At 72.6% G+C, this 115343-nt stretch carries 96 protein-coding genes (2 of these 96 running past the window's edge); 46 read left to right on the forward strand and 50 right to left on the reverse strand.

The genetic code is table 11. The annotated features are described in order from the left end of the window. Positions 1–474, reverse strand: partial view of a TetR/AcrR family transcriptional regulator gene (locus tag MUY14_RS18425; protein WP_247024238.1) — the 5' portion only. It extends 135 nt beyond the left edge of the window; only the first 474 of its 609 coding nucleotides appear in the window; the start codon lies at positions 472–474; the stop codon falls past the left edge of the window. A gap of 60 nt (positions 475–534) precedes the next feature. Here MUY14_RS18425 and MUY14_RS18430 point away from each other — a divergent pair, with 60 nt between their 5' ends. From MUY14_RS18430 to MUY14_RS18475, 10 genes are read left to right on the forward strand one after another with little or no spacing between them, the layout of a single operon-like run. Further along, the gene (locus tag MUY14_RS18430) at positions 535–1179 is read left to right on the forward strand and encodes a class II aldolase/adducin family protein (protein WP_247025166.1); all 645 of its coding nucleotides are present in this window, start codon (positions 535–537) and stop codon (positions 1177–1179) included. Beyond that, the gene (locus tag MUY14_RS18435) at positions 1176–2108 is read left to right on the forward strand and encodes a carbohydrate kinase family protein (protein WP_247024239.1); all 933 of its coding nucleotides are present in this window, start codon (positions 1176–1178) and stop codon (positions 2106–2108) included. The genes MUY14_RS18430 and MUY14_RS18435 overlap by 4 nt, the downstream gene beginning before the upstream one ends. Before the next feature lie 49 nt (positions 2109–2157). Continuing rightward, a complete protein-coding gene (locus tag MUY14_RS18440) occupies positions 2158–3174 on the forward strand; it encodes an Lrp/AsnC family transcriptional regulator (RefSeq protein ID WP_247024240.1) in 1017 nt (338 codons plus the stop codon). Further along, on the forward strand, positions 3171–4058 hold the full coding sequence (locus tag MUY14_RS18445; RefSeq protein WP_247024241.1) for a polysaccharide deacetylase: 888 nt from the start codon (positions 3171–3173) through the stop codon (positions 4056–4058). Before MUY14_RS18440 ends, MUY14_RS18445 begins: the two co-directional genes overlap by 4 nt. After that, positions 4055–5338 carry an MFS transporter gene (locus MUY14_RS18450; protein WP_247024242.1) on the forward strand — a complete coding sequence of 428 codons (1284 nt, stop codon included), beginning with the start codon at positions 4055–4057 and terminating at the stop codon, positions 5336–5338. The genes MUY14_RS18445 and MUY14_RS18450 overlap by 4 nt, the downstream gene beginning before the upstream one ends. Beyond that, positions 5338–6117, forward strand: coding sequence for an SDR family NAD(P)-dependent oxidoreductase (locus MUY14_RS18455; protein WP_247024243.1), 780 nt, complete (start codon positions 5338–5340; stop codon positions 6115–6117). Before MUY14_RS18450 ends, MUY14_RS18455 begins: the two co-directional genes overlap by 1 nt. After that, the gene (locus MUY14_RS18460) at positions 6110–7096 is read left to right on the forward strand and encodes a ketopantoate reductase family protein (RefSeq protein WP_247024244.1); all 987 of its coding nucleotides are present in this window, start codon (positions 6110–6112) and stop codon (positions 7094–7096) included. The genes MUY14_RS18455 and MUY14_RS18460 overlap by 8 nt, the downstream gene beginning before the upstream one ends. Further along, positions 7093–8232 carry a M20 family metallopeptidase gene (locus MUY14_RS18465; RefSeq protein WP_247024245.1) on the forward strand — a complete coding sequence of 380 codons (1140 nt, stop codon included), beginning with the start codon at positions 7093–7095 and terminating at the stop codon, positions 8230–8232. The genes MUY14_RS18460 and MUY14_RS18465 overlap by 4 nt, the downstream gene beginning before the upstream one ends. Positions 8233–8292: 60 nt before the next feature. Continuing rightward, on the forward strand, positions 8293–8796 hold the full coding sequence (locus MUY14_RS18470; RefSeq protein WP_247024246.1) for a helix-turn-helix domain-containing protein: 504 nt from the start codon (positions 8293–8295) through the stop codon (positions 8794–8796). Positions 8797–8798: 2 nt separating this feature from the next. Then, complete coding sequence (locus MUY14_RS18475) at positions 8799–9335, forward strand: pyridoxamine 5'-phosphate oxidase family protein (RefSeq protein WP_247024247.1); 537 nt, start codon at positions 8799–8801, stop codon at positions 9333–9335. On the opposite strand, the gene MUY14_RS18480 is transcribed toward MUY14_RS18475, so the two are convergent. Next, positions 9318–10787, reverse strand: coding sequence for an FAD-dependent oxidoreductase (locus MUY14_RS18480; protein ID WP_247024248.1), 1470 nt, complete (start codon positions 10785–10787; stop codon positions 9318–9320). The two genes, MUY14_RS18475 and MUY14_RS18480, sit on opposite strands and share 18 nt — an antisense overlap. A gap of 1 nt (position 10788) precedes the next feature. Continuing rightward, positions 10789–11691, reverse strand: a complete 903-nt coding sequence (locus MUY14_RS18485; protein ID WP_247024249.1) for a diiron oxygenase — start codon at positions 11689–11691, stop codon at positions 10789–10791. 106 nt (positions 11692–11797) lie between these two features. On the opposite strand from MUY14_RS18485, the gene MUY14_RS18490 reads away from it, so the two are divergent. Further along, the gene (locus MUY14_RS18490; RefSeq protein ID WP_247024250.1) at positions 11798–13327 is read left to right on the forward strand and encodes an adenylate/guanylate cyclase domain-containing protein; all 1530 of its coding nucleotides are present in this window, start codon (positions 11798–11800) and stop codon (positions 13325–13327) included. On the opposite strand, the gene MUY14_RS18495 is transcribed toward MUY14_RS18490, so the two are convergent. Further along, positions 13324–14337, reverse strand: coding sequence for a zinc-binding dehydrogenase (locus MUY14_RS18495; RefSeq protein ID WP_247024251.1), 1014 nt, complete (start codon positions 14335–14337; stop codon positions 13324–13326). The genes MUY14_RS18490 and MUY14_RS18495 overlap by 4 nt on opposite strands. A 298-nt stretch (positions 14338–14635) precedes the next feature. On the opposite strand from MUY14_RS18495, the gene MUY14_RS18500 reads away from it, so the two are divergent. After that, positions 14636–16498, forward strand: a complete 1863-nt coding sequence (locus MUY14_RS18500) for a DNA/RNA non-specific endonuclease (protein ID WP_247024252.1) — start codon at positions 14636–14638, stop codon at positions 16496–16498. Here MUY14_RS18500 and MUY14_RS18505 read toward each other — a convergent pair. After that, complete coding sequence (locus tag MUY14_RS18505) at positions 16493–17311, reverse strand: DUF427 domain-containing protein (RefSeq protein ID WP_247024253.1); 819 nt, start codon at positions 17309–17311, stop codon at positions 16493–16495. The genes MUY14_RS18500 and MUY14_RS18505 overlap by 6 nt on opposite strands. A gap of 32 nt (positions 17312–17343) precedes the next feature. Further along, positions 17344–17988: a GntR family transcriptional regulator gene (locus MUY14_RS18510; protein ID WP_247024254.1), complete on the reverse strand. Its 645-nt coding sequence runs from the start codon at positions 17986–17988 to the stop codon at positions 17344–17346. Positions 17989–18010: 22 nt separating this feature from the next. Between MUY14_RS18510 and MUY14_RS18515 the strand changes: the two genes are divergently transcribed. Then, positions 18011–18427, forward strand: a complete 417-nt coding sequence (locus MUY14_RS18515; protein ID WP_247024255.1) for a VOC family protein — start codon at positions 18011–18013, stop codon at positions 18425–18427. Here MUY14_RS18515 and MUY14_RS18520 read toward each other — a convergent pair. Beyond that, positions 18407–19405, reverse strand: a complete 999-nt coding sequence (locus tag MUY14_RS18520; protein WP_247024256.1) for a TerC/Alx family metal homeostasis membrane protein — start codon at positions 19403–19405, stop codon at positions 18407–18409. The two genes, MUY14_RS18515 and MUY14_RS18520, sit on opposite strands and share 21 nt — an antisense overlap. Before the next feature lie 79 nt (positions 19406–19484). Continuing rightward, positions 19485–20171: a TetR/AcrR family transcriptional regulator gene (locus MUY14_RS18525; protein WP_247024257.1), complete on the reverse strand. Its 687-nt coding sequence runs from the start codon at positions 20169–20171 to the stop codon at positions 19485–19487. A gap of 84 nt (positions 20172–20255) precedes the next feature. Between MUY14_RS18525 and MUY14_RS18530 the strand changes: the two genes are divergently transcribed. The 3 genes from MUY14_RS18530 (at position 20256) to MUY14_RS18540 (ending at position 24261) form a co-directional block, all read left to right on the forward strand. After that, positions 20256–21002: a sigma-70 family RNA polymerase sigma factor gene (locus tag MUY14_RS18530; protein WP_247024258.1), complete on the forward strand. Its 747-nt coding sequence runs from the start codon at positions 20256–20258 to the stop codon at positions 21000–21002. Positions 21003–21183: 181 nt separating this feature from the next. Continuing rightward, positions 21184–22356 carry a GAF domain-containing protein gene (locus MUY14_RS18535; protein WP_247024259.1) on the forward strand — a complete coding sequence of 391 codons (1173 nt, stop codon included), beginning with the start codon at positions 21184–21186 and terminating at the stop codon, positions 22354–22356. A 90-nt stretch (positions 22357–22446) separates the two neighbouring features. Then, positions 22447–24261, forward strand: a complete 1815-nt coding sequence (locus MUY14_RS18540) for an NAD(P)/FAD-dependent oxidoreductase (protein ID WP_247024260.1) — start codon at positions 22447–22449, stop codon at positions 24259–24261. On the opposite strand, the gene MUY14_RS18545 is transcribed toward MUY14_RS18540, so the two are convergent. Genes MUY14_RS18545 through MUY14_RS18565 form a run of 5 tightly spaced genes read right to left on the reverse strand, consistent with a single transcriptional unit; the run spans position 24258 to position 29698 of the window. Further along, positions 24258–25292, reverse strand: coding sequence for an acyl-CoA dehydrogenase family protein (locus MUY14_RS18545; protein WP_247024261.1), 1035 nt, complete (start codon positions 25290–25292; stop codon positions 24258–24260). The genes MUY14_RS18540 and MUY14_RS18545 overlap by 4 nt on opposite strands. Continuing rightward, a complete protein-coding gene (locus MUY14_RS18550; RefSeq protein ID WP_247024262.1) occupies positions 25289–26200 on the reverse strand; it encodes an acyl-CoA dehydrogenase family protein in 912 nt (303 codons plus the stop codon). Before MUY14_RS18550 ends, MUY14_RS18545 begins: the two co-directional genes overlap by 4 nt. Further along, positions 26197–27327, reverse strand: coding sequence for an acyl-CoA dehydrogenase family protein (locus tag MUY14_RS18555; protein WP_247024263.1), 1131 nt, complete (start codon positions 27325–27327; stop codon positions 26197–26199). Before MUY14_RS18555 ends, MUY14_RS18550 begins: the two co-directional genes overlap by 4 nt. Then, a complete protein-coding gene (locus MUY14_RS18560; RefSeq protein ID WP_247024264.1) occupies positions 27327–28172 on the reverse strand; it encodes an enoyl-CoA hydratase in 846 nt (281 codons plus the stop codon). Before MUY14_RS18560 ends, MUY14_RS18555 begins: the two co-directional genes overlap by 1 nt. After that, positions 28169–29698 carry a FadD3 family acyl-CoA ligase gene (locus MUY14_RS18565; RefSeq protein ID WP_247024265.1) on the reverse strand — a complete coding sequence of 510 codons (1530 nt, stop codon included), beginning with the start codon at positions 29696–29698 and terminating at the stop codon, positions 28169–28171. Before MUY14_RS18565 ends, MUY14_RS18560 begins: the two co-directional genes overlap by 4 nt. A gap of 82 nt (positions 29699–29780) precedes the next feature. Here MUY14_RS18565 and MUY14_RS18570 point away from each other — a divergent pair, with 82 nt between their 5' ends. Genes MUY14_RS18570 through MUY14_RS18580 form a run of 3 tightly spaced genes read left to right on the forward strand, consistent with a single transcriptional unit; the run spans position 29781 to position 32847 of the window. After that, complete coding sequence (locus tag MUY14_RS18570; RefSeq protein WP_247024266.1) at positions 29781–30926, forward strand: acyl-CoA dehydrogenase family protein; 1146 nt, start codon at positions 29781–29783, stop codon at positions 30924–30926. Next, complete coding sequence (locus MUY14_RS18575; RefSeq protein WP_247024267.1) at positions 30923–31684, forward strand: SDR family oxidoreductase; 762 nt, start codon at positions 30923–30925, stop codon at positions 31682–31684. The genes MUY14_RS18570 and MUY14_RS18575 overlap by 4 nt, the downstream gene beginning before the upstream one ends. Before the next feature lie 8 nt (positions 31685–31692). After that, entirely contained in the window at positions 31693–32847 is a 1155-nt protein-coding gene (locus MUY14_RS18580; RefSeq protein WP_247024268.1) for an acetyl-CoA C-acetyltransferase, read from the forward strand. A 40-nt stretch (positions 32848–32887) separates the two neighbouring features. Here MUY14_RS18580 and fgd read toward each other — a convergent pair whose 3' ends face one another. The 8 genes from fgd to MUY14_RS18620 form a co-directional block, all read right to left on the reverse strand. Then, positions 32888–33892, reverse strand: coding sequence for a glucose-6-phosphate dehydrogenase (coenzyme-F420) (fgd, locus tag MUY14_RS18585; RefSeq protein ID WP_247025167.1), 1005 nt, complete (start codon positions 33890–33892; stop codon positions 32888–32890). A 2-nt stretch (positions 33893–33894) separates the two neighbouring features. Then, positions 33895–34950, reverse strand: coding sequence for a nitronate monooxygenase family protein (locus MUY14_RS18590; protein ID WP_247024269.1), 1056 nt, complete (start codon positions 34948–34950; stop codon positions 33895–33897). Then, positions 34947–35678: a CoA-transferase subunit beta gene (locus MUY14_RS18595; RefSeq protein ID WP_247024270.1), complete on the reverse strand. Its 732-nt coding sequence runs from the start codon at positions 35676–35678 to the stop codon at positions 34947–34949. Before MUY14_RS18595 ends, MUY14_RS18590 begins: the two co-directional genes overlap by 4 nt. After that, positions 35675–36538, reverse strand: a complete 864-nt coding sequence (locus tag MUY14_RS18600; RefSeq protein ID WP_247024271.1) for a CoA transferase subunit A — start codon at positions 36536–36538, stop codon at positions 35675–35677. Before MUY14_RS18600 ends, MUY14_RS18595 begins: the two co-directional genes overlap by 4 nt. Beyond that, the gene (locus MUY14_RS18605; RefSeq protein WP_247024272.1) at positions 36528–37268 is read right to left on the reverse strand and encodes an enoyl-CoA hydratase family protein; all 741 of its coding nucleotides are present in this window, start codon (positions 37266–37268) and stop codon (positions 36528–36530) included. The genes MUY14_RS18600 and MUY14_RS18605 overlap by 11 nt, the downstream gene beginning before the upstream one ends. Beyond that, positions 37268–38146 (reverse strand): SDR family oxidoreductase, encoded by an 879-nt coding sequence (locus MUY14_RS18610; RefSeq protein WP_247024273.1) that lies wholly within the window; start codon positions 38144–38146, stop codon positions 37268–37270. Before MUY14_RS18610 ends, MUY14_RS18605 begins: the two co-directional genes overlap by 1 nt. Beyond that, positions 38143–38910, reverse strand: coding sequence for an SDR family oxidoreductase (locus tag MUY14_RS18615; RefSeq protein WP_247024274.1), 768 nt, complete (start codon positions 38908–38910; stop codon positions 38143–38145). Before MUY14_RS18615 ends, MUY14_RS18610 begins: the two co-directional genes overlap by 4 nt. Positions 38911–39076: 166 nt before the next feature. After that, positions 39077–40270, reverse strand: coding sequence for a CdaR family transcriptional regulator (locus MUY14_RS18620; RefSeq protein ID WP_247024275.1), 1194 nt, complete (start codon positions 40268–40270; stop codon positions 39077–39079). An 80-nt stretch (positions 40271–40350) separates the two neighbouring features. On the opposite strand from MUY14_RS18620, the gene MUY14_RS18625 reads away from it, so the two are divergent. Beyond that, positions 40351–41019 (forward strand): TetR/AcrR family transcriptional regulator, encoded by a 669-nt coding sequence (locus MUY14_RS18625; protein WP_247024276.1) that lies wholly within the window; start codon positions 40351–40353, stop codon positions 41017–41019. A 335-nt stretch (positions 41020–41354) separates the two neighbouring features. After that, positions 41355–41849, forward strand: coding sequence for a cutinase family protein (locus MUY14_RS18630; protein WP_247025168.1), 495 nt, complete (start codon positions 41355–41357; stop codon positions 41847–41849). 3 nt (positions 41850–41852) lie between these two features. Here the strand turns inward: MUY14_RS18630 and MUY14_RS18635 are convergent, their stop codons facing one another. The 7 genes from MUY14_RS18635 to MUY14_RS18665 form a co-directional block, all read right to left on the reverse strand. After that, positions 41853–43043 (reverse strand): lipase family protein, encoded by a 1191-nt coding sequence (locus MUY14_RS18635; RefSeq protein ID WP_396126857.1) that lies wholly within the window; start codon positions 43041–43043, stop codon positions 41853–41855. A gap of 52 nt (positions 43044–43095) precedes the next feature. Further along, on the reverse strand, positions 43096–44070 hold the full coding sequence (locus tag MUY14_RS18640) for an alpha/beta hydrolase family protein (RefSeq protein WP_247024278.1): 975 nt from the start codon (positions 44068–44070) through the stop codon (positions 43096–43098). Between the two features lie 9 nt (positions 44071–44079). Next, entirely contained in the window at positions 44080–45657 is a 1578-nt protein-coding gene (locus tag MUY14_RS18645; RefSeq protein ID WP_247024279.1) for an acyl-CoA carboxylase subunit beta, read from the reverse strand. Next, entirely contained in the window at positions 45657–52661 is a 7005-nt protein-coding gene (locus MUY14_RS18650) for a type I polyketide synthase (protein ID WP_247024280.1), read from the reverse strand. The genes MUY14_RS18645 and MUY14_RS18650 overlap by 1 nt, the downstream gene beginning before the upstream one ends. Continuing rightward, positions 52658–54382: a fatty acyl-AMP ligase gene (locus MUY14_RS18655; protein ID WP_247024281.1), complete on the reverse strand. Its 1725-nt coding sequence runs from the start codon at positions 54380–54382 to the stop codon at positions 52658–52660. The genes MUY14_RS18650 and MUY14_RS18655 overlap by 4 nt, the downstream gene beginning before the upstream one ends. A 92-nt stretch (positions 54383–54474) precedes the next feature. Continuing rightward, positions 54475–55851, reverse strand: a complete 1377-nt coding sequence (locus MUY14_RS18660; RefSeq protein ID WP_247024282.1) for an MFS transporter — start codon at positions 55849–55851, stop codon at positions 54475–54477. Beyond that, positions 55848–57839 carry an MMPL family transporter gene (locus MUY14_RS18665; protein ID WP_247024283.1) on the reverse strand — a complete coding sequence of 664 codons (1992 nt, stop codon included), beginning with the start codon at positions 57837–57839 and terminating at the stop codon, positions 55848–55850. The genes MUY14_RS18660 and MUY14_RS18665 overlap by 4 nt, the downstream gene beginning before the upstream one ends. Positions 57840–58089: 250 nt before the next feature. Between MUY14_RS18665 and MUY14_RS18670 the strand changes: the two genes are divergently transcribed. The 3 genes from MUY14_RS18670 to MUY14_RS18680 all read left to right on the forward strand — a co-directional run bounded on the left by MUY14_RS18670 (position 58090) and on the right by MUY14_RS18680 (position 62032). Next, positions 58090–59322 carry a helix-turn-helix domain-containing protein gene (locus tag MUY14_RS18670; RefSeq protein WP_247024284.1) on the forward strand — a complete coding sequence of 411 codons (1233 nt, stop codon included), beginning with the start codon at positions 58090–58092 and terminating at the stop codon, positions 59320–59322. Positions 59323–59374: 52 nt separating this feature from the next. Continuing rightward, the gene (locus MUY14_RS18675; protein WP_247024285.1) at positions 59375–60427 is read left to right on the forward strand and encodes an aldose epimerase family protein; all 1053 of its coding nucleotides are present in this window, start codon (positions 59375–59377) and stop codon (positions 60425–60427) included. Between the two features lie 900 nt (positions 60428–61327). Next, on the forward strand, positions 61328–62032 hold the full coding sequence (locus tag MUY14_RS18680) for a transporter substrate-binding domain-containing protein (RefSeq protein ID WP_247024286.1): 705 nt from the start codon (positions 61328–61330) through the stop codon (positions 62030–62032). 3 nt (positions 62033–62035) lie between these two features. On the opposite strand, the gene MUY14_RS18685 is transcribed toward MUY14_RS18680, so the two are convergent. Then, positions 62036–62989, reverse strand: coding sequence for a TIGR03557 family F420-dependent LLM class oxidoreductase (locus tag MUY14_RS18685; RefSeq protein WP_247024287.1), 954 nt, complete (start codon positions 62987–62989; stop codon positions 62036–62038). Positions 62990–63270: 281 nt separating this feature from the next. Here MUY14_RS18685 and MUY14_RS46935 point away from each other — a divergent pair, with 281 nt between their 5' ends. From MUY14_RS46935 to MUY14_RS18700, 4 genes are all read left to right on the forward strand, one after another. Further along, positions 63271–63402 (forward strand): hypothetical protein, encoded by a 132-nt coding sequence (locus tag MUY14_RS46935; RefSeq protein ID WP_281506315.1) that lies wholly within the window; start codon positions 63271–63273, stop codon positions 63400–63402. Positions 63403–63526: 124 nt separating this feature from the next. Next, entirely contained in the window at positions 63527–65119 is a 1593-nt protein-coding gene (locus tag MUY14_RS18690; RefSeq protein WP_247024288.1) for an AMP-binding protein, read from the forward strand. 425 nt (positions 65120–65544) lie between these two features. Further along, a complete protein-coding gene (locus MUY14_RS18695) occupies positions 65545–66639 on the forward strand; it encodes a DnaJ domain-containing protein (protein ID WP_247024289.1) in 1095 nt (364 codons plus the stop codon). Between the two features lie 186 nt (positions 66640–66825). Beyond that, complete coding sequence (locus tag MUY14_RS18700) at positions 66826–67431, forward strand: LysE family translocator (RefSeq protein ID WP_247024290.1); 606 nt, start codon at positions 66826–66828, stop codon at positions 67429–67431. Between the two features lie 46 nt (positions 67432–67477). Here MUY14_RS18700 and MUY14_RS18705 read toward each other — a convergent pair whose 3' ends face one another. Further along, complete coding sequence (locus MUY14_RS18705; protein WP_247024291.1) at positions 67478–69949, reverse strand: M14 family zinc carboxypeptidase; 2472 nt, start codon at positions 69947–69949, stop codon at positions 67478–67480. 198 nt (positions 69950–70147) lie between these two features. On the opposite strand from MUY14_RS18705, the gene MUY14_RS18710 reads away from it, so the two are divergent. Next, positions 70148–70801, forward strand: coding sequence for a DUF998 domain-containing protein (locus tag MUY14_RS18710; protein ID WP_247024292.1), 654 nt, complete (start codon positions 70148–70150; stop codon positions 70799–70801). A 6-nt stretch (positions 70802–70807) separates the two neighbouring features. Here the strand turns inward: MUY14_RS18710 and MUY14_RS18715 are convergent, their stop codons facing one another. After that, positions 70808–71359, reverse strand: a complete 552-nt coding sequence (locus tag MUY14_RS18715) for an ester cyclase (RefSeq protein WP_247024293.1) — start codon at positions 71357–71359, stop codon at positions 70808–70810. Between the two features lie 75 nt (positions 71360–71434). Here MUY14_RS18715 and MUY14_RS18720 point away from each other — a divergent pair, with 75 nt between their 5' ends. Both MUY14_RS18720 and MUY14_RS18725 read left to right on the forward strand, forming a co-directional pair. Then, positions 71435–72739, forward strand: a complete 1305-nt coding sequence (locus tag MUY14_RS18720) for a cytochrome P450 (RefSeq protein ID WP_247024294.1) — start codon at positions 71435–71437, stop codon at positions 72737–72739. Next, on the forward strand, positions 72736–73386 hold the full coding sequence (locus tag MUY14_RS18725; protein WP_247024295.1) for a TetR/AcrR family transcriptional regulator C-terminal domain-containing protein: 651 nt from the start codon (positions 72736–72738) through the stop codon (positions 73384–73386). Before MUY14_RS18720 ends, MUY14_RS18725 begins: the two co-directional genes overlap by 4 nt. Here MUY14_RS18725 and MUY14_RS18730 read toward each other — a convergent pair. From MUY14_RS18730 to MUY14_RS18775, 10 genes are all read right to left on the reverse strand, one after another. Next, entirely contained in the window at positions 73383–74036 is a 654-nt protein-coding gene (locus tag MUY14_RS18730) for a GTP pyrophosphokinase family protein (protein ID WP_247024296.1), read from the reverse strand. The two genes, MUY14_RS18725 and MUY14_RS18730, sit on opposite strands and share 4 nt — an antisense overlap. Positions 74037–74202: 166 nt before the next feature. Beyond that, positions 74203–75597 carry a hypothetical protein gene (locus MUY14_RS18735; RefSeq protein WP_247024297.1) on the reverse strand — a complete coding sequence of 465 codons (1395 nt, stop codon included), beginning with the start codon at positions 75595–75597 and terminating at the stop codon, positions 74203–74205. A gap of 110 nt (positions 75598–75707) precedes the next feature. Beyond that, entirely contained in the window at positions 75708–78575 is a 2868-nt protein-coding gene (locus tag MUY14_RS18740; RefSeq protein WP_247024298.1) for an NACHT domain-containing NTPase, read from the reverse strand. Between the two features lie 71 nt (positions 78576–78646). After that, the gene (locus MUY14_RS18745; RefSeq protein WP_247024299.1) at positions 78647–79522 is read right to left on the reverse strand and encodes an LLM class F420-dependent oxidoreductase; all 876 of its coding nucleotides are present in this window, start codon (positions 79520–79522) and stop codon (positions 78647–78649) included. Positions 79523–79589: 67 nt separating this feature from the next. Continuing rightward, positions 79590–80723 (reverse strand): adenosylhomocysteinase, encoded by a 1134-nt coding sequence (locus tag MUY14_RS18750; protein ID WP_281506316.1) that lies wholly within the window; start codon positions 80721–80723, stop codon positions 79590–79592. A gap of 136 nt (positions 80724–80859) precedes the next feature. Then, positions 80860–82101: an alpha/beta hydrolase gene (locus MUY14_RS18755; RefSeq protein WP_247024300.1), complete on the reverse strand. Its 1242-nt coding sequence runs from the start codon at positions 82099–82101 to the stop codon at positions 80860–80862. 32 nt (positions 82102–82133) lie between these two features. Then, a complete protein-coding gene (locus tag MUY14_RS18760; RefSeq protein ID WP_247024301.1) occupies positions 82134–85349 on the reverse strand; it encodes a protein kinase domain-containing protein in 3216 nt (1071 codons plus the stop codon). After that, on the reverse strand, positions 85350–86012 hold the full coding sequence (locus MUY14_RS18765; protein WP_247024302.1) for a DUF7019 family protein: 663 nt from the start codon (positions 86010–86012) through the stop codon (positions 85350–85352). Positions 86013–86045: 33 nt separating this feature from the next. After that, positions 86046–87056: a YdcF family protein gene (locus MUY14_RS18770; protein ID WP_247024303.1), complete on the reverse strand. Its 1011-nt coding sequence runs from the start codon at positions 87054–87056 to the stop codon at positions 86046–86048. Further along, positions 87053–87904 carry a phosphatase PAP2 family protein gene (locus MUY14_RS18775; protein WP_247024304.1) on the reverse strand — a complete coding sequence of 284 codons (852 nt, stop codon included), beginning with the start codon at positions 87902–87904 and terminating at the stop codon, positions 87053–87055. The genes MUY14_RS18770 and MUY14_RS18775 overlap by 4 nt, the downstream gene beginning before the upstream one ends. Before the next feature lie 300 nt (positions 87905–88204). On the opposite strand from MUY14_RS18775, the gene MUY14_RS18780 reads away from it, so the two are divergent. Then, positions 88205–91018: an AbfB domain-containing protein gene (locus MUY14_RS18780; RefSeq protein WP_247024305.1), complete on the forward strand. Its 2814-nt coding sequence runs from the start codon at positions 88205–88207 to the stop codon at positions 91016–91018. Between the two features lie 43 nt (positions 91019–91061). Here the strand turns inward: MUY14_RS18780 and MUY14_RS18785 are convergent, their stop codons facing one another. Further along, entirely contained in the window at positions 91062–92060 is a 999-nt protein-coding gene (locus MUY14_RS18785) for a hypothetical protein (protein ID WP_247024306.1), read from the reverse strand. Between the two features lie 68 nt (positions 92061–92128). Between MUY14_RS18785 and MUY14_RS18790 the strand changes: the two genes are divergently transcribed. Both MUY14_RS18790 and MUY14_RS18795 read left to right on the forward strand, forming a co-directional pair. Next, positions 92129–92713, forward strand: a complete 585-nt coding sequence (locus tag MUY14_RS18790) for a TetR/AcrR family transcriptional regulator (protein WP_247024307.1) — start codon at positions 92129–92131, stop codon at positions 92711–92713. After that, positions 92710–93717, forward strand: coding sequence for a hypothetical protein (locus MUY14_RS18795; protein WP_247024308.1), 1008 nt, complete (start codon positions 92710–92712; stop codon positions 93715–93717). The genes MUY14_RS18790 and MUY14_RS18795 overlap by 4 nt, the downstream gene beginning before the upstream one ends. Here the strand turns inward: MUY14_RS18795 and MUY14_RS18800 are convergent. Beyond that, positions 93669–94835: a lipase family protein gene (locus MUY14_RS18800; RefSeq protein ID WP_247024309.1), complete on the reverse strand. Its 1167-nt coding sequence runs from the start codon at positions 94833–94835 to the stop codon at positions 93669–93671. The two genes, MUY14_RS18795 and MUY14_RS18800, sit on opposite strands and share 49 nt — an antisense overlap. A gap of 37 nt (positions 94836–94872) precedes the next feature. Continuing rightward, positions 94873–96426 carry a GMC oxidoreductase gene (locus MUY14_RS18805; RefSeq protein ID WP_247024310.1) on the reverse strand — a complete coding sequence of 518 codons (1554 nt, stop codon included), beginning with the start codon at positions 96424–96426 and terminating at the stop codon, positions 94873–94875. 104 nt (positions 96427–96530) lie between these two features. Here MUY14_RS18805 and MUY14_RS18810 point away from each other — a divergent pair, with 104 nt between their 5' ends. From MUY14_RS18810 to MUY14_RS18845, 8 genes are all read left to right on the forward strand, one after another. Further along, a complete protein-coding gene (locus MUY14_RS18810) occupies positions 96531–97091 on the forward strand; it encodes a TetR/AcrR family transcriptional regulator (RefSeq protein ID WP_247024311.1) in 561 nt (186 codons plus the stop codon). 160 nt (positions 97092–97251) lie between these two features. After that, entirely contained in the window at positions 97252–100377 is a 3126-nt protein-coding gene (locus MUY14_RS18815) for a family 43 glycosylhydrolase (RefSeq protein WP_247024312.1), read from the forward strand. Positions 100378–100494: 117 nt separating this feature from the next. Further along, the gene (locus MUY14_RS18820; RefSeq protein ID WP_247024313.1) at positions 100495–100839 is read left to right on the forward strand and encodes a hypothetical protein; all 345 of its coding nucleotides are present in this window, start codon (positions 100495–100497) and stop codon (positions 100837–100839) included. A gap of 151 nt (positions 100840–100990) precedes the next feature. After that, complete coding sequence (locus tag MUY14_RS18825) at positions 100991–101461, forward strand: MarR family winged helix-turn-helix transcriptional regulator (RefSeq protein WP_247024314.1); 471 nt, start codon at positions 100991–100993, stop codon at positions 101459–101461. Between the two features lie 102 nt (positions 101462–101563). Further along, complete coding sequence (locus MUY14_RS18830; protein WP_247024315.1) at positions 101564–102151, forward strand: RNA polymerase sigma factor; 588 nt, start codon at positions 101564–101566, stop codon at positions 102149–102151. Continuing rightward, complete coding sequence (locus MUY14_RS18835) at positions 102144–103028, forward strand: CU044_5270 family protein (protein ID WP_247024316.1); 885 nt, start codon at positions 102144–102146, stop codon at positions 103026–103028. The genes MUY14_RS18830 and MUY14_RS18835 overlap by 8 nt, the downstream gene beginning before the upstream one ends. 15 nt (positions 103029–103043) lie before the next feature. Continuing rightward, complete coding sequence (locus MUY14_RS18840; protein ID WP_247024317.1) at positions 103044–103670, forward strand: TetR/AcrR family transcriptional regulator; 627 nt, start codon at positions 103044–103046, stop codon at positions 103668–103670. Positions 103671–103737: 67 nt separating this feature from the next. Further along, positions 103738–104607 (forward strand): trypsin-like serine protease, encoded by an 870-nt coding sequence (locus MUY14_RS18845; RefSeq protein WP_247024318.1) that lies wholly within the window; start codon positions 103738–103740, stop codon positions 104605–104607. Between the two features lie 358 nt (positions 104608–104965). Here the strand turns inward: MUY14_RS18845 and MUY14_RS18850 are convergent, their stop codons facing one another. Both MUY14_RS18850 and MUY14_RS18855 read right to left on the reverse strand, forming a co-directional pair. After that, entirely contained in the window at positions 104966–108604 is a 3639-nt protein-coding gene (locus MUY14_RS18850; RefSeq protein WP_396126858.1) for a CARDB domain-containing protein, read from the reverse strand. A gap of 174 nt (positions 108605–108778) precedes the next feature. Further along, positions 108779–109408: a TetR/AcrR family transcriptional regulator gene (locus MUY14_RS18855; protein WP_247024320.1), complete on the reverse strand. Its 630-nt coding sequence runs from the start codon at positions 109406–109408 to the stop codon at positions 108779–108781. Positions 109409–109501: 93 nt separating this feature from the next. On the opposite strand from MUY14_RS18855, the gene MUY14_RS18860 reads away from it, so the two are divergent. The 3 genes from MUY14_RS18860 (at position 109502) to MUY14_RS46940 (ending at position 111104) form a co-directional block, all read left to right on the forward strand. Continuing rightward, positions 109502–110116 carry an SRPBCC family protein gene (locus MUY14_RS18860; protein ID WP_247024321.1) on the forward strand — a complete coding sequence of 205 codons (615 nt, stop codon included), beginning with the start codon at positions 109502–109504 and terminating at the stop codon, positions 110114–110116. Between the two features lie 344 nt (positions 110117–110460). Then, a complete protein-coding gene (locus MUY14_RS18865; protein WP_247024322.1) occupies positions 110461–110811 on the forward strand; it encodes a hypothetical protein in 351 nt (116 codons plus the stop codon). 167 nt (positions 110812–110978) lie between these two features. Continuing rightward, positions 110979–111104 (forward strand): hypothetical protein, encoded by a 126-nt coding sequence (locus MUY14_RS46940; protein ID WP_264086312.1) that lies wholly within the window; start codon positions 110979–110981, stop codon positions 111102–111104. Between the two features lie 43 nt (positions 111105–111147). On the opposite strand, the gene MUY14_RS18870 is transcribed toward MUY14_RS46940, so the two are convergent. After that, entirely contained in the window at positions 111148–111288 is a 141-nt protein-coding gene (locus MUY14_RS18870; RefSeq protein ID WP_247024323.1) for a hypothetical protein, read from the reverse strand. Between the two features lie 41 nt (positions 111289–111329). Beyond that, positions 111330–112178 (reverse strand): phytanoyl-CoA dioxygenase family protein, encoded by an 849-nt coding sequence (locus MUY14_RS18875; RefSeq protein ID WP_247024324.1) that lies wholly within the window; start codon positions 112176–112178, stop codon positions 111330–111332. Between the two features lie 79 nt (positions 112179–112257). On the opposite strand from MUY14_RS18875, the gene MUY14_RS18880 reads away from it, so the two are divergent. Next, positions 112258–113250: a LacI family DNA-binding transcriptional regulator gene (locus tag MUY14_RS18880; RefSeq protein ID WP_247024325.1), complete on the forward strand. Its 993-nt coding sequence runs from the start codon at positions 112258–112260 to the stop codon at positions 113248–113250. Between the two features lie 251 nt (positions 113251–113501). Here the strand turns inward: MUY14_RS18880 and MUY14_RS18885 are convergent, their stop codons facing one another. Both MUY14_RS18885 and MUY14_RS18890 read right to left on the reverse strand, forming a co-directional pair. After that, positions 113502–114779: a diguanylate cyclase gene (locus MUY14_RS18885; RefSeq protein ID WP_247024326.1), complete on the reverse strand. Its 1278-nt coding sequence runs from the start codon at positions 114777–114779 to the stop codon at positions 113502–113504. 466 nt (positions 114780–115245) lie between these two features. Next, a protein-coding gene (locus MUY14_RS18890; protein WP_247024327.1) for an MFS transporter crosses the window boundary here: on the reverse strand, positions 115246–115343 show its end. It continues 1120 nt past the right edge of the window; 98 of the gene's 1218 nt are visible here — the last part of the coding sequence; the start codon falls outside the window, past its right edge — the gene reads right to left on this strand; its stop codon occupies positions 115246–115248.

Here is a 115343-nt window from a genome sequence, read left to right on the forward strand (position 1 = left end):
CGCGGCCGCGTAGTCGTCACGCAGCAGGCGCTGGGCGACCAGGATGCGGTGCACGCCGGTGGCCATCACGCGCTTGTGCGCGCGGTCGGCTTCCCGGGCTCCGTCGGTGAGGCCGCGCCCGAACCACAGGGCGCGGAACCCGGGCTCGGCGCGGTAGAGCCCGGCGAACGCGTCGACGAGGAGGCCGACCGGGTCGTCCCACGCCTCCGCCGCCGCTCGCTCGGCGACGGCGTCCATGAGGTCTTCCAGCCGGGCGAGGTAGCCCACGGCCAGCGCCTCGGTGATCGCCTCTCGATCCGGCAGGTACTGGTAGAGCGCCCCGACCGAGACGCCGGCCTCGGCGGCGACGCGGGTCGTCGTCAGCGCTTCGACGCCTTCGCGGGCGAGCAGGCGGTCCGCGGCCGCCAGCACCCTGGCCAGCTTTTCCCGCGAGCGCGCCTGGCGCGGCACCCGGCGCGGCCGGCCTTCGCTCATCCGCTCCCCAAACCTGAACGTGACTTTGTTTCGTATTTATCCTAGCCTCGGCGCATGGCAATGGCGAGTTCGATGCTCGACGAAGCACGGCGGTCGGTGGCGAGGGCCTGTCACGGGCTCGCGGGCGAAGGCCTGCTCATCGGCAGCGCGGGCAACGTGAGCGTCCGGGTGGGCGAGCACGTGGCGGTGACCGCGACCGGCGTCGTGCTGGGCCGGGCCACGGCCTACGACGTCACCGTCGTCGACCTCGACGGCGAGGTGGTCGCCGGCGAGCGGACCCCGACCTCGGAACTGGAGCTGCACCTGGGGATCTACCGGCGCTACGGCGCGGGCGCGGTGGTGCACACCCACTCCCCGCAGGCCACCGCGGTGTCCCTGGTGCTCGACGAGCTGCCGTGCGTCCACTACCAGCAGCTGGCCCTCGGCGGCGCGATCCGGGTCGCCCCGTTCGCCGTCTTCGGGTCGGCGGAGCTGGCCGCGGAAACCCTCACCGCGCTCGACGGCAAGTCCGCGGCGCTGCTGGCCAACCACGGCGCGGTCGCCCACGGTCCCTCCCTCGAAGCCGCGGTCGACAACGCGCTGCTGCTCGAGTGGGCGTGCGGCCTGTACGTGCGGGCCGCGACGCTCGGCGCCCCGCGGGTCCTCGATCCCGCGCAGCAGGAAGCCGTCGTGGCCGCGGCCGTGCGCCGGGGGTACGGGCAGTGACGCAGACGGTCGTGACGCTCGGGGCGCACGTATTCGACGTGCAGGTCCGCCCGGTCGAAGCCATCCCCGACGGGCAGGGCGCGACCCTGGTGGAGCAGATCCGGTTCGGCCCGGCGGGCACGGCCGCGGGCACCGCGGTCACGCTGGCCAAGCTGGGCGCGACGGTCCGCACGGCGGGCGCGATCGGCACCGACCCGGTCGGTGACCTGCTGCTGGCGATGCTCACGCGCCACGGCGTCGACACGTCCCTGGTGCTGCGCCGCGAGAGCGTGCAGACGTCGGCGTCGGTGCTGCCCATCCGCGCCGACGGCAGCCGCCCCGCCTTCCACGTCCCCGGCGCGAACCTGACCTACGAGCCCTCGGACGCCCCGGCGTCGGAGATCGCCCGCGCGACGCACCTGCACCTGGGCGGCCCGGAGCTGATGGGCGGCGAAAAAGCGGCACAGATCCTCGGCCCGGCCCGCGCGGCCGGCGTGGTGACCTCGGCCGACCTGCTCGCTCCCGGCGACCCCGGCGTGCTGGCCTGGCTCGCGCCCGCGTTGTCCGCTTTGGACTACCTGCTGCCGAACGAGGAGCAGCTACTGGGCTTGACGAACGCGGCCACCCCCGAAGGCGGCGCCCACGCGCTGCTCGACGCCGGCGTCGGCTGCGTCGCGGTGACGCGGGGCGCGCTCGGCGCCCTGGTGGTGACGGCGCGGGAGACGCTCGAAGTGCCGGCGTTCGCGGTCCCGGTGGTGGACACGACCGGCTGCGGCGACGCCTTCTCGGCGGGCTTCCTCCGCGGCCTGGGCCTCGGCCGCTCGCTGCGGGACGCGGCCGTGCTGGGCAGCGCGGCCGCCGCGCTGGTGGCCCAGGGCCTCGGCAGCGACCACGGCGACTTCGACCTCGCGGCGGCGGACGCTCTCGCCGCGGTCACGCCCACTCTCTGACGCATTCTTGCATCGCCACCCCTTGACTTGACGTTTTCCTGCATTCACGATGCCTCTCGTGCAGAACGAAGGCAAGGCACCTGAACTGGACCGCCGGATCGTCGCGGCCCTGCAGCTCAACGGCCGGGCGTCCTGGGGCGCCGTCGCCCGGCACGTCGGGGCCAGCGAGTCCACCGTCCTCCGCCGGGCCGCGCAGCTCACCGACAGCGGCCGCCTCCGGGTGATCGGGGTCGTGGACGTGCTGCGATGCGGTCTCGGCGTGCCCGTGATCGCGCGGCTGCGGTGCCGGCCGGGTACGGCCGCCGGCGTGGCCGAGGCGCTCGCCGCGCGGCCCGAGGTGCGGTACGCGACCGTGCTCGCCGGCAGTGCCGACTGCTCCGCCGAGTTCGTCCTGCCCTCCTACCGCGAGATCGCGCGGCTGCAGGAGAACGGCTTCCCCGGCGACGGGGACGTCCGCGACGCCGAGACCTTCGCCGTCATGCGGACGTTCACCTCCAACCACGACTGGGACTCCGGCGAGCTGAGCCGCGAGGCCGTCGCCGACCTGCGCGGCGGCGAGGTCCGGCCGTTCGAAGAGCAGCACTGGGAGCGCCCGCCCGAGCAGCTCGACGAGCTGGACCTCGCGATCTGCGCGGCGCTCGGCGAAGACGCGCGGGTGCCGTTCAAGGAGGTGTCCAGGCACGTCGGGACCAGCGAGTCCACTGTGGCCAGACGCGTCGACTCGCTGGTGCGGCGCGGGTGCCTGCGGTTCCGGACGCTCGCCGAGCCGTCGATGTTCGGCTACGCCCTCGAATTCATGCTCTGGCTTTCGGTGGTCCCCGGCGAGCTCGACCGCGCCGGCCAGCAGCTCGCCGCCCACCCCGGCACGAAGTACCTCTCCGCCACCACCGGCCGGTTCAACCTCGTCGGCCAGATCGTGCTGCGGCACTACGGCGAGCTGTACCGGCACACCACCGACGTCGTCGGCGCGCTGCCCGGGCTCCGGGAAGCCGACGTGACCCTGCAGGTTTCGACGCTCAAGCGCGCGTGGGCCCCGACGCCCGCCGCCAAGCTGGAGGACGCATGACCGAACAACCGTGGCAGTGGGACGAAGCGACCTGGCGCGGCCACGTCGAGCACGTCCGCGCGGGGCGCCCGCTGCGCCCGGCGGCGTGGCCCGGCGGCGCGAAGGTGGCCGTGGCGCTGTCCTTCGACTCCGACCACGAGACGCCCTCGCTGCGGGACGGCGACGTCCTGCCCGGCAAGCTGGCGCAAGGCGAGTACGGCGCCCGCGTCGGCGTCCCCCGCATCCTGAAGCTCCTGCAGCGGCACGACGCACCCGCGTCCTTCTTCGTGCCCGCCGTGTCCGCGCTGCTCCACGACGGCGAAGTGAAGTCCTATGTGGACGCCGGGCACGAAGTGGCGCTGCACGGCTGGATCCACGAACGCAACACCGCCCTCACCGAAACCGAGGAGCGCGACCTCGCCTTCCGCGCCGCCGACGTGCTCGAGCGCCTCGCCGGCACCCGGCCGGTGGGCATCCGGACGCCGTCGTGGGACTTCTCCGCGCACACCCTCGCCATCACCCGCGAGCTGGGCCTGGCCTACGACTCGTCGCTGATGGCCGACGACGACTGCTACGAGCTCCTCGAACACGGCGAGCCCACCGGGATCGTCGAGCTGCCGGTCGAGTGGATCCGCGACGACGCGCCGTACTTCATGATGGACCGGTTCGCCTCGCTGCGGCCCTACACCCCGCCCCGCGGCGTGCTTTCGATCTGGCGTGACGAGTTCGACGCCGCGTACGCCGAGGGCGGGATCTTCCAGCTCACCATGCACCCGCACATCATCGGGCACCGATCCCGGATCGCCGTCCTCGCCGAACTGCTCGACCACATCGGCGGCCACGACGGGGTCTGGTACGCCACGCACGCCCAGATCGCCGACCACGTCCTCCGGGAGCAGGCATGACCACTGTGGACACCGTCGTCAGCCACCGCTTGACGGCCCAGCAGCGCAAGGCGATCGTCGCCGGCGCCGTCGGCAACACCGTCGAGTGGGTCGACTGGGCCGTCTACGCGACCTTCGCGCCGGTCTTCGCCGGCCAGTTCTTCGCCGGCGGCAACGAAACCACGGCCCTGCTGTCCACGTTGGCCGTGTTCGCCGTCGGCTTCGTCATGCGGCCGATCGGCGGCGCGGTGCTCGGCGCGTACGCCGACCGGAAGGGCCGCAAGAAGGGCTTGACGCTCACCATCTCGCTGATGGCCGCGGCGTCGATCGTCATCGCGTTGTGCCCGACGTACGCGCAGATCGGCGTGCTGGCCCCGATCGTGCTGCTGCTCGCCCGGCTCGTGCAGGGCTTCTCGGCGGGCGGCGAATTCGGGTCGTCGTCGGCGTTCCTCATCGAGTCCGCCGCACCCGGCCGCCGTGCGTTCGCCGGTTCGTGGCAGCAGGTTTCGGTCGGCCTCGGCTCGCTGATCGCCGCGCTGATGGGCACGATCCTCAACGCGACGCTGTCCGACGGCGACCTGCACGGCTGGGGCTGGCGGCTGGCGTTCGGCATCGCCGGCCTGCTCGGCCTCGTCGGCCTGTGGCTGCGCGTGTCGGTGCACGAAACCGAGGCGTTCACCAAGATCTCCGCCCAGCCGCGGCGGAACCCGGTCGTCGCGATGCTGCGCGACCACCCGGGCGCGGCGCTGCGCGTGGCCGGGGTGACCATCGCCGGGACGCTGATCTACTACGTGTGGGTCTCCTACATGCCGGCCTACGCCCACCTGAGCACCGGCATCCCGCTCAAGACCGCGCTGCTCGCCAACACCCTCGCGATGGTCGTCTTCATCGCGCTGCTGCCGTTCGGCGGCCTGCTGTCCGACCGGATCGGGCGCAAGACGACGATGACCGCGTTCGCCGCCGGGTTCGTGGTGTTCGCCTGGCCCGCGTTCCACTTCCTGGGCAACAGCTTCTGGAGCGTCTTCGTCATCGAGCTGATCGGGCTGGTGCTGATCGTCGGCTACTCGGCGAACTGCGCGGTGATCATGGCCGAGCAGTTCCCGGCCGAGGTGCGCACCACCGGCATCGGCCTGCCGTACGCGCTCGCCGTGGCGATCTTCGGCGGGACCGCGCCGTACGTGACGACGTGGCTGAACGCGAACCACCTCGGCCACCTGGTGTGGGTCTACGTCGCCGCGGCCGCGCTCATCGGCGTCGCGGTCTACCTGACCATGCCCGAGACCAAGGGAAAGGAGCTGTAGTGCGGACCGTGCTCGTCACCGGCGCCGGCGGCGGGATCGGCGCGGCCATCGCCGCCCGGTTCGCCGCCGCGGGCGACCGCCTCGTCCTGGCCGACCTGCGCCCGGCCGAACTGTCCGCGGTGGCGGCCCGGCTGGGCACCGACGTCGTCGAGCTGCCCGGCGACCTCGCGGACGCCGGATTCGCCGGGGGACTCGCCGGGCAGGCCGGACCGGTCGACGTCCTCGTCAACGCGGCGGGGATCTACCCGGCCACTCCCCTGCTGGAGATGACCGCGGCGACCTGGGACCGCGTGCAGGACGTCAACGTCCGGGCCGCTTTGCTCACCACCGTCGCGTTCGGACGGTCCCACGTGGCCGCCGGGACCACCGGCGCGGTCGTCAACATCTCTTCCGGCGCGGCGATCCGGGCGCGGCCCGGCGCCGCCCACTACGCGACGTCGAAGGCCGCGCTGGAGATGCTCACCAAGGCGTGCGCGGTGGAACTCGGCCCGCACGGCATCCGCGTGAACGCCGTCAGCCCCGGCTTCGTCACCGTGGACAGCTCCGCCAACCCCGTCACCGAGGCGTACGCGGAAGCGGTGTCGGTCAACCCGCTCGGCCGTCGCGGCGAACCGCGGGAGGTCGCCGACGCGGTGTTCTGGCTCGCTGGCCCGGAAGCGGCCTGGATCACCGGCGCGGTCCTGCGCGTCGACGGCGGGTCCACCGCGGGCGCGGCCGGCCTGCCGCTGCACTGGACCGGGGAAACCCCCGTGCAACGAGGAAAGGAAGCGCATGTCTGACCGGCGCTCGTACACGGTGGTCGGTGGCGGCGCGATCGGGGGGACGCTCGCGTTCCACCTCGCGCGCGCCGGCCACCCGGTGTCCATCGTGGACGCCGACGCGGCGCACGTGGCCGCGATCGAAGCCCGCGGCCTCACCTTGCGCCGCCCGGAGGGCGGCGAAACCGTCGAACTGCCCGCGTTCACACCCGCGGACGCCCCGCCGGTCCTCGGCCGTGTCCTGCTGGCCGTCAAGGCCCAGGCCACCGAAACGGTCCTGGAGTGGCTGACGCCGAGGCTGGCGGACGACGGCTTCGTCGTGTCCCTGCAGAACGGGCTCAACGAGCGGCTGATCGCGTCCCGCGTCGGTCCGGAACGGACGGTCGGCGCGTTCGTGAACCTGTTCGCCGACGTCGTCGAACCCGGTGTCGTGCGGGACGGCGGCCTCGGCGCCCTGGTCGTCGGCGAACCCGACGGCCGGATCACGCCGCGGGTCGAGGAGGTCGTCGCGGACCTGCAGGTGTGGGGTCCGGCGAAGGCGACCGCGAACGTCGAGGGCTACCTGTGGGCGAAGCTGGGGTTCGGCGCGATGCTCACCACGACCGCGCTCGCCGACGCGCCGATGGCCGACCTGATCGACCGGCACCGGCCGCTCATGCACGCGCTGACCGCGGAGGTCTTCGCCGCCGCGGGCGAGCGCACCCTGGAGGCGTTCGACCAGTTCGACCCGGCCGCCTACCTCCCGGGCGCGACCGGCCGCGAGGAGGCGACCGACCGCCTGGTCGCGTGGCTGCGGAGCCAGCCGAAGGACCGCAGCGGCATCTGGCGCGACATCGCCGTGCGGCACCGGCCGGTCGAGGTCCACCACCACTACGCGCCGGTGCTCGCGGCGGCTCCCGTGCCGCTGCTGCGCGCGGTGCTGGCCCGGCTGCGCGAAGTCGAGAGCGGCGCCGTCGCGATGTCCGAAGACCACCTGACCGAACTGGAGCGAGTTCTGTGATCCGGGACCTGCACGAGTGGCTGCGCGCACACCGCGGCGACCTCCTCGCCGACCTCGCCGCGTACGTCGGCATCGAGACGCCGAGTGACGACAAGCCCGCTTTGGACCGCGGACTGTCCTGGGTGGACGGCCGGCTGCGCGAGCGGCTGGGCACCCCGGAGAACGTCCGGGACGTCGACGGCGGGCGCTACGGCGACGTCAAGGTCTACGACTTCGCCGGCAGCGGAGAACCGGTGCTGCTGCTCTGCCACTACGACACGGTGTGGCCGCTGGGCACCCTGGCGGAGTGGCCGTTCACCGTGGACGGCGACCGCGCGACCGGGCCGGGGATCTTCGACATGAAGTCGGGCCTGGTGCACGCGGTGTGGGCGCTGCGCGCGCTCGACGCCGCCGGGCTGCCGCGCCCGGCCGTCCGCCTGGTCCTCAACGGCGACGAGGAGATCGGCAGCCCGGCGTCGCGGCCGGTGATCGAGGAAGCCGCCGCGGGCACCCGCGCCACGCTGGTGTTCGAGGCGAGCGCCGGCGGCGCGGTGAAGACCGCGCGCAAGGGCGTCGGCCTGTTCCGGGTGCGCACGACGGGCGTCGAGGCCCACGCGGGCCTGGACCCGGCGAAGGGCGCGAGCGCGATCGACGAACTGGCGCGCGCGATCCTGGCCCTGCACGGACTGTCCGATCCGGACGCCGGCACGACGGTCAACGTCGGCGTGATCGACGGCGGCACGCGCTCCAACGTGATCGCGGGCGCGGCTTCGGGGCAGATCGACGTCCGCGTGTCGAGCGCGTCGGAGGCGGCCCGCATCGACGCGGGCCTGGCCGCGCTCAAGCCCCACGACCCCCGAGCGACCCTCACCATCGAGGGCGGCTGGAACCGCCCGGTGATGGAACGCTCCGCCGCTATCGCGAAGGTGTACGAACTGGCGCGCGAGGAAGCGGCGGAGCTGGGCGTGACGCTGCGGGAGTGTTCGGTGGGCGGCGCGAGCGACGGCAACTTCGTGGCGGCACTGGGCCACCCGGTCCTGGACGGCTTCGGCGCGGTCGGCGACGGCGCCCACGCGCGGCACGAGCACATCAGCGTCGAGGGAATGCTGGAGCGCACGGCGCTGGCCGCCGCCGTCCTGCACCGCCTCGCGGGTTGACCACCGGCCGCGTGCCGCGCATACTGCTCTCGTAATGCAACCAGTTTCGAGGTGAGAGCGGTGCGCGACACGCGGTCCGGGTGCCCGATCTCCCTGTCGCTGGAGATCTTCGGCGACCGGTGGACGCTGCTCGTGCTGCGTGACGTCGTCTTCGGCGGCGCCCGGCACTTCCGCGAGCTGCTCGGCGGCGCCGAGCGGATCTCGTCGAACGTGCTGGCGGACCGGCTCGGCGTGCTCGTCGAACACGGGCTGCTCACCCGGGCCGGCGACCCTTCGCACAAGCAGAAGGTCACCTACAGCCTGACCGAGCGGGCCATCGAGCTCGTCCCGGTGCTCGTGCAGCTCAGCGCGTGGGGCGTCCGGCACCTGCCGGTCGCCGACGAGTACGCCGCGCGCGCCGCGGTGCTCACGGACGGCGGTCCGCCACTGTGGGAAGCCTTCATGGAAGAGCTGCGCGAGACCCACCTCGGAACCCGTCGCGGAGAACCGCCGGACGGCCCGCCCGTCGCGGCGCGCCTGGCAGCGGCCTACACGGCGGCGCTGCCGGGCCGACGATCGGAGTGACGATGGAAACCCGGCTCGACGAACGGTTCAGCGACCCCGGCACCCGGGCCACGGACTGGGCCGAAACCACGCGAACGCTGGAAGCGGCGCAGATCAGCTGGCTCACCACGGTGCGGTCCGACGGCCGCCCGCACGTCACGCCGCTGGTCGCGGTGTGGCTGGACGGCACACTGCACTTCGCGACCGGCGAGACCGAGCAGAAGTACCTCAACCTGACCGCGAACCCGAACGTCGTGCTGACCACCGGCCGCGACTCCTGGGACGACGCGCTGGACGTCGTGGTCGAAGGCGTCGCCCGCCGCGTCTCGGGCCGCGCCGAGCTGACCCGGCTCGCCGAGGCCTGGCTGGCCAAGTGGGACGGCAGCTGGGTCTACGAGGCCACCGACGACGGCTTCCGGCAGGGCGGCCACGACGCCGCGGTGTTCGCGGTCGAGCCGGCGAAGGTCCTGGCCTTCGGCCGCAAGCGCACCACGACGGACGCCTCGATGCTGTCCACTGTGGAATTCACCCACACCAGCCATTCACCCGCGGGCGGCTGACCGGCCGAACACCCGGGCCAGTCCGCGCCGGGGTGCGCGGGTGCGCAGGCGGCCGGCGACGGCGTCCGCCAGCAGGGCGCCGACCGTCTCCCGGGCGCACGCCTTGTTCGCGCCGATCCCGCCCGACGGGCCGCGCTTGATCCAGCCCGCGACGTACGTCCCGGGCGTGACCCGGCCCGAAACGTTCGGCACGGTCCCGGTTTCGGCGTCGAACGGCAGCCCGGCCACCGGCGCGCCGCGGAAGCCCGCGGCCCGGACCACCCGGCCCGTCGGGATCTCGGCGCCACCGGAGGTGAGCACGCTGCGCACCTCGGTGTCACCGGTGAACGCGACCGGCGAAGAGTGGAACCGCAGCACGATCCGCCGTCCGTCCGGCGGTGGCGACGACCAGTCCACGGCCTCGCGCGGCAAACCCCGGAGCAACGCGGCTTTCCCGTCCCCGCTGTCGATCGCCGCGGCGATGCGCGGGTCGTGGCCGTCCACGACGAGGTCGCCCCGGGCCGCCAGCGCCAGCAGTTCCGACCGCGTGTACGCGGCGTCCTCCGGGCCCCGGCGGGCCAGCACCACGACCTCGCGGACCTTGCTCGACCGCAGCTGAGCCAGGGCCGCCGGGGCGAGGGACGTACCGGCCAGCGAAGACGGGTCCGCCGTCAGGATCCGGGCGACGTCGAGGGCCACGTTGCCGGTGCCCACCACGACCACCCGCTCGGCCGAGAGGTCGACGGCGTCCGGCGCGATGTCCGGGTGGCCGTTGTACCAGCCGACCACCGCGGCGGCCGGGAGGCTGCCGGGCAGGTCTTCGCCCGGGATGCCGAGGGGCCGGGCCTCCGTCGCGCCGACCGCGTAGATCACCGCGTCGTGCCGCCCGGCCAGCTCCGGACCGGCCTCGACGCCGAGCCGCAGGCGCAGCCGCGGGTGGTCGTGGAAGCGGGCGAACGTCTCGCCGATCTTCTTCGTCGACGGGTGGTCGGGCGCGACGCCGTAGCGGATCAGCCCGCCCGCCGCCGGCAGCCGGTCGATGAGCGTGACCCGGGAATCGGTGTGCAGCAACAGGTCCTCGACCGCGTACAGGCCCGCCGGCCCGGTGCCGACGACCGCGACGTCGAGCGGCGCGAAGTCGCTCGGGAGGATCCGGGCGAACGACGGCGGCGACCACCGGTGGAAGTTCGGCGCGACCGCGGCCTCGGCCAGCACGTCCCGCTCCGCGTAGTACTCCGCGTTGATGTCGGTGTAGGCCGCGAGCGGCCCGGTCAGGGCGCCGGCCGGGAAGATCGCGTCGACCGGGCACGCGTCGGCGCAGGCACCGCAGTCGATGCACGTGTCCGGGTCGACGTAGAGCATGTCGGTCGTGCCGAAGTCCGGCTCGTCCGGCGTCGGGTGGATGCAGTTGACCGGGCAGACCGACACGCAGGACGCGTCGGCGCAGCAGGTCTGCGTGATCGCGAACGCCATGTCAGATCAGGTTCGCGCGCTGGTAGAACCACAGCGACGGCTTGGTGAGCAGCCCGGCCGAGTGCAGGAACTCCATCAGCCCGGAGCAGCTCGAGCGCAGCATCGACTTGTGGTGCTCGTTCGCCTTCGCCTCGCGCCGCGCCCGCTTGCCGTCCAGCCCGGCGTTCTCGTACACCTTGGCGTTCACCATGCTGGTGACGATGAAGTACGACGCCACCGCGACGACGAAGCCGTTGATCTGGCGGCGCAGCCACCCGGCGCCCTCGAGCCGCTCGCGGGTCTCCTCGCGGGCGAACTTCATGTGCCGCGACTCCTCGACCACGTGGATGTTGTTGATGGTCCGCACGAACGGGACCACGCGCTCGTCGCGCATCCAGTCGCGCTGCATGACGTCGAGGACCTCTTCGGCGACGAGGATCGCCGCGTACGCCGCTTCCCCGGTCGCCGTGGCCTTGAAGACCCGGCCCAGTTCGACGACGAACCGGCGCGGCCGGTACGCGGGCGCGCGCAGCTTCGCGGCACCGCGGGCGAACATGATCGAGTGGCGGCACTCGTCGGCGATCTCGGTCAGCGCCCACTGGAACGCCGGGTCCGTCGGGTCCTTGCCGTAGAAGTCGCGCAGCACCATCTGCTGGAGGATCATCTCGAACCAGATCCCGGTGCTCGCCACCGACGCCGCCTCCTGGCGGGTCAGCTCGCGCTGCTGCCCGGGCGTCATTTCCGCCCAGTAGGAGGTCCCGTAGAGCGTGCTCCACTCCGGGCTCGCACCGTGGTAGTCGGTGTCCAGCGGCGTCTCCCAGTCGACCTCCTTGACGGGGTCGTAGGACAGCTGCTCCGACGAGTCGAGCAGCCGCCGCGCCACGGTCTCCCGGTCCGACACGCCCGCTTCGCCGATGCTCGTCATGGCCGACCTCCTCGACAGGTGTTACCCAAGTTCACTGTTACCAACCGTAACACATACTTTCCCGCCCACCAGCGGGCATCTGAGTGAACGGTTGTACACTCAGCGGGTGAAACCCCTGCCGTACGGCTCCGGGCTGCTCGGCCCGCTGGACCAGAACGTCACGGCGTTGCGGCGGCGGGTCCAGCGGCTGCTCACGGCCGCCCTGATCGCCACCAACGTCATCGGCGCACTGGTCGTGGTCGGGCTCGCGGCCCTGCTCATGCCGGCGCCGGGGATGTCCGCCGACCTCGTCCGCGTCACCGCGATCGCGGTACCCGTGTACGTCGTTTCGGCGGTCGTCGTCGGCACGCTGTGGGGCACCGGCGGCGCGTTGCGGACGCTGCACTGGGCGGCCGAGGGGCGCCGGCCCACCGACGCCGAACGCACCGCGAGCCTGCGCGTCCCGCTGCGGCTCACCGTGCTGCAGGCCGTGCTGTGGGGCGTCGCGACACTGGTGTTCGGCGGTCTCGCCGTCCTCGTCCAGCCGTCGGTGGCGCTGACCGAGCTCCTCGTCGTCGCCTTCGCCGCCGTCGTCGTCTGCGCGATCGCCTACCTGTTCGGCGAGTTCGCGCTGCGGCCGTACGCGGCACTGGCGCTGGCGGGCACGACGCCGCCGCGCCCGGTCACCGGCGGCGTCAACCTGCGGATGCTGCTGTTCTGGTGCCTGGGCACCGGGGTGCCGGTGGCCGGGCTGGTGGTGACCGCGGTGCTGGCCTGGGTCCGCGGCGACGTCTCGACGACGAAGCTGGCCGTGTCGGTGATCGTGCTCGGGCTGGTCGTGCTGTGCTTCGGCCTGCTGGTCACGGTGTTCACCGCCCGCGCGGTGGTCAACCCGATCACGTCGGTCCAGGACGCGCTGGGCCGCGTCCGGGCGGGCGATTTCGCCGTGGAGATCCCGGTCTACGACGGCAGCGAGCTCGGCCTGCTGCAGGCGGGGTTCAACGGGATGGCGGCCGGGCTGGCCGAGCGCGAGCGCATGCGCGACCTGTTCGGCAGGCACGTCGGCCACGAGGTCGCGGTCGAGGCCATGCGCACGGCCACCGAGCTGGGCGGCACGGTGCGGACGGTGTCGGTGCTGTTCGTCGACCTCGTCGGCTCGACGGCGCTGGCCGCGAGCCGCCCGCCCGAGGAGGTCGTCGCTCTGCTGAACCGGTTCTTCGCCGTGGTGGTCGACGAGGTCGACCGGCACCACGGGCTGGTCAACAAGTTCGTCGGCGACGCAGCACTGGCGATCTTCGGGGCGCCGGCCCCGCTCGCCGACCACGCGACGTGCGCACTGGCCGCCGCCCGCGCGATCGCCCGGCGCCTGGCCGAGGAGGTCCCGGACGGCCCGGCCGGCCTCGGCGTGGCCACCGGCGACGCGGTCGCGGGCAACGTCGGCGACCCGCGCCGCTTCGAGTACACGGTGATCGGCGACCCGGTCAACGAAGCCGCCCGGCTGACGGAGCTGGCCAAGAACGCCCCCGCCCGCCTGCTGGCCTCCTGGACGGCGGTCGAGTCCGCCGCGGGGACCGAGGCGGCCCAGTGGGTGGCGAAGGAAGAAGTGGTGCTGCGCGGACGATCCCGGCCCACCACGCTCGCCTCGCCGAGGACTTAGCGCCGCGGGTCGATGTGGACCTTCGGCCCCGCACCCCCGGGCCGCTCCCCCGCCAGCACCGCGCCGACGCCGTCGAGGCCGACGGTCGCCCCCACCAGCGGGCGCGGGTCGACCGCTCCGCTCGCGTACGCGTCGATCGCCTCCGCCAGGCCCGGCGACGCCGACAGGACCCCGACGGCCGTGACGTCCTTGAAGACCAGCGCACGCGTGTCCACCCGGCTGGGGTCGCCCGACAGTCCGATGTAGACGACCCGCCCAGCCGGCTCCACGAGGTCCACCGCGAGCGCGGGCGCCGCGGCCGCGCCGGTGGCGTCGACGACCGCGTCGAACGGCAGTTCCGGCAGCGTCTCGCGGGTCCAGACGCCGGTGAAGCCCAGGCCGCGGGCGAAGTCCAGCTCGGCCACGCCCATCAGGTGCACCTCGGCACCCGCGGCCCGCAGGAACATCGCCGTCAGCAGCCCGATCGTGCCCGGCCCGAGCACGAGCACCCGGTCGCCGGGGCCGGCCTGGGCGGCCCGTGCCGCGCGCAGGGCGTTGCCGCCGGGTTCGACCAGGGCGCCGAGCACGGCGTCGACCGGGTCCGGCAGCGCGTGCAGCGACCACGCCGGCACGGCGAGCCGCTCGGCCAGCGCGCCCGGCCGGCCACCGCGGATGCCGACCTCCTCGCGCTGCTCGCAGGTGTGCTGGTGCCCCTTCCGGCACCGGCGGCACGTCCGGTCGCCGAGCATCGTGTCGCCCATGACCCGGCGGCCGAGCCAGGCGGGGTCGACGCCGTCGCCGATAGCCGAGACCGTGCCCGCCCATTCGTGCCCCAGCCGCATCGGGTAGGCGGCGTGGCCGTCGTGCAGGTAGGGCATCTCGCCGGTGAAGAACTCGACGTCGGTGCCGCACACGCCGGCGCGCTCGACGTCGACGACGACCTCACCCGGTGCCGCGGCCGGCGCGGGAACCTCCTGCACGGCGTACTCCCGGGGGCCGGTGAGCACGAACGCCCGCATGATCGAAGACATGGCAGGATGCTCGCACGCTCGCCGGCCGGTGGCTGTCTCGCCCGTCCACGCACGTTCGCCCTGACCCCGGTCCGGGACGTCATGAACGACCCGTTCACCGCGTCCGGCGCGGTGAACGACCCGTTCATGACGTTGCGAACCGCCGGACCGGCCGCGCGCCGGGCGGTTATTTTTCTCCCTTTCTCCGAATGAAGCGAAAATGAACCATCACATTCCGGCCGAAACAGCGGAATCCGTGTAACGGACCCCGGACGAATGCGACTAACGCGGTGATTTCCGCTTCGTCCGGGGAGGCACCGTGGACGTCAAGACCGAACGGCCGTCCGCTCAGCAAGCGGCCGCCGCCGCGCGAGCCGGACGGCGGATCGTCGAACGGCGGGCCAAGATCGCCCTGCTGCGCACGCCCGGCGGGATCGCCAGGGCCGACGAGCCGCGCCGCGTGGCCACCCGGATCGACCGGCTCGCCCGCTACCACCCCGACGTGCGCCCGGTCAGCCCGGCGGCGATCGTGGCCGGCGAGCCCGCGGCGATGGCGGCCGCGGGCGCGATCCTCGAACGGATCATCCTCACCGACGACCTCCTCGGCGTCGGTTACCTCGAAGGCGGTGTCCGGGCGGCGTCGGCCGTGGGCCGGGTGAACATCCGCGACGACCGCGGCCGGCTCACCGGCTACGGCACCGGGTCGCTGGTGTCGCCGGAACTGCTGCTCACCAACCACCACGTGCTGCCCGACGCGGCGACCGCCGGGTTCAGCGTGATCGAGTTCGACTACCAGGACGGCGTCGACGGCCTGCCCCGGCCGGTGCGCGCGTTCCGGCTCGACCCCGGCCGCTTCTTCGTCGCGGACGAGGATCTCGACTTCGCGCTCGTCGCCGTGCAAGCGTCCGCGGACGACCTCGCCGCCTTCGGGTACAACCGGCTGATCGGCACCGAGGGCAAGGCGATCGTCGGCGACTTCGTCACCATCGTCCAGCACCCCCAGGGCGACAAGAAGAAGGTCGCGCTGCGGGAGAACCGCGTCGTCGACGTGCTGGAGCAGTTCCTGCACTACGAGACCGACACCGAACCCGGGTCGTCGGGTTCGCCGGTGTTCAACGACCAGTGGGAGGTCGTGGCGCTGCACCACGCGAGCGTCCCCACCGGCGACCACGCCGAGCTCGGCCGCTTCATCAACGAAGGCATCCGGGTCAGCAAGCTGCTGGCTTTCCTGCGCACGCACCGGTTCCCGGCCGAGCAGCAGGCCCTCGCCGACCGGCTGGCCGGCCGCGCCCTGCCCGTGGCGGCCGCCCGGCCGGAGACCGGCCGGATCGACCCGGACTACTCGAACCGCGAGGGCTACGACCCGGCCTTCCTGCCCGGGCACGCCGTGCCGCTGCCCGCCCTGCCCGAGGCCCTCGTGCCGCTGGCCGCGCTCAACCGGCAGGCCACCGCCGAACCGCGGTACGTGCTGCCGTACCACCACTTCAGCGTCGTGCTGCACAAGGAGCGGCGGCTCGCGCTGTTCACCGCGGTCAACATCGACGGGCGCACCAGCCGGTCACTGCACCGCGAAGCCGATCACTGGTCGCTGGACCCGCGCGTCGAGGAGGCCGAGCAGGCCGGTGAGAAGATCTACCGGGCCAACCCGCTCGACCGCGGCCACCTGGTCCGCCGCCTCGACCCGGCGTGGGGTGCGACCGAGGCGATCGCCCAGCTGGGCAACGACGACACGTTCCACTTCACGAACTGTTCGCCGCAGCACAAGGACTTCAACCAGAACAAGACCACGTGGGCCGGGCTCGAGGACTACGTGCTGAACAACGCGGACAACCACGACCTCAAGGTCACCGTGCTGACCGGCCCGGTGCTGGCCGAGGACGACGACCGCTACCGCGGGGTGCGGTTGCCGCGCCAGTTCTGGAAGGTCGTCGCGATGGTGAAGACCGACGGCACGCTCTCGGCGACGGCCTATCTGCTGAGCCAGGAGGAACTGATCAAGGGACTGGAGCTGGCGGGCGAGTTCAGCTACGGCGCCTACCGCACCTACCAGGTCCCGGTCCGGCGCGTCGCCGAGCTGACGGGGCTGTCGTTCGGCGAGCTGCCGGACGCGGACCCGTTGGCGCAGCAGGAATCCACGAGCGAGGTGCGGGAGATCGGCGGTCCGGCGGACCTGGTGCTATGACCAGGGCGTGACCGGCCGCGGCTGCCGCTCCCCGTCCAGGAAGACGTCGACGCGTTCGGTCAGGAAGGCGATGTACCCGGCGACGTCCCGCGCGTCGGACAGCGGTTCGTCGTACGTCCAGGCGAGATCGGGGTGCGCGCCGACCGACCAGTAGCTCGCGTGTCCTTTGTAGGCGCACGTGGTGCGGGTGCCCGACGGGGTCAGCAGCTCCATCCGGACGTCTTCGCGCGGCAGGTAGTAGCGGGTGGTGATGCCGGTTTCGAACAGCATCCGGGGCGCGGCCGAGTCGGCCACGACGACGCCGTCGACCTCGATCCGGACCCGGCTGTCGCCGCGCCGGACGTCGATGCGCGAGAACGGGTCCCGCGGGTGGCCGACGATCGGTTCGGCTTCCTCGAGCCACTCGTCGAAGGCGGCGAAGTCGAGGACGACGTGCTCGCCCAGGTCGGGGTCGGCGGGCCGGAAACCCGCGCCCGGCAGCGTCACGCCGTCGGCGGCCAGGGTCAGCGGCTCGCCCGCGCAGGTGTGCACGGCGAACGCGGTCCGCGGGTCGAGGACCGGCGGGCCGCCCTCGGCCGGCCGGACCGGGTGCTCCGGCGCCGCCGCGGTGTCCGCGGGGGCCGGGGTCGCGCGCAGGTCCGCGAGCGGGAACGCGTACGAGGGCACGACCCGCTTCGGTTCCCAGACCAGCACGGCCCGGCGCGAGTCGGCGAACGTCCGTCCACTCGCGACCGCCCGCACCCGCTTCGCCACCGGTTCGTAGCGCAGTTCGGCCAGGTCGCCGGTGAACCGCGCACCCATGCGTGCCGCCATCGGTCCACGATCCGCGCCGGACGACGCCGGCGTCAACTCCCGCGCAGGATCTCGTACGCGTGACGGCGGTGCACGGCGAAGAGCTCGAGCGCCGCGTCGAGGTCACGCGCCCGCAGCGCCTCGGCGAGCTCGCGGTGCTCGGCCGGGATGCCGTCGAGGTAGCCCTCGGCTTCGACGCCGATCCGGGTCAGCAGGAACAGGTGCACCTGTGAGCGGATCGCTTCCCACGCTTCGCGCAGGCGCCGGTGGCCGGCGGCGGCGTAGACCGCGTCGTGGAACGCGAGGTCGCAGCGGACCATTTCGTGCACGTCGGCGGCCCGTTCCATCCGGCCGACGACGGCGTCGACCTCGGCCAGGCCGGGCGCGCGCTCGACCACCAGGGCGACGGCGAGCTGTTCGAGCGCCGCCCGCAGGCTGTCCAGCTCGGCGACGTCCGCGTCGGACAGCGCGGTGACCGTGGTGCCCCGGTGCCACTCGCTGCGGACGAGCCCCTCACGCTCCAGCTTGAGCAGCGCTTCCCGCACCGGCCCGCGGCTGACGCCCAGCGCTTCCGCGAGCTCCACCTCCCGCAGCGCGCTGCCCGGCGCGTAGACGCCGCCGAAGATCGCGTCGCGGACGCGGTCGGCCACCTCGTCGGCCAGCCCGCGCCGGCGCGCGGGGGCCACTTGAGCACTCATGTCGTAATGTTAACATCCAGACATGACTCTCCCCCGCTTCCACCTCGCGATGCCCGTCGACGACCTCGCCGCCGCCCGCCGCTTCTACGGCGAAGTCCTCGGCCTCGAACCGGGCCGCAGCGCCGACACCTGGGTCGACTGGAACCTGCACGGGCACCAGTTCGTGACGCACCTGGCGCCGTCCCGGCCGGAGCGGGTGCACAACCCGGTCGACGGCCACGACGTGCCGGTGCCGCACTTCGGCCTGCTCCTGACCGTCGAGGAGTTCCACGCCCTGGCCGAGCGGCTGCGCGCGGCCGGGACGGCGTTCGTGATCGAGCCCTACCTCAGGTTCGCAGGGCAGCCCGGTGAGCAGTGGACGATGTTCCTGCTCGACCCGGCCGGGAACGCCCTGGAGTTCAAGGCGTTCGCCGACGACTCACAGGTCTTCGCGGTCTGAGGCGGACCCGCGCAGCGAGCCCGGGTGCGCCTTCGCCCCGGGGTCGCGGCGGGTCTTGAGCAGGCTGGCGACGGTCACCGCGGCCAGCACGCCGATGATCACCGCGAGGCTGACCGGGGTGGCGATCTCCGGGACGCGCTCGTCGAGGTCGACGTGCGCCCAGTGCAGGATCAGCTTCACCCCGATGAACGCGAGGATCACCGCGAGCCCGGCCGAGAGGTAGACGAGCCGGTCGAGCAGGCCCTTCACGAGGAAGTACAGCGCGCGCAGGCCCAGCAGCGCGAAGGCGTTCGCGGCGAAGACGATGAACGGCTCGTCGGTCACGCCGAACACCGCCGGGATCGAGTCCAGCGCGAACAGCAGGTCGACGCCGCCGATCGCGACCAGGACGACCACCAGCGGGGTGACGAGCCGCCGCCCGCCGGCCGTGGTGGTCAGCCGGCCGCCGTCGTAGGTCTCCGACACCGGGAGCAGCCGCCGCGCGGTGCGCACGACGAGGTTGTGCTCGATGTCGGGTTCGGCGTCGCGGTGCCGGAACAGCTGGACGCCGGTGAAGATCAGCAGCAGGCCGAACAGCAGGAACATGAAGGAGAACAACGCGAGCAGGGCCGCGCCGAGCGCGATGAAGAGCCCGCGCATCACCAGGGCGAGGATGATCCCGAACGTGAGCACCTTGTGCTGGTGCTCCTCCGGGACCGCGAACGTCGTCATGATGATCACGAACACGAAGAGGTTGTCGACCGACAGGCTCTTCTCGACGATGTAGCCGGCGAAGTACTCGGCGCCGGACTCGCCGCCGTGGGCCAGCGCCAGCCAGACGCCGAACGCCACCGCGACGAGGATGTAGCCCACCGACCAGGCGACGGCCTCGCCGAACCCGACCCGGTGCGGCCGGACCGCGGCGAGCACGAGGTCGACGGCCAGCAAGGCCAGGACGACGCCGATGGTGACGAGCCACGTGCCGGCCCCGATGCCCATCCGTTCCCCCGCTCCCGCGTGCTTGCGGCGATCGTAAGGGCGGGCCAGCCACCGCGCACCCGGACTCCACTGTGGACGGTCAGGGCGCGGTCAGGTCGGCCGCGGCGAGCGGCACGTCCGGGTCGAGGGTGACGCCGCCCGCGCGCAGGGTGTCGTCGACGATCCCCCAGACCCAGCGCGCCAGCAGGGCGGCCAGCTCGGCGCGGGTGACGCCGCGGGGGTTCTCGAGCCAGCGGGAGGTGCTCGTTTCCACCAGGCCGACGAGCCCGAAGGAGACGGCCTCGCAGACGCGGGTGTCCATCCCGAAGAGCCCGAGGTAGTGCTCGAAGACGACGGTGAGCTGCCGGGCGATGGCGGTCTTGCCGTCGGCGAAGACGTCGGGGGCGCCGTCCATGCCGTGCCGGGTCAGGTAGCGGTAGAGCGAGCCGTGCTCGGCCAGCCAGCGGGTGTGCGCGCCGATCGCCGTCCGGATCAGGTCCATCGGCGTGCCGGCGGGGCTCCACAGCGGCGCGAACTCGGTGGTGATCAGCTCCGCGACCCGGCCCGCGATGGCGTGCTGGAGGTCGGCGGCGCCGTCGAAGTGCCGGTACAGCCGCGTGCGGGCGACGCCGGCTTCGTCGGCGATCTGCTCGGTGGACACCTCGGGCCCGTACCGCGCGATGGCGCGCAGGCCCGCCTCGACGAACTCGCCGCGACGGCGTTCCCGCTGCCCGGCCCACCGCGCGGCCCGCCCATCCGGCGGCCGCGGTCTGTCCGTCGATGTCATCGGCACGGAGTGTACCGGCGCGACGCTATCGCGTACACTGCCGTACCTCTTACTTTGGGTGCAGCGTGGTCACGGAGAGTACCGATGAGGACAGCAAACGAGGACCCGCCGGACGCGGAACTGCTCGCCGCCCTCCGCGCCGGCGACCTCGCCGCGGGTGGCCTCCTGTTCCGCCGCCACGAGGGCCCGTTGCGCCGCATCGCCGGCAGCTGGGCGAACCAGCCCGCCGAGCGCGACGACCTGGTGGCCGAGGCCTTCACCCGGGTCCTGGCCGTGGTCCGCGCCGGCGGCGGCCCGGAAGGCGACCTGCGCCCGTACCTGGTCGTGACGATGCGGAACCTGGTGTCGCGCTGGGGAAAGCAGGGCAGCCGGGTCGAGCTGTGCGAGACGGTCCCCGAGGCTCGCGCGACCTGCGGAGCCGATGAGCGGGCGCTGCACCGGTCGAACGAGAAGCTGGTGTGGACGGCGTACTGCACGCTGCCGGGCCGGTGGCGGACGGTGCTGTGGCGCACCGAAGCCGAGGGCGACACCCCGACGGAGGTCGCTCCCCTGCTCGGACTTTCACCCAACAGTGTGGCTGCGCTGGCGATGCGGGCGCGGGAAGGGCTGCGGCAGGCGTACCTGCAGGTCCAGGTTCCGGAAGCGGAGGAGCCGATCTGCCGCGAGCCCCGGCGGCGGATGGGAGCTTGGGTCCGCGGGGCGTTGTCGCCCCGGCGAGCGACGGCGATCGCGGAGCACATCGCCCGCTGCGCCCTCTGCCGCACGGTGGCCAGCGGCCTGGACGAGGCCAACCGCGAACTCCCGGCGACGGCGGCCCGCTTCACCGGCTGACCCCGGACCGGTCTCGAACCAGCTGCCGCGGAGGTCGGGCGCCGGACGCGGGGCGAGCCCCCGGGGTCGCGGGGTGGCCGGGGTTGCGGGGTGGCCGGGTTGCGGGGTTGCGGGGTTGCGGGAAGGTTGCCCCACCCCCCACCAGGCGGGTTACCGTGAGGCCACGGCCCAGGAGGTGGCGGTGGACGAAAGCGTCTGCGCGGTCCGGCCCGGCACCGACGTCGCCGGGCACGCCCGGCTGCTCGCGGGCATCCACGACGCCGTCCTGGCCGGCAAAGCCCCCCGGACCGCGCCACGCCTGCTCGTCGAACGGTCTTGGCGCCGCGTGGCCGCGCAAGGCGTCGATCCCGACCGGCCGCCCGCGCCCGATCCCCTCGGCGCCGCCGAAGTCGAACGGCGCCGGACCGGCTGCCGGCTGAACGAAGTGCTGCCCGAGCTGCGGGGCGCGCTGACGTCGGTCGCCGAAGACGCGCACCACCTCATGGTCGTCACCGATGCCGACGGCGTCGTCCTGTGGCGGGAAGGGGCGCGCCGGGTGCGGCACCGCGCCGACTCGCTCGGGTTCACCGAAGGGGCCACCTGGTCCGAGCCCGCCATCGGGAGCAACGCGATCGGGACCGCGCTGGCCGAGGCCGCGCCCGTGCAGATGTTCGCCGCCGAGCACTTCGTGCGGTCGCACCACGCCTGGGCCTGCACCGCCTACCCCCTGCACGACCCGCGGACCGGGGAGCTGCTCGGCATCGTCGACGTCAGCGGGCCGGCCGAGACCGTGCACCCGATGACGGTCGCGCTGGTCGGGACGTCCGTGCGGCTCGCCGAAGCCCTCCTGTGGCAGCGGCACGAAGCCCGGCTCCACGGGCTCCGGCAGCTGTCCGGGCACGTCCTCACCGGCGGTCCCGGGCTGGTCGTCGACGACCACGGCTGGGTCGCCGCGCACCGCGGGGTGCCGGGGCTCGACCGGGTCGCCGCGCCGAGCCCGGGAGTCCCGGTCGCGGTGCGCGGGCTCGGGACGTGCGAACCCGAGCCGGTGCCCGGGGGCTGGCTGCTGCGGCCGAGCCGGCGCGGACCGCTGCGGCTCACGCTCGAACTCGGGCCGCCGCGGGCGATCGTCGAAGGCTCGGCGCGGTGGACGCACCCGCTCGGGCGGCGCCAGGCCGAGCTGCTGCGGCTGATCGCGACCGCGGGTCCGGCCGGGGTGTCGGCCGCGCAGCTGTCGGAAACCGTTTACGGCGACCGCACGCACGTGGTGACCGTGCGCGCCGAGCTGTCGCGGCTGCGCAAGCTCGTCGGCGGCCTGCTGCTCGCCCGCCCGTACCGGCTCGCGCCCGGCGTCGAAGTCGTCGTGCAACCTTAGGGCAACCCTTACGCGGACCCCGGCCGCCGGGGTTGGCTGCCCTCAACGCGCCGCCGACGACGACGGTGCCCGAGACGGGGAGGTCCGCTCATGACCCAGACCCTCGAACCCGCCGCGGCGCTCGGTGCCCGGCAGCGCGTCGACGGCTGGCTCGCCGACTTCGAGGCCGCGCTCGCGGCCCGGGACGCCGACCGGGCCGCCGCCCTCTTCGCCACGACGTCGTTCTGGCGCGACCTGGTCGCCTTCACGTGGAACCTCAAGACCGTCGAAAACCGTGACGGCGTAAAAGATCTGCTGCTCGCCACGATGGAAACCACCGACGCGAGCGGCTTCCACGCCACCGAAGAACCGACCGAAAGCGACGGCGTCGTCGAAGCGTGGATCGGCTTCGAGACCGCGGCCGGCCGCGGACGCGGGCACCTGCGGCTCACCGACGAAGGCGCGTTCACGCTGCTCACCACGCTGCACGAGCTGAAGGGCCACGAGGAGCCGCTCGGCACCGCCCGGCCCAAGGGCGCCGAGCACGGCGTCAACCGCGACCGCGTCACCTGGTCCGAAGCACGGGAGGCGGAAGCGACGGAGCTGGGCACGACGCGGCAGCCGTACGTGCTCGTCATCGGCGGCGGCCAGGGCGGGATCGCGCTGGGCGCCCGGCTGCGCCAGCTCGGCGTGCCGCACGTGGTCGTCGACCGGTACGCCCGCCCCGGCGACCAGTGGCGCGGCCGCTACAAGTCGCTGTGCCTGCACGACCCGGTCTGGTACGACCACCTCCCCTACCTCGACTTCCCGCGCAACTGGCCGGTCTTCGCGCCGAAGGACAAGATCGCCGACTGGCTCGAGATGTACACGAAGGTCATGGAGGTCAACTACTGGTCGTCGACGACCTGCCGGAGCGCCTCCTACGACGAGGAAGCGAAGGAATGGACGGTCGTCCTCGACCGCGACGGCGAAGAGGTCGTCCTCAAGCCGAAGCAGCTGGTGCTCGCGACCGGGATGTCGGGCAAGCCGAACATTCCCGTGCTGCCGGGCCAGGATCGCTTCCGGGGCGAGCAGCACCACAGCTCGAAGCACCCCGGCCCGGACGCCTACCGCGGCAAGAAGGCCGTGATCATCGGGTCCAACAACTCGGCGTTCGACATCTGCGGCGCGCTGTGGGAAGCCGGCGCCGACGTCACCATGGTGCAGCGCAGTTCCACGCACATCGTGAAGTCGGATTCCCTGATGGACCTCGGCCTGGGCGACCTCTACTCCGAGCGCGCGCTGGCCGCCGGGATGACGACGCAGAAGGCGGACCTGACGTTCGCCTCGCTCCCCTACCGGATCATGCACACCTTCCAGCAGCCGGTGTACGCCGCGATCAAGGACCGCGACCAGGAGTTCTACGACCGCCTCGAGAGCGCGGGCTTCCGCCACGACTGGGGCGACGACGGCTCCGGCCTGTTCATGAAGTACCTGCGCCGCGGCTCGGGCTACTACATCGACGTGGGCGCCGCGGACCTGGTGGCCGACGGCGAGGTCAAGCTCGCGCACGGCCAGGTCACCGAGCTGACGGAGAACTCGGTGAAGCTCGACGACGGCACGGAGCTGGAAGCGGACCTGGTCGTCTACGCCACCGGGTACGGCTCGATGAACGGCTGGGCCGCGGACCTGATCAGCCAGGAGGTCGCCGACAAGGTCGGCAAGGTGTGGGGCCTGGGCTCGGACACCACCAAGGATCCGGGCCCGTGGGAAGGCGAGCAGCGGAACATGTGGAAACCCACGCGGCAGGAGGGGCTGTGGTTCCACGGCGGGAACCTGCACCAGTCCCGCCACTACTCGCTCTACCTCGCGCTGCAGCTCAAGGCCCGCGCCGAAGGCCTGCCGACGCCGGTGTACGGGCTGCAGGAGGTCCACCACCTGGCCTAGCAGCCGAGCGAGCGCACGGGATCGCCGAACAGGAGGGCGGTCCCGTGCGCTCGCTTGAAGTACAGGTGGGCGTCGTGTTCCCAGGTGATCGCGATGCCGCCGTGCAGCTGGATCATTTCCGCGGCCGCGTGCGAAAACGCTTCGCCGCACACGACTTTCGCGGTCGACACCGCTTCGGTGTCACCGTCCACAATGGCCGCGTACAACGCCGAGCGCGCGGCCTCGACGTGGACGTGGACGTCGGCCATCCGGTGCTTCAACGCCTGGAACGAGCCGATCGGGCGGCCGAACTGACGGCGTTGCTTCGTGTACTCCACCGTCAGTTCCAGCGCGCGGGCCGCCGCGCCGACCTGCTCCGCGGCCACCGCGATCACCGCGGTGTCGAGCACCTGCCGCAACGGCCGGTCGAACCCGCCGGTGTCGAGGCGCCGGGCCGGGGTCGAGGCGAAGTCCACGACGGCCAGCCTGCGGGTCGGGTCGAGGGTGGTCACGCGCTCGCAGTGAACGCCGTCCAGCGGCACTTCGAAGAGCCCGGTGCCGTCCGAAGTGCGGGCCACGGCCAGGAGGACGTCCGCGAGGTCGCCGTCCAGAACGTAGTGGGCGCGGCCGTCGAGTCCGGCGGGCGACGCGGTCAGCTCCGGTGTCCAGTTCTCGCCGGACCAGGCCAGCGCGGCGAGGGTGGTGCCCGCGGCGATGCCGGGCAGCAACCGTTCGCAGGCTTCGTCGTTGCCGGCGCGGAGCAGGGCTTCGCCACAGAGCAGTGCCGAACCCAGCAGCGGCGACGGCGTCAGCGTGCGGCCGAGTTCCTGCAGCACCACGCACGTTTCGGCGAGTCCCGCGCCCGCGCCGCCGTAGTGCTCCGGGATGGCGAGGGCGGCGACGCCGATCTGCTCGCACAGCGTCGACCACAGCTTGTCGTCGTAGCCGAGTGGCGAGTCCATCGCGGCCCGCACCGCCGATCGGCGGGTCAGCAGCGCCCGGACGGCCTCCCGCAGGGCGCGCGCCTCCTCGGTGTCCATCGGGTCGGTCATCGCAGCACCCGGTCGCGGTGGAACGACCCGGTCCCCCACGCCCCGGCCAGCGCGCGGACCTTCGTGAGCCGCAGGCCGAGGTCGTGTTCGGCGGTGTAGCCGATGGCACCGTGCACCTGCAGCGCGGTCCGCGCGGCCAGGTAGGCGGCGTCGGCGGCCATGACCTTGGCCGCCGAGACGTCCCTGGCGAACGTCCCCCCGGCGACGGCCGCGCCGTGGAGCAGCGGCCGCGCCAGTTCGAGCCGGGTGACGACGTCGGCGAGCAGGTGCTTGATCGCCTGGTACTCCCCGATGGCGCGGCCGTACTGGCGGCGCTGCTTGACGTAGGCGACGGAGGTGTCCAGGAGCCATTGGCCCGCACCGAGGAGCTGCGCCGCCACGGCCAGGACGCCGAGGTCGAACGCGGGCGCATCGGCCACCGGCGTGCCGGAGACGCGGAACAGCCGCCGCACCGGGTCGATCGAGCGGACCGGCTCCGCGGCGGTGAGTTCCGCGCCGGTCAGGTCCAGCACCACGCCGGCGACGTCGGCGTCCAGGGCGAGGGGGACTTCCGGCGGGGCGACGACGGTGGCCAGGAGGTCGCCCTCGGCGAGGGCGGTCAGCTTGGCGCCGGTCAGCAGTGCCGGGGCGACCGCGGCCGACTCGACGAGCGGGCCGGGGACCGCGTGGTGACCCAGTACTTCGAAGGCGACGACCAGGTCGACCGGGCCGGCGCCGAGACCGCCGTCGTCCTCGCCCACGAGCAGCGCGAACACCCCGACGTCGGCGAGCGCGCGCCAGAGCTTGAGGCCGCGGCCGTGCTCCCCGGCCGCCCACGCCCGGGCGGTGGTCGCGGTGTCCGCCCCGCCGAGCAGCTCGTGCAGCGTCGCGGAGAACTGCCGGTGTTCCGGCGAAAGCTGGAACCTCATCGGCGGGCCTCCCTCGGGAGCTTCAGCAGCCGCTCGGCGATCGTGTTCCGCTGGATCTGGTCCGTGCCGCCGTAGATCGGCCCGGCGAGGGAGAACAGGTAGCCGTTCACCCAGTCCTGGTCCGTTTCCCCGGCCGGGCCGAGGACGTCGAGCGCGGTCTCGTGCAGTTCGACGTCGAGGTGGGACCAGAAGAGCTTGTTCACGCTGGACTCCGGGCCCAGCTCCCCGCCCTCGGCGAGCCTGCTCACCGTCCCGAACGTGTAGAGCTGGTAGGCCCGCGCCCCGATCCACGCGTCGGCCACGCGGTCCTTTGTGGACTCTGCAGCTCCCGTAGAGCGCCAGAGATCCACCAAGCGATCGGCGGCGGCGAGGAACCGGCCGGGGCTGCGCAACGACAGGCCGCGCTCGTTGTTGGCCGTCGTCATCGCGACCCGCCACCCCTGCCCGGCTTCGCCGATCACGTCGGCGTCGGGCACGAACACGTCGTCGAAGAAGATCTCCGCGAACCCGGGTTCCCCGTCCAGCTGCGGGATCGGCCGCACGGTGACGCCGTCGGCACGCAGGTCGGCCATGAAGTACGTCAGCCCGTGGTGGCGCTGCGCGGCCGGGTCGGTGCGGAACAGGCCGAACGCCCGATCGGCGAAGGCGGCCCGCGAACTCCACGTCTTCTGCCCCGACAGCAGCCAGCCGCCGTCGGTGCGCACGGCCGTGCCGCGCAGCGCGGCGATGTCGCTGCCCGCCTCGGGTTCCGACCACGCCTGTGCCCAGATCTGCTCGCCGCGGGCCATCGGCGGGAGGATCCGGTCGCGCTGCTCCTGCGTGCCGTGGGCGAACAACGTCGGGCCGAGCATGAAGATGCCGTTCTGGCTCACCCGGCCCGGCGCGCGGGCGGCGTAGTACTCCTCCTCGAACAGCAGCCACTGCAGCATCGAAGCGTCCCGGCCGTGGTACTCGGCCGGCCACGACACGACCGACCACCGCGCCTCGGCCAGCTGAGCTTCCCACTCCCGGTGCGCCGCGAAGCCTTCCGCGGTGTCCATCGACGGCAGCGCCCGCACGTGCGAAGCCAGCCATTCCCGGGCCTCGTCGCGGAAAGCCGCCGAAGCCCCGTCGATGTCGAGGTCCATCAGCCCCCCTTGTTCGCGTCGCGCATCGACCGGGCCGACTGGCCGCCGAGCGCGTCTTCCGACGTCTCCGCGTTGTGGGCGTGCGCGAAGTGGTGCAGCCCGAACACCGAGTCCATTCCGGACCGCAGCCCCATCAGGTCCTCGGCCTGGTTGACCGCCTTCTTCGCCAGCGCCAGCCCGAACGACGGCATCCCGCTGATCTTTTCCGCCAGCGCCAAGGTGTGCTCTTCCAGCTCCGCGCGCGGCACGATCCGGGTGACCATGCCCCATTCCTTGGCCTGCTGCACGGTGAACCGTTCACCGGTGAACAGCACTTCCTTCGCCGCGCGGGGCCCGAGCACCCACGGGTGCGCGAAGTACTCGACACCCGGGATCCCCATGCGCACCACGGGATCGGCGAAGAACGCGTCGTCGGCCGCCACGATCAGGTCGCACACCCACGCCAGCATCAGCCCACCGGCGATGCACGCGCCCTGCACGCTGGCGATCATCGGCTTCGGGATTTCCCGCCACCGGCGGCACATCCCGAGGTACACCTCGGACTCGCGGGCGAACCGCTGGTCGCCGCCCACCTTGTCGGTGTGGTCCCACCACATCACGGCGCGCCGGTCGAACGGCTGGTCCGCGTCCCGGCCCGGGCTGCCGATGTCGTGCCCGGCGGAGAAGTGCTTGCCCTCCCCCGCCAGCACGATCACCTTGACCTCGGGGTCGTTCACCGCGGCCGTGAAGGCGTCGTCCAGCGCGTACGTCATCGCGGAGTTCTGGGCGTTGCGGTAGTCCGGCCGGTTCATCGTGACGACCGCGACCGGCCCGCGCCGCTCGGCACGGACCACCGGTTCACTCATGCGTTCTCCTCGGTCAGCAGCCGCTTCAGCACCTTGCCGGAAGCGTTGCGGGGCAGTGCGTCCACGAACTCGACGGACCGCGGGGTCTTGTAGTTGGCGAGCCGGTCGCGGCAGAACGCGACGACCGCCTCGGCCGTCAGCCCGGTGCCGACGACGAAGGCCTTGCCGACCTCGCCGAGCCGCCCGTCCGGGACGCCGACGACGGCGACGTCGCGGACGCCGTCCAGTTCGGTCAGCGCGTGCTCGACCTCGGCCGGGTAGACGTTGAAGCCGCCGCAGATGTACATGTCCTTGAGCCGGCCGGTGATCGTCAGGTTGCCGGCCTCGTCGAGCTCGCCGATGTCGCCGGTGTGCAGCCAGCCTGCTTCGTCGACGGCTTTCGCGGTGGCTCCGGGGTCGTCGAGGTAGCCGAGCATCACGTTCGGGCCGCGGACGACGATCTCGCCGGGCGAGCCCTGGATCGCGACTTCGAACCCGGCGGTCGCGCGCCCGGACGTCCGGGACACCAGCTCGGCGTCGTCGCCGGGGCGGCACATCGTCACCACGACGGCTTCGGTGAGGCCGTAGGCGGTGAGCACGATCTCGAACCCCAGCTCGGCCCGCATCCGCCGGACCAGGGACGCGGGGACGGTGGCCGCCCCGGTCACCGCGAGCCGCAGCGACGGCAGGTCGCCCCGGCGTTCCTGGAGCAGGGACTGGAAGATCGTCGGCGCGCCGGGCAGCACGGAGATGCGCTCCCGCTCGATGAGGGCCAGTGCCGCGCGGACGTCGAACACGGCCTGCGGGACGATCGTCGCGCCGGTCAGCAACCCGACCAGGATCCCGGCCTTGTAGCCGAAGCTGTGGAAGAACGGGTTGATCACCAGGTAGCGGTCGTCGGCGGTGACCCGGCCGCACTCCGCCCACGCGGCCGCGACGCCGACCGCCTGGCGGTGGGCCGAGAGCACGCCCTTGGACCGGCCGCTGGTGCCCGAGGTGAACAGGATGTCGCTGACGTCGTCCGGCCGCACGGCGTCGGCCCGCGCTTCGGCCTCGGCGAGGGACACACGCTCGGCGAGCCCGAGGAACTCGTCCCAGCCGAGGGTGCCCTCGACCGGCCGGTGCGGCTCTTCCAGGGCCACCCGGACGACGGTGCCGAGGTCGGGCAGCTGCGCGCCGGTCGCCCGGACGGCGGCGTAGCGGTCGGTGCCGAGGAAGTCCGCGGCCACGACCAGCGCCTTCGCCCGGCCGCGGACGAGCAGGTCGACGGTCTCGGCGGCGGTGAACCGGGTGTTGACCGGCACCAGCGTCGCGCCCGCGTAGAGCGCGCCCAGCGCCGTGAGGACCCAGTGGCAGGTGTTCGGCAACGTGATCGCGACGCGGTCGCCGGGCTCGACGCCGCGGGCGAGGAAGGCGCGCGCGACCGTTCGAACACGTTCCAGAAGCTGGTCGAAGCCGAGCCTCAGCTCACCGTCGACCAACGCCTCCGCGGAACCGAACTCGGCGGCAGCGTCCCGGACGACGGCCGGGATCGTGGTTCTTCCCACCACACCCTCCTCTGGACCGGCAAACTAGAACGTGTTCTCATTACCCTAGGTGCCGGACCGGCCCGGCAGCAAGGAGGCGTGCGTGGAAGCGACGGGATTCCGCCGTGAAGTCGCCGGCTGGCTGGCCGCCAACCTGACCGGCGAGTTCGCCCGGCTGCGCGGCCTGGGCGGCCCGGGACGCGAGCACGAGGAGTTCGACCTGCGGCTGGCCTGGGAACGCCACCTCGCCGCCGCGGGCTGGACCGGCGTCGGCTGGCCCGTCGAGCACGGCGGCCGCGGGCTGTCCCTGGCCGAGCAGGTCGCCTTCCACGAGGAGTACGCCGCTTCCGGCGCCCCCGCCCGCGTCAACCACATCGGCGAACAGCTCCTCGGCCCGACGCTGATCGCGTTCGGCACACCGGAGCAGCGATCCCGGTTCCTGCCGAAGATCCTCGCCGTCGAGGAGCTGTGGTGCCAGGGTTACTCCGAGCCCGGCGCCGGCTCCGACCTCGCCGCCGTCTCGACGTCCGCGGTCCGGCGCGATGGCGAATGGGTCGTCAACGGCCAGAAGATCTGGACTTCGCTGGCGCACGTGGCCGATTGGTGCTTCGTCGTCGCGCGCACCGAACCCGGCTCCCGGCGTCACCACGGCCTGTCCTACCTGCTGGTGCCGCTGCGCCAGGACGGCGTCACCGTGCGGCCGATCCAGCAGCTCACCGGCACGTCGGAGTTCAACGAAGTCTTCTTCGACGACGCCCGTACCGACGCCGGCCTCGTCGTCGGCGAACCCGGTGAGGGCTGGAAGATCGCGATGGCCACCCTCGGGTTCGAACGCGGGGTGTCGACGCTCGGCCAGCAGATCGGCTTCCGCCGCGAACTCGACGACATCACCGCCGAGGCCGAACGGACCGGCACCTACGACGACCCGCTGCTGCGCGCCGACCTCGCCCGCGCCCGGATCGGCCTGCGCGTCCTGCGGGCCCACGCCCTGCGGACGCTCGGACAGGCCGCGGGGCCGGAAGTCGCCGTCGGCAAGCTCCTGTGGGCGCAGTGGCACCGTGGCCTGGGCGAACTAGCCATGCGCGCCCGCGGAGCGCGTTCGCTCACCTCGGCCACCACCGAACTGGACGACTGGCAGCGGCTCTACCTGTTCACCCGCGCCGACACCCTCTACGGCGGCTCGGACGAAATCGAACGGAACATCATCGCCGAGCGCGTCCTCGGCCTGCCCCGGGAGGCCCGCCCGTGATCCCGAACTACCCACCCGGCCACGACCTGCTCGCCGGCAAGGTCGTCGTGGTCACCGCCGCGGCCGGCACCGGCATCGGCTCGGCCGTGGCCAAGCGCTGCCGGGAGGAGGGCGCGGAAGTCGTCATCAGCGACTGGCACGAGCGGCGGCTGAAGGAGAAGGCCGCCGAACTCGGCGACGTGCACGCCATCCCGTGCGACGTCACGCGGGAAGACCAGGTCCAAGCCCTCATCGACGGCGCCGTCGAGCACTACGGGCGCATCGACGTCATGGTCAACAACGCCGGGCTCGGCGGCACGAAGTCCGTGCTGGACATGACCGACGACGAGTGGTCCCGCGTCCTCGACATCACGCTCACCGGCACCTTCCGCTGCACCCGCGCGGCGCTGAAGCAGTTCGTCGCCCAGGGTGGCGGCGGCGCGATCGTCAACAACGCGTCGGTGATCGGCTGGCGCGCCCAGGCCGGGCAGGCGCACTACGCGGCCGCGAAGGCCGGGGTCATGGCGCTCACCCGCTGCTCCGCGCTCGACGCCGCCGAACACCACGTCCGGGTCAACGCCGTCGCCCCCAGCCTCGCGATGCACCCCTTCCTCGCCAAGGTGACCAGCGACGAACTCCTCGAAGACCTCACGAAACGCGAGGCGTTCGGCCGCGCCGCCGAACCGTGGGAGGTCGCCAACGTCATGGTCTTCCTCGCCAGCGACTACGCCGGTTACCTCACCGGCGAAGTCGTCTCCGTCAGCAGCCAGCACCCCTAGGAGCGCCCGTGCCCGAAGCCTTCCTCCTCGACGCGGTCCGCACCCCGGTCGGCCGGCGCGGCGGTGCCCTGTCCGGGTGGCACTCCGCCGACCTCGGCGCTCATGTGATCCAGGCGGTCGTCGCCCGCACGGGCGTCGACCCGGACCTCGTCGACGACGTCATCCTCGGCTGCACCGACACGCTCGGCCCGCAGTCGGGCAACATCGCGCGCACGGCGTGGCTGGCGGCGGGGTTCGGCGACCACGTACCGGGGGTGACGGTCGACCGGCAGTGCGGGTCGAGCCAGCAGGCCGTCCACTTCGCCGCACAGGCCGTCATGTCGGGGACGCAGGACCTGGTGCTGGCGGGCGGCGTGCAGAACATGAGCCGCATCCCGATCAGCGCGGCCATGCTGGCCGGGCGCGAACACGGCTTCGAGGACCCGTTCTCCGGGTCGAAGGGCTGGCAGGAGCGCTACGGCAGCGTCGAGGTCTCGCAGTTCCGCAGCGCGGACATGATCGCCTCGCACTGGGACATCAGCCGGGAGACCATGGAGGAGTACGCCTTCCGCAGCCACCAGCGGGCCGTCGCCGCCGTCGACTCCGGGCGGTTCGACGCGGAAATCGCGCCGGTCGACGGCTTCCGGCACGACGAGGGGCCGCGCCGGGACACGTCGCTGGAGCGGATGCGCGGGCTGAAGCCGCTCGCTCCGGAGTCCCGGCTGACCGCGGCCGTGGCCAGCCAGATCTCCGACGGCGCGAGCGCGGCCCTGCTGGCGTCCGCGTCGTTCGTCGAGGAGCACGGCCTGACGCCCCGGGCGCGGATCCACCACCTGTCGGTGCGCGCCGCGGACCCGGTGTGGATGCTGACCGGCCCGATCCCGGCCACCGCGCACGCACTGCGCCGCGCCGGGCTCACGATCGGGGACATCGACCTGTTCGAGGTCAACGAAGCCTTCGCCAGCGTCGTGCTGGCGTGGCTGGACGAAACCGGCGCGGACCCCGACCGGGTCAACGTGAACGGGGGCGGCATCGCCCTCGGCCACCCGATCGGGGCCACCGGCACCAAGCTCCTGGCGACGCTCCTGCACGAACTGGAACGCCGCGGCGGCCGCTACGGCCTGCAGACGATGTGCGAAGGCGGCGGCACCGCCAACGTCACCATCATCGAACGCCTCTCGTGAGTGTTCAGGCGGGTGCCAACCCGCCTGAACACTCACGACGTCAGGCGAGCTCGCGCAGCTTCGGCAGGACGTCCTCGGAGAATTGGCTCAGGAACCGCTCCTGGTCGTGGCCCGGGCCGTGCACGACCAGGTGGTTCAGGCCCGCGTCCACGTACGGCTTGACCAGTGCCACGGCCTCGTCCGGGTCGGACGCGACGATCCAGCGCTTCGCGACCTGCTCGATCGGCAGCTCGTTGGCCAGCCGCTCCATCTCGTCGGCCGACGAGATCGTGTGCTTCTGCTCCGCCGTCAGCGACAGCGGGGCCCAGAAGCGCGTGTTCTCCAGCGCCTTCTCCGGGTCGCGGTCGTAGGAGATCTTGACCTCGATCATCCGGTCGATGTCCTTGACCTCGCGCCCGGCGGCTTCCGCGCCCTCGGCCACGGCCGGCATCAGCTTCTCGGTGTAGAGGTCCATGCCCTTGCCCGAGGTGCAGATGAAGCCGTCGCCCGCGCGGCCCGCGTACTTGGCCACCACCGGGCCGCCCGCGGCGATGTACACCGGCAGCGGCTGGTCGGGGCGGTCGTAGATCCGCGCGTCGACGAGCTTGTAGTACTCGCCGTCGTGCGAGACGTTGTCCTCGGTCCACAGGCGGCGCATCAGCGTGATCGCCTCGCGCAGCCGCGCGAACCGCTCCTTGAACTCCGGCCACTCCATGCCGGAGACGGCGATCTCGTTGAGCGCCTCACCGGTGCCGACCCCGAGGATCACCCGGCCCTCCGACAGCAGGGACATCGACGCGAACGCCTGCGCGATCACCGCCGGGTTGTACCGGAACGTCGGGGTCAGCACGCTCGTGCCGATCTGCACCCGGTTCGTCCGCTCCGCCACCGCCGGGATGAACGCCAGCGCCCACGGCGCGTGCCCGCCTTCGTGCCGCCAGGGCAGGAAGTGGTCGGCCACCCAGACCGAGTCCAGGCCGACCTCCTCGGCGCGCACGGCGAACTCGACCAGGTCGCGCGCCCCGAACTGCTCCGGCGACGCCTTGTAACCGACCTTGAGCGCCACTGTCATCCTCCCGTTTCCCGGCCGAGGCGCCGCAGGATCTCACCCGCCTCGGCCACCGTGCCCTCGACGATCTCGCCGACCGTGGGCAGGTCGTGGATCATGCCCACCACCTGCCCCGACGCTAGCACCCCGGCGTCGGTCCGGCCCTCGACCAGCCCCGCACGCAGCAGCATGGGGGTGTTGGCCGCCATGACCAGCTGACTCCAGGTGAGACCGTTGCCGTGCTTCATCGCGAAGCCTTCTTTGACCATGGCAACCGGGGACAGTCCGGTGATATTCCGGAACCGGAGGGCGTTCCGCGCGGCCTGCGCGAGTCCCTTGACGCGGCCGGCGCGCTCCAGCTTGTCGACGAGCGCGGTGCGCAGCACCCGGTGCGGCAGGCCGTCCACCCGGCGGGTGACGACGGTCCCGGCGAGCCCCTGCTCGAGGTACACGCGCTTGACCTCGTCCGGGACCGTGCTCTCCTTGCTGAGCAGGAACCGGGTCCCCATCGCCACGCCCGCGGCCCCGTAGGCCAGCGCGGCGGCGAGCCCGCGGCCGTCGAAGAAGCCGCCGGCCGCGATCACCGGGATGTCGACGGTGTCGAGCACGGACGGCAGCAGGAGCGTCGTGGCGACACCGCCGGTGTGGCCACCGCCTTCGCCGCCCTGGACGATGACGGCGTCCGCGCCCCAGCCCGCGACCTTCTCGGCGTGCCGGGCGGCGCCGACCGACGGGACCACGACGATGCCGTGGTCGCGCAGCTTCGCGATCATCTCCTTCCGCGGCGCGAGCGCGAACGACGCCACCTTCACGCCTTCGCGGATCAGCAGGTCCACCCGGTCGCCCGCGTCGGCGGCGTCGGCACGCAGGTTGACGCCGAACGGCTTCTCCGTGCGCTTCTTGACCTCCGCGATGGCGGCTTCGAGCTCGAGGTAGGTCATCGTGGCCGAGGCGAGGATGCCGAGCGCGCCCGCTTCGGCGGTCGCCGAGACCAGCCGCGGGCCGGCCACCCAGCCCATGCCGGTCTGGACGATCGGGTGCTCGACGCCGGCGAGGTCGGTCAGCGCGGTCTTCACGCCGGGACTTCCTTGTCGCGGAAGTTCTTCGGGTCGAGCACGTCCCGGATCAGCCGCAGTTCTTCCGCCGTCGGTTCGCGGCTGGTGCCGGTTTCGGAGAAGTCGATCTCGAAGGTGGTCGCCGCCGCGACCTCGTCGCGCGTGACGCCCGGGTGCAGCGACACCGCGCGCATCGAGTGGTCCGGGGTGCCGAAGCCGAAGACGCCGAGGTTGGTGACGACCCGGTGGACGTCGTGGTACTTCTCGGCGGACGGCCCCGCCTTGGCCGCGTTGTCGTAGCCGACACCGGAAACGACGTCGACGGCGTCCACGAACACCCGCGGGGAATGCCTCGGCACCCAGTAGCTCGTGCGGTGGTTGACCGTGTTGCCGGGCGCGCCGCGCACGCCGAGCAGCTGCTTCTTCGGGTGCGCGTGGTCGCCGATGGCGGAGATGTTCTGGTTGCCGTGGCGGTCGACCTGGTTGGCGCCCATCACGACGTGCCGCCGTCCGTGCGGGACGATCGTGTCCAGCATCTTCCGGAACGGCTGCCAGCCCTCGACCACACCGTCGGGCGTGATCAGGTACGCCTCGCCGTCGGACATCAGCAGGTCCGGCTCGAACGTCAGCCGCGCGAGCTTCGCGCCCAGCTGCGGGATCAGGCCCATCGGGCTGGCCACGATCTCGCCGTCGCCGCGGAACAGCTCGGCCACCGCCACGACGGCGATCTCGGCCCGGGTCGCACTCATGCCGCCTCCGCCTCGAACTTGTCCACTTCGGACAGGTACGCGCGCTCGTCACCGGACAGGAACCGGTCCGCGAACCCGGACCAGGCATCGAGATCCTTCGCGCACGCCGCGTAATGACGCTGGAACCGTTCGTCCCGGCCGTAGTCCGGCACCGCCGTGGTGAAGTGCGCGCCGCGCGGCGCCTCGACGACGCCGTCCACGCTGCCGCGGTTGAGCAGCAACGACTGCACCGGCCCGCCCGCCAGCAAGTCCGGCGTCTCGACGACTTTCTCGACCGACACGAACCGTTTCGCCGCCGCCAGGCAGAACAGGTCGTCGAAGTACGGGTCCGGCCCGAGGTACTGGGCGTTGCCGCGGGCGTCGGCGCGGTTGAGGTGCACCAGCGCCACGTCCAGGTGCCGCGCCGGGACCGCGACCAGCTCCTCGGCGTCGGCGTAGGGCGAACGCACGGTCCGCAGGTCCGGGTTCGCGCGCATCACCTCCGAGCCGAGCCCGGCGCGCATCGGCAGGAACGGAAGCCGTTGCGCCGCCGCGGAAAGCGCCGCGCCGAACATGCCTTCGTCGTACTCGGTCACCTCGATCGCGCCGGTCTCCCGCGCCCGGCCGAACCACGGGTCGAACGGGATCGAATCCAGCGTCACGAACCCGAACACGACCCGCTTGACCTTGCCGGCCGCGCACAGCAGGCCGACGTCCGGGCCGCCGTAGGAGACGACGGTGAGATCCTTCACGGGAGTCCGGAGGATCGCGCGGACCAGGGCCATCGGCTTGCGCCGCGAACCCCAGCCGCCGATGCCGAGGGTCATGCCGTCTTCCAGTTCCGCCGCGGCTTCGTCGGCGGTCATGCGCTTATCGGCCATTCAAGAACTCCTCGCGGGCCTCGTCGGACGCGCCGAGCAGGTTCAGCTCGAAGGTGAACCCCTGCTCGAACCGGTAGCTGCGGTGCACCTGCTGGGTGTCGATCCCGTTCAACGCCTCCTTGGCGGCCCGGATCACGCGCGGGTCCTTCCCGGCGATGTCGGCGGCGACGGCCATCGCCGCGTCGTCGAGCTCGGCGCGGGGCACGACCTGGTACACCGAGCCGTGGGCGTGCAGCTCGGCGGCGGTGATGGTGCGGGCGGTGAAGTACAGCGTGCGCATCAGGTGCTGCGGCACCAGCCGGGCCAGGTGCGTCGCCGCGCCGAGCGCCCCGCGTTCCACTTCGGGGACACCGAAAGTGGCGTCGTCGGACGCGATGACGACGTCGGCGTTGCCGACCAGCCCGATGCCGCCGCCGAGGCAGAAGCCGTGCACGGCCGCGACGACCGGCACCTCGCAGTCGTAGACGGCGCCGAAAGCCGCGTAGCAGCCCCGGTTCGCGCCGACGAGCGCGTCGTACCCCGCGCTGCGCTGGATCTCCTTGATGTCCACGCCCGCGTTGAAGCCCCGCCCCTCGGCGCGCAGGACGACGACGTGCACGTCCGGGTCGCGCCCAGCCCGCGTGAGCGCGTCGGCGAGGTCGAACCAGCCCTGCACGGGCAGCGCGTTGACCGGCGGGAAGTCGACCGTGACGACCTCGACGTGCGCGTCGCGCTTGGTGCGGATGCCCATCAGCTCGCTCCGTAGACGGGTTCGGGCTCGGGCGCGCGCTCGAGCAGGTCGGCGACGACCGGGCCCAGTTCCGCCGGGTCCCAGCGCTCCCCCTTGTCCACGGCCGGGCCGTGCCGCCAGCCCTGCGCGAGGGACACCTTGCCGCCCTCGACCTCGAACATCCGGCCGGTGACGTGCGAAGATTCCGCGCTGCCCAGCCACACGACGAGCGGCGAGACGTTCTCCGGCGCCATCGCGTCGAAGCCGCTCTCGGGCTTCGCCATCGACGTGAACACCCCTTCGGTCATCCGCGTCCGCGCGGCCGGCGCGATCGCGTTCACCGTCACCCCGTACCGCGCCAGCTCGGCCGCCGCCACGACGGTCAACCCGGCGATACCGGCCTTCGCCGCCGAATAGTTGCCCTGGCCGACGCTGCCCAGCAACCCGGCGCCCGAACTGGTGTTGATCACCCGCGCCCGCGGCGGCCGGCCCGCTTTGGCCTCGGCCCGCCAGTGCCCGGCGGCGTGCCGCAGCGGCGCGAAATGTCCCTTCAGGTGCACGCGGATCACCGCGTCCCACTCGTCCTCGTCCAGGTTGGCCAGCATCCGGTCCCGGACGAACCCCGCGTTGTTGACCAGCACGTCGAGGCGCCCGAAGGTCTCCAGCGCCGTGCCGATCAGTTCCGCGGCCCCGGCCCAGTCGGCGATGTCCGAGGTGTTCGCCACCGCCTTCCCGCCGCGTTCCCCGATCTCGGCGACGACCTCGGCGGTCGCGTCCCCGGCCACGTCGTTGACCACGACCAGCGCCCCTTCGGCGGCGAACGCGAGGGCGTGCGCGCGCCCGATCCCGCGTCCGGCTCCGGTCACCACGACCACCCGGTCCTGGCACAACCCGCTCACGAATCCTCCCGATGGTTGACGTCGGCCGCGGCGAGGAAGGCCGGGACCTCACCGCCGCCGTGCACGCGCAGGGTGGCGCCCGAGACGTAGGAAGCCAGCGGCGAAGCCAGGAACGCGGCACAGGCGCCGACCTCCCGGGGTTCGGCGAGCCGCCCCAGCGGCACGGTCTTCCCGACCGCCTCGACCGCGGCTTCGCTGCCGTAGTGCAGGTGCGACTGCTCGGTCCGCACCATCCCGACGGCCAGCCCGTTGACCCGCACCTTCGGCGCCCACTCGACGGCCAGGCTCGCGGTCAGGTTGTCCAGCCCCGCCTTCGCCGCCCCGTAGGCCGCCGTCCCCGGCGAGGCGCGCGTCCCGCTGACGCTGGAGATCATCACGATCGAGCCGCCGTCGTCCTGCCGCTGCATCACGGCGTTGGCGTGCTGCGAGACCAGCAGCGGGGCCAGCAGGTTGAGCTGCACGATCTTTTCGTGCAACCGCGGCGAGCCCTCCGCGGCCGGGACGTAGGGCGCCCCACCGGCGTTGTTCACGACGACGTCGAGGCGCCCGTGCCGGTCGACGATCCCCTCGACGAGCGCGGCGACCTGCGCGTCGTCCCGGACGTCGCATCGGACGAACTCGGCGTCGGTGGGTGCCTCGCGCCGCGCGCAGGTGACCACGCGTGCCCCGTGGGCCAGGAACACGTTACAGATGCCCTGACCCACGCCACGGACACCGCCGGTGACCAGCACCACGGCACCGGCCAGGCCCAGATCGGTCTTCACGCCACAAAACTAGAACACGTTCTTGCTTTGGGCAAGGTGCGGTGCCCGCTCGGTGCCCGGTCCGGATGTCATGAACGAGTCGTTCACCGCGTCCGGCGAGGTGAAAGGGTCTTTCATGACGGTGCGGACCGCCGGACCGGCCGCGCCCGCGCGGCTCCGGCGACAGTCAGGCTCGCCGCGACCTGAGCCCCGAGGCGCGCAACGCCGCCTGCATCGCGAACCGGGCGTCGGCGTCCTCCAGCCGCTCCCCGAACGTCTGCTTCAGCTGCCGCACGCGGTAGCGCACCGTCTGCGGGTGCACCGAAAGCTCCACGGCGATCTTCTCCGAGTTGCCCCCGTTCTGCAGCCAGGACAGCAGCGTCTCGCCCAGCCGCCGCCGCGTGCGGTCCGGGAACTGCGCCAGCGGGGCCAGTTCGCGGTCGGCCAGCTGGTCCGCCAGGGGCGCGTCGGACAGCAGCCACAGCGTGGTCAGGTACTCCGCGGACCACGTCACCGGGACGTCCGGGAGCGCGCCGTCGGCCACCAGGCGCAGGGCGGTGCGGGCCCAGCGCAGGGAGTCCGCCGCCGAAGCGACGTCCGTCGCCGGGCCGACCGCCACGCGCGTGCCGAGGCGGGTCAGCGCGCCGGCGGCGGCCGGGGCGGGCAGGAGCAGGTACGGCTGCGGGGGTTCGAGGTCGGTGAGCACCTCGGGACCCCACGACGCACCGGCCGGCGCCTCCGCCGCGATCGCCACCACCGAACCGGGGACGGGCCAGCCGGCCGCGGCCGCGAGCTCGGCGAGGACCGGCTCCGGGAGGGCACCCGGGCCGACGAGCAGCCGCAGCAGCCGGCGGCGCAGGCCCGCCCGCGTGCCGTCGATCTCCGCGCGCGCTTCGCGGTAGCCCTGCGCCGACATCCGGGCCAGCTCGTCCGCGTAGCCGAACAGCATCTCGGCCAGCCGCGCCATCGCCGCCGACGACAGCCGGTGACGGCGGCCCAGCCGCATGATCCAGCGCCAGCCCGCGCGGGTGCCGGCGCGGTACGCCGCCTGGAGGTCGTCGAGCATCCGGCCTTCGCGCGCTTCGCCCGCACCGAGCCGGTGGCACGTCGCGTACAGCCGGTCGCGCGGCGCCCGCGGGTCCTCGACGAGGTCCACGAAGAGCGCGACCGCGCACTCGACGCCGTGCCGGGTCACGCGGCCGTAGGACCCGTCCCCCGGCCGGGCGTAGACCGGGACGACCCGCCACACCTCCTGGACGATCCAGTCCACCAATGCCGGCAGGGCCGGACGCATGAGCGCCGCCAGCTCGCTCCTCCCGAGGATTTCTTCGCCGTCGTCCCGGTGAGCCGGAACGCGTGGCCGGGCACTTTCGGGGGACACCAAGGGTTCCTCCACCGGGGACGGGCGACGGAACGAGCTTTACCGGACGGTAAAGCAGCGGGACCGTACAGTACACCTCCATGAGCCGGCCGAGTCGTCCTGATCGATCCAGCGCTCGCCGCAGCCCGGCCGCCCGGCCCACCGACGGCGAACTGCTCGACGCCGCCCGCGCGGTCTTCGCCGAGCGCGGCTACGCCCAGGCCACCATGGGGCTGATCGCCGAGCGCGCCGACTCCACCAAACCCACCCTCTACGCGCACTTCGGGGACAAAGCGGCCCTCTTCCGCGCCACCGTGACCCGCGAAGTCGCCGCGCTGCGGGACTGGGTGCTCACCGCCTACGAAACCGCGAGCGCGCGGCCACTGGAAGAGCGCGTGCGGCTCTCGGTGATGGCGATGTTCGGCTACGCCGGCGCCCACCCGGACAGCTTCCGGCTGCTGTTCGACTCCGCCGTCGACGAGATGTCGAACGAGCGCCGCGCGCTGGCCGACACCGTCACCACGCACGTCCTCGGCCGGATCCACGAGCACCTGCTGGCCCACGGCCGCACGCCCGGCCCGGGCGCGGACCTGCTCGCCGCGATGATGGTGGGCCTCGTCGGCCGCGCCGCGATGCACGTTTCGCACTCCCCCGGCGTCGACCCGATCGCGGCGGGCGAACTGGCCACCGGGTTCGTCCTGGCCGCGCTGCGCGGCCTCGACCCGGTGCTGCTCGACCGCGTCGACGACGCGCGCCAGTGCGCCACCTGAGCATCCACACCGGACTGGTTGTCACCCGCCGGACAATTCCCGGCGGCCTTCGCAATTGACTCTTGCCGCGGTCGGCGGGCGCTGCGACGCTGCCGTTACCCGCAAGCGCCGAAATGCATTTCCGATCCACCCGGAAAGCGCTTGCCGACCCCGTTTTCCCGCGAAGAGGTGTTGATCAGCCATGAAAACGCGCCTGTTTTCCGCCGCCGCCGCACTCGGTATCGCCATCACCGGCCTGAGCGTCGCGGCCGCGCCGGCGGCGTCCGCCGCGCCGTGCACCGACATCGACGTCCCGGTCGCCCCGCGGCACCGGCGAACCCGGCACGCTCGGGTTCATCGTCGGCGACCCCGTCTACCAGGCGGTCCGGAATTCGCTGCGCCCGCGCACGCTGAGCAGCTACCGGGTGGACTACCCGGCCGACCTCGGCGAGCCCGCGTCCGTGCAGAAGGGCAACACGGACCTGGTCAACCACGTCAAGGCCCAGGCCGCGGCCTGCCCGCAGCAGCGGTTCGTGCTGGTCGGCTATTCCCAGGGCGCGAACGTCGTCGACAACTCGATCGGCATCAGCAGCGAGGGCGCAGTCGTCGGCGGCCCGATCGCCGCGACCATCCCCGCGGAGCTCGCGCCCCGGATCGCCGCGATCTTGTTGTTCGGCAACCCGATCCGCGCGCTCGGCCGCCAGGTCACCGGCACCTACCAGAGCCGCACGAAGGACTACTGCGCCGACGGCGACCCGATCTGCCAGGCGGGCGGGTTCAACTTCCTGGCCCACCTGAGCTACGGGAACAAAGCCGCCGACGCAGCAGCCTTCGCCGCCGCGAAGGTCTGATCGTCAGCAGTTCGACGGCGCCGCCGCCCCCGTGAAGCGATTGACGATCCACTGGTGGGCGTCGGCGTTGCCCGCCAGGATTCCTGTCGCGTGGTCGGAGAGGTAGGTCTTCCACTGCTCGCGGACGCCGGCCGCGCAGTACGTCCGGTGCAGCGCCTCCGCCTGAGGGGTGTTGACGATTTCGTCGGTGCTCGCGTGGTACTGGAAAACCGGCACCCGCGGCGGGTTCGCGCCCAGCTTGTTCTGCGCCAGCCGCGCCTGCCACTGCGGGGTCGCCAGCGGATTCGACGTCGTGTAATCACTGATCTTCTTGAACGAATAATTCAGCAGCAGTTCCGCCACGCACGCGTTCTTCTTGGCGTCCGACAACTGCTGACGGCCGGTGTCGTTGAGGAACGAATCCAGTTTCAGGTCCGGGTAGGCCGCGTCCAGCCCGACCGCGGCGAACGCGAGGAACCCGAACCCGATGTACCCGTCGAGGCCCTTGGCGACCTCGGTCAGGTCGGCCGGGACGCCGCCCGCGACGACGCCGACGAGGTTCAGCTCCGGTGCGTACGAAGGCTGCTTCTCCCCCGCCCACATCGCTCCGCCGCCGCCCTGCGAGTAGCCCTGGAAGATCACCTTGGCGCTCTTCGCCAGCCGGGCGGACGGCAGGTTCTGCGCCGCCCGCACCGAGTCGATCACGGCCGGGCCCATCGACTGCCCGGTGATGTACGTCGGCACGGTCGCCGGCGAGTAGCCCTCGTAGTCGGTCACCGCGACCGCGTAGCCCGAGGACAGCGAGTCGTTGATGGCCGGCTGGTCGTACAGCGTGCCCCGCTCCATCGCCTTGGACGCCGTGCACTTGAACGCCGGGCCCTGCGTACCCACCGCGTACCCGACGATCGGCGCCGCCGCGGGGTCCTTCCCCTTGGGCACCAGGATGGTCCCGGTCACCGCGTCCGGACGGCCCTGGGCGTTGGTCGAGAGGTACATCACCTGCCAGGCGTCGGCGTTGGCCGCGTTCAGCAGCGGGACCGTGGGCCGCCAGCGCAGCACGTCCCCGGGTTTCCCGGCCGGCAGCGGCGACGGCGGGGTGTAGAACGAGTCGTCGAACGGCCCCGGCAGGATCGGGGCGGCGGCCGCGCCGGCGGGCGGGCTCGCGGCCACCACCCCCAGCGCCACCAGGCAGCAGCTCACCAGCGCCGACACCAGCTGTCGCACGTGGACGGACTTCACCACAACCTCCATCGGTCGAACGGGAAGATCAGGCCGGAAGGCCCAGTGCGCCGGCGAGGACCGGCCACGAGTTGTGCAGGGCCCGCTGCCAGTACGGCCAGCTGTGCGTGCCGGGCCCGTAGTAGTCGACGGTCGCGGGAATCCCCTTGGAGCGCAGCAGGTCCGTGAAGCTCTGCGACGACAGCAGCGCCGACGGCTCCAGGACGTCGGACTGGCCGGGCGGGTCGAGCGGGCCGGTCTGCCCGTTGCCGCAGGAGATGTAGAGCGCCGTGCCGCGCAGCTGGTCGGCGTGGTCGTAGGGGTTGCCCGCCGACCAGAGCGGCCGCATCCCGAAGGAGTCGCCCCACAGCTGCAGGTAGTTGAAGATGCCGGCCCGGGCGAGGATGCCGATGATCCAGACCGGGATGCCGGGGAAGAGCGTGTTCGGTACGCCGCTGTAGGACGCGGCCGCGCCGAACATCCCCGGGTGCTTGAACGCGTAGGCGAGCGCGCCGTACCCGCCGATCGACAGCCCGGCGACCGCCCGTCGGGTACCGCCGTGGTACCCGCGTTCGACGATCTGGCGCACTTCGGCGGTGTGGAACGTGTCCCAGTCCGGGGTGCCGCTCAGGCCGAAGTTCCACCACTTGGTGTACATCCCGGCCGGCCCGTCCGTCGGCATCACGACGAGCGCGTCCTTGGTCGCGGTGAACGCCTTGACGTCGGTGAACTGGTCCCACGACTTGTAGTCGACCGGCTCGCAGCAGCCGTGCAGCAGGAACAGCACCGGCCAGGTCCGGCTCGGCTGCGCCGCCCAGCCGGCCGGTACGATCAGCCGGACCATCCCGGTGGTGCCGAGCGCGGGCGAACTGATCTTGAGGTCGACGGTCCGGGCGTCCAGCCAGGTTTCCGAGACGACCTTCGCACCGTCGTCGGCCACCGCCGGGGCCGCCTGGGCCGGGGCGACGCCGCCGGCGGCGAGCAGGAGCACCGCCGACAACGCCAGCAAAGCCAATCGCTTCATCGCGACTCCTCACAAGGGGATGTTGCCGTGCTTCTTCGCCGGCAGGGTCTGACGTTTGGTCCGCAGGGTCCGCAGCGCCCGCGCCACGTGCAGGCGGGTTTGCGACGGTGTGACGACCTGGTCGACGTAGCCGCGTTCGGCGGCCAGGTACGGGCCGCCGTGGCGCTCGCGGTACTCGTCGGTGAGCCGGCGGCCCATGGCTTCCCGCTGTTCCGGGGGCAGGGCGGCCAGCTCACGCCGGTGCAGCACCTGCACCGCGCCTTCGGCCCCCATCACCGCGATTTCGGCGGTGGGCCAGGCCAGCACGACATCGGCACCGAGGTGCTTCGAGCCCATCACCGCGTAGCCGCCGCCGTAAGCCTTGCGCACGACGACGGTCACCTTCGGCACCGTCGCCTCCGAGTAGGCGTAGATCAGCTTGGCGCCGCGGCGGATGATCCCGCCACGTTCCTGTCCGGTGCCCGGCAGGTAGCCGGGAACGTCGGCGAGGGTGAGCAGCGGGATGCCGAAGGCGTCGCAGAAGCGCACGAACCGGGCGGCCTTCTCGGACGCGTCGATGTCGAGGACGCCGGCCTGGTGGCGTGGCTGGTTGGCGACGATGCCGACCGTCCGGCCCTCGATCCGGCCGAACGCGCAGATCATGTTGGCCGCGAAGGCGCTGTGCACCTCGGTGTACTCGCCGTCGTCGATCAGCGCGGCGATCAGCTCGGCCATGTCGTAGGTCCGGTGCGGCGAGTCGGGCACCAGCCGGTCGAGCGCGAGGTCGGCCGGCGTGACGACCGCGCTGGTGTCGTCGGCGTACTCCGGGGCGAGGTCGAGGTTGTTCGACGGCAGGTAGGCGAGCAGGGTCTGCACCCACTCGACGGCGTCCTCCTCGTTCGCGGCCCGGTGGTGGGCGTTGCCGGCCACTTCGGACTGCACGGCCGCGCCGCCGAGCTCCTGCGCGGTCACCCGCTCGCCGGTGACGGCGTGCACGACGTCCGGGCCGGTGACGAACATGTGCGAAGTCCCGTCGACCATCACGGTGAAGTCGGTGATCGCCGGCGCGTAGACCGCGCCGCCCGCGCACGGGCCCATGATCATCGAAATCTGCGGGATGACGCCGGACGCGTGGGCGTTGCGGCGGCCGAGCTCGGCGTAGTACGCGAGCGAGACGACGCCTTCCTGGATCCGCGCGCCGCCGGAGTCGTTGATCCCGACGACCGGGCAGCCCAGCGACATCGCGAGGTCCATCACCTTGAGGACCTTCTCGCCCGAGACCTCGCCCATGCTGCCGCCGAACACGCTGAAGTCCTGCGAGAACACGCAGATCTGCCGCCCGTCGACGGTGCCGTGCCCGGTCACGACGCCGTCGCCCCACGGTCTGTTCGCGTCCATCCCGAATTCGGCGCACCGGTGCCGCGCGAACTGGTCGAGTTCCACGAAGGACCCGGGGTCCAGCAGCAGCCCGATGCGTTCGCGCGCGGTCAGCTTTCCCTTGGCGTGCTGCCGGTCGACGGCCCGCTTCTCGGCGATCCGCACGGCTTCGTCCTGCCGGGCGGCGAGGTCGGCGATCCGGAACGCCGTCCCCGGCGTGAGCTCGTCCATCACCGCACCACCGTTCCGAGCCGGGCAGCGAGCGCGGCGGCCAGCGCCGTCACGTGCGGCGGGTCGATCATCGACACGTGGTCACCGGGCACCCGCACGACTTCGAGGGCGCCGCAGTACGCGTCCCAGCCGAGGGTGTCGTCGGTGCGCAGGTACCGGGGGTCCAGCGCGGTGGTCAGCGGGTGCGGCTCCTGCGCCCGCAGCAGCACCACGCGCCCGCCGCAGGGCTCGGGGACGTACCGCTCGGCGACCCGGGCGTCCACATAGGACTCGTACTGGTGCCGCAGCACCCCGGCGCCGAGGTCCGGCACGAGCTCGGCCAGCTTCGCCATGACCCACCGGATCTGGGCGTCTTCGTCGAGCCGCGTGAGTTCCTCGCGCGGCACCGAGAACGGCACCCCGTACGTTCGCGAGACGTGGTCGGCGAACCGGTCGAAGCGGTCCAGCAGCAGCTCTTGCACCGGTGTGCCCGGTGCGGGCAGCGGCAGGATGGTGTCGATCAGGAACACCAGTTCGGCGCCGCCGAGCTGCCGCGCGGTCTCGTAGGCGAGGCAGCCGCCGAAGGACCAGCCGCCGAGCCGGTAGGGCCCGTCCGGCTGGATCTCGCGGACCAGCTCGGCGTAGCAGGCGGCCTTGGCCTCGACGGTGTCCTCGTCGTCGATGCGCTCGAACCCGTACACCGGCTGCCCTTCCGGCAGCAGCCGCACGAGTTCGCGGTACACGCTCGCCCGGCCACCCGCGGGGTGGAACAGGAACACCGGATCGCCGGCCCCGTCCCGCAACACCCGCACCGGCCCGCCGCCGTGCCCCTCGAGCTCGTCCCGCACCAGATCGGCCATCGCGGCGACGGTCGGGGTGTCGAACAGCCGCTCGGGCACGACGTCGAGCTCGTCGGCGAACAGCGCCCGCAGCCGCTCCGGATCCCCGCCGGCGGCGAAGAAGTCGTCGTGCACCCCGGGTCCGGCCCCGCCGACGACGGTCCGCCAGTGCCGCGCGACCCACCGTTCAGCGGGATCCCGCGGCCCGGCGACCACCCGCTCGACCGGCGCGGCGGTCCCGAACCCGGCCTGCTCGGCGAGGTGCCCGGCGAGCTCGGCGAGGCTGGCTCCGCGCAGGAGGAGCGGAATCGGCAAGGGCAGCCCGAAGTCGCGTTCGACGGCGCCGCGAGCGCGCATGGCCGAGAGCGAGTCCAGCCCGAGCCGGGTGAGCGGCACGTCCCGATCGACTTCGGCGAAGCCGAGGAGTCCCGCGATGAGCCCGGCGAGGTGGTCGCCGATCGCGGCCCTGGCCTGCTCGGGCGTCGCCGCCCTCAGTGCCTCCATACCGTCCCAAGTGGACTCTCGCCGCGGGGTGAAGATTTCGAAGAACGGACGTTCGCCGAGGCGTGGGAACATTTCCAGCACGGTCTCGGCGTCGATGCGGGCGACCCCGGTCTCTCGCCGATCCCGCGCCAGCACGGCGTCCAAGGCGGCCAGGGCTTCTTCGGTACCGAGCGGGGTGAGCACCGGATTCACCGACCCGGCCGCGGCGCCGACCTCGCCCCAGGCACCCCAGTTGATGGTCGCGGCGGGAAGCCCCCGCGCCCGCCGCCAGGCGACAAGGGCATCGGCCCAGGCGTTGGCACTGGCGTAGGCGGCCTGCCCCGGTGACCCGAACAACGCGGCGGCGGAGGAGTAGACGAGCCACCAGTCGAGGTCGTGCTCGGCGGTCACTTGGTGCACCCGCCAGGCACCGAGAGCTTTGGGCCGCCAGACGGCTTCGATCGTCGGGCCATCAAGGGTGATCGCAGCCCCATCGCCAAGCACCCCGGCGGCGTGCAGCACCCCACGAAGCGGCACACCCCCTTCGACGGCAACCGCAACCAGCTCCTCGGCGACCCCCGGCTCGGCGATGTCGCCGGGCACCACGCGGACTTCGACGCCCGGGTAGGCGCGGGACTGAGCGGTTTCGGCCTGGTCGCCGGTCACTTGCCCGCCCACGCTTGCCTCGGCGAGACCTCCAGCCGCTTCCCCAGCCGCGGCCGCTTCGGCAAAACCGCCGGCCGCCTGCCCACCCGCGGCCGGTTCGGCGAAACCACCGGCCACTTGCCCATCCACGCCCGCTTCAGCGAGCCCACCGGCCACTTGCCCGCCCACTCCCACCTCGGCGAAACCACCAGCCGCTTCCCCAGCCGCGGCCGCTTCGGCAAAACCGCCGGCCGCCTGCCCCACCACGCCCACTTCGGCAAGACCACCGGCCACTTGCCCATCCACGCCCGCTTCAGCGAGCCCACCGGCCACTTGCCCGCCCACGCCCACCTCGGCGAAACCACCAGCCGCTTCCCCAGCCGCGGCCGCTTCGGCGAAGCCGCCGGTGCCTTGCTCAGCCATGCCCGGCTCGGCAAGACCACCAGCCGCCTGCCCAACCACGCCCACTTCGGCAAGACCACCGGCCACTTGCCCACCCACGCCCGCTTCAGCGACACCGCCAGCCGCCTGCCCACCCGCGGCCGCTTCGGCGAAACCACCGACCACTTGCCCACCCGCGCCCGCCCTGGCGAGCTCACCAGCCACCTGCCCGCCCACCCCGGCGAGCCCGCCGGCCGCTCGCCCAGCCAAGCCCACCTCGGCGAGACCACCGGCCGCCCGCCCAGCTGCGGCCGCTTCGGCGAAGCCGTCGGCGCCTTGCCCAGCCATGCCCGGTTCGGCGTGGCTGCCAGCCGCTCGCCCACCCACGCCCGGCGCGCCAGCCGTTCGCTCAGTCGCGCCCGAATCGGCGAGGTCCGCAGCCGAGCCCCCCTCGGCGCGCAGCGATCCGAAGCCCAGCACGGCCGGGTCCACCGCACGGCGGCTGCTGAGCACCACCCGCGTCGCCCCGCGCTCGGCCAGCCACTTCGCCGCCACCAGACCGAGCCCGCCCAGCCCGCCCGTGATGATGTACGCGCCTTCCCGCACCGGCTCGCGGATCGGGTCGCCAAGCTCCGGACGGGAGAGCCTCCGCGCGTACCGGACACCGTCGCGCCAAGCGATCTCGTCGTCCGGGGCGTCCGCGTGGATCTCGTCGCGCAACCGGGCGAAGTCGTCGCAGTCCACCAGCGACGCCCGCAGCTCCGGGTGCTCGAACGCGAGCACCCGCACCAGCCCGCGCACCGCAGCCGGCCCGGGATCGCCCGCCTCCCCGGGCCGCACGGCCTGCGCGCCCGCCGTGACCAGCCACAACCGCGGCGGTGCCGGCAGCTCGGCCAGCTCGGCGACGACCCCCGTCAGCGTCTCGACCAGCCGCGCGGCCGCCTCGGGGTCCGGACCGCCCGCCGAACCCAGGCGGGCGATGACCGCGGTCGTCTCACCGTCCCGCAACAGCTTCGCCAGCGCCGCGCGGTCTCCGAGACCGGCGGTGTCCAGCTCGATCCAGTGGTGCTCGCGCGACGGCGCCTCGGGCAGCTCCACCGGCTGCCAAGCCGCTTCTAGCAGGAGGCGCCCCACCGCCGCATCGCGCAGCCGGCGGCAATAGACGTCGCGGAACTCCACCAGGACGACGTCCTCGGCGTCGACCAGCTGGACGATCCCGAGCAGGCCGTCGCCGGACGGGGCGACCACCGCATCCACCCGTACACCCCGGCGCGGTTCGCCCGCGACGACCACCTCGCCGATCGAAAGCGGCAGGTAGAGGCCGTCCGCCGAACCGACCGCCGCGGCCAGTGCGTGCAGGCAGGCGTCGGCGAGGGCCGGGTGCAGCACGTACGCCGGGTGGTCGGCCTCGGGCAGTGCGATCGACGCCGACGCGCGGCCGCCGCCGGCCACGACCCGGCGCAGGCCGCGGAACGCCGGCCCATAGGACTGCCCCAGCTCCGCCAGCGCGCGGTAGACGTCGACGGGCTCGCCCTCGACCTCCCCGAGCGGCGGGGACGGCGTCCCGCCGGTCCCGATCCGCGCGGTGGCGTGGCGGACCCACTCGCCGGCCGCGGACCTGGCGTGCACGCTCAGCTCGCCGCCGGTCAGGGTGGTCGTCACCTCGGTGTGCCCGGCGAGCGGGAGCACCTCCCGCAGTTCGAGGTCGTGCACGTGCCGGCCGGCGGCCAAGGCCAGCTCGAGGAACCCGGTCGCCGGGAACACCGGCCGGTCCCGCACGGTGTGGTCGGCCAGCCACGGCAGCACCTCGGTGCCGACGTCGGCGCGCCAGAGGTGCCCGCCGTCCGGGTGTTCGATGTGGACACCCAGCAACGGGTGGCCGCCGCCGGCGCGGACGGGCCGCCGCGGCCAGAACCGCTCGTGCCGCCAGACCGGCCCCGGCAGCTCGACCGGCGCCGCCGCGGGCCGGGCGGCGAGCACGCCGGGCAGGCCCAGCACGTGCAGCCGGGCGAGGCTGGTCAGGAACGCCGTCCGCTCGTCGGCCCGGCGGCTCCCCGACGCCAGGCCGAGCACGCCGGCCTGCTCGATCGCGGCCAGCGCGACGGGGTGCGGCGCGATCTCGACGAAGATGGTGTGCCCGTCGCCGGCCGCCGCGGCGAGGGCCTGGCTGAACCGCACCGGACGGCGCAGGTTCGCGGCCCAGTACTCGACGTCGAACGCGGGCGTCTCCCGCGGATCGTCGAGAACGCTGCTGTAGCAGGGAATTGCGGCTGGACCGGGGACGAGCCCGGCCAGGTCGGCGCGCAGCCGCCCGAGCACGGCGTCGACGGCGGCGGAGTGCCCGGCCCCGCCGACCGGCAGCCGCCGCGCCAGCCTGCCGAGGCTCTCCGCGTGCTCGACCAGCGCTTCGACCTGGTCGGCGGGTCCGCTGACGGTGCACTGCGTCGCCGACGCGTACACCGCGATGGCGACCTCGGGGAAGTCCGCGAGCTCGGCCGGCGACAGCTCGACGACGGCCATCGCCCCCTCCCCCGACTGGTCGAGTTCGGTGAGCAGCCGTGCCCGGGTGGCCATGACCCGCAGGCCGTCGCCGACGTCCAGCGCCCCGGCGACCACGGCCGCGGCGACCTCGCCCATGGAGTGCCCCAAGACGGCGGCCGGCGTGACACCGTGCGCCCGCCACAGCGCGGCGAGGGCGATCTGCACACCGAAGAGGGTCAGCTGGGTCGCGGCCAGGTCCGGCAGGTCGCGGCTCAGTGCCTCGCGCAGCGAAAACCCGGCCTCCGCACGGAAAACGGGATCGAGCGCGTCGACCTCGGCCCGGAAGGCGGGCTCGGCGCCGAGGAGGAGCCGGCCCATCCCGGACCACTGCGAACCGTAACCGGAGAAGACGAAGACGACGCTGGGCTCGTGCTCGGCTTCGCCCACGACACCGCGGCCCGCCGCCAGCTCACGCAGGGCCTCGACCACCTCGCCGCGGCTCTCCCCCACCACCGCACCCCGCGCCGGCAGGTGCTCCCGCCGGTGGGCCAGCGTCGCCGCGACCGCCCCCAGCGGCACATCGGACGCGGCGAGCCAGTCGGCCAGCTCCCCGGCCCGCGCCCGCACCACCCCGTCCGACCGCGCCGAAAGCGCGAACACCTGCGGCCCCGCCGACTCCCCCCGAGGCGGGAACGCCGCGGCGGGCCACTCCTCCAGCACGACGTGGGCGTTGGTCCCCCCGAACCCGAACGCCGAGACCCCCGCCCGCGCGGTTCCGGAGTACCGCGGCCACGCAGTCCCCTCCGTGACCACCCGCAGCCCGCTGAAGTCGATATACGGATTCGGCGCGCTGAAGTGCAGGCTCGCCGGCAGCCGCCGGTGCGTCATGGCCAGCACCACCTTGAGCAGCCCGGCGATCCCGGCCGCCCCTTCGAGGTGCCCGAGGTTGCTCTTCACCGACCCGAGCAGCAACGGCCGGTCCGCGCCGCGCCCGAGTACCGCCGAGAGGGCCCCAGCCTCCAGCGGATCCCCCAGCGGCGTGCCGGTCCCGTGCGCCTCGACGTAGTCCACAGTGGACGGATCGATGCCCGCGTAGGCGTCCCGCAGCAGTGCGGCCTGCGCCTCCGGGTTCGGCGCCGTCAACCCGTTGGAGCGCCCGTCCGAATTCACCGCGCTGCCGCGCACCAGCGCCAGCACCCGGTCGCCGTCCCGCCGGGCCGCGCGCAACGGCTTCAGCACGACCACGCCGCAGCCCTCGCCCCGGACGATCCCGTCCGCGCTCGCGTCGAACGGCTTGCAACGGCCGTCGGCGGCGAGCACCCCCGCGCGGTGGAAGCCCGCCGTGATCCCCGGCGACAGCAGCACGTTCACCCCCGCCGCCAGCGCGAGCTCGCTCTCGCCGCGGCGCAGGCTCTCCACCGCCTGGTGCACCGCGACCAGCGACGACGAGCACGCCGTGTCCAGCGTCAGGCTCGGTCCGCGCAGGTCGAGCAGGTACGACAGCCGGTTCGCGGCGATGCTCGCCGCCGCGCCGGTGCCCGACCAGACGTCGACGCCCGCGACGTCGGTCATCGTCAGCGAGCCGTATTCGGTGGCCGACAGCCCGACGAACACGCCGGTCCGGCTGCCGCGCAGGCGCTCCGGCGGGATCCCGGCGTGCTCCAGCGCCGCCCACGCGACCTCCAGGAGGATCCGCTGCTGCGGGTCCATCGCCTCGGCTTCGCGCGGGGTGATGCCGAAGAACGCCGCGTCGAACCCGGCGACGTCGTCGAGGAAACCGCCCCGCGCCGGCAGCCCGGCCAGGTCTTCGGCGGGCGCGAACGTCTCCCAGCGGCCTTCCGGGACGTCGCCGATGGCGTCCCCGCCGTCGTCGAGGAACCGCCAGAACGCCGCCGGCGACTCGATCCCGCCCGGCAGGCGGCAGCCGAGGCCGACGATCGCGATCGGCTCCCCGGCCTCCCGCCACGGCTCCGGGACCGGCGCCGGCTCCACTGTGGACAGGTGGGCGGCGAGCGCGGCGATCGTCGGGTACTGCCAGACGAGCGTCGGCGCCAGCGGCCGGCCGACGAACCGGCCCAGGTCGGCGGCGAGCGCCGTCGCGTCCCGTGAGGACAGTCCGAGTTCCTGGAGCGGGCGGTCGGCGTCGACGTCGCCGAGCCGGGCGAGCAGCCAGGCGCGGATCCCGGCCGCGTTCACCCGAGCCGCCGCTCGGTCAGCGAACCGTCCGCATAGGACGCCCGGGAGCGCGCCCGGCTGATCTTGCCGCTCGACGTGCGCGGCACCTCGCCGGGCGCCAGGAAGACGACGTCGTGCAGGCGCAGCCCGTGCCCGGCCGACACCGCGGCCCGCAGGTCCGCCGCGGCGTCGGCGACGCCGGCTTCGAAGTCCTTGGCGCGTTCCAGCACGACCACCGCGGCCTCCCCGTCGGCGACTTCGATCGCGAACGCCGCCGCCGAGTGGGGCCGCACGGCGGGATGCGCTTCCACGGTCTGCTCGATGTCCTGCGGGTAGTGGTTGCGGCCGTCGACGACGACCAGGTCCTTGAGCCGGCCGGTGACGAACAGCTCGCCGTCGAAGACCACGCCGAGGTCGCCGGTCGCCAGCCAGCCCTCGCCGGTGTCCGGGTCGAGCGGGGGCAGGCCGAAGGTCGCCGCCGACGCGTCGGGCCGTCCCCAGTAGCCGCGGCCGACGTTCGGGCCGCTGACCCGGATTTCGCCGACTTCCCCCGGCTCGACGTCGTTCCCGGTCACCGGGTCGGCGATCCGCACCCGCTGGCCCGCCGGGCGGCCGCATGAGACGAGCGTCGTGCCGGACGCGGCCGGCACGGCGAGCCCGGCGGCGAGGCGGTCCCGGTCGAACGTGACCTGCCGGGCCACTTTCCCGCTGTCCGTCACGGAAACGAGCACGGTGGCCTCCGCCAAGCCGTAGGAGGAGCGGTGGACCTCGGGTCGCAGCCCGCATCCGCCGAAGGCGTCCTGGAACTTCGCGATGGTGGCCGGCAGCACCGGTTCGCTGCCGTTGATCAGCGACACGACCCGGCTCAGCTCCAGGAAGTCCTTTTCGGCCTCGGTCACGCGGGAAGCGCTGTAGGCGTAGGCGAAGTTGGGGGCCGCGCTGATCGCGCCCGGACTCGCGGAAAGCGCTTGCAGCCACCGCGCCGGACGTTCGAGGAACGCCAGCGGGTCCATCAGCACCGACGCCATCCCGCCCATCATGGGCGCACCGATGCCGAGGATCAGGCCCATGTCGTGGAACAGCGGCAGCCAGCTGACCGTCGACGTCGTCCGGCTCTCGACACCGTAGGCGGCGCAGGCCTGACGCGCGTTGGCGAGCACGTTCCGGTGGGTCAGCACGACCCCGGCGGGCGACCGCGTCGACCCCGACGTGTACTGCAGGTAGGCGGGCGCGTCGGGATCCGGCCGGGGCCATTCGCGCGCTTCGGCTTCCGGCAGCGCGTCCACGGCGACAACCTCCGGCCCGGCGGTGAATTCGCGAACAGCATCGAAGTCGGCCGAAGTCGTCAGCACGACCCGCGGGGTGCAGTCGGCGAGCGTGCCGGCGAGGCGGCCCTCGTGGCCGGGCAGGCCGGGCGCGAACAGCGGCACCGCGACCAGCCCCGCCCGCAGCGCGCCGAGGAACGCCACGACGTAGCCGACCGACTGCCCGGCCAGCACCGCCGCCCGCTCCCCCGGTGCCGCGAGGTCCGCGAGCCGCGCGGCGACCGCGTCGACGCGCTCGTCGAGGGCACGCCAGGAGAGCGTGACGGCGCGACCGTCCGCGGTGGCGCGGTGGTCGAGGTGCGTCACGGCGGTTTCGTCGCCGAGCACCCGCGCCCACCGGCCCAGCAGGGTCGCGAACGATTCGCCGTCGCCGAGCGTTTCCGGTGTACCGGGAATCGGCTGGGAAATGGTTTCCATGGTCCCTCGCAGAGAGCGTTTACCGGCGCAGTGAATAGCTGCGCCGGTGCGGTTGTCAATCGGCGGATCCCGGATGCTCACCGGGAAACGGGTCAGGGCACCGCGCGTTTGTCACGCGGCGACGAAGTATCGGCGGAACGGGTCTTCGACACGCGCACGGCCAGCAGCGCACCGGCGAACGTCAACCCGGCCGCGGTGAGCAGCCCGGCGGTGTAGCCTCCGGCCAGCGCGGCCGGGGGTGCGGTACCCGCTTCGAGCCGCGCCGCGCGCACCGCCGTCAGCACCGCGCCGATCAGCGCGACACCGAGCGCGCTCGACAGCTCGCGCGCCGCGGTGAGCAAGCCCGACGCCGTGCCGGAATGCCGCTCCGCCACGACGTCCAGCGCGTGCGACGTCATCGGGACGGTGAACGCCGAGCCCGCCCCGATCAGGACCAGGCCGGGCACGCGGGGCCAGATCTGCGGGATCGCGTTCACCGCGGCGAGCGCGAGCAGCCCGGCCCCGACCACGGCGAGCCCCGCCGCCACCGTCCGAAGTGGACCGTGGCGGGCGACGGCCCCCGGCACGAGCGGCGTCGCGGCGACGACCGCCACCGCGACCAGCACCAGGGGCAGCCCGGCGCCGACCGGGCCGAGGCCGAGGAACTCCTGGTGCAGCAACGGCGTGAAGAAGAAGATCCCGGAAATCCCGAGTCCCCACAACAGCTGCAGACCGAGCGAGCCGGCGAACACGCGGTTCCCGGTCAGCTCCGCGGGAACCAGCCGGTCCCGCGCCCGCCGCTCCCGGACGGCGAACCCCACGCCGAGCGCGGCACCCGCAATGAACAGCGGGAGCGCGAACCGGGGTTCGGCGAGTGCGGCGGTGAGCAGCACCAGGCTCGCCGTCACCAGGACCATCGCCGCGAGCGGCGGTGCGCGGGTGTCCCCACCGGCCCGGCCGGGGACCGTCGGCAGCAGCACCAGCATCGCCACCACGAACGGGAGGTTCACGAAGAAGATCCAGGCCCAGCCGAGGTATTCGCTCAGCACCCCGCCGAGCGCGGGGCCGAGCGCCAGTGCCGCGGCGAGGCACGCGGTCCAGACCGCCGCACCGAGCGTGCGACCGCGCGCGTCGAGGTTCGTGCGCAGGAGGCTGAGCAGGCCCGGCACCAGGAACGCGGCCGCCACCCCCTGCAGCACCCTTGCGGCGACCAGCAGCCACAGCGACCCGGCCAGCCCGCCTGCCGCCGCGCCGAGCCCGAACGCGAGCAGCGCGGCGGTCAGCGTCCGGCGAGGACCCCAGCGGTCGGCCAGCGCGCCCCCGGCCGGTAGCAAGCCGGCGAACGGGAGCATGTAGCCGAGCGCGATCCACTGCAGCGCATCGAGGTCGAGAGCGAGGTCGCGGCCGATCGACGGCGCACCGGCGGCAACGATGGTGTTGTCGAGCGTTGTGACGAACGCACCGAGCGCGAGGAGTACGAGGGTCTTCATCGCGTGCTCCCCACCGGCTCGCGGGTGAGGACGGGCCGCCGTCGCGGGAACCACCAGTTAGCGGCGCCGAAACGGGCCATCACCGCGGGCACGAGCACGCAGCGGACGACGACCGCGTCCAGCAGCACGGCGACGGTCAGCCCGACCCCCGCTTCCCGCACGACGCGGGCGTCGACGAAGGCGAACGACACGAACACCAGCGCCATGATCAGCGCGGCCGCGGTGATGGTCCGGCCGGTCGCCGCGACGCCGTCGACGACCGCGGCCCGGGTGTCGCCGTGGCGGCGCCAGGCTTCCTGGATGCGGGCGATGAGGAAGACCTCGTAGTCCATCGAGAGCCCGAACAGCCCGGCGAACAGGAACACCGGCAGGTACGGCTCGATCGGGGCGCCGAAGGTGCAGACCACAGCTCCGGTCGTCGCGGCCGCGGTCAGCAGGTTCATCACCGCCGCCGTCAGCGGGATCAGCACGCTGCGGAACACCCAGGCGAGCAGCAGGACCGCGATGCCGACGACGCTGACCAGGAACACCGGCAGCCGCGCGGTGATCGCCGCCGAGAAGTCGGCCTGGGTCGCGACGATCCCGCCGACGTGCGCGTCCGGGCCGCCGATGGTCGCCGCCATGGTCCGCGTCCAGGCCAGCAGCCCGGCGGTGGCCGGGTCGCCGGGCGCGGTCCGCGGGACGACGGTGAGCAGCCGGCCTCCGCCGGGCAGCGCCATCGGCGGGCCCGCGTCGGCGCGGGCGAGCACCGCTTCCCGCAGCGTGCCCAGCGAGGCGTCGCCGGTGCCCACCACCAGCAGCGGGGCGCCGGCGCCGGGCCCGAACCCGTCGGTCAGCAGCTCGGCGCCGGTCCGGGTGATGCTGCCGGGCGGATCCTGCGCGGCGTCCGGCACGCCGAGCCGCAGCCCGGTCATCGGCAGCGCGAGCACGGCCACGACCAGCACCGCCGCCAGCGTGTACGGCCCGGGCCGCGCGGTCACCGAACGCGCCAGCCGGGCCCAGCGGCCGCCGTTCCCGCCGGGCTTGACGCGCATCCGGGCGACGGGCCGCAGCAACGCGGGCAGCAGGGTCAGCGCGGCGAGCGCGGTCAGCAGCACCGAAACCGCGGCGGCCACGGCGATCCCGTCGAGGAACGGCATGCCGACGGTCAGCAGGCCGCCCAGCGAAACGCACACGGTCACGCCGGCGAAGACCACGCTGCGCCCGGACGTCGCGGCGGCGGTGGCCAGCGCGACCGGCGGCGGGGCGCCTTCCCCGAGGCCCTGCCGGTAGCGGGTCAGCACGAACAGCGCGTAGTCGACACCGACGCCGAGCCCCAGCAGCGCGGCGATCTCGGTGCTGATCTTCGGGACGGTCATGACGTGCGAAAGCAGCGTGACCGTGGCCAGTGCGCAACCCACCGAAACCGCCGCCGTGAGCACCGGGAGCAGCACGCACGTCATCGAACCGAAGGTCACCAGGAGTACCAGTGCCGCGGCGAGCAGGCCGATCCCGGCGTTGCCGAGGTCCGGCGCGGCCGTCGTCATCGCGGCGAATTCGCCGGCGGCCCCGGCGGTCAGGCCGTGGGCGTCGCGCACGACCGCGGCCAGCGCGTCGGCCACCGGCTGCCCGAGGTCCGCGGCCGGCGCGTCGAACCGCACGCCGAGCATGGCGGTCCGCCGGTCGGCGGAGAGCCCGCCGGGGGTGACCGCGACGACGTGCGGCAGCGCGGCCAGCCGGGCGGCGAAGTCGTCGAGCCGGGCCCGGCCGGTGCCGGTGTCGAGCGAGCTGTCCGGCGTGCGGGCGACCACGCGTTCCTCGGCGCCCCCGGCACCGTTGCCGCGCAGCAGGTTCGCCGCCGCCGTGCTGTCCGCGGCCGGCAGGTCGATCGTGTCGCGGAAGGCCGCGCCGGTGTGCAGCGCGGCGGAACCGAGGCCGCCCAACGCCACCAGCCACAGCACGACGACCGCGGCGGCGCGCCGGGAGCACCACGATACGAGCGTCGTCATCCGGCCTCCTCGGTTGATCACGCTAACAACGAGGAAGGGCGCGAAGATACCGTCCCGCACCACAAATCGAGCCGCGGAAACCCTTGTGCGCGTGAGTGTTCCGCCGTTTGGCGGACAGGTGACAATAGTGGCCGCCGCCATTGGTCCCCACGTGACAGAACCCGGTCGCGCGGCAGGATCGGCGGTTGCCAACTCCGATCCCGTGTGAGTACATGACCTTCGCGCACCGGTGCCGGGAAGGGGTTGTGGCATGACGACGACCACCCAGGTGATCCCGAGACCCCGGGGCACCGGCCGCGCCCGCCAGCTGTGGTGCTCGCTGCCGGCGGAGGTCGCGCGGCGGTTCCGGCCGCACGCCGACCCGCTCGCCCGGCGGATCCTCGAGGAGGTCCAGCGGGCCGTGCCGGAGTACGCCAAGCCCCTCGAAGGCGAGTTCGGCAAGGTGATCGTGCTCGCGATCGAGCAGGCGGTGCTCAGCTGCATCGACAGCATCGAAGACCTGCCGTCCACACCGGACGATTGGGCGAACTTGTTCGTGGAGGTCGGCAAACGCGTCCACCACGACGGCGGCAGCGTCAACTCGCTGCAGGCGGCCTACCGGGCGGGCGGGCGCGCGGCGTGGCGGTACATCGCGGAACTCGGGCAGGCGCACCGGTTCCCGGCCGCGGTGCTGTGCATCGGCGCGGAGGCGATTTTCGCTTACGTGGACGAGATTTCGGCGTATTCGGTCGAGGGGTACACGCTGGCGCAGGCGATGGCGACGGGCACGCTCGAACGCCGTCGCCGCCGGCTGCTCGAACTGCTGCTCGCCACCCCGCCGTCGTCCCCGGCGACGCTGGCCACGATGGCCGAGGCCGCGCGGTGGCCGATGCCGGAGCAGGTCGCGGTCATCGCGCTGGAGCCGTGGACCGGACCGCACCCGCCGTCACTGCACTTCGCCGACGACGTACTCGTGGACCTCGACGGTCCCGAACCCTGCGTGCTGACCCCGCACCCGGACCGTGACCTGCTCGGCCTCGAAGGCCGGCTGCCGGGCCGGCGCGCGGCGGTCGGCCCCCGCGTCCGCCCGGCCGACGCGGCGACGTCGGCGAGCTGGGCCCGCCGCACGCTCGCCCTGGCCCGCCGCGGCCTGGCCGGCGACCGCCCGGTGACGCACACGGCCGACCACCTCGCGACGCACTGGCTGCTGGCCGACCGCTTCCTGCTGGACGAGCTGTCGGCGAAGGTCCTCGCCCCGTTCGCGGATCTGACGGCGAAGCAGCAGACCCGGCTGGCGGAGACGTTGCTGTGCTGGCTGGAGCACAACGGGAGCACGCCGGAGATCGCACAGACGCTGGGGATCCACCCCCAGACGGTCCGCTACCGGGTGGGCCAGCTGACCGAGCTGTTCGGCGACCGGCTGGCGGATCCCGCGCGGCGCCTGGAGATCCAGATGGCGTTGCGCGCCCATCAGCTGCTGGGAACACGCGCATCGGGCTCTTGACCGCGCCCCGCGCGCGATCCTAGAGTTCCGGCACGGTGTTAGCGTTAACAGCGTGCTGGAGGGCGTCCCGATGACCGCACCCGTTCCCGAGTTCTTCGGCCGCGCCGGCGGCGAGGACGTCCACCGCTACACGCTGACCCACCCCGGCGGCCTCACGGTGCGGATCCTCGACTACGGCGCGGTGATCCAGTCGATCGAGTCCCCGGACCGCGACGGCCGGCGCGAAGACGTCGTCCTCGGCTACCCGGACCTGGCCGGCTACGTCGCGAACAACCACCCGGACGCGGCCAGGGTCTTTCTGGGCGCGGCGATCGGCCGTTTCGCCAACCGCATCGCGGGCGGCACCTTCACCCTCGACGGCGTCCGCCACCGCGTCCCGCAGAACGACGGCAAGAACAGCCTGCACGGCGGCCCGGCAGGCTTCGACACGCGCGTATGGTCCGCGACGGTGCTGCCCGACGGGGTGCGCCTGACCCTGATCAGCCCGGACGGCGACCAGGGGTACCCCGGCTGCCTGACGACCGAGGTGACGTACCGCCTCGAGGCACCGGGGCGGCTGCACATCGGTTATCGCGCGACGACGGACGCACCGACGGTCGTCAACCTGACCAACCACACGTATTGGAACCTGGCCGGCGCGGGCGATATGCACGACCACCACGTGGAGATCGCCGCGAACCACTTCTGCCCGACGGATGCGGGCCTGATTCCCCTGGGCGCGCCGGTCCCGGTGGCGGGCACGCCGTTCGACTTCCGCCGCCCGTCCCGGATCGGCGCGCGCATCGGTTCCGGCGACCCCCAGCTGAGGCTTGCGGACGGCTACGACCACAACTGGGTGTTGGCGGAGGGGGCTCCGTTCGCCGCCCGCGCGTGGGACCCGGCGTCGGGGCGCCTGCTGACGGTGCGCACGACGGAGCCGGGCCTGCAGTTCTATTCGGGCAACCACCTGCCCGAGCGCGGCGCGGGGTTCGCGTTGGAGGCACAGCACTTCCCCGACTCACCGAACCACCCGGACTTCCCGACAACGGTGCTCCGCCCGGGCGAGACGTACCACCAGGAGACGGTGTACGAGCTCAGCACAGCAGACGGCCCGCCTGCGGAGTGATGGCGGCCCGCCGCCGCCGGCCACGGCGGTGGGGTCGGTGGCTATCGAGCGGCACGGGCCGCGCAGCCGCCGATGCGGCCCGCCGCGTTGGACCCTCGAGCGCGGTGGGCCTCCTGCCAGCCGGCACCCGCGGCCGCCTGGCCGCAGCGGGTTGGCCAGCGGCGGGATGAGGAAGCGCCCCTCATCTGCAACGACCGGGCCACAGCGGCGCGACCGGATGACCGCCGGTTGGGGTGCGAGCGCCCGGCACCCGCAAGGACCAGACCGCCGCCGTGCGACCGGATGGCCGCCGGTGGGGTGAGCAAGCGCCCGGGACCCGCAACAACCGAGCCGCAGCGGCGCGGCCGGATGGCCGTCGGCGGGATGAGCAAGTGCCCCGCACCCGCAGCCGCCTGGCCGCAGCAGGTGGCAGCCGGTGGCGTGAGCAAGTGCCCCAGCGCCCGCAACGACCGGGCCGCCGCGGTGTAACCGGGTGACCGCCGGTGGAGTGAGCAGGTACCCGGCACCCGCAATGTCCGGGCCGCCGCGGCGCGACCGGATGGCCGCCGACGGTATGAGCAAGCGCACCGCACCCGCAACAACCGAGCCACCGCAGCGCGACCGGATGGCCGCCAGCGGAGTGAGCAGGTACCCGGCACCCGCAATGTCCGGGCCGCCGCGGCGCGACCGGATGGCCGCCGACGGTATGAGCAAGCGCACCGCACCCGCAACAACCGAGCCACCGCAGCGCGACCGGATCGCCGCCAGCGGAGTGAGCAAGCGCCCCACACCCGCAACAACCAAGCCGCAGCGGCGCGGCCGGGTGGCGTGAGCAGCGGTCCAGCTGCGGCGGCGCCCCGGCGGTGGCGTGGGTGACACTTCGGTCACTTGCGCCGCGGTGCGCGGTTACCCTCGCCGGTCATGGGAGATCTTTCCGCCGACCTTGCGCCCACCGGTGTGCTGCGGGCCGCCATCAACCTCGGCAATCCCGTGCTCGCGCACGGGACCGCGGCCGCGCCCCGCGGGGTTACCGTTGATCTTGCGCGGGAGGTGGGCGCGCGGCTGGGGGTCGAGGTCGAACTCCGATGCTTTGATGCCGCCCGGAAGTCGTTCGAGGCGCTGACCTCGGGTGCCGCCGACCTGTGCTTCCTGGCGATCGAGCCGGCGCGGGCGGCCGAGGTCGCCTTCACCGCTCCCTACGTCGTCATCGAGGGGGTGTACGTCGTGCCCGACGGGTCGCCGGTCCGGTCGCCGGGCGACGTTGACCGGCCCGGGGTGCGGATCGGTGTCAAGCAGGGGTCGGCGTACGACCTCTACCTCACCCGGACGCTCTCGCACGCGACGATCGTCCGCGGCGAGGACGGGGTCGCCGTCTTCGAGGAGCAGGGCCTCGACGTAGCCGCCGGGATCCGGCAGCCGATGACCGCCTACGTCGCCGCGCATCCTGGGACGCGGGTCGTCGATGAGCGGTTCATGCAGATCCAGCAGACCGTCGGGACCACCCCGGATCGCCGGCCCGAGACCATCGCCTTCCTGCGTGACCTGGTCGAAGAGCTCAAGGGGAACGGGTTCGTCGCCGACGCCCTGCGCCGCGCGAACCAGGCCGACGCGACCGTCGCGGACTGACTCTCAGGACAGCCGGGGCAGCACCTGGGTGCGCCAGGCTTCGAAGAACTTCTCCTGGTCGGGCCCGATCTGCTGGACGTACACCTCGTCGAACCCGGCGTCGGCGAACTCGCGGACGGCCTCGACGTGCCGGTCGGCGTCCGGGCCGCACGGGAACTGCTCGCGGACCATGTCCTCCGTGACCAGGCTGGCCGCGGCTTCGTAGTCGGCCGGGGTCGGAAGCACCGACGGCAGCCGGCCGGGGAGCAGCTCGTTGCGCCACAGCCGGTGCGCGGTGCGCACGCCGTCGTCTTCGGAGTCGGCCCAGCACACCTTGAGGCCGCCCTGCACCGGCCGGTCGCCGCCGCCCGCCTCGCGGTACTGGCGGACCAGGTCCGCGTCCGGCATGACGGTGCAGAAGCCGTCGCCGGCGCGCGCGGCCAGCTCGACGGCCGCGGGGCCGAACGCCGAGACGTAGATCGGGACGGGCTCGTCGGGCACGGTGTAGAGCCGCGCGTGGTCGACCGTGTAGTGCCGGCCGCGGTGGTTGACCTCCTTGCCGGTGTGCAGCTCGCGGATGACGTCGATCGCCTCTTCGAGCATCTCCAGCCGCACCGGCGGCGAGGGCCACCGCTCCCCCGTGACGTGCTCGTTGAGCGTCTCCCCGGTCCCCACCCCGAGCACGAACCGGCCCTCGAACTGGACCGCCGCGGTGGCGGCCGCCTGCGCGACGACCACGGGGTGCGTGCGGATGATCGGGCAGGTCACCGCCGTCGAGATCGGCAGCGACGTCACCTCGCTGAGCGCGCCGAGCACCGACCAGACGAACGGGCTGCTGCCCTGCTCGTCCAGCCAGGGGTGGAAGTGGTCGGAGATCCACAACCGCTCGAAGCCGGCGGCCTCGGCGAGCCGGGCCTGGCGGACGAGCTCACGCGGCGAGAACTCTTCGGAGGACAGGAAATAGCCGACACTCACCATTCCCGGGGGCTACCACCGGCGCGCCCGCCGAAACCCCCGCACCGGGTTGTCCGGACGTTGATGTCCGGTCTCCGCGCCCCGGCGCCGGACAACGGCCGTGCGTTAGACCTGAAGATCATCTGATCTGGAGGGGACGACCACCATGACTCGCCTGCCGGCCCTCGCGCTGACCTTGCTCGTCTGCGCCGCCACCGTCCACGGCCCGGGCGGCGCCGCCTTTCGCTGCCGCGTCCGAGCACGCTGACCGGGGCGTCGGCGCGCACTCGATCGCGGTGCACCGGGTGCTCACCCGGCTCTCGGTGGAGCCCGCCGGCCCGGGGAAGCCGGTGCGGATCCACGTCGTACTGGCGGAGGTGACCGTGACGACGGCTTTCGTGACGCCGGGACAGTCGGCCGAGGTCCGGCGCCCCTGACCTCGGGAGGCCCACCGGCATCGATCATCCGTTGTCGCCGTCATCGATGCGCTATTGCGTCTTCTCGACGGTCGCAACGAGTGCTACGTTCCTCGTGGTGCAGGTCGAGACCCGAGGGGCTGCGATGAGGCTTACTCCCAGCGCTCACACCGACTCGTTCTGCCGCGACCGGCTGCCACCCGGCGAGCAGTGGCCGCGGCTGGTGTTCGACCTGCCGGAGCTGAGCTACCCGGACCGCCTCAACGCCGCGACGGCGCTGCTCGACGCCACGGCCGCCCGCCTCGGCCCGGACCGCCCGTGCCTGCGTTCACCGCACGAGACGTGGAGCTACGGCGACGTGCTGGCGCGCGCCAACCGGATCGCGCACGTGCTCACCGCCGAGCTCGGTGTCGTGCCCGGCAACCGCGTGCTGCTGCGCGGCACCAACACGCCGTGGCTCGCCGCGTGCTGGCTCGGCGTCCTCAAGGCGGGGGCCGTCGCCGTCACGACCATGCCGATGCTGCGCCGCCACGAGCTCGACAAGATCGCCGACCGCGCCCGCCCGAGCGTCGCCCTCTGCGACGAGCGCCTGCTCGACGAGCTGCCGCCCGGCCTGCCCGCGGTGCCCTTCGGCACCGAGACGGCCGAGCTGGCCGGCCGCTGCGCCCGCCACCCGGCGACCTTCGCCGACGTGCCCACAGCCGCCGACGACGTCGCGCTGCTCGCCTTCACCTCCGGCACCACCGGGACACCGAAGGCGACCATGCACTTCCACCGCGACCTGCTCGCGATCGCCGACACGTTCTCCCGGCACGTCGTGCGCCCCACCGCGGACGACGTGTTCTGCGGAACGCCGCCGCTGGCGTTCACCTTCGGCCTGGGTGGCCTGCTGGTGTTCCCGCTGCGCGCCGGCGCGTCCACGCTCCTGGTGGAACGCGCGACGCCCAAGGAACTGGCCTCGGTCGTCGCCGAGCACGGCGTGACCGTGCTCTTCACCGCGCCGACCGCCTACCGCGCGATCCTCGGCGCCGGCGACGGGCCGCTCCTGGCCGGCGTGCGCCGCGCCGTCTCCGCCGGGGAAGCGCTGCCCGGCGCCGTGGCCGAACGGTACCGCGAGGTCACCGGCCGCCCGCTGATCGACGGCATCGGCAGCACGGAGCTGCTGCACGTGTTCATCTCCGCGGCCGACGACGACGTCCGCCCCGGCCGGACCGGCAAGGTCGTGCCCGGGTTCCGCGCCGCCGTCCTCGACCTCGACGGCGCGCCCGTGCCCGACGGGACCCCCGGCCGGCTCGCGGTCCAGGGCCCCACCGGCTGCCGCTACCTCGAAGACCCGCGGCAGGCCGACTACGTCCGCGACGGCTGGAACATCACCGGCGACACCTACGTCCGCGAGCCCGACGGCTACTTCCGGTTCGTGGCGCGCAGCGACGACATGATCGTCTCCTCCGGTTACAACATCGCGGCCCCGGAGGTCGAAGAAGTGCTGCTGACACACCCCGACGTCGAGGAGTGCGCGGTCGTCGGCACGCCCGACCCGGACCGGGGCTCGGTCGTGACCGCCTTCGTCGTGCTGCGACCCGGCGCCGCTCCCGGCCCGGACCTCGTGCACGCCCTGCAGGAGCACGCCAAAGCCGTTGCGGCGCCGTACAAGTACCCGCGCCGGGTGCGCTTCATCGACGCGCTGCCGCGCAACGCCAGCGGGAAGCTCCAGCGGTTCCTGCTGCGCGAGCGCTGACGGGGGTGACGGACCCGCTGCCGAGGTGGGGTGGCGGTGGGCCCGTCACGTCTGAGGGAGGTCGAGGACATGACCCCAGCTTAGCCGAATATTCGAACACGTGTTCGCGTCTGTTCAGGTGAATTCCGACCACGAAAAGTCACCATAACCCCGGCTTTCCGGCCCGTTACAACACTTCCGGGCGACATTAAGTCCTCAATGGACAGTCACAGAGCACCACAAACGCGCTCCGGGGACCGGACGGCGGCCCGTCACGCGCCCGGCCACCCGCCGCGAACGGGGTCCCGCGAAGCGCGGTAAAACTCCGGACACGGCCCTGACCTGGTCCGCAGGACCATCACCCTGGCGCGCCGCGGAGGCGGTCGCCGGGGCCGGAACCCGACCCCATAAGGTTTTCGCGCAGCCATCCGGAGGTGAACGCCAGCGTGCCCGAGGTCGACTACTACGAGGTGCTCGGCGTCCGCCGGGACGCCACGGCGTCCGACGTCAAAACGGCCTACCGCAGGCTGGCCAAGAGCATGCACCCGGACGGCGGCGGCACCGTCGGCACGTTCCGGCTGCTGCGCGAGGCCTACGACGTCCTGAGCGACCCCGTCAGCCGCGCCCGCTACGACTCCGGCGGCGCCACCGTGGTGCCCGTGCCGGTCCGCCCGCGGCCACGGCGGCGCTTCGGCGACGAGCCCGGGTTCGTCCCCGACCTGCCCGACCTGGACGCCGAAGACCTGAGCTGGTGGCACTTCGCCGGCGAGGACACCCGGATGCGGCACGGCCGCCGCCGCGGGCCGGGGCACACGCCGGTCGTCGCCGCGGTGGCCGGCATGGTGCTCGTGCTGCTGCCGCTGGTCACCGGGGTCGGGTTCTCGCCGCCGGTGCTCGTCGTGTGGCTGCTGCTGACCGCGGGCACGGCAGTGCTCGTCCAGCGGCTGGCGCGCGGCTACCTGCGCGCCGCACGCGCCCGCGACGCCTACGCCGAGGAGTTCGGCGGCCGCACCACCTTCGGCGCGCCGGGCACCGAACGCGACGAGCTGGCCGAGCGCCTGACGGCCGAGCTGCTCGAGGCCTACCTGACCCGCCTCCCCGGCGCCCGCATCTTCCACGGCCTCGCCTGGCCCGGCTCGGTGTTCGCCGACGTCGACCACGCGGTGCTGTGCGGCAAGCGCCTGGTGCTCATCGAGTCCAAGCTCTGGCTGCCGGGCCACTACGAGACCGCCGAAGACGGACGCCTGTTGCGCAACGGGAGGCCGTTCCGCGGCGGCGGGAGCCGGCTCGCCGAGAGCCTCGCGGCCTACCGCGACCTGCTGCCGGGCGTGGCCCTGCGCGGCGCGATGATCGTGTACCCGAGCCGCAGCGGCGACCTGACCACGGCCGACCCCGGCGACCTGACGGCGGCGCCGATGACGCCGGAGGAGTTCCTGCACGAGATCGGCGAGTGGCTGGCGGCCGATCCGTCCACTGTGGACCACCAAGCGCTGCGGACGGTCCGCGACCAGGTCGTCGGCGGAGGCGGCCGCGCGGCGTGACCCGCCCCGCCTCGCTCCCGGCGCGCGGCGGCGAGCCAGGGCTGCGCCGGACGGGCGTGGCTGGTCCGGCGGTCACAACGTCATGAACGAGTCGTTCACCTCGCCGGACGCGGTGAAAGGGTCGTTCATGACGTCCGGACCCGCCGGCCCGCCACGCGGGGTCGCCGGACCAGCGGCGCCGGCCCGATGAGCCCCGTCGCCACGCTGGGCACCGTCCTGCTCGCCTACCTCCCGGCCGCGGTCTCCCCCGGCCCGAACTTCATCCTCATCGCCCACACCGCGGCCGCCGGCACCCGCCGGGCCGCGCTGGCCGTCGCGCTCGGGGTCGTCGCCGCCGGGGGTCTCCTGGCCGCCGTCGCCGTCTTCGGGCTCGGCGCCGTCCTGGCGCACCGCCCCTGGCTCGCCACGGCCCTCCGCATCGTCTGCGGCGCCTACCTGGCCTGGCTCGGCCTCCGCCTGTGGCTGACCGCCAGGGCCCCGGAATCCGCCCCGCCGGAAGCCCGCGGCAACGCGTTCCGCCGGGGCGTCGTCAGCAACCTCACCAACCCGAAGGCCGCGGCCTTCTTCGGCAGCGTCCTGACCGCGACCCTGCCGCCCACCGAGCCCACCGCCGTCAAGGCCGCCGCCGTCGCGCTGATCGTCGCCGCGTCGGCGGCCTGGCACCTGAGCGGGGCCCTGCTGTTCTCCTCCCCCGCCACCCAGCGCTGGTACGCCCACGCGAAACCGGCCCTCAACCGGGTCGTGGGCACGATCCTCGTCGTACTCGGGGTCGTCCTGGCCACAACGCCGTGAAGGCCCCCTCGCGGCGGGCGAGGAGGCCTTCACGAACCCACGAGAACTACCGGACGCCGCCCGAAGCGCGCTGCTTCTGCGCGTGCGCGGAGCGGGTGCAGACCTCGCCGACGTCGACCGTCTGGCCGCGGTCGACGAAGACGTCCGCCACGCCGACGAGCTTGCCCTTCGGCGACGAGCACGTCAGCTGGTAGGCCTCCTTCGTCCCGTACGTCGGCGGGATCGGCGACGAGAACGACACGTCCCCGGCCCAGTCGTCGACGGCGTTCGGGTCGGCCTGGTCGTAGTTGACCACCACGGCCTTGTAGTCGCCGGCCGGCGGGTCGAACAGCACGGCGTGCTCGGACGTCGTACCGCCGTTGGCCGACGAGCTGACCAGGTTGCCCGCCGAGTCGTAGACGTAGAGGTCCCAGTCGGTCGCGGTGTTCGCCCAGTTGATGTTGACGCTGAACTTCCCGTTGTCGACCTTGGGCAGGCCGTCGACGTGGAAGGTGAACGAGTCACCCGCTGCGTCGGCCGGGTAGTTCTGGTTGATCGGCGGCACGCCGGCCGGGTTGGCGACCGCGTAACCCTGCTGCGCCGGGCCCTGCGGGTCGCGCCCGTACCGGCCGGCCACGTACGGCCGCGTCGACGGGTTGACCGACCAGGCGAAGCGCCCGCCGGAGGTGGTGAACTTCGAGTTCAGGTCGTCGGTGTAGTAGATCGGCGGCTTGGTGGAGCCGTCGGGCTGGATCACCGGCGACGTCGGCGTCTGGAACGTCTTGTGCAGCTTGAGCTGGTAGCCCTTCGGCGCCGAACCGATCAGCGTCGAGTGCTGCTGCGGGTCGGCCGCGTTGCCCAGCATGTCCAGGAAAGCCTGCCGGTTGCCGCCCTTGCCGGCCCCGGCCGCGGGGGCCAGGCCTTCGTACTCCGCCACGACGCTGTCGGCGTAGGGGCCGTGGAAGCCGTTGCCGCCGACCTCGATGGTGAAGCCCCAGCCACCGGTGGCCCAGTACGACCAGTCCTCGGTGGTGCCGGTGGTGTCGTAGAGCGCCCAGCTCGGCTCGCTGGTGTAGCCGTTGCGCGAGGCCAGCTTGTCACCGAGGGCCTTGTACTGCGGTTCCTCCAGCGGCGCGCGGACGTCCGCCACGCCCGGCGGGCGCAGCACCAGTGCGGCGACGGTGTGCATCGTGATCAGGTTCGTGACCTGGCGCGACGACACGATCGAGCGGACGTTGCGCACCTCGGGCTCGCTGAACGGCGCGGACCCGCGGAAGGTGTCGCCGCTCCAGGACAGCTCGGCGCCGTTGCCGCCCCAGAAGCCGCCGTAGTTGCGGTTCGGGTCGGTGCCGCGGACGCGCCCGCCCGGGTTCGCCTTGCACACGCCGGTCGCGAACTGCGGCGGCGAGTCGTTGACGTTGCAGTTCTTGCGCTTCATCTCGTAGTCGAACCGGGTGAAGTCACCCTTCGGCTCGGCCTCGCGGGAGATCTCGAAGCCGTCCGGGTTGACGATCGGCACGATGATGTTGCGCGTCTTGCTCACCATGCTGCGGATGGCGGCGTCGTGCGAGTAGCCGTTGATCAGCTCGTACGCCCACTCGATGACGTGCTCGGCGGCCGGCCACTCCCGGGCGTGGTGCACACCCATGGTGAAGTTGACCGGCTTGCCGTCGGTCACGTTCTTGACGTCGGTGGCGATTTCGACGCCGACGACGTCGCGGCCTTCCCAGGTCGATTCCGGCATGGTGAACGCCGAGACCAGGTTCGGGTTCTTGCGGGCGAGCTCCTTGAGCTCGTAGTTGTACTCGTAGAGGTGCCGGTAGCTGGTGCGCCCGGACGGCAGCGCGGAGGCCGCGGTCTTCGCGGCGTACTCGCGGTCGGTCTTGGCGTCCTGGACCGACTTGGCCGACAGGTCCGCCTCGACGACCTTCGACTTGAAGCCGCTGCCGGAGAGCGTCTTGCGGTCGGCGTCGTTCGCCAGCACCACCTCGACGCCGGTCGCGTCGCCCTTCTCGGTGACGTCGAGGCCGAGGCCGTTGAGCTTGTTCTTGTCGGCGCGCGTCGGCGTCTCGACGCGGACGAGCTCCGCGCGCTGCGCCGCGGCCGCGGTGCCGGTCGGCGTGCCCTGCGGGGTCAGCGCGAGGAAGTCGACGCCGAGCTGGGCCTGCCCGGCCGAGCCGCCGTAACGGCAGCCCTGGACGACGAGCTGCTGGCCCTTCTTCACGAAGCTCTCGGCGAGTTCGTGGGTGCGCAACGCGGTCGACGCGGCGACGACGACGCCGGTCGCCTTGTCGAAAACGGCGACGTCCCAGTCGCCTTCGGTGCCCGGCGTCGCCTTGAGGCGGGCCTGGACGAGACCGTCCACGGTGGACGTCAGCTCGCGGCGATCGGTGCCCGAGGTGCCCTTGGGCAGCACTTTCGCGAAGCACGAGCGGGGTACGGACTTGTCGGCGCGCAGGATGTTCTGCGCCGCACCGGCGGTACCGGCCGGTAGCGCGACGAACGTTCCGGCCAGCGCGACGGCCGAAGCCAGCAACACTAGCCGTCTTGGTGAATTCCCCACAGGAAAAGACCTCCTTGCCGAGGCCGGCAGCACGGACGTACCGGTAGCGAGTGACCATAATGGAGGAAATCCGGCTGCGGTAACCGCCGTAAGTCGTACAGCCTCAAGCCCGTACGGCTGCCCGAATGGACCTTTTCACCGGGAGTTCAACCGGTGGTCGGCTACTGTCGGTCCATGGTCACGGTCCCTGCGCGACGGGTTTCGGTCGCGGTCTCGCTCAGTGGTCTGGCCGCCTTGGCGATCGGCGCCGGCCTGGTGCTGCTGCTGCAGGTCATCCCGCCGACCGACGCGATCAGCCCGACCCGCCGCACGATCAGCGAGTACGGCCTGTCCGACCACAAGTGGGTGTTCGACCTCGCGGTCGTCCTGGTGGCCCTGGGCTCGGCCGCGGGCCTGGCGGTGCTGGCCGGGCAACGGCGGCTGCCGGTCCCCGCGGCCATCCTGGGTACATTGTGGACGGTCGGGCTGCTGGTCATCGTGGCTTTCCCGAAGCCGGACTGGGCCACGGTCTCCCGCGCGGACTTCGGCGGGACGCTGCACCGGATCGCGAGCGTGGTGGCGTTCGTGGCGTTGCCGCTGGCGGTGCTGGTGGCGGCGGCGACGGCGTTCCCGGCGTCACCGGGACGGCGCCGGCTCGCACGCGTGCTGGCGATCCTGTCGCTGGGCTGGTTCGCGGTGATCCTGGGCGCGGTGGTGGTGGCCGCGGCCGAGGACGGCCGCTGGTGGACCCTGATCCCGCTCGGCCTGGTGGAACGCGGGATGGCGCTGACGGAGCTGATCGCACTGGGCGTCCTGCTGGCGCCGGTCAGGGTGCGGCAACAGCAGTGACGACCGTCAGGCCAGCTCCGGCTCCACGGTGTTCACCAGCCGCGGATCGGGTTCGCCGCTCGACATCTTCAGGAACCCCCGCGCGACCCGGGCCAGCAGCAGCCAGTTCTTCGGCTTCTTCTTGTCCACCCCGCCGACGAGCTGCTTGAGCATCGAAAGCGTGTCGAAGTAGATCCGCTCGCACACGAGCCTCTCCTGCGCGTCGAACACGAAATAAGCCGTCATGCGCACGCGGAAGCGCGAACCCGTCGCCGGGACCGGGCCCAGCGGGCCCGAATGCGTGCCCAGCAGCCAGAACTCCACGATGACCGCGTCGGCGCTGTGCCGCAGCGCGATCAGCTCGTGGTGCTGGTCGGGGAACGCCGTGCGCGTGTCGTGGTAGTAGCCGCGGACCGCGCTGTCGCCGTCGTGGACCGTCATCGTCGCGATGACCTCGTAGTGCGGGTGGGGGAACGTCGACAGCGTCGCGTCCCAGTCCTGGGCGACCTCGTCGCGGAAGTGGTCGAGCACCAGCTTCTGCCGGGCCGCGAGGACTTCGGGAGCGGGGATCTGCGGCATGACGGCTCCTATATCTACGGCGTAGGTATCCGACGATAACCTACACTGTAGACACGCCGAAAGAAGGGGGAAGCCGTGCTCGAAGGAGCTCTGGCCCGCGCGAAACCCGTCGTCCGGTGGAGCCTCGGGCACGCGCTGCCCCGGACCGTGCTACGCCGCGAGGCCAAGCGCGGGGACCTGCAAGGACGGATGGTCGTGGACGCGGCCGCCGGGCGGGATCTGACCGGGCTGTTCGAGGAGATCCGCGCCGCCGGGCCGCTGGCGCGCACCCGGTTCGGCTGGATGACCACCACGCACGCCGCGGTCCGGGAAGTGCTCTCCAGCGAAGACTTCCGCGTCGGCGTCATCGGTGCCGACGGCTCGCCGCTCGGCCGGCTCGTCGAGTGGTCGGCCGGCGAGCACCTGCACCCGGTGCGGCCGCCGTCACTGCTCGCCGTCAACCCGCCCGAGCACACGCGCTACCGCAAGCTCGTGACCGGCGTGTTCACCGCGCGCGCCGTCGAGCAGCTGCGCGGCCGCGTGCAGGAGATCGCCGACGGCCTGCTCGACGGCCTCGACCCCGGCCGCCCGCTCGACCTCGTCGAGTCCTACTGCGGGCTGCTGCCGGTGACCGTCATCAGCGAGATCCTCGGCGTGCCGCCGTCCGACCTCGGCAAGGTGCTGGCCCTGGGCTCGGCGGCCGCGCCCAGCCTCGACCTCGGCCTGGGCTGGCGCACCTTCCGCCACGTCGAGACGGCGCTCGGCGAGTTCGACACCTGGCTCGGCGAGCACCTCGACCACCTGCGCCGGCACCCCGGCAACGACCTGTTCAGCAAGCTCGTCGCCGCGCGCGACGACGGCGTCGGCCTCACCGGGACGGAGCTGAAGTCGACCGCCGGCCTGGTGCTGGCGGCCGGGTTCGAGACGACGGTCAACCTGCTCGGCAGCGGCATCGCGCTGCTGGCCGGCGACCCCGGGCAGCTCGCCGTGCTGCGCGAGCGGCCCGAGCTGTGGGGCAACGCCGTCGAGGAGGTGCTCCGGTACGACCCGCCGGTGCTGCTGACCGGACGGCTCGCGACCCGCGCGACCGAGGTCGCCGGGGTGCCGCTGCCGCGCGGCGCCCTGGTCACCACCGTGCTGGCCGGCGCGAACCGCGACCCTGGGGTGTTCGCCGATCCGGCGGTCTTCGACGTCACCCGGGAGCGGGCGCGCGATCACCTGGCGTTCGGTTCCGGCCGGCACCACTGCCTGGGCGCGTCGCTGGCGCGGATGGAGGGCGAGATCGGGTTGCGCACGATCTTCGAGCGGTTCCCCGGCCTGCGCGTGCTGCCCGGCGGCCGTCGCCGGTCGACCCGGATCCTGCGCGGCTACGAAAACCTGCCCGCGGTGCTCGCGACGTGACGACCCGGCGTGGCCGTCCGCCCAAGGACCTCGGTGGCCTGTCCCGGGACCGGATCCTGCGGGAGGCACTCGCGTTGGTCGACGAAGAGGGCCTGGACGCCGTCAGCATGCGCAAGCTCGCGCGGCGGCTCGGCGTCGACCCGATGAGCTTGTACAACCACGTGGACGGCAAGGACGCGCTGCTCGACGGCGTCGCCGAGGTGCTGCTGGCGGCGATCCCGGCGCCCCCGCCCGGCGACCTTCGGGAGACGATGTCCGCGCTGGCGCACGGCTTCCGGGCCGCGATGCTCGATCACCCCCGCGCCGCGCCGCTCGTGCTCACCCGCCAGCTCGCGTCGATGACGGCGCTGACCCCGGTCGAGGCCGTGCTCGGGCCGCTGCTCGCGGCGGGTTTCCCGCCGGATCGCGCGGTGCACGGGCTGCGGGCGGTGCTGGCGTTCCTGATCGGCACGCTGATGCGGGAGGTCGAGGCCGCGCCGACGTTCAGCGGCACCGACCCCGACGGCGCCCGCCGTCGCTTGGCGGACCTCGAGGGCTCCGGCCTGCCCGCCGTCACCGCGGCGGCGCCGTACCTCGCCGTGTGCGACCACGAGGCGGAGTTCGAGTTCGGGCTTCGGATCCTGCTCGACGCGCTCAGCGAGCTCTAGCGGATCCGCTCGTGCAGCGCGGCCATCCGCGCGTCGAGGTCGGCCGCCGTCCGGGCCGCGGCCGACAGCTCGCCCGCGAAGTCCGGCGGGACGCTGTCGCGGTATTTGTACGACAGCTTGTGCTCGACGGCCGCCCAGAAGTCCATCGCGATGGTGCGCAGCTGGACCTCGACCTTGACCTTTTCGACGCGATCCGACAGGAACACCGGGATGCGGACGATGAGGTGCAGGCTGCGGTAGCCGTTGGCCTTGGGCTGGGCGATGTAGTCCTTGGTCCGCAGCAGCTCGACGTCGTCCTGCGCGGTGAGCATCCGGGCGACTTCGTAGACGTCGGACACGAACGGGCACACGACCCGGATCCCGGCGATGTCGTCGAGCGCGCCGGCGGCGGACACCCAGTCGGTGCCGAGGCCGCGGCGGTGCACTTTTTCCTTGATCGCCTCGGGCCGCTTCACCCGGCTGGTGATGTGCTCGATCGGGTCGTGCTGGTGGACGAAGTCGAACTCCTCGCTGAGGATCCGCAGCTTCGTCATCAGCTCTTCGATGGCGAACTTGTACATCAGGAGGAACCGCGGGAGCTGCCCGGCGACGGCGAGCTCGTCGGCCGCCTCACGCAGGGAAGCGTCCTCGGCCGCCGGGTCGGTGGTCACTGAAGCCTCGTGCTGTCGTCGGTCGCTTGCGAACGCCAGGGTACTGCGCTCTGAACCGACAACGGCCGGCGCCGGGCCGGAGTTCCCCCGAGTCACCGGATCGGGGGTCACCGGAAGGGCGGAGGGTGAGCACCGGCCCGCCGCCGGTGCTCACCCTCCGGGTCTTTTACTTGCCGGCGGTCGCCGTCGCTGTGGCGGTGGCCTTGGCCGCTTGTGCGGCGACGCACTTCTCGGCGGCCGCGGCGGTCTGGTCGGCGGCCTGGGCCTTGGCCTTCTGGTGGCCCTTGCCCTTCTGGTCGTCGGCCATGCCCTGCTGCTCGGCGGCCATGCCCTGCTGGTCGGCTGCCGCGCTCTGGTCGGCGGTGGCCTGGGTCACGCAGTCGAGGATCGCGGCGCAGTCCTGGTCGGAGACGGCGTTCTGGGCGGCGTCCTGCTGAGCGGCCATGCCGTTCTCTTCGGCCATGCCCTGCTGGTTCGCCATGCCGTTCTGGTCGGCTGCGCCCTGCTGGTTCGCCATACCGTTCTCGGCGGCCATGCCGTTCTCGTCGGCCGCGCCCTGCTGGTTCGCCATACCGTTCTCGGCGGCCATGCCGTTCTCGTTGGCTGCGCCGTTGCTGCCGGCCATGCCGTTTTGCTCGGCCGCGCCCTGCTGACCGGCCACGCCGTTCTTGTCGGCCGCGCCGTTCTGCCCGGCCATCCCCTGCTGACCGGCCATGCCGTTCTGCTCGGCCTCGCCGTTCTGCGCGGCCATGCCCTGCTGGTCGGCCACCCCGTCGGCACCTGCGACTTGGGCTACGCACTTCTCGACCACGGCGCAGGCCTGAGCGGCGGCCGCGTTCTGGTCGGCGGCGTTCTGCTGGTCGGCCGCCTTGCCCTTCTGCTTGGCCTTGCCGTTCTGGCCGGCCATGCCCTGCTGATCGGCCATGCCGTTCTCATCGGCGGCCTTGCCGTTCTGCCCGGCCATACCCTGCTGCTCGGCCATGCCGCCCTGCTCGGCGGCGCCGTTCTCACCGGCGGCCATGCCGTTCTCACCGGCGGCCATGCCGTTCTGGTCGGCGGCGCCGTTCTCGTCGGCCGCCATACCGCTCTTCCCGGCGGCACCGTTCCCGTCGGCGGCCATGCCGTTCTCCTTGGCCGCCGCCTTCTTCCCGGCCATGCCCTTCTGCTCGGCCGCCGCACCCTGCTCCGCCGCTCCGGCCACCGCCGCGCACTCGGCCGCGGCCGCGTTCGCCGCTACCCTGCCTTCACACCCGGCGGCCTTGCGACTCTGTTCGATCTGCTGGACCACCGCCTGGCGGTTGGCGATGCGGGCCGCCGATTGGGCGTCCGGGGCGGCTTGCTGGCCTGCGATGAACGTGAGGTTGTTCTGCAGCGCCGTGTCCAGACCACTGCAGTTCTCGGTCGCCGCGTTGCTCGCCGGGCTGCTCAGGGCGATCGCCGTCGCGGTCGCCCCCGCGACTCCCAGCAGCGCTACCAGCCCGATCGTCGCCGGTTTGCGGTGTCGTCCGGTCCTGCGCGTTTGGGGCATCAGCCCCTCCTCTCGGGTCGCCACCTCACCCACTCACACGGGACGATCGCCCGAGTGGTTCAAAGTGCGGGAAAACGACCCGAGAGTCCTTTGTGGATAGCATTATTCTGCACGGGCAGAGGACCACGATCCGGATACATCGTCTAAGCAAACGCTGCGGCCTCGACGTCCTGGTGGACGAGATCGTTGCGCAAGAGAATGTGCCGGTGCCAGCGGCCGGGTGCGGCGAGCAGCACGATCAGCCGCAGCAGCGCGAGGCGGTCGGGCACAGGCACGGCGACGTCGGTTTCGGAAGCTTCGACGAACGGGAACGCGCCACCCAGCAGGTAGGCCGCCTGCAAGTGAGTACTCATGCCACGCAGATCGACCAGCAAGCCAGCGGACGTCGCCACCACCGTCGGCAGCGGCATGGGGCGCGGCAGTGCACCGACGTCCGGGACCGGCTCACCTCGCCGTCGGCAGTAGACCGTGGTCACCCGGGCGCCGGCCGCGACGAACTGGATCGACGCTGGGAACCGACGGACAACCGGTCGTTGGAGACTCAACATGGCCCGCTGCGTCCCTGCCGCCGCCCTGCGAGCACCCCGGCTGCGCTTCGTCGGCGGGCGGAGATGGGCCAACGCGGTTGCGTAGATCGTACCGGCGCCGAGCAACCCCACGGTGAGAAGCAGAACCCCCGCTCCGTTGAAGAACAGCAGGACGAACCCGACGAGCGCCAGCAACACCATCAGCGCCATGGTCCTGGCTCTGCGCACTTGACCTGCCCAGAACCAGCGGGCGTCCGGACCGATCGTCGACAGGGGATTGGTCCCGGCCAGCACGCCTACCCGGCTGAGCGCGTGCCGCGTATTCGGGTCCGCTCCCTCGAACTGGTCAGTGGCGCTGGTGAGCACCGACCCGAGCAGCGTGTTCGCGGCGACACCGACGGTCTCCCACGGCACGATGCCGCGCCGGGCACCGCTGAGCCGCGCGGAGTCGATCCCATGCAAGGTCACCGCCACGAGCTCATCACGCAACGCAGCCTCGGCGAGCAGCAGCGCCCAACTGCTCAGATCCTCCGCAGCGTCCGTCACCCTGGCCACGGCATAGGTCAGGAGCTCCTTCTGGTCCATTGCGTCCAGGAGGCGCTCGATCTGGTCGAACCGGTCGCCGACGCGTTCGAAGAGCTCAGCCACCTTGAACGCGTCGGCCGGGCTGAAGCGCAGCCACAGCCCGAACAGCCGCTCGAAGCGTTCTGGATCGTCGTTCGTGAGCCGCTTGAGCAGAGCATCGGTGCGGTGCCAGCCGTCGAGCTGGGCCAGCTCGTCGAAACAAGCCACGAGCAAGCGGACCGCGCCGAACCACGCCGCGTCCCAATGCTCCGGCTCGGTGGCTGCCAGCACCGCTTGCAGTTCGTCCACACTCTGAGAGAACGACGCCGAGCCGTACGCCTGGCATTCGCGCGCCGCACGAATCACCAATACCGGTGGCGCACCCTGCGCGCTCAGCTCGGCCAGTGCCGGGAGCCGCTCGGAACGCTTCAGCAGTGTCGAAGTGAATACGACGACCTCGGCGAGCCGCCCGGTGTCCTGCTTCTCTCCCGGCCGGAGCATCGTGGCGACGAGCTCGGCGAAAGCTGGCTCACCGCTCTCACTTATCTCCTTGGCCGCGAGGTATTCGCAGAGGCTCAAGTGGATGAACCGCAGGGACTCACCGGTGCGTTCCTCAGTGAAGACGCCGGTGTCGAGGGAGAGCGCACGAAGATACTCCTCCGCTTCGTCGTCCGATCCGTGCCGGCCAAGCTCCCGAGTGGTCGCAACCGCGTCGCGCCAGGAAATCGCGTTGGGTGGGTCGTCTCTGCGGTAGAGGTGATCGAGGGCGATCCGGCCGAGCAGTTCCTCACGGCGGCGCAGTTCGGAACTGCCCTGTCCCAACCCTAACTGCTGGGCGCGGCGGTGCTGCAGCAACTCGCCGACGACGCTGCGGTAGAAATCCGAGCGGGTGTCCGGCAGCCGGACCGTCTGCAGGTTTTCGGAGTTCGCGTACCGCTGGTCCTGCGCGACGTACATGGAGAGAACCAACGGGTTACCGCACATCTCGGCGAGGGTGCCGTGTCCGAGCAACGTCGTGAAGATCCGCTGCGCTTCCTCATGCCGGTCGCGGGGGTAAGGCCATTTCCTGAGGAATTCGAAGATGTCGGCCGGGCTGAACGGCTGCAACTCGTAAACAGCGTTCATGCCGCTGAGGAACCCGCGCGGGAGCGCGCCGCGCAACTGGGTGCGCGCTGTCACGATCACCTTGGTGTGAGGTGTTTCCCCACGCAGCGAGGTGATCAAGCCGCGGATCGCCTCCACAGCGAAACCCAGACGGTTGCCCGGGACCTCGTCGAGACCATCGAGCAGCACGAACAGCCCGTTGCGCCGGGACCAAGCGTCGATCGCGAACCGAGGATCGTGCATGCCGCGCACGGCAGACGCCGTCCGGATGAGCTCGGAGCGGAGCCAGGCGCCCGGCTCCGCTCCGTCCGCGCCCGAAGCGTGCCAGTCCAGGGTCCGCAGTTCCAGGTGTACCGGCAGCCTGCTGGTTGCCGGCACGGAGTAGAGCTGGCGGCAGGATTGCCGGAAGAGCTTCTTCGTCAACGACGACTTGCCGGATCCAGGCTCGCCGAACAGCAACGCCGAGCCGGTCTTGCCGGCGAGCAGGTCTTCGTCCGACACCCGCAGGTCGGTCCTCCTGGACAGGGAAAGCCGCACGTAGGCGGTGTCGATTTCGATCCGGGCGTTGTCCACCGATGGCACGAACAGGTGCGTGTCGAAGCTCTCGAGCTTCAGTTCGGCGAACCGGCGGACGCCGAACTGCCGGGCCAGCGCCGTGCTGACCAACCGGCCGACGCTCAGCCGCAGGGTACCCGCGAGGTAGCCGCCGAACGGCTGGAACTCGCGGGCCACCGAGCGGCGGTACCTGCGGAAGAACGCGACCAGCGGCGCCACGCCGCTGAGCCCGGCTGCCGAAAGGATCAGCCAAACCGCCATCTCGGCCCTTTCACGACTGTCGGCTGCAAACGCCTCGACAGTCGTGAACGAGCGAAGAGTTGTTACGCGGCTCAGCCGAGCGAGTCCAGCTGCGGCACCGCCGGGGCCATGCCCTCGATCCACGTCGACGGCGAGCCCGTCGTCGGGGTGACGATCGCCGTCTCGATGCCCAGCTTCGCGTAGGCCGCCATCGAACGGACGAAGTCGTCTCGCGTTTCCGGGGTGGGGCGGGGGTTGTTGGCCAGGATCGTCTTGCGGATCGTCGTGTAGTCGCGGCCGACGTCGTCGCAGTGGCGGCGCAGGACGTCCAGCTTGTGCGCCACGTCCTCCGGCGACGTGCCGAACAGGTTGCACGCGTCGCCGTACTGGGCGACCAGGCGCAGCGTCTTGCGCTCCCCCGAACCGCCGATCAGGATGTTCGGGCGGTGGATCGGCTGCGGCGAACAGAGCGTCTCCGCCAGCTGGTAGTGCTTGCCCTCGAACGGGCCGTTGGCGGCCGGGTCCCACATCCGGCCGCAGATGCGCAGCGTCTCCTCCAGGCGCTCGAAACGCTCGGCGACCGGCGGGAACGGGACGCCCATGCCCCGGTGCTCGCGCTCGAACCACGCCGCGCCGATGCCGAGGGCCGCGCGGCCGCCGGACACGACGTCGAGGGTCGTGACGATCTTCGCGAGCAGGCCGGGGTGGCGGTACGTCACGCCCGTGACCAGCAGGCCGAGCTCGATGCGGGACGTGTGCGCGGCGAGGTAGCCGAGCGTCGTGTAGCCCTCCAGCATGTTCGACTCGGCGGGGAGGCCGGTGGGTTCGATCTGGAAGTAGTGGTCCATGAAGGACAACCAGGTCGCACCGGCCTCCTCCGCCGCCGCGCCCACCCGGGCGAGCTCGCCGGCGATGGCGGGGGTGCCGCCGTCGATGTCGAAGATGGGCAGGTGGAAACCGAGTTCCATGGGGTGTTCTCCTGACGTGCGGTCGACGTGACCCCACGTTAGGTCCTGGAGCGCGCTCCAGGTCAAGCTAGCTCAGCCGCGCCACCAGGTCCGTCGCGATCCGGTGCTCCACCGGCGCCGGGACCGGCTGGACGCCCGGGGCCAGGCCGCCCGCCACCGCCGCCAGGCTGCGGACCTGCAGGGTCAGGCCCAGGTCCATCGCCTGGATCGAGTTGCCGTTGGCCGCGGTCAGGTTGAGCATCCGGCCGCGGTCGAGGACGACGATCTCGCGGCCGCCGGCCAGCACGTGCCCGGTGCGGCGGCCCGGCTCGCCGTACTCGACCGTGCGGACCGTCGCCGCGCGCAGCGCCGCCGCGTCGATCTCCCACGCGAAGTGCCCGACACCCGCGATCAGCGCACCGTCCGGCAGGGCCGCCAGTTCCGCGGCACCGACGACGCCGGGAGCGCCCGTCGCGGTGAAAACCGCTTGCGCGTCCGCCAGCACCTCCGTCGACGAGGCGACGCGGTGACCGTCCAAAATGGCCTGCAGCGCCCGCATCGGGTCCGGTTCGCACACCGCGACGCGCGCGCCGAGGCGCGACAGCGTGTCCGCGACGCCCTTGCCGCACGGCCCGTAGCCGAGCACCGCCGCGCGCATCCCCGGCACCATCAGGTTGGTGGCGTTGAGGAATCCCTGCACGACGCTCTGCCCGACGCCGAATTCGTTCTCCACCAGCAGTTTCAGCCGCGAGTCGTTGATCACGACGATCGGGTGGGCGACGCGCTCCTCGCGCAGCCGGACGCCGCCGGTCGTCGTTTCCTCGGTACCGCCGAGCCAGCCGGACGGCGGACCCGAGCGCAGCAGCGAAAGCGTCAGGTCGGCGCCGTTGTCGAGCGTGAGGTCGGGTTCGCACTCGAGCACGAGGGCGACGTTGCGGGTGTGGCCGGTCTCGTCGTCGGCACGGCGGGTGTGCACGCGCACCCCGAGTTCCCGCAGCGCGGCGGCGACGTCGTCGTGGGTGGTGCCGGGCGAGCCGGTCAGGCTGACCTCGACCCCGGCGCGGGCGAGCAGCGTGACCAGCGCCGCCGTCTTGGGTTCGACGTGCAGGCACATCGCCAGGCGCCGCCCGGCGAGCAGGGGCGCGGCTTCCGCGACCGCGGCGGCGGTCAGCGGCATGTGCTTGAGCGCCCACTCGGTCCCGGCGTGAACGGATGAAGGCATGACTGTCCTTACGGTTGAAGGGAAAATGGGGCCGGGAACCGGCGTCAACCGTAGAAGTCGCAGCGGTACGAGTGATCGCCGAAGATCGCCCGTCCGCTCATGCCGTCCAAGCTACCGCACGACGGTGGGTGCCGGCTCAGCGCAACGTCGTCGCGAAGAACGCCGGGACGTCCGATGACGTCGTGACCGCGACACCCGCCTGGCGCAGGTGGTCGGCGAACTCCGCCGACTTCCGGCCGCCGGCGACGAGGAACGGGGGCGCGCCCGCCGCCGGGTGGGTCAGCGGGCTCGCCGAGCGGAGGGTCTCCGGGCCGCGGCCCAGCGCCACGAGCACCGACGCCCGCGTCACCGGGTCCGTACCGCGGAGGTCCGTGAAGTCGGCCGGGGCCGAGAGCGCCGCCGCCGCGCGGACGGGGGTGCCGGGTGTGAGGGCGAGCAGCGACGCCAGCGTGCCGCCCGCGCCGGTGCCCCACACCGCGATGCGGGCCGGGTCGATCGCCAGCGCGGCCGCGTTCGCCTCCAGGAACCGGACCGCGCAGCGGGCGTCGTCGAGCGGGGCGGGCCAGCGGGCGGCGGGCGCGAGGCGGTAGTCGATCGACGCGACCGCGAAACCGTGCGCAGTCAGGTCGTCCGGCCGCGTCCCGGCGAGCAGCGCGCCCGGCCCGGACGGCTTGCGGTTGCCCAGGAGCAGGCCGCCGCCGTGCAGGGACAGCACGACCGGCGCCGGGCCGCTCCCGGGTGGACGGCGGAGGTCCATCGCCAGCGGGACGCCGTCCGGGTGGCAGTACTCGACCGTGCCGCCGTCGAGCAGGGCCGAGGCGCCGGTGCCGCGGATGCCGTCGCCCGCCGCCACCGTCCCCGCGGCGCCGGTCAAGATGACCAGCACCAGCACCGGGAACAACGCGATCCACGCCGACACCCGCCGCAGCGCCGACGGCCGTGGGTGCGCCCCGCGGCGACCCACCACCAGGAAGCCGAGCAGCGCGACGACCTGCAGACCCGCGGCCACGTAGTCGGTGAAGCCCACCACCGTGTCCGCCGGCTGCCAGGGATCGAGCCGGACCAGCAGCCCCAGCGGGCGGCTGAGCACCCACAGGGTCAGGGCCACGAACGCCGTGAGCGCGCCGAAGTGCGCGGTCTTGCGCGTCGGCCAACCGAGCACCACGAACACGGCGACGAACCCGGCCGCGGCGACGGCACCGAAAACCATCGCGTACAGCTGCCAGATCCGCCAGAGCGCGGGCACCGCGGCGGCCGGGATCAGCGCCCCGCCGAGCGCCGCGAGAGCGGCCATGACCAGCACCGGACCCCGCCGCAGGGGCGCCGGGAAGGTCGACGGCGGGCGGTACGCGCTCCGCTGCCCGTCGACGACCTTCATCACCCCAGTGTCGCCCCGGACGCCTGCGACGGCTACCCGCGGTAGTCCCAGTCCAGTTCCCAGCACTGCAGGTGGTGGTACCCCAGGATGGCCACCGCCGCGCAGCCGTCGGGCGACAGCTCCGCCGCGATCACGTCCTCGCCGCACTCTATTTCGGTGACCAGGCCGCCGCTGGGCAGGTGCCACAGGCGCAGCAGCCGGGAGGACGCCGTGAGCAGGAGGTCGCCGTCCGCGCTGAGGGCCAGCGACGTCACCCGGTCGTCCGCCACCTGGGCCACGGCTTCGGCCGGGCCCGCGATGGACAGCACGATCTCCCCCGTGTTGTCGAAGCCCAGGCGGGTGCCGACGAGGACGCGGCCGTCCGCGCTCGCGACGAGCGACGACTCGCCGGGGTACACGCGCGCCTGGCGCACCGACGTGAAGTCGCCGGCGTCCAGCACCCAGGCCCGGCCGTCGTCCTTGACCAGTACGGCGACCGACCCGGACAGGACCAGGCGCTCGTCCTCGCGGACCGCCCAGCCGTGCAGCGGGCGGCCCGTCCGGCGGTTGCGCAGGATGCTGAGGCCGTCCCCTCGCACGAACTCGAACGCCGGGTTTTCGTCCTTCAGCACGGGGTTCCCGGCGTCGTCGCGCACGACGACGCCGGCGCGGCGGGCCGTCCGGAGGTCCCACAGGACGTCGGCGCCGTCCGAGTCCGTCGTGAGCACGTGGCGGTCGTCCGCGCAGGCCGTCGCGCGCTCGAGGTCCAGCTCGTGCCGGTCCGGGGCGGCCACCACCTCGCCGGTGCGCAGGTCGACGACCCGGACACCGCGGCCGAAGAAGTCCGCGAAGGCGTAGTGGACGTCGCGGGTGAGCGCCGTCCGGCCGTGCAGGACGGCGTCGAAGCGGCGGGTCGGCCACACGCCCGCGAGCGCGGTCCGCTCGCTGAGGCCGCCCACCCGCCGCCACAGCGTCCGGAGCTCCGGGTGGCGCCGGTAGGCGGGCATCGCGCGCACGACGTCCAGCTGCCGCCGGGCGTCGGCGAGCCGGCCGGTGTCGAGGAATTCCGCGGCCAGGCCGAGGTTCTCCGCGGCGGCCAGCGCGTCGCCGGCCATCCGGTCGGTCGGCTGCGGGCGCGCGTAGCTCCACGGCGCGGCGGGCCCCGGCTCGGGCACGTGGACGACCACCGTGGTGTGCACGGTCTGCGGGGTGCGGGTGCCGAGCAGGACCAGTGCCGTGCGCCCCCCGGCGTCCGCGACGACGCTCATCGTGTTGCGGGAGTGGACCGTCGTGGAGAACGTGCACCGGCCCTCGTCCAGCCGCCAGCCCTGGAGCACGACGTCGAAGGTGTTCACCGCGGTGCGGCCGTCGTCGCTGACGGCGAGCCAGCTGAAGCCCTTGTTCCACAGCAGGGCGCTCCCGACGACCTCGACGTCACCGGTCGCGAGGTCCAGCAGAACCACCTTGTCGTCGTGGGTGGCCGAAAGCGCGTACCGGGCGGAGGGGCTGATCGCGCAGTTCTGCCGCAGCCCGCCGACCCGCCACAGCTCGTCGCCGGTGCGGGCCGCCAGTACCCGCAAGGTCCAATCGAAGCCGTCGAAGACGACCAGGCGCTCGTTGTCCGCGGTGACCGCGATCCCCCAGCCCCGGCCGTACTCGGACTCCGGGCGCCCGGCGCGGACCAGCTCCACGGCGTCGCCCAGCACGCGCACCGATCCGTCGCCGCCGACAACGGCCACCACGGTCCCGTCCGGGCTGACCGCGACGGCTTCGACCGCGACCGCCGGCAGGTCGGCGACCCGGGTGCACTCCCCCGTCGTCGTGTCCCAGACCCGCACCTGCCCGGCCTCGTCGGCGGAGACCAGCACCCGGCCGTCGGCGCTCAGCGACTGGGACCGCAGGCGGTTTTCGTGGCCCGTCAGGTGGTGGCGCACCCGGCCCTCCGGCAGCGCCCAGACTTCGGCCTGGCGCTGCTGGAACGTCACCGCGGCCACCCGGCCGTCGGCGCTCAGCGCGAGCGGGTGCGCCAGGTTGCTGTGGATGATGCCGGGCCGCTCGGTGACCTCGCGGTCCGGCAGCGCGCGGGCGAGCGCGGTGTCCGGGCCGTCCGGCAGGTCGTCCAGCAGGCGGAGCGCCGCTTCCTTGTCCCCGCGTTCGATGTGGACGGCGGCGATCAGGTGGTCGGCGGTCCGGTCGCCTTCGTGGCTCAGCCGCACCGCGTCCAGCTCGGCGAGCAGCTGCCGGTCGGTCTGCGCGCCGGACCGCCACCGGCGCAGGCCGCGGTTGTAGGTCGCGTGCGGGTGGTGCGGGTCGGCCCGCAGCGCCTCCGCCCAGAGCTCGTCCGCCTGCTCGGCGCGCCCGAGGTCCAGCAGGGACAGCGCCCGGTTGGACAGCGCGTCGGCGAGCAGCGGGGCTTCGTCCGGCCGCTGCCGCGGGTAGGGCTCGAAGACCGTGGCGCGGTAGAGCTCGGCGAGTTCGTCGGCGAGTTCGCCGAAGCCCGCGGGCCGGGCCGCCGGGTTCTCGGCGAAGCACCGCCGCAGCAGGTCGGCGACCCCCGGCGGCACCGGCGGGAGGACGGGGTCGGCGGGACCGGCCTCGAGGAACTGCGCGAAGACGCCGGCCGCCGCGTGCCCGAACATCGCGGGCGGCCCGCCGGCGAACATCTCGAACACGCTCACCGCCCACGACCAGACGTCGGTCGCCGGGCCGGGCGTTTCGCCCCGGGCCTGCTCGGGCGAGCAGTACTCCGGGGTCAGGCCCCCGCCGCCGGCGACGTTCGCGAGGCCGAAGTCGGTGACCTTCGCCGCGCCGCCGGTGTCGAGCATGATGTTGGCGGGCTTGACGTCCTGGTGGACCACCCCGCGCTCGTGCGCGTGTCTGAGGCCCCACGCGGTCTGGATCGCCAGGTCGAGGATCCGGCGCACCGCCGGGCGGTGGCCGTCGCCGTAGAGCGCGCGGTCGCGGACGGCCTCGGCGAGGCTGCCGCCGCCCGCCCATTCGGCGAACACCCGGGGCGTGCCGTCGACGCGGCGGACGTAGGCGCAGCTCACCAGGTGCGGGTGCGCGCCGAGGCCGACCCAGGTCTCCGCCTCGGCCTCGAACCGTTCGGCGTCGGCCGGGGACGCGACCAGCTCTTGGCGCGGGGTCTTGACCGCCAGCTCCATGCCCCACTGCCGGTGCCACACGCGGTAGACCAGGCCCATGCCGCCGGTCGTGACGACGTCACGGACCTCGTACACCCCGAGCACCACGTCCCCCGGGGCCCACATCTAGTCCACCTGCGCCACGTACAGCGGGGTGCCGAGCAGGACGGTGACGCCGTCGGTCGTGGGGCTGGGCCCGTGCAGCAGCCGCTTGGCGACGAACTCGAGGTTCTGGTCCGGCCCCGGCATGGCCTCGTTGGCCCGCTGCACGGCGGCCAGCGCGCCCTTGTGCGCCCCGTCGTCCTCGTGCTTGATCGCTTCGGTCAGCGCAGCGATCCCGGGATCGCTGCGCAGCCCGGCGAGCAGCGACGGCATCACCGACCGCGGCACCCCGGACGCGGCCGGGGCGCCACCGCCGAGGATGTGGTGCCCGGACCCGCCGAGCCCGACGACGGTCCGCCCGGTGGTGCCGCCGAAGTAGGCGAGCGTCGGCTCGGCGGGGAACGGTCCCCAGTTCATCGGCAGCAGGCCCCAGAAGAACTGGCCGGGTTCCTCGACCGTGCCGAGGTCGCCGTGCTCTTCGAGGTAGCGGACGACCCGCTGCAGCTTCGCGGTGCGCTCGCCACCCGCGGGCGCCTCCCGGGCCTGCTTGCCCCCGAAGAGCTTCAGGCTCACGCTCAGCTCGGTCGTGCGCTTGTGGGTGAAGCCCGGCGCCAGCTGCGCGAGCAGCATGTCGACTTTGCTGTCACTGACGTACAGGTAGTACTGGAACGACAACGTGCTTCCCATCCCCCGACGACGCTGGCCGGATCATACCGGCCGTCAGACCGCCTTCAGCACGCTCGCCAGCACGATCGTCGCGCACACGATCCCGTTGAGGATCCGGTGGTCCACGATGATCGCGGCGAATTCGCGCAGCGTCGCGCTCGGCCAGAAGTACCACGCCGTCGGTGCGCCGATGACCTGGCCGTTCACCTTGGTCTTGCGGGCCAGCAGCGCCGCGCGCAGGACGTGGAAGTTGTTGGTGACCACGACGCACCGGTAGTCCGCCCGCCGCTCGCGCATGAGGCCGGCGCTGAACGTCAGGTTCTCCCGCGTGGTGCGCGAACGGTCTTCCAGCACGATCCGCTCGCGCGGCACGCCGCGGCCGGTGAGGTAGTCCGCCATCGCGTGCGACTCCGGCAGGTCTTCGCCCGGGCCCTGCCCGCCCGAGGTGACCAGCAGTGGCTCGCGGCCCTTGCGGCACTCGGCGTCGAGCACCCGGCGGCCGCGGTCGAGGCGGGCGGCCAGCAACGGCGGCACGTTCTTGCCGCCGAGCAGGCCGGAGCCGAGCACCACCACGAAGTCCAGCGGGCGGCGGGTGCGGATCCGGCCGTAGACCAGCGAATACAGCAGGAAGCAGACGAAGAGGAACGACAGGTACGCGACGATGCCGTCGACGCTGTCGCGGACCGCTTCCAGCGGCGCCCAGCCCAGCTGCCCGACCACGAAGTCGAACACGATCAGCGCCACGATGCCCACGCCGGCGGCCAGGGACAGCAGGTTCGCCGGGCGGCGGCCTTCGCGGCGCAGCATCGTCACGCCGTTGCCGATCAGGAACACCGCGAGCACGACGATGGTCAGCGGGATCAGCGCGACCAGCCCGAGCGCGACGAAAGCCGCGGCCTCCGGCGAAATCGACGCCAGCAGCGCGAGCAGCGTCAGCCCGAAGAACGCGAGTGCGAAGAACAGATAGAAGCCGTTGCGCAGCTTGCGGCGGTCGAGCAGGAAGCTGACCAGGAAGACGGCGAAGCAGAAGACAGCCGCGGCGAGCGGGAGCAGGGCCGGGTTCACGCGACCTCCAGCCGTCGCCAGGTCGCCAGGAACACCAGTGCCGCGGCGACGGAACCGAAAGAGGCGAACGAGTTCGCGGCCAGGTAGACGACCCAGGCGTTGTCCCGCACCGTTTCCGCGTACCCGCCGCCGGCCAGCGACGCTCCGATGAGGACGGTGCCGAGGCCGAAGAACACCACGGCACCGAGGACGGCGACGGTCACCACGAGCACCCGCGGGATCCGGCGCGGCCCGTCGTGACGGCTGATCGCCCCGCGCCGCGCGAGCCACCACGACGCCAGGCAGGCCAGCGCGAGGGCGATCGCGTCCGCGGCGAGCGTGTCGGACAGCCGGTGCCACTTCGCCGTCACCGTGTACGCGCCGATGCCGACCGCCCAGGACAGCAGGAAGAACAGCGTGACCCCGCGCCAGCGGTAGGGCACCACGATCAGGGCGGCGAACAGCACGGTCATCGCGATCGTCGTGTGCCCGCTCGGCAGGCTGTTGGCGGCGTAGTGCCCGGTCACCTCGACGAGCCGCGGCCGCGGCAGCACGTACCGCTTGAGGACCTGCGTCACGAGCTGGCCCGCGACGATCACGCCGGCCGCCGCGAACGCGAGGTCCAGGCGGCGGCGCAGCAAGCCGACCAGCGCGACCACGACGACGGCGGCCACCAGCGAGACCAGCGTGATCCGGCTCAGGCTCGCGTCGGCGACGGCCTGGTCGCGCGCGGCGGCCTCGTCGGCACCGCGCAGCGCGGCGTTCTCCAGCTCCTGACCGGGCACCGTCCAGACGGCCAGGAAGTAGACCGCGGTCAGGACGACGGCGCACGCGGCGGCGACGACCGGCCAGCGACGGACGGGAACCACCCCGGGGACCTCCTGCCGTGCCGTTGGTCCGGACAGCCTAGTTGCCTGCTGCGACCGGACGCACACCGAGGGTGAGATGCAACCTTCGGCGGGCTTCGCGCGTGGACCTGGCGTTCGAGTGGTCTGGTGTTGATTGTCTGGTGTTTTCTGAGTTATTCCGTTTGCCCGTGTTCCGTGTTACGTTCGGTTTGACGAGCCCGCGGTAGTGCTCCGGGCTCGGCGTGCCCGCCCCCGCCCGGAGTGCTCCGCCGTCCCCGCCAGGCCGGTGCGCGGTTCCGTGCGCGTCCTCGGAGGAGTTCGATGCGCCGTCTCGTCGTCCTGGTCCTCGCGCTGCTGTCGCCGCTCGTCGTGGTGACCGCACCCGCGAACGCCGCCGTCACCCCCAAACCACCGCCGCTGTCGACGCCGTGGACGTCGCAGGTCAGCACGACCGATCCGCTGCCCGAATACCCGCGGCCGCAGATGACGCGGCCCGACTGGCAGTCCCTCAACGGCGAGTGGGAGTTCCTCAACCCCGCCACCGGCTCCGGCGGCAGCGTCGACCGCAACGCCGCGCCCCCGCTGGGACAGACGCTGCCCGAGCGCATCCTGGTGCCCTACCCCGTCGAGTCGGCGCTGTCGGGCATCATGCGCAACGACAACCGCGACCTGATGTTCTACCGCCGCACCTTCACCGTGCCGCCGGCCTGGGCCGGCCGGAACGTGCAGCTGCACTTCGGCGCCGTCGACTACGAAGCGACCGTGTGGGTCAACGGCGTCCAGGTCGCGGCGCACAAGGGCGGCTACGACCGGTTCGAAGCCGACATCACGGCGCGGCTCAACGGCGGCGCGAACGAACTCGTCGTGCGCGTGTACGACCCGACCGACGGCCGCGGCGAGAAGCAGCCGGTGGGCAAGCAGGCCACCACGCCGTCGAACATCTTCTACACGCCCACTTCGGGGATCTGGCAGACCGTCTGGCTGGAACCGACGGCGCCGTCGTCGATCTTCTCGGTCGACATCTACCCGAACCTGGCGAACAACACCGCGCGCGTGCGGGTGTTCGGGCGGGGGAACGTCAGCGGGTACTCCGTGCTCGCCGAATCGATGACCGGCGGTGCCGTCGTCGGCAGCGCGACCGGCGGCTTCACGGAGTTCTCGGTGCCGGTGCCGAACGCGCGGCGGTGGTCGCCCGACGACCCCTTCCTCTACGACCTGCGCGTGTCGCTGCGCACCGCCTCGGGCGCGACGGCCGACCAGGTGGTCAGCTACTTCGGCATGCGCGAAATCGGCACGAAGAACGTGAACGGCGTCCTGCGGCCGACGCTCAACGGCGAGTTCGTGTTCCAGATCGGCACCCTCGACCAGGGTTTCTGGCCCGACGGCCTGTACACCGCGCCGACCGACACGGCGCTGGCCTCGGACCTGCAGAAGCACAAGGATCTGGGCTTCACCATGGTCCGCAAGCACATCAAGGTCGAGCCGGCGCGCTGGTACTACTGGGCCGACCGGCTGGGATTGCTGGTGTGGCAGGACATCCCGTCGACACCGACGGCCGACAGCAACCGGACGCCGGCGCAGATCGCCGAGTTCGAAACCGAAGCGCGCGAGATCGTCGACGAGCACCGCTTCTCCCCCGCCGTCGTCACGTACGTGCCGTTCAACGAAGGCTGGGGCGAGTGGAACCTCGACGAGACCAAGCGCGTCACGACCAGCCTGAAGAACTACGACCCGACCCGGCTGGTGAACGCGCACAGCGGGTTCAACTGCTGCGCCTCGAAGGGTGACCCGGGCACCGGCGACATCATCGACTGGCACGTCTACACCGGACCGGACGCGCCCCGCCCGTCCGGTAACCGTGTGTCGGTGCTCGGCGAGTTCGGCGGGCTCGGCCTGCGCAACCCCGGTCACGAGTACAGCCCGACCGGCAACTTCTTCGCCTACGAACAGATGGCGAGCGCGGCGCAGCTGAACGACCGCTACACCGGCATGGTCCGGGACGCGAAGCAGCTGATGCTCACCAAGGGCCTGTCGGCGTCGGTCTACACCGAGATCACCGACGTCGAAGGCGAGTACAACGGGCTGCTGACCTACGACCGGCGGGTGCAGAAGGTCGACACCGCGCGCGTCCGCGCGGCGCACATCGACCTGATCGCCGCCTCGAAGAACCTCAACGCAGCCGTGCCGCTGACGCTCGGGCACCTCCGGTCGTTCCGGGTGACCACGCCCGGGTACACCGACCGGTACCTGCGGCACGCGGATTCCCTCGCCCGCACCGACGTCCTGACCACGGGCAGCGCGGACGGGGCCCGCCAGGACGGCTCGTTCCGCACGGTCGCGGGGCTCGCGAACCCGCGCTGCTTCTCCTTCGAGTCGGCGAACTTCCCCGGGAAGTTCCTGCGCCACGCCGACAACCGCGTCCGCATCGACGGCGACACGGGCGGCTCGTTCGCCGCGGACGCCACCTGGTGCTCCCGGCCGGGCCTCGCCGCCGGTGGGACGTCGTTCGAGTCGTTCAACTTCCCGGGCCGGTTCATCCGGCACTACAACGAAAGCGTCTACCTGGCCGTCAGCGGCGGGCCGAACCCGTGGGACACCGCGACGAGCTTCGCCGCGGACGCGACGTGGGACGTCTCGGCGCCGGCGCTCTGGCGCAGTTCGGTACCCCTGGCGGTCAACGCACGGCAGTCGCTGCAGGTGACGACGTGGGGCTACACCGACCGCTACCTGCGCCACGCCAGCGGCCTCGCCTACACCGAGGTCGTGAACAGCGGCAGCAGCGCGCTGCTCAAGCAGGACGCGACATACACCGTGCGGCGCGGGCTGGGCGAGTCGTCGTGCTACTCGTTCGAGTCGGTGAACTACCCGGGCCAGTTCCTGCGCCACCAGGACGGCCGCGTCCGCAATGCGCCGGACGACGGGTCGGCGCTGATGCGCGCGGACGCGACGTTCTGCAGCCGCCCGGGCCTGGGCGGCACCGGCGTGACGTTCGAGTCGCTCAACATCCCCGGCGCGTACCTGCGCCACTTCGACTCGGCGGTGTACATCGCATCCGGCGCGGGCACCGGCTCCGACCGCCCGCAGACGGTGTCGGCGGACAGCAGCTGGACCGTGGCGGCGCCCTGGGCCCCGTGACCGGCGGTGGTCCGGTGCAGACCGTCCACACCGGACCACCGGCTCACCCGGCGTAGCACTCCGCCAGCGCGCCGAACGCCGCCTTCGGTTCCCACGGCACGTCCGGGTACGTCTCGCCCGTGCCGTTCTCCAGCACCTTCACCACGCCCCAGCTCGCCATGTCCAGGTCCTCGGCGGGATCTTCCCGGTGCCAGAGCCCGTAGCAGGCGAACGTGCACGCGAAGGCCGCGTCGACGCCTTCGGTGGTGAACACCTCCAGCAGTTCGCGGAAGTACCGCGCCTGCTCCTCTTCGTCGCGGACGTACGCGCCCTTCAGCCGGACCGGGACGTCCCCCTCGTACTCGAGGATCTCGCCGCAGCGGGCTCCCAGGTCGGCCGCGCCGCGGTACGGGGTCACGCCGAACTCCGTGATCGCCACCGGCTTCCCCGCGGCGACCAGCGCGCGGATGCCGTCGCGGTAGCCGCGCGCCACCTCCTTCGAGCGGTGCGCGTCCACGGACACGATGTCGAACGGCGCCCAGTCCACGCGCTCTAACGGCACCGACGCGTAGGTGATCCGGCCGCCGAAGCGGGCCCGGACCGTCCCGGCCGCGCGGGCGAGGAACTCGTTGACGCGGGCCGGGAGGCCGGCCACCAGTTCGCTGGACGCCAGCAGGTTCGCCACGCGGTCCTCGAGGCCGTCGCCGGGGACGAAGCCGTGGTTGAACAGGCTCAGCTCGGCGCCGGTCACGAACACGACCTCGGCACCCGCGGCGCGCAGCCGTTCCGCGCGGGCCGCGCCGTCGGCGAGCTGCGCGAGGATCTCCTCCGGCCGGCGGTCCCAGGGGAACGGCGAAAACCACACCTCCAGCCCGAGCGCGGCCGCCTGGCGCGCGGCGGATTCGATCCGGTCGAGGTCGGTGCCGATCAGCCGGACGGCCGTGCAGTGCAGGTCGTCGCGGATGATCGTCAGCTCGCGGCGGACCAGGTCCGCGTCGAAGGGGCGGTTGAACCGCCCGTCGCGCGCGAGGCCGGTGTCGTAGCCGATGCCCTTGGCTCGCATGGGCGAAGCTCCTCCCAGTTTAGGTACGGCACGTACCGTACCCTATAACTACGGTACGGTCGGTATCCATGGCCGAAGTGAAGACCCGGCGCCGGGGGACGGAGCTGGAAGACGCGATCCTGCGCGCCGCGGCGGACGAGCTCGCCGAGGCGGGCTACGCCGGGCTGACCATGGAACGCGTGGCCCTGCGGGCGGGCACCAACAAGAACGCGCTCTACCGCCGCTGGCCGAACCGCGCCGCACTCGGCGTCGCCGCCTACCGGCGCCTGGCCGGCGACCGGCTGAGCCCGCCCGGCACGGGTGACCTGCGCGAAGACGCCCTGACCCTGCTGCGCGCGGTCAACTGCGGCCAGTCCTCCCCCGCCGCCCGGATCCTCCGCGGCCTCCTGGCCGGGGTCGGCGACGAACCGGAGCTCCTGGCCCAGCTGAACGAACAGGCCGCCGAAGGTGTCACGAACACCTGGCAGACGGTCGTCGACCACGCGATCACCCGGGGCGAAGCGCCGCCCGGAGCACGGCACCCGCGGGTCGCCACCGTCGCGCTCGTGCTGCTGCGCAACGAATACCTCACCCGCGGACTGACCACAGTGGATGATTCCGTGCTCATCGAGATCGTCGACGAGGTCTTCCTGCCCCTGGTGCGGCGCCGGTGACGCGGCTCGAGCGCCACGCGAAGATCGCCGACGCCCTCGCGGACGCACCGGACGACGTCCTGGCCGCCGCGCGCCCGCTGGGCACCGGGGTCGGCGGCTCGACCTGGCTCCTGACGGTCGAAGGCGAGCCCGTGTTCGTGAAACGGGTCGCGCTCACCGACGTCGAGCGGCGGCACGAGGGTTCGACGGCGGACCTGTACGGCCTGCCGCCGTGGTCGCACTACGGCGTCGGTTCCGCGGGCGGCGGCGCGTGGCGGGAGCTGGCCGCGCACCAAGCGGCCAGCGACTGGGTCCGCACCGGACAGTGCGAGAACTTCCCGCTGCTGCACCACTGGCGGGTCCTGCCCGGCCTGCCGCGCCCCCGCACCGACCTCGAGCACGACGTCGCGTTCTGGCACGGCGACCCGGGCGTGCGGCGGCGGCTCGAAGCCCTCGACGGCGCCACCGCGGACCTCGTGCTGTGCCTCGAACACGTCCCGGAGAACCTGACGCGGTGGCTCGAGCGGAACCCCGGAGGGGTCGGCCTCGCCCACCGGGACCTGCGGGCCGTCACCGAATTCCTGGCCGGGCAAGGTGTCCAGCACTTCGACGCGCACTTCGCGAACGTCCTCACCGACGGCGAACGCCTGTACCTCACCGACTTCGGCCTGGCGGCGCTGCCGGACTTCACGCTGTCGGGCGCCGAGGCGGAGTTCCTCGCCCGGCACGCCGACCACGACCGCGCCTACGTCTTGACCCACCTGGTCAATTCGATCGTCCGGCCGCTCGTCCCCGAGCCGGACTACCGCGTCCGCCACGCTTTCGTCCGCGACTGCGCGGCGGGACGCGCCCTGCCGGAGCTGCCCTCGGCCGGGCTCCTGCGGCGCTACGCCCCGCTCGCGGTCGTCGTCAACGAGTTCTACGTTTCCCTGCACGGGGAAAGCCGCAAGACCCCGTACCCCGCCGGGGAACTCGCTCAGCAGCTGGAGCGCGCCGGCTTGCCCGCGAACCGGCCGGCCAGGTAGCCCACGACGTCGCCGGCCGAGAACGCGAGCGTCGTCACGTGCTCGCCGAGGTAGCCGCCCCAGGTGACCGGGACCCCCGCCGCGCAGTAGTCGCGGCGCAGGGTCTGCGCCTGGGCGAGCGGGATGATCTCGTCGGCCGTGCCGTGGAACAGGAACACCGGGGCCTTCGGCGGCCGGGCGCCGAGCTTGTTTTCGGCCAGCCGGGCCTGCCACTTCGCCGTGGTGAGCGGGTTCGCCGTCGTGTAGTCGGCGATGTGCCCGAAGGCGTAGCCGAACACCGCGTCGACGCAGGCGTCCCGCTGGGTCGCGTACAGCGTGCGGCCGCGGTCGTTGAGGTAGGCGGGCAGGTCCAGCTCGGGGTAGGCCGCGTCCAGGCCGAGCGCGGACAGCAGCAGGAAGCCGAACCCGACGCTGCCTTCGAGGTTCTTCGCCACCGCGTCCAGGTCCGCGGGCGTGCCGCCGGCCGTGATGCCCGCGACGGCCAGCTCGGGTGCGTACGACGGCGCCAGCTCCCCCGCCCAGGCCGCTCCCCCGCCGCCTTGGGAGTAGCCGGAGAACGCGACCGCACCGCCCGCGGCGAGGCCCGCGGCCGGCAGCCGGGTGGCCGCGCGGGCCGCGTCGATCACCGTGTGGCCCTCCGACCGGCCGACGACGTAGGTGTGCGTGCCGGGTGTGCCGAGGCCTTCGTAGTCGGTGATCGCCACCGCCCAGCCGCGGCTCAGCATCGCGTCGACGAAGAGCGGTTTCTCGTAGTCCGGCTGGAACTTCGACGGCGCGCAGCGGTCGCCGATGCCCCGCGTGCCGCTGGCCACCGACACGATCGGCCGCGGCCCGGCGCCGGTCCACGGCTGGGCCGGCACCAGGACCCGGCCGGACACCGCGATCGGGGTGTCCGTCGCGGACCGCGACCGGTACAGCACCAGGTAGCCCTTCGCCCCGGGCTGGTCCGGCAGCGGCCGCCACCACACGACGTCGCCGTCGGCACCGGCCGGCAACGGGCTCGGCGGGGTGTAGAAGGCGTCTCCGGCGGGGCCCTGCGGCGGCTCCGCGGCGTTCGCCGGGCTCGCCGTGGTGGACACCAGGAGAACGGCCAGCAGGACCGTCCACAAGCGACGCATGGGAACTCCTCGTCGAGTCCGTTGTCGGGGAACTGCTTCAGAAGACGCGGTCGACGTCTTCGGTGATCAGGTGGTCCAGCGCGCGCTCGGCGACGGCGGCGATGGTCATCGAGGGGTTGCACGCTGCGGTCGTCCCCGGCATCAGGGCGCCGTCGAGGACGTACAGGCCGCGGTGGCCGAGCACGCGGCCTTCGAGGTCGCAGACCGTGCCCATCGCGGCGCCGCCGAGCGGGTGCCAGGTGCTGGGCACGACGGCGGTCGTGTCGAGCAGCACGCCGAGCGGCCCGGCGATGCGGGAGATGCGTTGGTGGATGCGCGCGCTCAGCTTCGCGTCGGCGTCCGACGGCCAGTGCAGGACGGCGTCGTCCTTCGCGGCGTCGTAGACGAACCGGCCGCGCCCGGCGCTGATGCCGTAGCCGACGAGCATCGTGGTGCGCAGGTCCGGCAGCGGCGGCAGGGACGCCTGGATGACGGTGTTGGCCGTCGCCGGGTCGTCCCACTCCTTGCTGCCGTAGACGACCGGACCGCCTTGCGGGGCACCGAAGTCGTCGGCGAGGTTCGTCCAGGTGTAGATGCGGTCGCCGTTGGTGCCCCAGCCCGCCCCCAGTTCGTCGGGCAGGTCGGGGATGTCGCCCTTCGCACCCGCGCGCATCAGCAGCCGGGTCGTGTTCGCCGTGCCGGCCGCCATCACGAGTGCTTTCGCGGTCAGGATCTTCTTTTCGAGCACGTTGCCGGCGGTGTCGATGCGGTCGACGCGGACTTCCCAGCGGCCGTCCGGCGCGAGCGCGACATCGGTGACGTTGTGGAGGACCGCCACGGTGCAGCGGCCGGTCGCTTCGGCGGCGGCGAGGTAGGTGACGTCGACCGAGTGCTTGCCGCCGTTGTTCACCCCGAGCGCGCAGTCCCCGTTGGTGTAGGACGGTTTCACTTCGCCGTCGAGCTCGCGCAGCGCGAAGTCCCAGTCGATCGGCATCGGGATCTTCTCGACGTCGTAACCGGCGTTGCGCGCGTTGCGGGCGAAAACCCGGGCGGCTCGGTAGGTCCTGCTCTCGACGAGGGCGTCCGGCGCGGTCTCGATGCCCAGCATCGCGGCGACGCGGGGGTAGTGGTCGGCGGCCATCCGGGCGTAGTCGAGCTGTTCGGGGAAGCAGGCGTGGAACAGCTCCGCGGTCGGCTGCAGCGTCATGCCCTGGTAGACGAGCGAGCCGCCACCGACGCCTGCCGCGCACATCATGCTCATGCCTCGACCGCTCACCTGTTCCAGCAGCCCGGTGTAGCGCTCGAACGGCGGCAGCGACGGCAGTCCCGGCAGCGAGGGCGCGGAGCCGAGCCAAAAGATCCGCTTGTCCGGCGACGTCGGGTGCGGGAACGTCTCGGCGTCCGGCCCGGTCGGCCAGCGCCGGCCGCGTTCGAGCACCAGCACGGGCACGCCGGCCCGGGCGAGCCGCAGCGCCGTCACCCCGCCGCCGAACCCGGACCCGATGACGACCACCCGGTGTTCCTCGCGGGTGACCCGGGCGGCCCCGAGGGCGGCGGCCCCGGCGACGGCGGCGGCGCCCTTCAGGACGGTGCGGCGGTTCAGGACGGGCATCAGGCTCCTCCGGCGGTGGTCGTGACCTGGGGTAACGGTAGGAACCCGAACCGAGAGATGGAACGGATTGCCGGTCTCACTACTCACGAGTAACGTGCTGGCCCATGCGCGCAGGGCGACCGTCATCGGCCGTACCCCGCCGCGTCGACGCGCGCCGCAACCGCGAAGCGATCCTGCGCGCGGCCGACGAGGTGTTCAGCGAAGAGGCCGACGTCGTCCTGGACGAAGTGGCCCGCCGGGCCGGTCTCGGCCGCGCGACGGTGTACCGCCACTTCCCCGACCGCACAGCACTGGCGTTCGCCGTCGCGGCCCACCACCTGACCGCACTCAAGGGCCTGGTCCGCGACGAACCGTTCCGCGAGCTGCTGCGGCGGGTCCTGGCGATGCAAGCCCGGCGGCGGCCCCTCGTCCGGGTGTTCCGCGAGCTGCCGGAACGCAGCCAGCGGCAGTACACGCAGGCCCTGATCGCGTTGCTGCGCCCGGCTTTCGAGCGAGCCCAGCGTGAGGGCGGAGTGCGCGCGGACCTGGAACCGGCGGACCTGGCGTTGCTGTTCGAAATGCACGAGGCGGCGTTGGTCGCCGGGCCGGCGCCACGAGAGCGGACGGAACCGGCGGAGCGGCTGGTGCGGGTGTTCCTGGACGGCCTCGCCGGCGCGGGCGGCTGATCGCGCGGTCACCCACCCCGCTCGGCCGGATCTCGCCGAATCGGGGCGACGCGACCGGGACAGCGGAGACCGATCGGCTCTTGACCACCACCCGGAGCGGACATAAAGTCAGCGTGCCCGCCCGATGTTAACGTTAACATCTTGCCCGAAGGGTACAACGATGAAGTTGTCCTCCCCGCGCCGTTTCGGCGTCGTGCTCGCCCTCGTGGCCGCACTCGTCCCCGTCCCCGGTGCGAGCGCCGCACCGCCGGCCGCCGTGAAAGCCGCCGCCGAAAGCCTTTCCGTGCCCGGGATCGACGACGTCCGCGGCAACCTCACCCTCCCGGACGGCGGCCCGGACGGCACGACCGTCACCTGGACGTCGAGCGCGCCCGCCGTCATCACCCCGACCGGGGAGGTGACCCGGCCGCCGTCGGGCAGCGAGCCCGTGCACGTCGGCCTCACCGCGAAGGTGAGCGCGGGCCGTGACAGCGTCACGCGGCGGTTCACCGCCACCGTCGCGCCCAAGCCCGTCCAGGAACCCCTTGCCGGGTACAGCTTCTTCTACTTCACCGGCGAAGGCACCTCCGACGGCGAGCAGATCTACTCCGCGCTCAGCCGCGGCAACGACCCGCTGAACTTCACCGAGCTCAACAACGGCCGGCCGGTCCTCAAGTCGAGCCTCGGCGAACTCGGCGTGCGCGACCCGTTCATCCTGCGCTCACCCGACGGCGACAAGTTCTACCTCCTCGCCACCGACCTGCGGATCCACGCCGGCCGCGGCTGGGACGCCGCGCAGCGGACCGGGAGCCGGTCGATCATGGTGTGGGAGTCCACCGATCTCGCGCACTGGTCGCGCCAGCGCAGCGTGCAGGTCTCGCCGCCGACCGCCGGGAACACCTGGGCGCCGGAAGCCTTCTGGGACGCCAAGCGAGGCACCTACGTCGTCTACTGGGCTTCCAAGCTCTACGCCGAGAACGACCCGGACCACACCGGCGACAGCTACAACCGGATGATGTACGCGACCACCCGCGACTTCGTCACCTTCAGCACGCCGCAGGTGTGGATCGACCCGGGCTACTCGGTGATCGACTCGACCGTCATCAAGGACCAGGACACCTACTACCGCTTCACCAAGGACGAGCGCAACACCACGTCCTCCACGCCGTGCAGCAAGTTCATCACCGAAGAGAAGTCCACCGACCTGCTCGACCCGCACTACGGCTTCGTGGCCGACTGCATCGGCAAGGCGACGGCGACCGGTCCCGGCCTCTCCGCGGGCGAAGGGCCCACCGGCTTCAAGTCCAACACCGAGAACAAGTGGTACCTGTTCATCGACGAGTTCGGCGGCCGCGGGTACGTCCCGTTCGAGTCCACCGACCTGAACTCCGGGAAGTGGACGATGTCGACCGGCGCGCACCTGCCGGCGTCACCGCGGCACGGCACCGTCCTGCCCGTCACGCAAGCGGAGATGAACCGGCTCAGCGCTCCCCCGGCACCCGTGCGCGCCGACACGAACGGCCTGGTCGCGCACTGGCCGCTCAACGCGAAGTCCGGCACGGTCGCGGCCGACACCACCGGGCACGGCTACGACGGCGCCCTCGCCGGCGACGTGAGCTGGACCGACGGCGCGCTCGCGTTCGGCGGCAGGAACGGGCACGTGCAGCTGCCGAACAACCTGCTCACCGGCGCCGCCGCGGCCACCGTTTCGGCCGACGTCCTGGTCGATCCGGGCCAGCAGACGCCGTACTTCCTGTGGGGCCTGGGCAACACGGCCCAGGACGGGACCGGCAACGGCTACCTGTTCACCACGGGCGGCACCGCGAGCGGCGGCCTGCGCGGCGCCATCGCGACCGGGAACTGGACCACCGAACAGCAGGTGGCCTCCGCCGGCGGGCTCCCGCGCGGGGTCTGGAAGAACGTGACCCTGACCGTCGGCGACGGCGTGGCGGTGCTCTACCTCGACGGCGTCGAAGTGGCCCGCAACGCGAACGCCACCATCAAGCCGTCGGACCTCGGCGGCGGCGTCACGGCGGCGAACTACCTCGGCCGGTCGGTGTACGCGGGCGACAAGACCCTGACCGGGAAGATGAAGGACGTGCGGCTCTACGACCGGGCGTTGTCCGGGGTGGAGGTCTCCGCGCTGCCGTCGAACAGCACCGCCATCCGGTCGGTGGAACTCGCCTCGCTCAAGACGCCGGCCGTCGTCGACTCCGGCGCCGGGACGGTGGTGCTGCCGGTCAAGCCGGGCACCGACCTGCGCAAGCTGGCGCCGATGTTCGGCCTCGCGCCGGGTTCGACCATCAAGCCGGGCAACGGGAAGCCGGTCGACCTCAGCACGCCGAAGCGGTTCACGGTCACCGGGGCGGGCGGCGACCGTCGCGTGTGGACGGTCGAGGCGCACGAGGTGCGCAGCCCCGTCCTGCCGGGCTTCACCGCCGATCCGAACATCGTCGCGTTCGGCGACACGTACTACCTCTACCCGACCACGGACGGCTTCGACGGCTGGAGCGGCACGAAGTTCTCGGCGTGGTCGTCGAAGGACCTGGTGCACTGGACGGACGACGGCGTCATCCTGGACCTCGGCCCCGACGTGAGCTGGGCCGGCAAGAACGCCTGGGCGCCGACGATCGCCGAGCACGACGGCAAGTACTACTTCTACTTCTGCGCCGAAGCCAAGATCGGCGTGGCGGTGAGCGACTCGCCGACCGGCCCGTTCGTCGACTCCGGCAAGCCGCTGATCGCGAGCAACCCCGACGGCGGCCAGGCGATCGACCCCGCGGTGTTCGTCGACCACACCGGGCAGCCGTACCTGTACTGGGGCAACGGCAACGCCTACGTCGTCCCGCTCAACGACGACATGGTGTCCTTCGACCCGGCGAAGATCACCCGCCTGACCGGCCTCGACGGCTTTCGAGAGGGCCTGTTCATGGCGGAGCGCAAGGGCACGTACTACCTGAGCTGGTCGATCGACGACACGCGCAGCGAGGACTACCGCGTCGGCTACGCGACGGCGCCCTCGCCGACGGGACCGTTCACCAACCGCGGCCTGATCCTGAGCAAGGACGCCCACCTCGGCGTCCTCGGCACCGGGCACAGCTCGATGCTGCAGGTCCCGGGCACCGACGACTGGTACCTCGCCTACCACCGCTTCGGCATCCCGGGCGGCGACGGCACCCACCGCGAGACGACGATCGACAAGCTCACCTTCCGCCGCGACGGCACGATCGCCCCGGTCGCGCCGACGCTGGAAAGCGTGCGGCCGCAGCGGATCCCGTGGCACTGCGGAGCGGTCCGGGCGATCTAGCCAGGATCACTCGAAGCGGTGAGACGGAGATCACGAGCGTAGACGTTTACCCCGGCTGGGTCGGGGTAAACGTCCATCGTTCAGGTTGCTTCGCCGCTTCCGCCCAGGAGTCTTTTGATGACCAGCGTCCTGACCGACGGCCTCGAGAACGCCCGACCGGTCCCCCGGCCGCGCCCGCGTCCCGTCGCGTCCGAAACGCTCACCGAGCTCGCCCGCCTCGCGGCGCTGGCCGAGCTCGCCCGGCGCTCGTCGCCGTCCCTCATGCACCACGCGATCCTCTCCGGCACCTCGCCCGCCACGGTGGCGGCCGCCGCGCAGATCGACGTCGCCGAGGCGCACATCCGCTGGCACGAATGGGCCGACACCGCGGTCGGCCGCGACGAGTACCTCCGGGTGCACACCGCGTTCGCCGACGCCGTCGTCGCTCGCCACCGGCCCTTCGCGGAGGAGCCGTGCCCGTGACGACCGGAGAGACGACCCTGGCCGACCTCGCCGCGCTGGACAAGGCCGCGGCCGAGCTGCTCGACCAGATCACCGAACAGCTGGCGACGGTGGCCGAACGGCGCTGAGCCGGAGCCTGGGTTCGAATTTGAACACCGGGTACCGTGGTGGCATGGGTCATGCGCGGGGGCTGAGCTCCGAGGAGAAGCGGGCCTGGAACGCGTTCCGCACCAGCTTCACCCTGCTCCACCAGCGGATGGACCAGCAGCTCAAGCGCGACGTCGGCCTGTCCCACCTCCAGTACGAGATCCTCGCCCGGCTCGGCGCCGCCCCGGGCCGCGAGCTGCGGATGGCCGAGCTGGCCTGCGCGGTCTCCAACTCCAAGAGCGGGCTGACCTACCAGATCGGCCAGCTCGAGCAGGCCGGGCTCGTGCGGCGGCGCGCGTGCGAGAGCGACGTCCGCGCCGTCTACGCCGTGCTGACCGACGAAGGCGCGGCCCTGCTGGACCAGGCCGCGCCCGGGCACATCGCGCTCGTGCGGGAGCTGCTGCTCGACGTCCTCACCCCGGCTCAGCTGAGCGCGCTGGCCGACGGTCTCGGGGAGGCGAACCGCCGCATGCTGGCGGCCGAAGACTGCTCTTGACGTGACCTGGGTCACTTTTCGCCGTGAACGGCCTCGATCCTGGAACCCGTTCCGCCCCTTCCGTGAACAGCTGAGGACACCGGCAGCAGCGGAAGGCGGGCGATGACCCGGGAAGACACGAAAGACGACGACGCGAGCGTGATCACGCGCTCGCGGCGGGAGCCGAGCCTGTTCGCGGTGATCTTCGACCGCCACGCGCGGCACATCCACCGCTACCTGGTCCGGCGGCTCGGCCCGACGGCCGCGGACGACGTCCTCGCCGACACCTTCCTCATCGCGTTCGACAAGCGGGCGAAGTTCGACCCGGCGCGCCCGGACGCCCGGCCGTGGCTCTACGGCATCGCCACGAACCTCGTCTCGCGGCAGCGGCGGGCGGAGGTGAACGAGCTGAAGCTCCGGCTGGCCCTCGGGCCGCCACCGGCCGAAGCCGGGCACGCCGAGCAGGTCGCCGACCGCGTCAGCGCCCGGGCCCTCGGCGACCGGCTCGACCGGGCGCTGGCCGCCCTCCGGCCGCGCGAACGGGACGTCCTGCTGCTCGTCGCCGCCGAAGGGCTCGGCTACCAGGAAGTCGCCGAGGCGCTGGCCATTCCCGTCGGCACCGTGAAGTCGCGGCTCAACCGCGCCCGCCACCGCGTCCGCGCCGAACTCGGCGCCCTCGACCTCGTGAAGGAGACCTCGGACCATGGATGAGCTGGACTTGATCCGCGATCGCGCGGACGCCGTCGGCTTCGCGACGGCGGAAGAGCTCGCCCCGGCCCGGGACCGGCTGCTGGCGGCGGCGCGAACCGGGCGGCCGCGCCGGACGAGGCGCTGGTTGTGGACCGCGGGCGCCGCGGCCGGGCTGGCCGCGGGCATCACCGCCGTGGTGGCGCTCGCCCCGGCCGGCGAAACCGGCGCCGGGGTCGGTGTCGGGGTCGCGCAGGCCGACCCGGTGCGGGTGCTCACCGAAGCGGCCGGCGCGGCCCTCGGGGAGCAGGCCACGCCCCCGCGCGCGGACCAGTACCTGTACGTGAAGACCGAGTACCCCGGCCACCAGACCCGCGAAGTGTGGTTCTCCGTCGACGGGACCCACGACGGCCGGATCGGCGACATGAAGATTCCCGGCTGCCGCGACGGCAAGGCACCCATCTACGGCGCGAACGACCCGAGCAAGGAGGGGACCTTGGAAGACTGCACTCCCTCCCCCGCCTACCGGACGGACCTGCCGACCACGGCGGACGCGATGCTCGCCTACCTCCACGAGCACCACAGCGGTGAGCGGGGCGACGTCAACGCGCTGGGCAAGGACGTCGTCACCCTCGCCTACGAACAGGCCCTCCTGCCCGCCTCGTACTCGGCGTTGTTCGCGGCGGCGGCGAAGATACCCGGCCTGACCGCGCTGGACCACGTCACCGACGGCGCCGGCCGCCCGGGCGTCGGGATCACCTGGCCGGTCCCGCCCGGTTCGTCACCGAAGGCCAAGCCGGAAGTGCTCGTCTTCGACGCCACCACCCACCGGTTCCTGGGCACCCCGGGCAGCGCGGTGACCGTGAAGACCTTCGTCGACCGGGTGGGCCAGCGCCCCTGACGTTAGGCTGCGGAGGTGGCTTCCCGGGACGCGACCGACGAAGAAGCCGCGTCGCGTTCCGGCGGACGTCCCCGCGACGCGGCGCTCGACGAAGCGATCATCCTGGCCACCCGGGCGCGGCTGGTGCGCGACGGCTACTCGCTGATGACCATCGGCGACATCGCGTCGGACGCGAAGGTCAGCCGCCCGACGCTGTACCGCCGGTGGCGCACCAAGTTCGACCTGGTCGTGGACGCGCTGGACTACGGCTTCCGCAAACAGCGCGATTCGTACACAGTGGACTTGAGCCGGATGGCGCCGCGGGAGGCCTTCACCGAAGCCGTCCGCCGGCTGGATCCCGCGTACTTCAACCCGGACGCGATGGTGCTGATGGGCAACTTCGCCGGCGAGGCGATCCGCACCCCGGAGCTGCTCGAGATCGTCCGCGAGCACGCCGTCGAACCGCGGGTCGCGCTGGTCGAGAACGTGCTGACCCAGCTCCAGGCGAGCGGCGCGGTCCGGGACGGCATCGACAAGCACACCATCGCGACCCTGTGCTTCGGCAGCTACTTCGCCGCCTTCCACCGCGGCGACGACACGGACGGGATCCCCGCCGCCGTCGTCGCGGTGCTGTGGCCGTCGATCGCGACGCCAACCGCCTGACCGGCGGCGACGCGGTTCACGCCGGAAACTCGCAACCATTCCGGCCTCCCGCCCGTGTATCAGGGGTGTGAGGACTTCTTCGCAACGACGGCGGCTCTTCCGGCCGCGGGCGACGGCCGTCGCGGTGCTGGCCGGGGCCGGGCTCGCCTTCGCGCACACGACCACCGGAGCGACGCTCGCCGGGCCCATCCTGGCCGCCGCGGCCGGCGGGCACGGCCTGCCCGACCCGGCGGCCCCGGTGCCTTCACCGGTGACCACGACGCCCCGGCCGGCGCCGAACCCGACGTTGCCCTTCAACGCGAAGCTGACCTCGGACGACATCCCCGTCCCGGGCGGCGGCGTGCGCAACGGCGCCTGCAGCGGGTCGCTGATCGCGCCGCAGTGGGTGATCACCGCGGGCCACTGCTTCCACGACCTGGCCGACGCCCGCATCGGCGGCCGCCCGCCGTACACGATGACGGTGACCATCGGGAAGGTCAAGGACACCGACCCCGGCGGCCACACGGCCCGGGTCGTCGACGTCAAGCAGTCCCCGGTGAACGACCTGGCACTGGCCGAGCTGGACCTCGCGATCAACGACATCCCCCCGGTCACGCTGAACACCAAGCAGCCGGTGGTGGGCCAGCAACTGCAGTTCGCCGGCTGGGGTTCCCACTCGGCGACCGTGCTCGGGCCGTCCGACCACCTGAAACGCGGCCGCTTCACGGTGTCGGGCATCGGCCAGTCGACGCTGGAGGCCCAGCCGGTGGGCAAGCGAACCGTCGAAAACGGCCCGTGCCCGGAGGATTCGGGCGGCCCGTTCTTCACCTCCGACGACGACCACACGGGCACCCTGGTGGCGATCGTCAACACCGGTCCCCCATGCCCGCAACCGGGCGCGGAGACGATCGCCCGGGTGGACGTGGTGGCCAGCTGGATCCGCGAGCAGACCGGCTGAGCGACGGCGCCCGGGACGCGGGCGCCGCTGTGATCGGTGGCCCCGGCGCGTTCCGGACCGGCTGACCCGCTCCCGTTCTCGCACCGCCACCTGTCCGGCGATCCCCGGCCCCTACGGCGGAACGATCCGACCTTCGGACCCCACCTCAGCGCCAGCCCGCGCGCGACCAAACGGCTGAGCGGCAGCGCCCGGGACGCGGGCGCCGCTGTGATCGGTGGCCCCGGCGCGTTCCGAACCGGCTGACCCGCCCCCCGTTCTCGCACCGCCACCTGTCCGGCGATCCCCACGGCAACCGCCCTAGCGCGCGAGCAGACCGGCTGAGCGACGGCGCCCGGGACGCGGGCGCCGCCGCTCAGGATCACGGGGCGCCGGTGACGACGAACTGCGAACCCGGCTCGACGACGACGTTGCCCGCCGACGAGTTCGTGATCGTCACGTTCGACAACGTCGCGCTGCCGCGGGCGCCGCTCATCGCCAGGATGCCCGCGCCGTTGTCCGACTTGTCGATCTTGACGTTCGTGACCGCCACGTTCATCGTGCCACCGCCGGTCTTGAACTGGATGCCGTCGTAGGTGGAGTCGTGGATCTCCGTGTCCCGCAGCGTCACGCCGGTGATGTCCTTGCCCTGCGCGAAGAACGTGATCGCGCCGAACTTCTGCTGCTCGCCCCAGAACACGCCGCCGCAGCGGTACAGGGCGTTGTTCGCGATCAGCGTCTGCCCGGAGAACGGCAGCGGGTCGTGGTCGGTCGCCAGCATGATCCCCGGGTAGTTCATCGTGTCGGACACCAGGTTGTTCTCGATCTTGTTGCCGTAGCCGCCGTAGATCGCGATGCCGTTCGCGCGCCACGGGAGCTGGATGGTGTTGTTGGTGAAGGCGTTGTCGTGCGCGATGTCCACCGACGGGTCCTTCACGTACTGGTTGGCCCACACGGCGAGCGAGTCGTCGCCGGTGGTGCGGAAGGACGAGTCGAACACGCGCGAGTTCCGCGTGCCGTTGGTGAAGTTGATGCCGTCGGCGTAGGTGTCGCGGATCCGCATGCCGCTGAACTGGAGCCCGTCGGCCGGCCCCCACAGCTCCGGTTTGTTGCTGTAGTCGCGGCCGACCCACACGCCGACGTTCGCGTGCTCGATCCAGACGTTCGAGATCTTCGTGCCGGTGCCGAAGCGGCCGTTGAGCCCGACCCCGCCCTCGGCGTTGCCGTCACCGCCGCGGATCCGGCCGGAGCCGAAGATCGCGATGTCGGAGATCTGCGTGTTCTTGTCGATGTCGAACCCGAAGTTGCCTTCGTGCGGGTGGTTGATGGTGCCCGCGTCCTGCGGCTGGATCAGCGAGTACAGCTGCGAACGCCACATGCCGGCGCCGCGGACGGTGACGTTGGAGATGCCGACCTGGTTGTACTGCCCGCCGCCGTTGGGCACGGTCGGGTCGTCGGTCAGGATCTTCGCCTCCTGCCGCCACTGGCCTTCCGGGATCCAGACACAGGCGATGACGCCGTTCTGGTCGTCGGTCACCGCGCGCTGGATCGCCGGGGCGTCGTCGACCCCGTCGTTCGGCACGGCGCCGTAGTCGGTGATGGACGTGCACTCCGCCGGCTTCGGCAGCGCCGGCGCGACCTGCTCGAGGTCGACCAGATCGATGACGTAGTAGGGCGCGCTGTCGCCGTTGTCGCGCTGCAGCTTGAACTTCGTGCCCGCCGGGTAGGACTGGGCCAGCAGCGCGTGCGACTCGTCGAACAGCCGCCGCGCGTTGGCCTGCGGCGTGTTCGTCAGGCCTTCGGGGTCGTCGGTGGTGCCGTAGAGCCAGCTGTGCGTGGACGACAGCGTCAGCTTCTGCGCGAAGGTGCCGTTGACGTACAGGCTGAGCGTGAAGTCCTGGCCACCGCCGCCGGGCGCGTCGGGTACGGAGTTGCGGACGACGATCGAGTTCGCCTGGTTCACCGACGTGACTTCGACGTATTGGCCCTGAGCGGCCAGCCGCACCGACTGACGGCCCGAGGACTCGGTCGCGAAGTTCGTGTGCCCGAACGTCCGCAGCGGGTCGGTCTCGAGCAGCTGCCCCTGGTACTGCGCGGTTTCCGCCTCGTATTCGGTGTACGGAAGCGCCGCACCACGGCCGACGACGATCGTGCGCGAGAGGGCGTTATTGGACTCGTTGGTCTCCGCGACCGTGTTCGTCGCGTCGGCGGTCGCGGTGAGGGTCGCGCCGCCGCTGACCGCGGTCCAGGTGCCCGCGATGGCGACGTCCACGGTGGATCCCGCCGCGACGGCGGACGTGCTGCCGGTCAGCGTGGTCGCCCCCGCGGTCAGGCGGGTCACCGACGCGCCGGCGGTGCTGGTGCCGCGGTTGTGCACGGCCACGGTGAACGACACCGCCGCGCCGGCCGCCGGGTTGGCCGGGTTCGACGTGATGCCGGTGACCTCGAGGTCCGGCCCCGGCGCCTGGGCGACGACGAGCGGCGCCGCCGCGGTGAACGTGTTGTTGGTGTCGTTCTGCTCCACCACCGTGTTCGCCGGGTCGGCGGTCGCGGTCACGCGGTAGCTGCCCCGCGGCCGGGTGCCCGCGTTCACGGTCACCGTGGCCGACGCCCCGGCGGCGAGCGCGCCGACCGCGGCGTTGCCCACGACCGTGCCGCCGAGAGCGACGTTGACGGTCGTGGCGGGCGCGGCCGCGGTACCCGCGTTCTTGACCGTCGCCGAGACCGCGACCTGGCTGGTCTCGTCCGGGTTCGCCGGGGTCCAGGTCGTGCCGGTGACGACCAGGTCGGGGTTCGGCGCCGGCGTGCCGAGCACCTGCAACTCCGCGACCTGCGCGCCCGGGGCGCCGGAGTTGGCGAAGAACTGCAGCCGCACGTCCGCGACCCGTCCGGTGATCGGGACGGTCACCGTGTTCTGGCCGGCGGCCGGGTCGAAGCGGTAGTCGGCGCGGGGCTTGAGCGAGGTGAACGCCGTGGCGCCCTGGCCGCGGCCGAGGACCTCGAAGTTCTGCGTCCGCGCGCCCCAGACCGCGTCCGGGTTGAGCTTCACGACGACGGCGTCGAGGTCGGCGTCCGCGCCGAGCTTCACGGTCAGCGAGTCCGGGTAGCCCGCCGCGGACTCCCAGTACGTGGCGGTGTCGTTGTCGTTCGCGTTGGCCGCGACGAACGAGAAGGTGCTCGAAGACGCCTCGATCGGCTTGCCCGCGGCGAGGTTCTGCCCAGCCTGGGTGCCCTGGCGCACGACGTGGTCGCTGTCGGCGGACTCGTGGCCCGCGGCGTCCTTGGCCCGCACGAAGTATTCGACGCGCGTGCCCGCGGGCCGCGTCTCGGTGAACGTGGTGCCGGTGACGGTGGTGATCGGGGTGCCGTCGCGGTAGACGGTGTAGCCGGTGACGCCGACGTCGTCGGTCGATGCCGACCATGCCAAACGGATCTGGCCGGCGCCGGGCTCGGTCAGGGCGAGGTTCGCGGGCGCGGTGGGCGCCTGCGTGTCCCCGGAGTCCGGGCCGTACAGCTCGAATTCCGAGAGCTGCGCGGCGGGCCACTGCGTGTTCGCGGTGATCTGCAGGCGCACGTACCGGGTGGTCGCGGTGACCGGGACGGTGACGGTGTTCGTGCCGGGCGCGAACGAGTACCCGGCCGAGGCGACGAGGTCGGTGAACGCGGTGCCGTCGGTGCTGCCGCGCACGGCGAGGGTCTGGGTGCGGGATTCCCAGGTGGCGGGCAGTTTCAGCACGATCCGCGAGAGCGGCTTCGCCGAGCCGAGGTCGGCCTGGAGCCACTGCGGGAAAGCGTTGCCGGCGGATTCCCAGTAGCTGGCCTGGTTCCCGTCGACGACGTTGGCGACCGGGTAGCCGGGCAGCGCGCTGCCCGCCGAGACCGTGCGGGTCAGCGGCACGTCGGCGACGGCCGCCGTGGCTTCGGCGCTCGGTGGTGGGCTGTCGGCGGCGGAGGCGAGGGAGAGCCCGGTGACGGACAGCCCCACGGCGAGGAATCCGGCCAGGAGCCGGGGCAAGCGCATGCGTGTCATGGCGTCATCTCTTCGTCGAGAGCGGCAGGGGAGGGAGCGCGAGCTTCCTGAGCATGCAACAACGAGGAGACAACATGCAAGAACTTGACATGATTCGGAAATTTGACGACTAGTCACCCGGACGTGCAGCATCGCCGCCGGATCCGGGGTTCGGGACGGCGTGGGTCAGTAGAAGGAGAGCGCGTTCAGCTCTTCGTCGATCAGCAGGTCGGGATCGAACTTCATGCCGGCGAAGTGCCCGGCCAGCTCGAGCGAAAGCACGCCGTGCAGCCGGGTCCAGAACGCCAGCGCGCGGTGCAGCACCCAGTTCGGGACATCGCCGTCGCCCGCCCACTCGCGATGGGTTTCGAGGTGATCGTCGAACGGCGCCGGGACCTCTGGCCCCTGCAACTCGGAGCAAGTTTCGATCAGCACCGCCATCACCTCGTGCGAGAGCGCCGTGGTGTCCGCGGGGGCGTGGTAGCCGGGGACGGGCGTGCCGTAGATGAGGAAGTACCGCTGCGGGTCGGCGCGCGCCCAGTCCCGGATCACCTTGGCCAGCATGGCGAAACCCTGGCCACGGGCCCCTTGGACGGCGTCGGCGATGCTGCGGTAGGCGTCGCGGATGAGCGCGGTGATCAGCTCGTCCCGGCTCCCGAAGTACCGGTACAGCGCCGGGCCGCTCATGCCGACCTGCTTGGCGATCGCGTTGAGCGACAGCGCGGGCACACCGGCGGCGGCGATCTGCTCCCAGGCATGCCGCTTGATCTCTTCACGCACTTGGGCGCGGTAGCGCTCCCGCGGGCTCTCCGTCACGGTTAGAGGCTATCACTTTTCCTATTGACACTCACGCTGCGGTGGTTATAGCTTCTAACTATAACGATATGCACTAACAACAAGGAGAACCCGATGACCCGCATGCGTACCGCTTTGCTCGCCCTCCCGTTGGCCGCCGGGCTGCTGGGCGTCGCCGCTCCCGCCGCCTCAGCCTCTTCGACGCCGGCGCCCACGGCCGTCACCTGCCGCGGCGAGGGGATCGACCCAGCCGCCGGTCTGCACTACCGGACCGAGACGCTGGTCAAGGCGCCACCCGGGGCCGTCTGGAACTTGCACACCGACGTCGCGGGCTGGCCTTCGTGGCAGAGCGCCGTCAGCACCGCGAAGCGGCTCGACCCCGGCCCGCTGCGCCCGGGTTCGCGGTTCCGGTGGACGACCCCGGTCCCGGCCACCCCCGCGACGCCGGCGACCACACTGGTCATCACCTCGACGGTCCACCAGGTCCAGCCGGGCCACTGCATCCGCTGGAGCGGCCCGGCAATCGGCGACGGCCTGCGCATCGACCGCGGCGTCCACGTCTGGACGTTCACCCCGGCCCGCGGCGGCGTCCTCGTCCGCACGGAGGAGAGCTGGACGGGCAAGCAGATCGAAGCCGACCCGGCCACCGCGATGAAGTACCTGGCTCCCGGACTGGACGCCTGGCTGGCCGACCTCAAGCGGACCGCCGAAGCCTCCTGCCACCGCTGAGGCACCCCAAGCGCCGAAGCACGTTGCCGCCGCCGAGCCACACCGGCCTCACACAGACCGCCGAAAACCTGTTGCGGCCGCTGAACCACGCCGACCCCGAGCAGGCCACCGAAGCCGCTTGCGACCGCTGAACCACGTCAGCCCCAAGCAGACCACCGAAACCCTTAGCACTGCTGAGCCCGCCGACCTCACACACACCGCGGAAACCTGCCACCGCTAAGTCCGCCGACCTCGCGCAGACCGCAAAGCCCTTTGCCGCCGCTGAACCCAACCGCCGAAACCCTTGCCACCGCTGAGCCGACCGCCGAAACCCTTGCCACCGCTGAGCCAACGAGGAGAACCCGATGACCACCACCACCGTCGACCCCGCCGTCACGCCCGCCCGCCGCACCTCGATCGCTGTGCTCGTCGCGGCGTGGGCCGTTCCCGTCATGGTGCTCGGCCAGTTCGCGTTCCTGGCCGTCATTCCCATCGCCGTCGTGCTGGTCGGCGCCCTGCGCGCGAAGAATTCCCTGCGCTGGTGGGCCTTCGGCCTCACCGCGGGGTACGCCGCACTGGTCGCGGCCTGGCTGCTGGGACCGAGCAGCGCGCCGAGCTTGTCGAAGTTCCTGAGCCCCGTCGCGACCGGGGTCTTCGCCGCGGCCGGAGCCGCCGTGGCGATCGCCGCCCTGGTCAGCCGCCGGCGGACGCGGTGAGGTCGAGCCGCATCAGCCACCGGATCCGGCGGTCGGCCGCGTCACGAATGAAGACCACGCTCCAAGCCCAGGACGGGCGATATGTCGACTGTGGCACGGGTCACGGAATGCCCGTCGATCTTCGGCGCTACACCCCAAGAGAACCCGTTCGACCCCGAGGGAGCGCCATGTCCACCACCACCCCGGAAGAAGTCACCGCGCCGGCCGTGCCCGCGCTGGACGACTTCGACTTCGAGCTCACCGACGGCGCCGCCTGCCGGATCGACGACCCGGACTGCGAAGCCTGCCAGTGAGCTTGCGGCGCCGGCCGGGACGACCCGGCCGGCGCCGAACTCGTCACAGGTGCATGGCCAGCCACAACGCCATCCAGGCGAGGCACGCCAGCGCGCCGCCGACGCCGAACGCCAGCAGCACGCGTCGCAACCCCGCGATGACCCCGGCGCGGCCCGTCATTTCGGTGATTCCCGCATCAGCCATGGCCCACTGATGCCCCCGTCCCGGCGCGGCAAACATCGGAGCTACTCCGCGTCCCCCATGACCAGCCCTTCGATCGTGTGCTTCTGGGTGATCGGCCGCAGCTCGCCGACGACCGGGCAGTGCAGGTGCGCGCGCACGGATTCCGGCAGCGACGCCCGGAACCCCGGCGTCACGGCGGTGTCGTGGCGGGCGTCGTTGCCCGCGCCCGGCGCGTCGAGCCCGAGCACCAGCACCGGGCGGGACTTGGCCGAGTGGTTCGCCGTGCCGCGGTGGACGGTCAGCGCCGAGCGGATCGAGATGTCACCCATCCGCGGGAACTTGCGCGCCGCGAGCTCCCGGTAACGCGGGTAGGCCTCGCGCGGCGGGAACATGCCGTGCTCGAAGGCCGCGCCGTCGTCCCAGTGCGTACTGGGCGCGATTTCGAACGGTCCCATGTCCGGCTCGGTGTCGACCGCGGTCACGTTGACCGCCAGCGACGTCAGCCTGCGCTCGCGCGCGGTTTCCGGCGGCATCGGGAAGTCCCGGTGCCACGGCTGGTCGACCGCGCCGGCCAGCGGGACGTCGAAGCCGACCTCGACGATCCGGTAGTCCGGCCCCAGCACCGCTTCGGCGACGGCGGTGATCCAGGGGTGGCCCGCCAGCTCGGCGAACCCGCGCAGCTGCTCCGGGTGGATCTCGACGTAGAAGCGGTTCGGCCCGCGGCCGACGGCACCGTCCGGCCGGGCGCGGGCCGCGGCGAACGCCGTGTCGATGTCCTCGCCGAGCCGGGCGACCCAGTCGCGGGAAAAGGCCTGCGGCAGGCCGATGATGCCGTCCCTCCGCAGGCGCTCGGTCAGCTCCGCGAGCTCGGTCTCGGACAGCGGGGCGGCGGTGGTCTGGTGCGCGGTCATCCTGGCCTCCTCGGGCACGACGGCGTGGCACCTCAGTTTGCAACGTGGCATGCCACGTTGCAAGAGGTACGCTGCGCGGGTGAACCCGAAACTGCGCGACGTGGCCGAACACGCCGGCGTGTCCGTGCGGACGGTGTCCAACGTGGTCAACGGGTTCCGCTACGTGGCCCCGGCGACCCGCGAGCGGGTGCAGGCGAGCATCGACGCGCTCGGCTACCGGCCCAACCTGGCCGCCCGGACGCTGCGGCGCGGCCGGACCGGGCTGATCGCGCTGGTGATCCCCGAGATCGACTCGCCGTACTTCGCCGAGCTCGCCGCGCGGACGGTGCGCATCGCCGAAGCCCGGGGCCTGACGGTGCTCATCGACCAGACCGACGGCGACGCCGAGCGCGAGAAGCAGCTGCTGCACGGGCAGCGCAGCCAGCTGGTCGACGGCGTCCTGTTCAGCCCGTGGGCGGTGGCGCCCGCGGAGCTGGCCGCACGCACCGACCCGGTCCCGCTGGTGCTGCTCGGCGAGCACGACGGCACGGCGGGCGTCGACCACGTCGCGATCGACAACGTCGCGGCGGCACGCGAAGCCACCGGCCACCTGCTGAGCGCGGGCCGCCGCCGCGTCGCGGCACTGGGCATCCAGCCGCGCTCGCTGAACGCGACGGCCCGCCAGCGCCTCACCGGCTACCGCGAGGCACTGACGGCGGCGGGCCTGCCGGCCGTCCCCGAGCTGGAGGTCCCGGTCCGGCGCCTGCACCGCGCCGACGGCCACGCGGCGATGCTGGCCCTGCTGGACCTGCCCGAACCACCGGACGCGGTCTTCTGCTTCACCGACGAGCTGGCCCTGGGCGCGCTGCGTGCGGCGGCCGACCGCGGGATCGCGGTGCCGGACGAGCTGGCGCTGGTGGGCTTCGACGACATCGAGGACGGCCGCTACAGCGTCCCGGCGCTCACGACGGTGTCACCGGACAAGGACCGCATCGCGGAACTGGCCCTGGACCGGCTAACACGACCGGCGGCGGAACCACGCTCGATCGTCGCCCCGCACCGGCTGATCGTGCGCGGCACCAGTCCGAGCTAAGGCGCGAGGATCGCCTGGGTATGTGCGGCGCCGGCCCAGGCCCCGCACCTGCCGGTCGCGCCGAGCGTGGCCGCCACCAGCCCGACCTGGACCGCGAGCGCCGCACCGCCTTGGTCGAGCACCGCGCCTGGACCGCGAGCGCCGCACCGCCTTGGTCGAGCACCGCGAGCGCCGCACCGCCTGGTCGTCCAACGCACCAGACCGGAGCGCGAGCCCCGCACCGCCTGGCCGTCCCACCGCACCAGCCCACCTCAGAGCGCGAGCGCCACCCGGTCCCGGCCCGCTTTCTTGCCCTCGTACAGGGCGTCGTCGGCCGCGCGGATGATGCCGTCCAGGCCCGCTTCGAGCTCCGCCGGGTGCAGGGCCGCGCCGATGGTCGCCGACAGCGCGACCGGCTCCCCCGTCGGCGCGGTGATGCGCAGCGCCCGGATCCGCACGCGGATCCGCTCGGCGACGGCGCGCACCTCGGCTTCGTCGACGTCGGGCAGCAGCACGGCGAACTCCTCCCCGCCGTAGCGCCCGACGGTGTCCCCGCGCCGGACGGTCTTCGCGAGCACGGTCGCCACCTCGGCGAGGACGTCGTCGCCGACCGGGTGGCCGTGGGTGTCGTTGATGCGCTTGAACCAGTCGAGGTCGATCATCAGCACCCCGGTCCGGCCGCCGGTGGCGCGGGCGCGCTCGAGCGCGCGTTCGGCCTGCTGGTGCCACGCGATCGCGTTGAGCAGCCCGGTGCGCTGGTCGGTGCGCGCGGCGAGCTTGAGCTGGTCGAGCTGGACGCACTGGTGCAGCGCGAACGTCGGGATGATCATCAGCAGCGCCGCGGGTGGCCACCACAGCAGGGCGAGCGCGACGAACACGCCGAGCGCCAGCTGGCTGACCTCGAGGAGGTTGTCGGAAGCGCTGCCCAGGAGCCGGCGGGGGTGGTCGACGGTGACCGTCCAGGCGATGACCGCGCCGACGAGCGCGGTGTTGACCGTCCACTGCACGGCACCCGCGCCGACCACGGCGGCGAGGTCGCCCCAGCCGGGCCGGGCGCCGTCGCCGAGGTGGGCCAGGTGCTCGTGGGCGCCGGTCGCCCGCAGCACCCCGGCCGCGGCGGCCGCCGCGAGGGCGAGCGTGGCGGCGGTGAACACCGTGCGGTGCGGCGGGCGGACCGGGTCGAAGCGGTTGACCAGCAGCCAGCGGTGGCCGTAGATCACCGCGACCAGCGCCAGTTCGAGCACCAGCGGCAAGGCCAGCACGCCGGCGAAGATCCAGACGCTGCAGAGGTCGACGTACGGCGAGCCGGAGCGGTCGCGACGCCGTTGCTCGATCAGGTGCGAAGCGTGCAGGTGCGGCAGCGCGGCCGCGGCGAGCCAGCCCGCCGTCGCCCACTGCTGGGGTGTCGGCCCCGCCCGCGCCGACAGCACGAGGACGACGAGCGCCGCCACATCGACCGCCAGCACGAAGAAGCGCACCCGCCCGGGCAACGACCACAGCTTCCACCGCGGTGGTGCCCAGCCCCCTGGATCGCTCGTGCCTCCGCTCATCGCAGCGCCTCCCCGCCCTGCTCCGCCCCGGTGAACACCTGCTCGCCCAGGGTAGTCGCGTTGCGGTCGGGTGTCAGCCGTTTCCCCACGGCGCGACCCGACCAGGCCCCTGGGAGCATTCCGGGTATCCGAGACCGGACGAACCGCACGGAAAGGCGAGCCGATGAGCGACAAGGGCTGGTGAACCCCCACGACCGCACGTCCCCGACCACCGGAAAGGAGCAAGCGATGAGCGACAAAGGCTGGTGAACCCCACCACCACTCCCCCAGACCGCCACCACCGACGAGGAGCACGCAATGCGCGACAAAGGCTGGTGAACCCCCACCTCCGCACCCCCGTCCCCCGGCCATCGAGAAGAGGAGCAAGCGATGAGCGACAAGGGCTGGTGAAACCCCAGGTCCGACCCCGCAACCCCGAGCACCGACGAGGAGCGTCCGATGAGCGACAAAGGCTGGTGAACCCGAGTCAGGCTTCGGCCGGCAGCGCGGCCGAGACCGCGTCCGGCCGCCGGCGTGACCACGCGGCGGCCGCGGCGAGCGCGACCAGCGCTCCCGCGGTGCCCG

The organism is Amycolatopsis sp. FBCC-B4732, from assembly GCF_023008405.1.
Taxonomy (GTDB): Bacteria; Actinomycetota; Actinomycetes; order Mycobacteriales; family Pseudonocardiaceae; genus Amycolatopsis; species Amycolatopsis pretoriensis_A.

What these genes read in the sequence shown, in the direction of transcription:
- MUY14_RS18495 (WP_247024251.1), bottom strand. Translation starts at nt 14,337, where the DNA reads ATGTCTTCGATCATGCGGGCGTTCGTGCTCACCGGCCCCCGGGAGTAC.
- MUY14_RS18655 (WP_247024281.1), bottom strand. Translation starts at nt 54,382, where the DNA reads ATGGAAACCATTTCCCAGCCGATTCCCGGTACACCGGAAACGCTCGGC.
- MUY14_RS18525 (WP_247024257.1), bottom strand. Translation starts at nt 20,171, where the DNA reads ATGACATCGACGGACAGACCGCGGCCGCCGGATGGGCGGGCCGCGCGG.
- MUY14_RS18765 (WP_247024302.1), bottom strand. Translation starts at nt 86,012, where the DNA reads ATGGGAAGCACGTTGTCGTTCCAGTACTACCTGTACGTCAGTGACAGC.
- MUY14_RS18885 (WP_247024326.1), bottom strand. Translation starts at nt 114,779, where the DNA reads ATGAGCGGAGGCACGAGCGATCCAGGGGGCTGGGCACCACCGCGGTGG.
- MUY14_RS18605 (WP_247024272.1), bottom strand. Translation starts at nt 37,268, where the DNA reads ATGGGCATCCGCACCAAGCGCGACGCGCACGTCGAGGTCGTCACGGTC.
- MUY14_RS18560 (WP_247024264.1), bottom strand. Translation starts at nt 28,172, where the DNA reads ATGAGTGAACCGGTGGTCCGTGCCGAGCGGCGCGGGCCGGTCGCGGTC.
- MUY14_RS18750 (WP_281506316.1), bottom strand. Translation starts at nt 80,723, where the DNA reads ATGCCTTCATCCGTTCACGCCGGGACCGAGTGGGCGCTCAAGCACATG.
- MUY14_RS18755 (WP_247024300.1), bottom strand. Translation starts at nt 82,101, where the DNA reads ATGAAGGTCGTCGACGGGCAGCGGAGCGCGTACCGCCCGCCGTCGACC.
- MUY14_RS18760 (WP_247024301.1), bottom strand. Translation starts at nt 85,349, where the DNA reads ATGTGGGCCCCGGGGGACGTGGTGCTCGGGGTGTACGAGGTCCGTGAC.
- MUY14_RS18825 (WP_247024314.1), top strand. Translation starts at nt 100,991, where the DNA reads ATGGGTCATGCGCGGGGGCTGAGCTCCGAGGAGAAGCGGGCCTGGAAC.
- MUY14_RS18860 (WP_247024321.1), top strand. Translation starts at nt 109,502, where the DNA reads ATGACCCGCATGCGTACCGCTTTGCTCGCCCTCCCGTTGGCCGCCGGG.
- MUY14_RS18540 (WP_247024260.1), top strand. Translation starts at nt 22,447, where the DNA reads ATGACCCAGACCCTCGAACCCGCCGCGGCGCTCGGTGCCCGGCAGCGC.
- MUY14_RS18625 (WP_247024276.1), top strand. Translation starts at nt 40,351, where the DNA reads ATGAGCCGGCCGAGTCGTCCTGATCGATCCAGCGCTCGCCGCAGCCCG.
- MUY14_RS18680 (WP_247024286.1), top strand. Translation starts at nt 61,328, where the DNA reads ATGGGAGATCTTTCCGCCGACCTTGCGCCCACCGGTGTGCTGCGGGCC.
- MUY14_RS18600 (WP_247024271.1), bottom strand. Translation starts at nt 36,538, where the DNA reads ATGGCCGATAAGCGCATGACCGCCGACGAAGCCGCGGCGGAACTGGAA.
- MUY14_RS18445 (WP_247024241.1), top strand. Translation starts at nt 3,171, where the DNA reads ATGACCGAACAACCGTGGCAGTGGGACGAAGCGACCTGGCGCGGCCAC.
- MUY14_RS18440 (WP_247024240.1), top strand. Translation starts at nt 2,158, where the DNA reads ATGCCTCTCGTGCAGAACGAAGGCAAGGCACCTGAACTGGACCGCCGG.
- MUY14_RS18475 (WP_247024247.1), top strand. Translation starts at nt 8,799, where the DNA reads ATGGAAACCCGGCTCGACGAACGGTTCAGCGACCCCGGCACCCGGGCC.
- MUY14_RS18505 (WP_247024253.1), bottom strand. Translation starts at nt 17,311, where the DNA reads ATGGCGGCACGCATGGGTGCGCGGTTCACCGGCGACCTGGCCGAACTG.
- MUY14_RS18875 (WP_247024324.1), bottom strand. Translation starts at nt 112,178, where the DNA reads ATGACCGCGCACCAGACCACCGCCGCCCCGCTGTCCGAGACCGAGCTC.
- MUY14_RS18595 (WP_247024270.1), bottom strand. Translation starts at nt 35,678, where the DNA reads ATGAGTGCGACCCGGGCCGAGATCGCCGTCGTGGCGGTGGCCGAGCTG.
- MUY14_RS18805 (WP_247024310.1), bottom strand. Translation starts at nt 96,426, where the DNA reads ATGCCCGTCCTGAACCGCCGCACCGTCCTGAAGGGCGCCGCCGCCGTC.
- MUY14_RS18830 (WP_247024315.1), top strand. Translation starts at nt 101,564, where the DNA reads ATGACCCGGGAAGACACGAAAGACGACGACGCGAGCGTGATCACGCGC.
- MUY14_RS18820 (WP_247024313.1), top strand. Translation starts at nt 100,495, where the DNA reads ATGACCAGCGTCCTGACCGACGGCCTCGAGAACGCCCGACCGGTCCCC.
- MUY14_RS18740 (WP_247024298.1), bottom strand. Translation starts at nt 78,575, where the DNA reads ATGGCGGTTTGGCTGATCCTTTCGGCAGCCGGGCTCAGCGGCGTGGCG.
- MUY14_RS18665 (WP_247024283.1), bottom strand. Translation starts at nt 57,839, where the DNA reads ATGACGACGCTCGTATCGTGGTGCTCCCGGCGCGCCGCCGCGGTCGTC.
- MUY14_RS18450 (WP_247024242.1), top strand. Translation starts at nt 4,055, where the DNA reads ATGACCACTGTGGACACCGTCGTCAGCCACCGCTTGACGGCCCAGCAG.
- MUY14_RS18790 (WP_247024307.1), top strand. Translation starts at nt 92,129, where the DNA reads ATGGCCGAAGTGAAGACCCGGCGCCGGGGGACGGAGCTGGAAGACGCG.
- MUY14_RS18865 (WP_247024322.1), top strand. Translation starts at nt 110,461, where the DNA reads ATGACCACCACCACCGTCGACCCCGCCGTCACGCCCGCCCGCCGCACC.
- MUY14_RS18710 (WP_247024292.1), top strand. Translation starts at nt 70,148, where the DNA reads ATGGTCACGGTCCCTGCGCGACGGGTTTCGGTCGCGGTCTCGCTCAGT.
- MUY14_RS18745 (WP_247024299.1), bottom strand. Translation starts at nt 79,522, where the DNA reads ATGGAACTCGGTTTCCACCTGCCCATCTTCGACATCGACGGCGGCACC.
- MUY14_RS18645 (WP_247024279.1), bottom strand. Translation starts at nt 45,657, where the DNA reads ATGGACGAGCTCACGCCGGGGACGGCGTTCCGGATCGCCGACCTCGCC.
- MUY14_RS18785 (WP_247024306.1), bottom strand. Translation starts at nt 92,060, where the DNA reads ATGCGAGCCAAGGGCATCGGCTACGACACCGGCCTCGCGCGCGACGGG.
- MUY14_RS18670 (WP_247024284.1), top strand. Translation starts at nt 58,090, where the DNA reads ATGACGACGACCACCCAGGTGATCCCGAGACCCCGGGGCACCGGCCGC.
- MUY14_RS18800 (WP_247024309.1), bottom strand. Translation starts at nt 94,835, where the DNA reads ATGCGTCGCTTGTGGACGGTCCTGCTGGCCGTTCTCCTGGTGTCCACC.
- MUY14_RS18520 (WP_247024256.1), bottom strand. Translation starts at nt 19,405, where the DNA reads ATGGGCATCGGGGCCGGCACGTGGCTCGTCACCATCGGCGTCGTCCTG.
- MUY14_RS18870 (WP_247024323.1), bottom strand. Translation starts at nt 111,288, where the DNA reads ATGGCTGATGCGGGAATCACCGAAATGACGGGCCGCGCCGGGGTCATC.
- MUY14_RS18430 (WP_247025166.1), top strand. Translation starts at nt 535, where the DNA reads ATGGCGAGTTCGATGCTCGACGAAGCACGGCGGTCGGTGGCGAGGGCC.
- MUY14_RS18555 (WP_247024263.1), bottom strand. Translation starts at nt 27,327, where the DNA reads ATGGACCTCGACATCGACGGGGCTTCGGCGGCTTTCCGCGACGAGGCC.
- MUY14_RS18685 (WP_247024287.1), bottom strand. Translation starts at nt 62,989, where the DNA reads ATGGTGAGTGTCGGCTATTTCCTGTCCTCCGAAGAGTTCTCGCCGCGT.
- MUY14_RS18690 (WP_247024288.1), top strand. Translation starts at nt 63,527, where the DNA reads ATGAGGCTTACTCCCAGCGCTCACACCGACTCGTTCTGCCGCGACCGG.
- MUY14_RS18485 (WP_247024249.1), bottom strand. Translation starts at nt 11,691, where the DNA reads ATGACGAGCATCGGCGAAGCGGGCGTGTCGGACCGGGAGACCGTGGCG.
- MUY14_RS18850 (WP_396126858.1), bottom strand. Translation starts at nt 108,604, where the DNA reads ATGCGCTTGCCCCGGCTCCTGGCCGGATTCCTCGCCGTGGGGCTGTCC.
- MUY14_RS18715 (WP_247024293.1), bottom strand. Translation starts at nt 71,359, where the DNA reads ATGCCGCAGATCCCCGCTCCCGAAGTCCTCGCGGCCCGGCAGAAGCTG.
- MUY14_RS18835 (WP_247024316.1), top strand. Translation starts at nt 102,144, where the DNA reads ATGGATGAGCTGGACTTGATCCGCGATCGCGCGGACGCCGTCGGCTTC.
- MUY14_RS18545 (WP_247024261.1), bottom strand. Translation starts at nt 25,292, where the DNA reads ATGACCGACCCGATGGACACCGAGGAGGCGCGCGCCCTGCGGGAGGCC.
- MUY14_RS18460 (WP_247024244.1), top strand. Translation starts at nt 6,110, where the DNA reads ATGTCTGACCGGCGCTCGTACACGGTGGTCGGTGGCGGCGCGATCGGG.
- MUY14_RS18510 (WP_247024254.1), bottom strand. Translation starts at nt 17,988, where the DNA reads ATGAGTGCTCAAGTGGCCCCCGCGCGCCGGCGCGGGCTGGCCGACGAG.
- MUY14_RS18815 (WP_247024312.1), top strand. Translation starts at nt 97,252, where the DNA reads ATGAAGTTGTCCTCCCCGCGCCGTTTCGGCGTCGTGCTCGCCCTCGTG.
- MUY14_RS18660 (WP_247024282.1), bottom strand. Translation starts at nt 55,851, where the DNA reads ATGAAGACCCTCGTACTCCTCGCGCTCGGTGCGTTCGTCACAACGCTC.
- MUY14_RS18530 (WP_247024258.1), top strand. Translation starts at nt 20,256, where the DNA reads ATGAGGACAGCAAACGAGGACCCGCCGGACGCGGAACTGCTCGCCGCC.
- MUY14_RS18640 (WP_247024278.1), bottom strand. Translation starts at nt 44,070, where the DNA reads ATGAAGCGATTGGCTTTGCTGGCGTTGTCGGCGGTGCTCCTGCTCGCC.
- MUY14_RS18515 (WP_247024255.1), top strand. Translation starts at nt 18,011, where the DNA reads ATGACTCTCCCCCGCTTCCACCTCGCGATGCCCGTCGACGACCTCGCC.
- MUY14_RS18780 (WP_247024305.1), top strand. Translation starts at nt 88,205, where the DNA reads ATGCGCCGTCTCGTCGTCCTGGTCCTCGCGCTGCTGTCGCCGCTCGTC.
- MUY14_RS46940 (WP_264086312.1), top strand. Translation starts at nt 110,979, where the DNA reads ATGTCCACCACCACCCCGGAAGAAGTCACCGCGCCGGCCGTGCCCGCG.
- MUY14_RS18810 (WP_247024311.1), top strand. Translation starts at nt 96,531, where the DNA reads ATGCGCGCAGGGCGACCGTCATCGGCCGTACCCCGCCGCGTCGACGCG.
- MUY14_RS18480 (WP_247024248.1), bottom strand. Translation starts at nt 10,787, where the DNA reads ATGGCGTTCGCGATCACGCAGACCTGCTGCGCCGACGCGTCCTGCGTG.
- MUY14_RS18550 (WP_247024262.1), bottom strand. Translation starts at nt 26,200, where the DNA reads ATGAGGTTCCAGCTTTCGCCGGAACACCGGCAGTTCTCCGCGACGCTG.
- MUY14_RS18700 (WP_247024290.1), top strand. Translation starts at nt 66,826, where the DNA reads ATGAGCCCCGTCGCCACGCTGGGCACCGTCCTGCTCGCCTACCTCCCG.